This window comes from Streptomyces alanosinicus, from assembly GCF_014650595.1.
GTDB classification, from domain to species: Bacteria; Actinomycetota; Actinomycetes; order Streptomycetales; family Streptomycetaceae; genus Streptomyces; species Streptomyces alanosinicus.
Genome location: NZ_BMVG01000017.1, coordinates 56015 through 167648, shown reverse-complemented (window position 1 = coordinate 167648; position 111634 = coordinate 56015). Strand labels below are relative to the sequence as shown.

Annotated in this window: 91 protein-coding genes, 8 pseudogenes and 2 riboswitches (1 of these 101 only partly in view); of the genes and pseudogenes, 43 read left to right on the top strand and 56 right to left on the bottom strand. The window is 72.7% G+C overall.

Features of this window, described 5'->3' with window-relative positions:
- Nucleotides 1–331: 331 nt before the first annotated feature.
- On the bottom strand, nt 332–751 hold the full coding sequence (gene panD / locus IE277_RS28965) for an aspartate 1-decarboxylase (protein WP_189956657.1): 420 nt from the start codon (nt 749–751) through the stop codon (nt 332–334).
- 221 nt (nt 752–972) lie between these two features.
- Here panD and IE277_RS28960 point away from each other — a divergent pair, with 221 nt between their 5' ends.
- Complete coding sequence (locus IE277_RS28960) at nt 973–3345, top strand: SpoIIE family protein phosphatase (protein ID WP_189956656.1); 2373 nt, start codon at nt 973–975, stop codon at nt 3343–3345.
- Between the two features lie 87 nt (nt 3346–3432).
- Here the strand turns inward: IE277_RS28960 and IE277_RS28955 are convergent.
- A pseudogene (locus tag IE277_RS28955) lies at nt 3433–4598 on the bottom strand (short-chain fatty acyl-CoA regulator family protein); the annotation flags it as partial.
- On the opposite strand from IE277_RS28955, the pseudogene IE277_RS28950 reads away from it, so the two are divergent.
- A pseudogene (locus IE277_RS28950) lies at nt 4587–4898 on the top strand (3-hydroxyacyl-CoA dehydrogenase family protein); the annotation flags it as partial. The pseudogenes IE277_RS28955 and IE277_RS28950 sit on opposite strands and share 12 nt — an antisense overlap.
- A 267-nt stretch (nt 4899–5165) precedes the next feature.
- Here IE277_RS28950 and IE277_RS47585 read toward each other — a convergent pair.
- Genes IE277_RS47585 through IE277_RS49665 form a run of 4 tightly spaced genes read right to left on the bottom strand, consistent with a single transcriptional unit; the run spans nt 5166 to nt 9614 of the window.
- Nucleotides 5166–7100 (bottom strand): TniB family NTP-binding protein, encoded by a 1935-nt coding sequence (locus tag IE277_RS47585; protein WP_229882024.1) that lies wholly within the window; start codon nt 7098–7100, stop codon nt 5166–5168.
- Complete coding sequence (locus IE277_RS28940; RefSeq protein ID WP_189956655.1) at nt 7100–7867, bottom strand: TnsA-like heteromeric transposase endonuclease subunit; 768 nt, start codon at nt 7865–7867, stop codon at nt 7100–7102. Before IE277_RS28940 ends, IE277_RS47585 begins: the two co-directional genes overlap by 1 nt.
- The gene (locus IE277_RS28935) at nt 7864–9168 is read right to left on the bottom strand and encodes a hypothetical protein (protein ID WP_189956654.1); all 1305 of its coding nucleotides are present in this window, start codon (nt 9166–9168) and stop codon (nt 7864–7866) included. Before IE277_RS28935 ends, IE277_RS28940 begins: the two co-directional genes overlap by 4 nt.
- Nucleotides 9093–9614, bottom strand: coding sequence for a TniQ family protein (locus IE277_RS49665; protein ID WP_373310908.1), 522 nt, complete (start codon nt 9612–9614; stop codon nt 9093–9095). Before IE277_RS49665 ends, IE277_RS28935 begins: the two co-directional genes overlap by 76 nt.
- Before the next feature lie 107 nt (nt 9615–9721).
- Here IE277_RS49665 and IE277_RS28925 point away from each other — a divergent pair, with 107 nt between their 5' ends.
- Both IE277_RS28925 and IE277_RS28920 read left to right on the top strand, forming a co-directional pair.
- Nucleotides 9722–9985 carry a helix-turn-helix domain-containing protein gene (locus IE277_RS28925; RefSeq protein WP_189956652.1) on the top strand — a complete coding sequence of 88 codons (264 nt, stop codon included), beginning with the start codon at nt 9722–9724 and terminating at the stop codon, nt 9983–9985.
- Complete coding sequence (locus tag IE277_RS28920; protein ID WP_189956651.1) at nt 9986–11164, top strand: TniQ family protein; 1179 nt, start codon at nt 9986–9988, stop codon at nt 11162–11164. It abuts the gene before it with no gap.
- Between the two features lie 24 nt (nt 11165–11188).
- Here IE277_RS28920 and IE277_RS28915 read toward each other — a convergent pair.
- From IE277_RS28915 to IE277_RS28905, 3 genes and pseudogenes are all read right to left on the bottom strand, one after another.
- Nucleotides 11189–11341 (bottom strand): annotated as a pseudogene (locus tag IE277_RS28915) (rod shape-determining protein); the annotation flags it as partial.
- A 68-nt stretch (nt 11342–11409) separates the two neighbouring features.
- A pseudogene (locus IE277_RS28910) lies at nt 11410–11839 on the bottom strand (GNAT family N-acetyltransferase); the annotation flags it as partial.
- A 56-nt stretch (nt 11840–11895) separates the two neighbouring features.
- Nucleotides 11896–12657: a DeoR/GlpR family DNA-binding transcription regulator gene (locus tag IE277_RS28905; RefSeq protein WP_189956650.1), complete on the bottom strand. Its 762-nt coding sequence runs from the start codon at nt 12655–12657 to the stop codon at nt 11896–11898.
- Nucleotides 12658–12746: 89 nt separating this feature from the next.
- On the opposite strand from IE277_RS28905, the gene IE277_RS28900 reads away from it, so the two are divergent.
- The 3 genes from IE277_RS28900 (at nt 12747) to IE277_RS28890 (ending at nt 15643) form a co-directional block, all read left to right on the top strand.
- Nucleotides 12747–13937 (top strand): MFS transporter, encoded by a 1191-nt coding sequence (locus tag IE277_RS28900; RefSeq protein WP_189956649.1) that lies wholly within the window; start codon nt 12747–12749, stop codon nt 13935–13937.
- Nucleotides 13938–14032: 95 nt separating this feature from the next.
- Entirely contained in the window at nt 14033–14677 is a 645-nt protein-coding gene (locus tag IE277_RS28895) for an HAD-IA family hydrolase (RefSeq protein WP_189956648.1), read from the top strand.
- A 384-nt stretch (nt 14678–15061) separates the two neighbouring features.
- Nucleotides 15062–15643 (top strand): histidine phosphatase family protein, encoded by a 582-nt coding sequence (locus tag IE277_RS28890; RefSeq protein ID WP_189956647.1) that lies wholly within the window; start codon nt 15062–15064, stop codon nt 15641–15643.
- Here the strand turns inward: IE277_RS28890 and IE277_RS28885 are convergent.
- From IE277_RS28885 to IE277_RS28850, 8 genes and pseudogenes are all read right to left on the bottom strand, one after another.
- The gene (locus tag IE277_RS28885; protein WP_189956646.1) at nt 15640–16035 is read right to left on the bottom strand and encodes a hypothetical protein; all 396 of its coding nucleotides are present in this window, start codon (nt 16033–16035) and stop codon (nt 15640–15642) included. The two genes, IE277_RS28890 and IE277_RS28885, sit on opposite strands and share 4 nt — an antisense overlap.
- 95 nt (nt 16036–16130) lie before the next feature.
- Nucleotides 16131–16883 (bottom strand): CbtA family protein, encoded by a 753-nt coding sequence (locus tag IE277_RS28880; protein WP_189956645.1) that lies wholly within the window; start codon nt 16881–16883, stop codon nt 16131–16133.
- A gap of 21 nt (nt 16884–16904) precedes the next feature.
- Complete coding sequence (locus tag IE277_RS28875) at nt 16905–17129, bottom strand: CbtB domain-containing protein (protein WP_189956644.1); 225 nt, start codon at nt 17127–17129, stop codon at nt 16905–16907.
- Between the two features lie 36 nt (nt 17130–17165).
- Nucleotides 17166–17307, bottom strand: a riboswitch (cobalamin riboswitch).
- Nucleotides 17308–17370: 63 nt separating this feature from the next.
- Nucleotides 17371–17661, bottom strand: a pseudogene (locus IE277_RS28870) (NAD-binding protein); the annotation flags it as partial.
- 56 nt (nt 17662–17717) lie between these two features.
- Nucleotides 17718–18794 carry an enoyl-CoA hydratase/isomerase family protein gene (locus IE277_RS28865; RefSeq protein ID WP_189956643.1) on the bottom strand — a complete coding sequence of 359 codons (1077 nt, stop codon included), beginning with the start codon at nt 18792–18794 and terminating at the stop codon, nt 17718–17720.
- Nucleotides 18791–19161, bottom strand: a pseudogene (locus IE277_RS28860) (acyl-CoA dehydrogenase family protein); the annotation flags it as partial. The gene IE277_RS28865 and the pseudogene IE277_RS28860, both read right to left, overlap by 4 nt.
- A gap of 46 nt (nt 19162–19207) precedes the next feature.
- The gene (locus tag IE277_RS28855; RefSeq protein ID WP_189956664.1) at nt 19208–19588 is read right to left on the bottom strand and encodes a hypothetical protein; all 381 of its coding nucleotides are present in this window, start codon (nt 19586–19588) and stop codon (nt 19208–19210) included.
- Between the two features lie 91 nt (nt 19589–19679).
- Nucleotides 19680–19801, bottom strand: a riboswitch (cobalamin riboswitch).
- A 30-nt stretch (nt 19802–19831) separates the two neighbouring features.
- Nucleotides 19832–20482, bottom strand: a complete 651-nt coding sequence (locus IE277_RS28850; RefSeq protein WP_189956642.1) for a methyltransferase family protein — start codon at nt 20480–20482, stop codon at nt 19832–19834.
- A 185-nt stretch (nt 20483–20667) separates the two neighbouring features.
- Between IE277_RS28850 and IE277_RS28845 the strand changes: the two genes are divergently transcribed.
- The 4 genes from IE277_RS28845 (at nt 20668) to IE277_RS28830 (ending at nt 24220) form a co-directional block, all read left to right on the top strand.
- A complete protein-coding gene (locus IE277_RS28845) occupies nt 20668–21549 on the top strand; it encodes a hypothetical protein (protein ID WP_189956641.1) in 882 nt (293 codons plus the stop codon).
- A 131-nt stretch (nt 21550–21680) separates the two neighbouring features.
- Nucleotides 21681–22934 (top strand): hypothetical protein, encoded by a 1254-nt coding sequence (locus tag IE277_RS28840; RefSeq protein WP_189956640.1) that lies wholly within the window; start codon nt 21681–21683, stop codon nt 22932–22934.
- Nucleotides 22935–22998: 64 nt separating this feature from the next.
- Nucleotides 22999–24006 carry a radical SAM protein gene (locus IE277_RS28835; RefSeq protein ID WP_189956639.1) on the top strand — a complete coding sequence of 336 codons (1008 nt, stop codon included), beginning with the start codon at nt 22999–23001 and terminating at the stop codon, nt 24004–24006.
- 4 nt (nt 24007–24010) lie between these two features.
- Entirely contained in the window at nt 24011–24220 is a 210-nt protein-coding gene (locus tag IE277_RS28830) for a radical SAM-modified peptide, FtsH ternary system-associated (RefSeq protein WP_189956638.1), read from the top strand.
- A gap of 291 nt (nt 24221–24511) precedes the next feature.
- On the opposite strand, the gene IE277_RS28825 is transcribed toward IE277_RS28830, so the two are convergent.
- The 13 genes from IE277_RS28825 to IE277_RS28765 form a co-directional block, all read right to left on the bottom strand.
- A complete protein-coding gene (locus IE277_RS28825; RefSeq protein WP_189956637.1) occupies nt 24512–27676 on the bottom strand; it encodes a WD40 repeat domain-containing protein in 3165 nt (1054 codons plus the stop codon).
- Entirely contained in the window at nt 27673–29322 is a 1650-nt protein-coding gene (locus tag IE277_RS28820; RefSeq protein WP_189956636.1) for a DUF8588 domain-containing protein, read from the bottom strand. Before IE277_RS28820 ends, IE277_RS28825 begins: the two co-directional genes overlap by 4 nt.
- 253 nt (nt 29323–29575) lie before the next feature.
- On the bottom strand, nt 29576–30256 hold the full coding sequence (locus tag IE277_RS28815; RefSeq protein ID WP_189956635.1) for a soluble NSF attachment family protein: 681 nt from the start codon (nt 30254–30256) through the stop codon (nt 29576–29578).
- The gene (locus IE277_RS28810; protein ID WP_189956634.1) at nt 30253–30522 is read right to left on the bottom strand and encodes a hypothetical protein; all 270 of its coding nucleotides are present in this window, start codon (nt 30520–30522) and stop codon (nt 30253–30255) included. The genes IE277_RS28815 and IE277_RS28810 overlap by 4 nt, the downstream gene beginning before the upstream one ends.
- A gap of 3 nt (nt 30523–30525) precedes the next feature.
- Complete coding sequence (locus IE277_RS28805) at nt 30526–31320, bottom strand: hypothetical protein (RefSeq protein WP_189956633.1); 795 nt, start codon at nt 31318–31320, stop codon at nt 30526–30528.
- Nucleotides 31321–31350: 30 nt separating this feature from the next.
- Nucleotides 31351–32568 carry an AAA family ATPase gene (locus tag IE277_RS28800; protein ID WP_189956632.1) on the bottom strand — a complete coding sequence of 406 codons (1218 nt, stop codon included), beginning with the start codon at nt 32566–32568 and terminating at the stop codon, nt 31351–31353.
- A gap of 45 nt (nt 32569–32613) precedes the next feature.
- Nucleotides 32614–34524, bottom strand: a complete 1911-nt coding sequence (locus tag IE277_RS48920; RefSeq protein WP_189956631.1) for an ATP-binding protein — start codon at nt 34522–34524, stop codon at nt 32614–32616.
- A complete protein-coding gene (locus tag IE277_RS28790) occupies nt 34521–35393 on the bottom strand; it encodes a hypothetical protein (protein WP_189956630.1) in 873 nt (290 codons plus the stop codon). Before IE277_RS28790 ends, IE277_RS48920 begins: the two co-directional genes overlap by 4 nt.
- Nucleotides 35341–36432 carry a JAB N-terminal domain-containing protein gene (locus IE277_RS28785; protein WP_189956629.1) on the bottom strand — a complete coding sequence of 364 codons (1092 nt, stop codon included), beginning with the start codon at nt 36430–36432 and terminating at the stop codon, nt 35341–35343. The genes IE277_RS28790 and IE277_RS28785 overlap by 53 nt, the downstream gene beginning before the upstream one ends.
- Nucleotides 36425–37924 carry an effector-associated domain EAD1-containing protein gene (locus IE277_RS48915; protein ID WP_189956628.1) on the bottom strand — a complete coding sequence of 500 codons (1500 nt, stop codon included), beginning with the start codon at nt 37922–37924 and terminating at the stop codon, nt 36425–36427. Before IE277_RS48915 ends, IE277_RS28785 begins: the two co-directional genes overlap by 8 nt.
- A complete protein-coding gene (locus tag IE277_RS28775; RefSeq protein WP_189956627.1) occupies nt 37921–38934 on the bottom strand; it encodes a HesA/MoeB/ThiF family protein in 1014 nt (337 codons plus the stop codon). The genes IE277_RS48915 and IE277_RS28775 overlap by 4 nt, the downstream gene beginning before the upstream one ends.
- 1 nt (nt 38935) lies before the next feature.
- A complete protein-coding gene (locus IE277_RS28770; protein ID WP_189956626.1) occupies nt 38936–39574 on the bottom strand; it encodes a hypothetical protein in 639 nt (212 codons plus the stop codon).
- Nucleotides 39571–40425, bottom strand: coding sequence for a CHAT domain-containing protein (locus IE277_RS28765; RefSeq protein ID WP_189956625.1), 855 nt, complete (start codon nt 40423–40425; stop codon nt 39571–39573). The genes IE277_RS28770 and IE277_RS28765 overlap by 4 nt, the downstream gene beginning before the upstream one ends.
- A gap of 134 nt (nt 40426–40559) precedes the next feature.
- Here IE277_RS28765 and IE277_RS28760 point away from each other — a divergent pair, with 134 nt between their 5' ends.
- The 5 genes from IE277_RS28760 to IE277_RS28740 all read left to right on the top strand — a co-directional run bounded on the left by IE277_RS28760 (nt 40560) and on the right by IE277_RS28740 (nt 46640).
- Nucleotides 40560–41606, top strand: coding sequence for a protein kinase domain-containing protein (locus tag IE277_RS28760; protein ID WP_189956624.1), 1047 nt, complete (start codon nt 40560–40562; stop codon nt 41604–41606).
- 13 nt (nt 41607–41619) lie between these two features.
- A complete protein-coding gene (locus IE277_RS28755; RefSeq protein ID WP_189956623.1) occupies nt 41620–42696 on the top strand; it encodes a hypothetical protein in 1077 nt (358 codons plus the stop codon).
- Entirely contained in the window at nt 42693–44864 is a 2172-nt protein-coding gene (locus IE277_RS28750) for a hypothetical protein (RefSeq protein ID WP_189956622.1), read from the top strand. Before IE277_RS28755 ends, IE277_RS28750 begins: the two co-directional genes overlap by 4 nt.
- Before the next feature lie 73 nt (nt 44865–44937).
- Complete coding sequence (locus tag IE277_RS28745) at nt 44938–46110, top strand: hypothetical protein (RefSeq protein ID WP_189956621.1); 1173 nt, start codon at nt 44938–44940, stop codon at nt 46108–46110.
- Nucleotides 46107–46640 (top strand): hypothetical protein, encoded by a 534-nt coding sequence (locus IE277_RS28740; protein ID WP_189956620.1) that lies wholly within the window; start codon nt 46107–46109, stop codon nt 46638–46640. Before IE277_RS28745 ends, IE277_RS28740 begins: the two co-directional genes overlap by 4 nt.
- 13 nt (nt 46641–46653) lie before the next feature.
- Here IE277_RS28740 and IE277_RS28735 read toward each other — a convergent pair whose 3' ends face one another.
- From IE277_RS28735 to IE277_RS28720, 4 genes and pseudogenes are all read right to left on the bottom strand, one after another.
- Nucleotides 46654–49029, bottom strand: coding sequence for a glycoside hydrolase family 65 protein (locus IE277_RS28735; RefSeq protein ID WP_189956663.1), 2376 nt, complete (start codon nt 49027–49029; stop codon nt 46654–46656).
- 137 nt (nt 49030–49166) lie between these two features.
- The gene (locus IE277_RS28730; protein ID WP_189956619.1) at nt 49167–51371 is read right to left on the bottom strand and encodes an RICIN domain-containing protein; all 2205 of its coding nucleotides are present in this window, start codon (nt 51369–51371) and stop codon (nt 49167–49169) included.
- Between the two features lie 25 nt (nt 51372–51396).
- Nucleotides 51397–52272 (bottom strand): annotated as a pseudogene (locus IE277_RS28725) (chitinase); the annotation flags it as partial.
- A 257-nt stretch (nt 52273–52529) separates the two neighbouring features.
- A complete protein-coding gene (locus IE277_RS28720) occupies nt 52530–54407 on the bottom strand; it encodes an ABC transporter ATP-binding protein (RefSeq protein ID WP_189956662.1) in 1878 nt (625 codons plus the stop codon).
- Nucleotides 54408–54590: 183 nt separating this feature from the next.
- Here IE277_RS28720 and IE277_RS28715 point away from each other — a divergent pair, with 183 nt between their 5' ends.
- Nucleotides 54591–55565, top strand: a complete 975-nt coding sequence (locus tag IE277_RS28715; protein ID WP_229882023.1) for a lysylphosphatidylglycerol synthase transmembrane domain-containing protein — start codon at nt 54591–54593, stop codon at nt 55563–55565.
- A 40-nt stretch (nt 55566–55605) separates the two neighbouring features.
- Nucleotides 55606–56370: a crotonase/enoyl-CoA hydratase family protein gene (locus IE277_RS28710; RefSeq protein WP_189956616.1), complete on the top strand. Its 765-nt coding sequence runs from the start codon at nt 55606–55608 to the stop codon at nt 56368–56370.
- Nucleotides 56371–56428: 58 nt separating this feature from the next.
- Here the strand turns inward: IE277_RS28710 and IE277_RS28705 are convergent, their stop codons facing one another.
- Nucleotides 56429–56902 carry a hypothetical protein gene (locus IE277_RS28705; RefSeq protein WP_189956615.1) on the bottom strand — a complete coding sequence of 158 codons (474 nt, stop codon included), beginning with the start codon at nt 56900–56902 and terminating at the stop codon, nt 56429–56431.
- A 156-nt stretch (nt 56903–57058) separates the two neighbouring features.
- Here IE277_RS28705 and IE277_RS28700 point away from each other — a divergent pair, with 156 nt between their 5' ends.
- From IE277_RS28700 to IE277_RS28675, 6 genes are read left to right on the top strand one after another with little or no spacing between them, the layout of a single operon-like run.
- A complete protein-coding gene (locus IE277_RS28700; protein WP_189956614.1) occupies nt 57059–58087 on the top strand; it encodes a 3-oxoacyl-ACP synthase III family protein in 1029 nt (342 codons plus the stop codon).
- Nucleotides 58084–58824, top strand: a complete 741-nt coding sequence (locus IE277_RS28695) for a glycosyltransferase family A protein (RefSeq protein WP_229882022.1) — start codon at nt 58084–58086, stop codon at nt 58822–58824. The genes IE277_RS28700 and IE277_RS28695 overlap by 4 nt, the downstream gene beginning before the upstream one ends.
- On the top strand, nt 58824–60302 hold the full coding sequence (locus IE277_RS28690) for a class I adenylate-forming enzyme family protein (protein WP_189956613.1): 1479 nt from the start codon (nt 58824–58826) through the stop codon (nt 60300–60302). The genes IE277_RS28695 and IE277_RS28690 overlap by 1 nt, the downstream gene beginning before the upstream one ends.
- The gene (locus tag IE277_RS28685; RefSeq protein ID WP_189956612.1) at nt 60299–61072 is read left to right on the top strand and encodes a glycosyltransferase family 2 protein; all 774 of its coding nucleotides are present in this window, start codon (nt 60299–60301) and stop codon (nt 61070–61072) included. The genes IE277_RS28690 and IE277_RS28685 overlap by 4 nt, the downstream gene beginning before the upstream one ends.
- Nucleotides 61069–62205, top strand: a complete 1137-nt coding sequence (locus IE277_RS28680; RefSeq protein WP_189956611.1) for a cytochrome P450 — start codon at nt 61069–61071, stop codon at nt 62203–62205. The genes IE277_RS28685 and IE277_RS28680 overlap by 4 nt, the downstream gene beginning before the upstream one ends.
- The gene (locus IE277_RS28675; RefSeq protein ID WP_189956610.1) at nt 62202–63113 is read left to right on the top strand and encodes an NAD-dependent epimerase/dehydratase family protein; all 912 of its coding nucleotides are present in this window, start codon (nt 62202–62204) and stop codon (nt 63111–63113) included. The genes IE277_RS28680 and IE277_RS28675 overlap by 4 nt, the downstream gene beginning before the upstream one ends.
- Nucleotides 63114–63137: 24 nt before the next feature.
- Here IE277_RS28675 and IE277_RS28670 read toward each other — a convergent pair whose 3' ends face one another.
- Genes IE277_RS28670 through IE277_RS28660 form a run of 3 tightly spaced genes read right to left on the bottom strand, consistent with a single transcriptional unit; the run spans nt 63138 to nt 67323 of the window.
- Nucleotides 63138–64424, bottom strand: coding sequence for an NAD(P)/FAD-dependent oxidoreductase (locus tag IE277_RS28670; RefSeq protein ID WP_189956609.1), 1287 nt, complete (start codon nt 64422–64424; stop codon nt 63138–63140).
- The gene (locus IE277_RS28665; protein ID WP_189956608.1) at nt 64421–65896 is read right to left on the bottom strand and encodes an FAD-dependent oxidoreductase; all 1476 of its coding nucleotides are present in this window, start codon (nt 65894–65896) and stop codon (nt 64421–64423) included. The genes IE277_RS28670 and IE277_RS28665 overlap by 4 nt, the downstream gene beginning before the upstream one ends.
- A complete protein-coding gene (locus IE277_RS28660; protein WP_189956607.1) occupies nt 65893–67323 on the bottom strand; it encodes an FGGY family carbohydrate kinase in 1431 nt (476 codons plus the stop codon). Before IE277_RS28660 ends, IE277_RS28665 begins: the two co-directional genes overlap by 4 nt.
- A 312-nt stretch (nt 67324–67635) precedes the next feature.
- Here IE277_RS28660 and IE277_RS28655 point away from each other — a divergent pair, with 312 nt between their 5' ends.
- The 3 genes from IE277_RS28655 (at nt 67636) to IE277_RS28645 (ending at nt 71466) form a co-directional block, all read left to right on the top strand.
- On the top strand, nt 67636–68622 hold the full coding sequence (locus tag IE277_RS28655) for a hypothetical protein (protein WP_189956660.1): 987 nt from the start codon (nt 67636–67638) through the stop codon (nt 68620–68622).
- A 45-nt stretch (nt 68623–68667) separates the two neighbouring features.
- Nucleotides 68668–70200, top strand: a complete 1533-nt coding sequence (locus tag IE277_RS28650; protein WP_189956606.1) for an amino acid permease — start codon at nt 68668–68670, stop codon at nt 70198–70200.
- Between the two features lie 180 nt (nt 70201–70380).
- On the top strand, nt 70381–71466 hold the full coding sequence (locus tag IE277_RS28645; protein WP_189956605.1) for a mechanosensitive ion channel family protein: 1086 nt from the start codon (nt 70381–70383) through the stop codon (nt 71464–71466).
- Between the two features lie 75 nt (nt 71467–71541).
- On the opposite strand, the gene IE277_RS28640 is transcribed toward IE277_RS28645, so the two are convergent.
- On the bottom strand, nt 71542–73071 hold the full coding sequence (locus IE277_RS28640; protein WP_373310904.1) for a M1 family metallopeptidase: 1530 nt from the start codon (nt 73069–73071) through the stop codon (nt 71542–71544).
- Between the two features lie 234 nt (nt 73072–73305).
- Between IE277_RS28640 and IE277_RS28635 the strand changes: the two genes are divergently transcribed.
- The 3 genes from IE277_RS28635 (at nt 73306) to IE277_RS28625 (ending at nt 77866) form a co-directional block, all read left to right on the top strand.
- Nucleotides 73306–75525 carry an NADP-dependent isocitrate dehydrogenase gene (locus IE277_RS28635; RefSeq protein WP_189956603.1) on the top strand — a complete coding sequence of 740 codons (2220 nt, stop codon included), beginning with the start codon at nt 73306–73308 and terminating at the stop codon, nt 75523–75525.
- Between the two features lie 162 nt (nt 75526–75687).
- Entirely contained in the window at nt 75688–76482 is a 795-nt protein-coding gene (locus IE277_RS28630; RefSeq protein WP_189956602.1) for an N-formylglutamate amidohydrolase, read from the top strand.
- Between the two features lie 151 nt (nt 76483–76633).
- Nucleotides 76634–77866 (top strand): cytochrome P450, encoded by a 1233-nt coding sequence (locus IE277_RS28625; RefSeq protein WP_189956601.1) that lies wholly within the window; start codon nt 76634–76636, stop codon nt 77864–77866.
- Between the two features lie 24 nt (nt 77867–77890).
- Here IE277_RS28625 and IE277_RS28620 read toward each other — a convergent pair whose 3' ends face one another.
- The 3 genes from IE277_RS28620 to IE277_RS28610 are packed head-to-tail and all read right to left on the bottom strand — an operon-like array spanning nt 77891 to nt 80441.
- Nucleotides 77891–78376, bottom strand: a complete 486-nt coding sequence (locus IE277_RS28620; protein WP_189956600.1) for a hypothetical protein — start codon at nt 78374–78376, stop codon at nt 77891–77893.
- A complete protein-coding gene (locus IE277_RS28615) occupies nt 78373–79017 on the bottom strand; it encodes an RNA polymerase sigma factor (RefSeq protein ID WP_189956599.1) in 645 nt (214 codons plus the stop codon). Before IE277_RS28615 ends, IE277_RS28620 begins: the two co-directional genes overlap by 4 nt.
- Nucleotides 79014–80441 carry a S8 family peptidase gene (locus tag IE277_RS28610; RefSeq protein ID WP_189956598.1) on the bottom strand — a complete coding sequence of 476 codons (1428 nt, stop codon included), beginning with the start codon at nt 80439–80441 and terminating at the stop codon, nt 79014–79016. Before IE277_RS28610 ends, IE277_RS28615 begins: the two co-directional genes overlap by 4 nt.
- Nucleotides 80442–80518: 77 nt before the next feature.
- On the opposite strand from IE277_RS28610, the gene IE277_RS28605 reads away from it, so the two are divergent.
- Entirely contained in the window at nt 80519–83131 is a 2613-nt protein-coding gene (locus IE277_RS28605) for a CHAT domain-containing protein (RefSeq protein ID WP_189956597.1), read from the top strand.
- A gap of 132 nt (nt 83132–83263) precedes the next feature.
- Here IE277_RS28605 and IE277_RS28600 read toward each other — a convergent pair whose 3' ends face one another.
- Nucleotides 83264–84988, bottom strand: coding sequence for a LuxR family transcriptional regulator AbsR2 (locus IE277_RS28600; protein WP_189956596.1), 1725 nt, complete (start codon nt 84986–84988; stop codon nt 83264–83266).
- Nucleotides 84989–85082: 94 nt separating this feature from the next.
- Here IE277_RS28600 and absR1 point away from each other — a divergent pair, with 94 nt between their 5' ends.
- Nucleotides 85083–86168 (top strand): beta-glucuronidase AbsR1, encoded by a 1086-nt coding sequence (gene absR1 / locus IE277_RS28595; RefSeq protein WP_189956595.1) that lies wholly within the window; start codon nt 85083–85085, stop codon nt 86166–86168.
- A 103-nt stretch (nt 86169–86271) separates the two neighbouring features.
- Here absR1 and IE277_RS28590 read toward each other — a convergent pair whose 3' ends face one another.
- The 8 genes from IE277_RS28590 to IE277_RS49655 all read right to left on the bottom strand — a co-directional run bounded on the left by IE277_RS28590 (nt 86272) and on the right by IE277_RS49655 (nt 93015).
- Nucleotides 86272–87678 carry an NtaA/DmoA family FMN-dependent monooxygenase gene (locus tag IE277_RS28590; RefSeq protein ID WP_189956594.1) on the bottom strand — a complete coding sequence of 469 codons (1407 nt, stop codon included), beginning with the start codon at nt 87676–87678 and terminating at the stop codon, nt 86272–86274.
- Nucleotides 87679–87703: 25 nt separating this feature from the next.
- A complete protein-coding gene (locus IE277_RS28585; RefSeq protein ID WP_189956593.1) occupies nt 87704–88906 on the bottom strand; it encodes an LLM class flavin-dependent oxidoreductase in 1203 nt (400 codons plus the stop codon).
- A gap of 171 nt (nt 88907–89077) precedes the next feature.
- On the bottom strand, nt 89078–89188 hold the full coding sequence (locus tag IE277_RS49660; protein WP_373310903.1) for a putative leader peptide: 111 nt from the start codon (nt 89186–89188) through the stop codon (nt 89078–89080).
- A 133-nt stretch (nt 89189–89321) separates the two neighbouring features.
- On the bottom strand, nt 89322–90341 hold the full coding sequence (locus IE277_RS28580) for an ABC transporter substrate-binding protein (protein WP_189956592.1): 1020 nt from the start codon (nt 90339–90341) through the stop codon (nt 89322–89324).
- A 161-nt stretch (nt 90342–90502) separates the two neighbouring features.
- Nucleotides 90503–91483 (bottom strand): amino acid ABC transporter permease, encoded by a 981-nt coding sequence (locus IE277_RS28575; RefSeq protein ID WP_189956591.1) that lies wholly within the window; start codon nt 91481–91483, stop codon nt 90503–90505.
- 177 nt (nt 91484–91660) lie between these two features.
- The gene (locus tag IE277_RS28570) at nt 91661–91810 is read right to left on the bottom strand and encodes a hypothetical protein (protein ID WP_189956590.1); all 150 of its coding nucleotides are present in this window, start codon (nt 91808–91810) and stop codon (nt 91661–91663) included.
- Nucleotides 91811–91958: 148 nt separating this feature from the next.
- The gene (locus IE277_RS28565) at nt 91959–92846 is read right to left on the bottom strand and encodes a glutathione S-transferase C-terminal domain-containing protein (RefSeq protein ID WP_189956589.1); all 888 of its coding nucleotides are present in this window, start codon (nt 92844–92846) and stop codon (nt 91959–91961) included.
- Nucleotides 92847–92922: 76 nt separating this feature from the next.
- The gene (locus tag IE277_RS49655) at nt 92923–93015 is read right to left on the bottom strand and encodes a putative leader peptide (RefSeq protein ID WP_373310902.1); all 93 of its coding nucleotides are present in this window, start codon (nt 93013–93015) and stop codon (nt 92923–92925) included.
- Between the two features lie 226 nt (nt 93016–93241).
- On the opposite strand from IE277_RS49655, the gene IE277_RS28560 reads away from it, so the two are divergent.
- The 7 genes from IE277_RS28560 to IE277_RS28530 all read left to right on the top strand — a co-directional run bounded on the left by IE277_RS28560 (nt 93242) and on the right by IE277_RS28530 (nt 100563).
- Nucleotides 93242–94492 carry an NAD(P)/FAD-dependent oxidoreductase gene (locus tag IE277_RS28560; protein ID WP_189956588.1) on the top strand — a complete coding sequence of 417 codons (1251 nt, stop codon included), beginning with the start codon at nt 93242–93244 and terminating at the stop codon, nt 94490–94492.
- A complete protein-coding gene (locus IE277_RS28555; protein WP_189956587.1) occupies nt 94489–94791 on the top strand; it encodes a (2Fe-2S)-binding protein in 303 nt (100 codons plus the stop codon). The genes IE277_RS28560 and IE277_RS28555 overlap by 4 nt, the downstream gene beginning before the upstream one ends.
- The gene (locus IE277_RS28550) at nt 94784–96184 is read left to right on the top strand and encodes an NAD(P)/FAD-dependent oxidoreductase (protein WP_189956586.1); all 1401 of its coding nucleotides are present in this window, start codon (nt 94784–94786) and stop codon (nt 96182–96184) included. The genes IE277_RS28555 and IE277_RS28550 overlap by 8 nt, the downstream gene beginning before the upstream one ends.
- Before the next feature lie 45 nt (nt 96185–96229).
- Nucleotides 96230–97126, top strand: coding sequence for a dihydrodipicolinate synthase family protein (locus tag IE277_RS28545; RefSeq protein WP_189956585.1), 897 nt, complete (start codon nt 96230–96232; stop codon nt 97124–97126).
- An 87-nt stretch (nt 97127–97213) separates the two neighbouring features.
- The gene (locus tag IE277_RS28540; RefSeq protein WP_189956584.1) at nt 97214–98215 is read left to right on the top strand and encodes a proline racemase family protein; all 1002 of its coding nucleotides are present in this window, start codon (nt 97214–97216) and stop codon (nt 98213–98215) included.
- 101 nt (nt 98216–98316) lie between these two features.
- Complete coding sequence (locus IE277_RS28535; RefSeq protein ID WP_189956583.1) at nt 98317–99021, top strand: GntR family transcriptional regulator; 705 nt, start codon at nt 98317–98319, stop codon at nt 99019–99021.
- A 162-nt stretch (nt 99022–99183) separates the two neighbouring features.
- Entirely contained in the window at nt 99184–100563 is a 1380-nt protein-coding gene (locus IE277_RS28530; RefSeq protein WP_189956582.1) for an amino acid permease, read from the top strand.
- Nucleotides 100564–100612: 49 nt separating this feature from the next.
- On the opposite strand, the gene IE277_RS28525 is transcribed toward IE277_RS28530, so the two are convergent.
- Nucleotides 100613–101446, bottom strand: a complete 834-nt coding sequence (locus tag IE277_RS28525; RefSeq protein ID WP_373310901.1) for an oxidoreductase — start codon at nt 101444–101446, stop codon at nt 100613–100615.
- 116 nt (nt 101447–101562) lie between these two features.
- A complete protein-coding gene (locus IE277_RS28520; protein WP_189956580.1) occupies nt 101563–103032 on the bottom strand; it encodes an MFS transporter in 1470 nt (489 codons plus the stop codon).
- 151 nt (nt 103033–103183) lie between these two features.
- On the opposite strand from IE277_RS28520, the gene IE277_RS28515 reads away from it, so the two are divergent.
- From IE277_RS28515 to IE277_RS28495, 4 genes and pseudogenes are all read left to right on the top strand, one after another.
- On the top strand, nt 103184–103750 hold the full coding sequence (locus tag IE277_RS28515) for a TetR/AcrR family transcriptional regulator (RefSeq protein WP_189956579.1): 567 nt from the start codon (nt 103184–103186) through the stop codon (nt 103748–103750).
- A 748-nt stretch (nt 103751–104498) separates the two neighbouring features.
- Nucleotides 104499–105340: pseudogene (locus tag IE277_RS47560) on the top strand (transposase); the annotation flags it as partial.
- A 201-nt stretch (nt 105341–105541) separates the two neighbouring features.
- Nucleotides 105542–105883, top strand: coding sequence for a reverse transcriptase domain-containing protein (locus IE277_RS28500; RefSeq protein WP_229882021.1), 342 nt, complete (start codon nt 105542–105544; stop codon nt 105881–105883).
- 293 nt (nt 105884–106176) lie between these two features.
- Nucleotides 106177–107037: a hypothetical protein gene (locus tag IE277_RS28495; RefSeq protein ID WP_189956577.1), complete on the top strand. Its 861-nt coding sequence runs from the start codon at nt 106177–106179 to the stop codon at nt 107035–107037.
- A 6-nt stretch (nt 107038–107043) separates the two neighbouring features.
- Here IE277_RS28495 and IE277_RS28490 read toward each other — a convergent pair whose 3' ends face one another.
- The 3 genes from IE277_RS28490 to IE277_RS28480 form a co-directional block, all read right to left on the bottom strand.
- Nucleotides 107044–107958, bottom strand: coding sequence for an AfsR/SARP family transcriptional regulator (locus tag IE277_RS28490; RefSeq protein WP_157857884.1), 915 nt, complete (start codon nt 107956–107958; stop codon nt 107044–107046).
- Between the two features lie 297 nt (nt 107959–108255).
- Nucleotides 108256–108570 (bottom strand): hypothetical protein, encoded by a 315-nt coding sequence (locus IE277_RS28485; RefSeq protein ID WP_189956576.1) that lies wholly within the window; start codon nt 108568–108570, stop codon nt 108256–108258.
- Between the two features lie 40 nt (nt 108571–108610).
- Nucleotides 108611–111634: the 3' portion of a DUF6519 domain-containing protein gene (locus IE277_RS28480; RefSeq protein WP_189956575.1), read on the bottom strand. Its footprint extends 270 nt past the window's final position; only the last 3024 of its 3294 coding nucleotides appear in the window; its start codon lies off the right edge, out of view; the stop codon is at nt 108611–108613.

Genomic DNA, 111634 nt, shown 5'->3' with positions numbered 1-111634 from the left:
GGGGGTGGGGTCGGGGCCCGGGGGGATCGGGGAGGGTTCCGGTGGGGGCGGGGGTGGTGTGGGGGTGGGGGGTGGTGGGGTGGGTTGTGGGGAAGGTTCGGGGGGTGGGACCGGGGTCGGGTAGGGGTCCGGCGGGGTCGGGGCGGGGGGCGGTGGTACGGGGGCGGGGAACGGGTCGGTCATGGTGTCCTCCGGGCAGTCGCGAGGCGTCGCCTCTGGACTACTCCCCCGCCTACCCGGCCCCCGCGCGGCCACTCACCCGACGGAGTGAGTGGCCGGGGCCTCCGCAGGGGACCGATCGCCGATACCGCCGACGGCACCGGTCCCGCGGTCAGGCCTGGACGGCCTGCGGGCTGCGCCGCTGGTCCGTGCCGGGTACCGGCTCGGACGGATCGGCACCGAGCGACACGATCCGGTTGCCGGCGTCGACGTGCACGACCCGCGGCTTCAGCGCCCGCGCCTCGGCGTCGGAGACCTGCGCGTAGCTGATGATGATCACCAGGTCTCCGGGGTGCACCAGATGGGCGGCCGCCCCGTTGATCCCGATCACCCCGGATCCGCGTTCGCCCTCGATGACGTAGGTCTCCAGGCGGGCGCCGTTGGTGATGTCGACGATGTGCACCAGCTCGCCCGGCAGAAGGTCGGCGGCGTCGAGCAGATCGGCGTCGATGGTCACCGATCCCACGTAGTGCAGGTCGGCCTGGGTGACGGTGGCGCGGTGGATCTTGGACTTGAACATAGTACGAAACACGAAGAGACTCCCGATTCGTCTGCTCCCTGCCTGCCGTTGCAGGTCAAGGGCTGTCCCCGGAGGCTACATCGTGGCCGCTCCGGACCGATGCCTTCTGGCCGGTTGTCAGGCCGGTTCAGCCAGTCGTCAGGCCGGTTCGGAAGGGGCGTGGCCACCGTGCGTGCGGTTGTCGTCCGTCGTGTGGCACGCGATGCTGAGGGGGCACGAAGGGAAGCGGTGTCATGGATCGTTTTCCGAATGCTGCCAACGTCGATTTCCACAGCCCCTTGGACCTCTCCAAGGCCGCCGCCGCCGTCCTGGACACCGAAGGCCGCGTCTGCGGGTGGGGGCCCTCGGCGCAGCGCCTCCTCGGGCACGCGCCGGAGGACGTGCTCGGCCGGCCGGCCGCGCGGCTGCTGGCGACGGCCCCCGGGCAGCGGCTGTCCGGTCTCTGCACGGCGCACAAGCCCCGCAGCACGGTCCTGGACCTGAGCTGCCGCGACGGCCGTACGCTGCGCGCGGCCGTGACCTTCAGCCCGCTCGCGCACCAGGGTGCCGCGGCGACCGTCGTCGTCGCGGCCGACCTGGACGTGCTGCGCGGCTGGGAGGCGCAGCTGGCGCTGCTCCAGGGGCTGGCGACCGAGTCTCCCGTGGGCCTGACGATCTTCGACACCGATATGCGCGTCGTCTGGGGGAACGTCTCCACCGATCTGGAGCTCGGCGGGATCGCCCCGTACGTCGGCCGGCCGGCCGCGGATCTCTTTCCCGAGGGCGAGTTCATCTCCCGCCATCACCCCCCGGACGAGGACCAGATCATGGAGCGTGTCATGACGACGGGGGAACCGATCATGGGCATGCACTATCGCGGGCGGGCCCCCGCCGACCCGGTGCGCGAGCATGTCTGGTCCTGTTCGTACCACCGGCTGGTGGACGCCCGGGGCGAGCCGCTGGGGTTGTTCGAGGAGTCCCTGGACATCACCGACCGCTACCGCGCCCAGGAACGGCTGTCGCTGCTCGTGCGGGCGGGAAAGCGCATCGGTGCCTCGCTGGACGTACGGCGTACCGCCGCGGAGCTGGCCGACGTGGCCGTACCGCAGCTGGCCGACGAGGTGCTGGTGGACCTGCCGCCTGCGGTCATCGAGGGACGGCAGCCGCCGACGGGCTCGGCGCCGGGACACAGTCTGCTGCGGATGCACGGCCGGACGCCGGAGGAGTTCCGGACCAGTCCCGTCTCCTACCCGCCCTCGTCACCACAGGCCATGAGTCTGGCCTCCAGCCGCCCCGTCGTCGACGACGCAGCGCCCGAGGCGCCGGACGGGCCGGGAGGGGCCGCCCCGCGCTCCTGTCTCTTCGTCCCGTTGGTCGCGCGCGACGCGATCCTGGGCCTCGCCACCTTCCTGCGCAGGAGCAACCCCGACCCCTTCGGGCCCGAGGAACAGACCCTCGCCGTGGAACTGGCCGAGCGCGCCGCCGTCGGCATCGACAACGCCCGCCGTTACACCAGCCAGCACGCGGCGGCCCTGGTGCTGCAGCGCAGCCTGCTGCCCCAGCATCTGCCCGCGCAGAGCGCGGTCGAGGTGGCGTACCGCTATCTGCCCGCCGACAGCCGTGTGGGCGTGGGCGGCGACTGGTTCGATCTGATCCCGCTGTCCGGTGCCCGGGTGGGCCTCACCGTGGGTGACGTGGTGGGCCATGGCGTGCACGCGGCCGCGACCATGGGCCGGCTGCGCGCCACCGTACGGACCCTGGCCCTGCTGGACCTGGACCCGGCCGAGCTGCTCACCCGGCTGGACGGACTGGTCGCGCAGGACTCGGCACCGCACGCGGACGACGGGCTGAGCGACGAGGCCCTCGGGGTGACCTGCCTCTACGCGATCTACGACCCGGTCAGCGGCCGCTGTGTCTGGGCGAGTGCGGGCCATCCCCCGCCGATCGTGGCCGATGCGAGCGGCTCGGTGGCACTGTCCGCGCTGGCGCCGGGACCGCCGCTGGGGCTGGGCGGCCTGCCCTACGAGAACGTGGAGCTGAGCCTGTCCGGCGGCAGCGTGGTGGCGTTCTTCACCGACGGTGTCGTGGCGGACCGGCGCACCGACATCGACAGCGGGATCGACCGCCTGGCCCATGTGCTCACCTGGCAACGCTGCCCGCTGGAGGAACTGTGCGACCGTGCGCTGTCGGCCCGACCGCCCGGACCGCAGGCGGACGACGCCACGCTGATGCTCATCCGCACCCGGCGGCTGGACGCCGACCGTGTGGCGGACCTGGAGCTGCCGCCCGACCCGGCCATGGTGGCGCACGCCCGCGCGGACACCGAGCGGCAGCTGGCGAGCTGGGGGCTGTCCGAGCTGTCGTTCAACGCCGCGCTCGTGGTGAGCGAGCTGGTCACCAACGGCATCCGGTACGCCACCGGGCCCGTCATGCTGCGGCTGATCAGGGACCGCTGTCTGCTGTGCGAGGTCTCCGACAACGCGCACACCGCGCCCCATCTGCGGCGAGCCCGCCGGGACGACGAAGGGGGCCGCGGTCTGTTCCTCGTCGCCCAGGTCTCCCAGCGCTGGGGCACGCGGTACACGGCGTCCGGCAAGACCATCTGGGCCGAGCTGGCCATCCCGTAGAGCCCCCTCGACCATGCGTGGAAATGGCGCCCGTTTCCATGGAGCGTCCTCCGTCGCCCGTTTCGAACCCTCCGCCGCCGGTCCGGCTCAGCGCACGGCCGACACGGGGTACGGCACGAAGGTGCTGGAGTTCTGGTCGATGCACAGCGGGTGGCCGAGGGGTGGGGCGGCGCGTTGCGGGCACTCAAGGCGTTCGCAGACCCGGCAGCCCATGCCGATGGGGGTGGCGGCGGAGGCGTTGGTGAGGTCGAGGCCGTCGGAGTAGACGAGCCGGTGGGCGTGGCGGATCTCGCAGCCGAGGCCGATGGCGAAGGTCTTGCCGGGTTCGCCCCAGCCCCCGCGGTGCCGGGTGACGGCCCGCGCCGTCCACAAGTAGCGCTGTCCGTCGGGTGTTTCGGCGATCTGGACGTGGATGCGGCCGGGGGCGGCGAACGCCTCGTAGACGTTCCAGAGCGGGCAGGTGCCGCCGGCCCGGGAGAAGTGGAAGCCGGTCGCCGACTGGCGCTTGGACATGTTGCCCGCGCGGTCCACCCGGACGAAGGAGAAGGGCACCCCGCGCAGCCGCGGGCGCTGCAGCGTGCTCAGGCGGTGGCAGACGGTCTCGTAGCCGAGGCCGTAACGGTCGGTGAGACGTTCGATGGCGTAGCGCACCTCTTCGGCGGCGGCGTGGAAGGCGCCGTACGGCAGGATCAGGGCCGCCGCGAAGTAGTTGGCGATGCCGATGCGGGCGAGGCGGTGGGCCGGGGTACCGGGCGCGAAGTCCTCGGCGGCCCGGCGGTCGAGGTCGTCGCGGTGTTCGAGCAGGGCGAGCTGGTGGCCATGCGGAACGCGCGCTGTCCGGGGCGCAGTCGCGTGGAGAGACGGAGGGTGCGCGTCCGCTCGTCGTACTGGTGCAGGCAGTCGCCGATCTCGCCGGTCAGCCGGACACCGTGGCGGTCGGCGAGGCGGGCGGCCAGGGCGCGCACCACCTCGCCGGGCCGGATGCCGATCTCCTGGGCGAGTTCCTCCGCCGCGAGGTCGATGTCGTGCAGGTAGTTCCGGCGGCGGTAGTAGAAGTCGCGGATCTCCTCGTGGGGTGAGCGGGGCTGTTCCGGGTCCGTGCCGCGGTCGTCGCCGAGGTGCTCGGCGAGTCGTCGGTTGCGCCGGCCGAGGTCGAGCAGGACCTGGGCGACGGCGGGCATACGGGCGGCGAGTTCCGACAGGTCGGCGGCGGAGACCCGGGCCTCGGCGAGTTCCCCGGCCAGGACCGGGCGGGCTTCGTCGTCAACGCGCTCCTCGTGCCGTATCTGCTGTCCGCGATCCGGATGGCGGAGTCGGGCTTCACCACCGCCGCCGGCATCGACACCGGCATGGAGCTGGGCTGCGCCCACCCCATGGGCCCGCTGAAGCTGGCCGACCTGATCGGCCTGGACACGGTGGCCGCCATCGCCGAGTCGCTCTACGACGAGTTCCGCGAACCCCTCTACGCCCCTCCCCCGCTGCTCCAGCGGATGGTCGAGGCGGGCTTGCTGGGCCGCAAGACCGGCCGGGGCTTCCACACCTATGAGGCCGGGTGCCCCCCCCCGGACGACTGCCCCGGCGCCGGCCGCCGCTCCGGGCGCGTGTCGGACGGCGCGAAAGATTTCAGTGGTTGGTGGTTTGACCTGGGCACTGAAATCTTCCGTGCGGTGGCCTGGCTCACAGTGGCCGCACAAAAGATTTCAGTCTGCTACTCGTCAGAGCTGTGTCTGAGGCAGACATCTCACGGTACGTAGCAAAAGGCGCCCAGGCTGCCTTGGCCCTGCGCCCTGGATAGCCCTACGGCGACACGGCCTTGGGGCTCAGCCGGCTTCGGCTTCGGGCCCGTCTTCGGTGGCGGGAGGTTCGGGGTCTTCCTGCCAGGTGGTCTCGTAGGTGCTCTGTGCGTGCTCGTTGATGACGATGCTGTCGAGGAGCCGACGGTCGATCCGCTCGGCGCCGGTGAGGACCGCGTCGACGGCCGCCTCGCGGATGAGTTCCGCGAGCGAGCTGATGTTGCCTCCGGTGCGGCGATACAGGTACTTCCACTCTCCGGCGAGGGTTCCCGGCTGGTGCCGGTATAGGACGAGGGCGTCCTCCATGGCGGCGATGACGGAGGTCCAGTCGGCCTTCTCGTCCCGGCTCTTGATGGAGTAGGGGGTCATGTGCAGAAGGGTGTTGCGTCCGGCGGTCTGGGTGACGCGGGCGGATCCTGAGCCTTCGAGGAACAGGCCGGAGTGCTTGAGGTCGACGCCTGTGTAGATGAAGGTCGCCGCGGTGTGGTTGGCGATGTACTTGAGGTGGTCGTTGACGACCTTTCCTTCCTTGAAGGAGAGGTCCATGAAGTGCGCGTCGTCGATGATCACGAGTTCGACTCCGACCAGCCGCATGTTCTCCAGGACGAGGCGGGTGATGTCGCTCTTGGTGGCTCCGGAGCGGTAGGGCTGGGCGAGGTATTCGGCGAGTGCGACGGACAGGTCTTTGGGCGTGGCCTGGGAAGGGATGTTGAGGTAGACGACGGGGGTGTAGTCGATCAGGCGGTTCTTGTCGGTGGGCTTGAGCTTGCGGGCGTCCTGCATGTCGATCTTCCACTTGCGGCAGGCGCGCTGGACGACGTCGGACTTGTAGGGCTTGCCGTGGTCGTACAGGAGGGTCTCGGGATGGATAACAGGGCGGGCGGCGGCTTCGGCGAGGCGCTCGTCGACGGTGAGGTGGCGTTCGAAGGGCACGCGCAGCATCTGGTAGCGCAGGGCGTCGGCCCAGTCGGGCCGCATGGGTTCGGGCGTCATGACGTCGGCGAGCAGGAGACCGATGTCGATGGCCTTGGTGCCGAGCGGGGTCAGGCGCCAGGCGAGGATGGAGCGGGTGGCGACGTCGAGGGCGAGGGTGAGTTCGACGTTGTAGGTGTCGTTCGTCGCGGGATCGAAGGCCAAGACGTCCAGCGGGGTGGTGTCGAGCATGACGACCTGGCAGGGCCGGTGGGCGATGACGTTGCCGAAGGTGCGGTCGGGCTGGTTGGCGTCCGAGATTCGCTGGTAGGCCGGGGCGGAGGGGCTGCGCGCGAGGAGTAGTTTGACGATGCGGCGGAAGGTGTCTTCCTTGGGCAGGAGGACGGTGCCGGGTCCGTGGTCCTCGTCCAGCCGGTTCTGCGTGCGTCGGCGAAAGCGTGTGGAGACGCTGGAGGAGCTGTCGTGGCGTTCGGCGGCGGCCTGCTCGCGGATCGCGGTGATGACGCGTTCGTCGATGTTGCGCAACGGGTTCTTCAGCCGTGCCTTGCGCCGGTCGACCAGTGCCCACAGGCCGTTTTCCTGCCACTCGTCGAGGAGTTGCCAGATACGGCGCGGGGTCAGGCCCAGCTCTGCCGCCTTGGCCTCGACGCGGGCGGTGAGCGGGAGGTCGGGCTGGTATGCGGGCCGGGGCTCACCCGCCTGGGCATTCAGCTCGTCTCCTGACCGATAGCCGGTGGTGGTCTCCTTCATGTGGGCTTCCAGCGTCAGGGCGGCCTCGCGGACTTCCTTCGGCAGGAGCGCCAGGACACCGCCCGGGTCGAGACCCGCGGCGGTGTTCGCGGCCTCAGGTATGGGCACGGTCCGGGTGCGGAAGGATGCGTCGGCGAGCAGCGTGCTGAGCATGATGGTCTGGTGGTGCCCGGAGGCCGAGCGCAGCCGGACCAGGGCCCCGGTGATGCCGGTGACCTGGTGCTGTTCTTCCTCGAACTCGATCCAGTCGGCAACGGCGATGCGGTGGCGCTGGTCCATCAGGCGCGCTCCAGGTCGGGCGCGGCCCACACCCGGGTGTGATCGCGCAGGGGCTGGGTGGGGTCGAACAGCAGACGGTGGTGCCACATGAGGTGGTAGGTGACGGCGCGCTCGACCTGAGGGTCGGGCCACAGTGACAGCAACTCGCCAATGGAGACGGGGTGCTGGGCGCGAAACAGCAGGATCTGGGCGTTGGGAGTGGCGGCATTGAGTGGCCTGCGGTAGCCAGCGAGCCATTCGACGGTGGCCCACAGCTGCGGGTCCGGCTCGCCCACCATCTGGTAGTCCCAGCCGAGTTGCCGGCAGGCCGCGGCGGTGCGGCGGGCCTGGTGCCGGACCTTGGGCTTGCCGATCTGTTCGGGGTTCTTCACGTCCAGCAACAGCACCGAGCCGTCGGTGCGGCGCACGAACAGGTCCGGGTAGTGGGTCCAGGGACCGTCGGCGTCGATGCCCTCGAAGATGAACGGCTGGGCCGCGAAGCGGGCGACCTTGGCATCGAAGTCGAGGAGCTTCATCCAGCGGGCTTCCAGGAAGCTCTCGTACTCCAGGACCGTGTCGCTGCTGACCGCCCAGTAGAAGCCGGGGGTGTGCTTCTGCCCGGCGTAGGAGGGGATGTCACGGGCGGGCACGCAGGTCTCGAACCGCACGTCGGCCGCCTGATCGGCGAGCAACAGGCGCTCGGTGCCGTCGGCGTCGTAGAAATGGATAAACAACTGCTCGGCCGCGTGCCGGACCGGGCGCAGCCTCCGGGTGCGTTTCGGGCTCACGCCACACCGTTTTGAGGGAGGGAATCGGCGGTCAGGCTGTTGCCGTACGCGGTCAGTGCGTCGGCGACGGGCTCGGGCATCGTTGTGGTGAAGCGCCGCCCGTTGTCGTATACCGAGGCCATGCCGGTTGGCGCCCAGAGGGTGGGCGCGTAGGCAGGGGCCTCGCGGAGGTCGCCGCCGGTGAACTGCTGCCAGATCCAGGCGGCGCTGTGACGACGGCGCTGCACTGTGACGCTGTACCTCAGCGGCTGGCACGCTGCGGAAAGTGCAGTGTGCGGCACGGTGGACAGATCGGCCAGCACTCGGCGGCGGGCGGCGTAGTCGACCAGGCCGCGCTCGATGATGCGTGTGCCGAGCCGCTCGATGTCCCTCCAGAAGGCGCTGACGTCGCTGATGCGCGGCTCGAGTGTGCTCGTCGCTCGTGCGGCAGTGACGGGGTTCATGTCGAGTGCGGTGGCAGCGTGCAGCCAACTGTCGGCCCCGGCATGGCGGGCCAGAGCCAAGGCGGCCAGGCGGCGTCCCCCAACCGCAGCGGTGCGGGGCAGATGGCGGGCGATCAGTTCCGCGTAGTCGTCGGCATCGACGAGATGCGGCAGTTGATCTGCGGTGAACGCAGGCTTGGCCCGGGGGCGGCTGGAGAGGACCCCCGCAGCATGCAGAAACTGCTCCAGACAGGCGGGACGTGGCAGAGGGCGCAGTGGATCACCCTGGCCGGCCAGCCGCCCGAGCGCCGCAGCACGGTCCATCCACATCGTCAACAGGTCCTGGAATGTACGCCGGTCGGGGGCGAAGAGGATCGGTTCGCTGAGCGCGAGGACGGCCGCCGCATGCCCGGCGCTGGGCGGGCATGCTTGTACTCGGCCGCCCATGCCACCCATCCCAGCCTGCCGCCACTCGCGCTGATCGCAGGTGAACGCCGCAGCCGCTGTTTCAGGAAGCGACGTGCAGGATGCGGCCTCCTCCTCGGTCGCTACCAACCGCACCACGCCGGCTATGAACCGCAGCGAGGCGAAGAACTCGGCCTGCGTCACCGAAACGCCGGCCAGCCGGACTGGGGCGCCGTCTGCGATGGCCAGGACGCGCTGCTGCAGTGTGGCAAGTTCGGCCGGCACCGCGACGGTCGGCAGCGTGGACAGGCGCTGACTGCACGGCCCGGCTTTGCGCCCGTGGCTCGCGGCCCGCCGGTTGTTGCACAAGCTCAGGTCGAGCATCGGCTGGCGAGCAGTCAGTCCCCGCGGATTGCCGGTGTAGCCGGAGCCCAGGCGTCCGTTGCACTGGCTGCACACGTCCACCAGCTGCACACGTCCACCAGCAGTACCCGGTGCTCGGGGCAGACGGCCGCGATGCCCAGCCGCCACCACACTGGCCACACCGGTAAAGCGGCCAGGCAGTTCGGGCACGCACGGCTGGAAGTGGTCAACGCCCATTCACGGTGCGGCCGTCGGAGGGAGGCAACCTCCCGTGGCTGGTCAGGCAGTTCACGACCGAAGAACTCAAGCGCCGTATCCGCGTACCTCGACAGCTGCATCGCGCCCAGTGCCCGCTCGTCCAGACCTGTCGCCGTCATCAGACCCTGAAGGCTGCGCTGGGTGAGGGAGACGCCGAACCACATCGGCCGCGCCGCTCGGTATCCAGGCTGGCACTCGAGGCCCAGCACCTGCGCGGCCCGGCCGGGCGGGATTTGCCAGTCGGCCGCCACACAGTGGAGCCAGGACGGGAACGCCTCCCCTGGTGCCGGAAGCGGCACCGATGGAAGCCTGCGCGGCACCTTCCAGACGCCGTCCACCCGTCCCCTCCGAACCCAATTGTGTAGGAGATCTACTGCAGTTGGGGGACTGTACTACGGTGCCGACCGTGGCGAACAACGATTCCAGTAAGGGTGTCCCGGCTCAACGGCTTGCCTTTGGGCGCAGGCTGCGGGCTCTGCGCACACGCGCCGGACTGACCCAGACCGCGGCGGCTGCCGCCGCGGAAATGGACCGGTCCTTCTACGCGGAGGTGGAGGCAGCGATCCACAGCGTCTCCGTCGACCGCATCCCGGCGCTGGCCCGCGCGCTGGGTGTCGAACCGTACGAGCTGTTCCAGGACGCACCCGCCGGCCTCGCGGGTGACCGGTAGATGACCGTTGTCTCGTCAGCGGAGAGCCATCGGTTGTCGCGCAGACTCCCCGTGGCTCCTGTACCGCTGCCCGGTGAGTCCCTGTTCAGCTGGGTCGATCACCTCGCCGCGGTGTACGAGGTGGACCGCACCGAGATCATGCAATGGCTGGGCCTGGACCCGAGGGCCGCCCATGCCTCGCGCCTGGCCCGTCACACTGCTGAACTGCGCCTGGACGCAGCGCGGTCGCTGCACATCGCCACAGGGCTGGAGCCGGAAGCGATCCACGCCATGACGCTGCTCGGCGTCGTCGAGGTACGTAGGAGCCGCCCGTACCGGCTGAGCGACGCGCCAGAGGCGCCGGAGGAGACCTGGGCATTCTGCCCCCGGTGCGTTGAGCCGCCCGTCCGCTGGCCACTGTGGTGGTACCGGTGGTGGGCGGTGATGTGCCCCGAGCACAACTGCTACACCGTCTCCTTCTGCCCTGACTGCGGTTCTCCCTTCTCACCCGCGATCCTGCGCGGGGACGCGCCGGGCCACTGCCCGGGGTTCACCTCGCTCGCAGACGAGCAGCATCGGGCACCCGGCAGGCGCCGTCCCAAGCGCAAACGCTGCGGCCGTCCTCTGTGGGAGATCCTCACCCCGACCGTTGCCGATCCAATGGTGCGTGATACCCACCAGCGGCTGGTCCGGATGGCTGGAGAAGAGCCCTCGTCGCTGGACCGGCAGTGGTACGACGACCTCCGGACCTTGCGCATACTGCTAAACGAACCCAACCCGCTATACGTTCAGACCTTCACCGGCCCTGACCCCGCCCTGCGAGAGCGCTACACCACGCAGGAGCGCGGGTCGATGTGGGATGACACCGACACCAATCCTGTCGTCTTGCGAGCAACCGGTACCGGATTCCTGCACCCCTGGCGCCGTACCTCTCCCAGTACCTACGGCAAGGAGCGAGACCCGGTGACTACAGGCGCTGAGCTCAGCGTCATCGCCTCCGTTCTTGCAAGCGACGACATGGCCGCGGCGGCTCGGGAAGCCTTCAGGGTCCTCCGCCCTGCCAGCCTCCGGGATTTCGACAACGACCTGCCGCCTTACCTGTACCGCGCTAGCTCTCAGCTGCACGCACTCATATCCCAGGCGCAGACCTCGGACGTCCTCAACAGGCTTCACGCCTCCCCCGAGCCACCGCGAACATAGCCAGGACCGGCGGCATACCGAACGCATCAGCTCGTGGTGCTGGCGCAGGTGCTGGACGACGGCGTGGTCGATGGCGTCGCCACCGACCGGGATCCGCTCGGCCGTGACGATCGCGCCGAGCGAGAGCACCGCGATCTGCGTCGTCGCCGCGCCGCACACCATGATCGCGGCGGCCGTCGCTGGGATGCTTGCCGTACTCGTCCGCCGCAGTAGTCGTGCCCGGTGTGGGGCCAGGAGCGAGCGTCGATCGCGAAGCGGTAGACCGTCGACTCCCGGGGCTGGAAACCGAGCCGCTCATACAGCCGGTTCGCCGCCACGCGATCCGGTCGGGACGTGAGATCCACCGTGCGGGCGCCGGGTCTGCCGAGCGATGCGCAGGGCTTCTTGGGTGAGCAGTCCCGCCACGCCCTGTCCCCTTGCCTCGTGGTCAACAACCACGTCTTCGACGCGGGCCCGCAATCCGGATGGCAAGGGCAGTAGCACCAGGGTCAGGGTGCCGACAATTGCCTCGGATGTCCGGGCGACGAGCACGGTGTTGGCGTCGCAGGTCACCAGTCGGTCGACTGCGTCGAAGTCGAGCGGTTTGGCGGTCGTAGACAGTTGGGGCAGCAATGTGCTGAAGGAGTCGACGAGTTCATGGCTTGCCTCCCGGACGATCTCCACGCGTACGTCCACGTTGGGAACCTCCTTGCCGACGCCCCGGGGGGCGTCCTTGAGCGACAACGGTCATGTCAGACGGTCTTGACGACGCTGCCGGTGTCCTTGAGTGCAGTGACCTCGTCGGGGGATGCTGTCGTGTCGGTGACGACGGTGTGCAGGATTGTGGCGGGGCCTACGTATGCGTGGGCGGTGCGGCCGAGCTTGCTGGCGTCGGTTGCCAGGACGACGCGGCGCGCGGCGGAGATCGCGGCCTTCTTCACGGCCGAGTCGTCGAGGTCGTAGGCGGTGAAGCCCTCGGCGGCGCTGAGGCCGCAGCAGCCCATGATTGCAGTGTCGAAGCGCAGCGTTGCCAAGGAAGCGAGGGTGAGGGGGCCGGTGAGGGCTCCCTCGGCGGCCCGTGGCTGCCCGCCGGGCACCAGCAGAGTGGCCGGACCTGGGCCTTCGCCGAATGCGTGGATGGCCTGCAGGGACAGGGGCATGACGGTGACCGGCCGCCTGCGCAGCAGGTGGGCGATCTCCAGGCATGTGGTGCCGCTGTCCAGGACGACGGTCTCGCCATCGGCGACGAGTGAAGAGACCTCGGCAGCGATGCGCCGCTTGGCCTCGACGGCTTCGCGGGTGCGCAAGGTGAACGGTGGTTCTTCGCCGCGCAGCAGCAGGGTGCGTGCCCCGCCGCGGACGCGTTCGAGGACGCCTTGGGCAGACAGTGCATCGAGGTCGCGCCGGATGGTCATCTCGGAGGCGCCGGTCAGCCGTGCGAGTTCCTGGACGGTGATCGTGCCCGACTCCCTGACGGCCTGCGCGATCAAGCCGTGGCGGTCTGCGTTGCTCATAGCGCGATTGAACACCGCACAGAACGAACATGCAATGTGTGCGAAGTGACAGTGTTCAAACATCTGGGATGTTCTTTAAGGTGCCAGTCATGGACCGTTCACTCCGAGCCGCCCGCCTGGCGACCTTTGTCTACTTCATCCTCTGCGGTACAACGATGGGGACCTGGGTGGTGCACATCCCCGCCGTTGAGGAGCGCGTGGGCATCAGCCACGCGACGCTCGGAGGGCTCCTGGTCGTCCTCGGAGCCGGGGCGTTTGCCGGTATGCAGGTGGCCGGGCGGCTGACCGATCGGTTCGGAGCACACGTTGTCGTCCCCGTCGCCGGTGTTCTGTGCAGCGTGACCCTGGTTCTGCCTGGTCTTTGCCGGGGCCCATGGGCGTTGGCAGGCGCCCTGCTGGCCTTCGGTTTCTGCAACGGCGGTCTGGACGTGAGCATGAACGCGCATGCCGTCCACGTCGAGAAGGCGTACGCCCGACCCGTGATGTCGGCCTTCCATGCCACGTTCTCGGTCGGCGGGGTCCTGGCCGCGGTCGCCGCAGCAGCCACCGTGAGCGTCGGCCTGAGCCCGGCTGCGGGCATGGTCGCGACCGCAGCCCTGGGCGTCCTCACCGCGCTCGTAGCGGCCCGGGCCCTGCTGCCGGCCGTGCCCATCGGCACCGCGGACAAGGCCGAAGAGCCGCCAGCCACCGGGCGCCGCACTGCCGGCAGACGCATCTGGATCCTCGCCGCCCTGGCCCTGATGGTCATGCTGTGCGAGGGAGCCGCCAACGACTGGAGCGCCTTGCACATGAAGGAAATTCTGGGGGCACCTGCGAGCACCGCCGCCTTCGCGTACGGCACCTTCGCGGCGACGATGACCATCGGCCGCCTGCTTGCCGACCGCCTCGTCGCCCGGTTCGGATCCTCGGCGATCCTGCGCTCCGGCGCGGCCACGGCGGCCGTCGGCATCACGATCGTGGCCCTCGCCCCGTGGGCCTGGGCCGCGTTCGCGGGCTGGTCACTGTTCGGGCTGGGACTTTCCGGGTGCGTCCCGCAGTTGCTCAGCGCTGCCGGGCACGCCGATCCCTCCGCCGCCGGCGCCAACATGTCCCGCGTCGCCGGGCTCGGCTTCCTCGGCATGCTCACCGGCCCCGCCGTCATCGGCTGGCTGACCCACCTCGTCGCCCTGAACCACGCCTTCGTCCTGCTCACCCTGCTGTGCACGATCACCGCTGTGGCCGCGGGGGCACTGCACATCGCACCCACCCCCACCCACGACATGACGGCAAGCAGCCACTGAACCCCTGCACGGTGCGGCCCCTGACCCCGTGCCGTGCAGGCCCCTCTTCTTAACCGCCGAACACCGGGCCCTTGAATCCGGAGGAACCCAAGGTCATGTCCGTCACCCGGAACATCGTGCTGTTCGACCTCTTCGGAGTCATCGCCCACCACCAACGCCCAGGCGCCATGGAGAAGATGGCCGCCCGCTGCCATGCCCCCACCGATGCCTTCGCCGCGGCTTACTGGGCCTGCCGCCCGCCCTACGACGCCGGCCAACAGACAGCATCCGAGTACTGGAACTCCGTCCTGCAAGCAGCGTCCGTGCACGCCGACGCCGACACGATCGAGGCATTGCGCCTCACCGACATCGACAGCTGGTCACGCGTCGACGACCAAATGGTCTCCTACGTCCAGTCGCTGCGTGACATCGCCGAGGTAGCCGTCCTGTCCAACATCCCCTCAGACCACGCCGACGCCTTCCTCACCGCGAACCCTTGGCTACTCCAACTGGGCCACGTCGCCTTCTCAGGAAAGATCAAGGTGGCGAAACCGGCTCCAGCAGCCTTCGAGCACTGCGTCCACGCCATGCAAGCCACCCCGGCCGACTTCACGTTTGTCGATGACCGCGAGGAAAACGTACGCGCAGCTGTGGCCGCCGGAATGGACGGACACCTCTTCACCGGATACGACACATTGGCCGCTGCCCTCGACTATCCCAAGGCCGGATTGAGTGCTGGTACTGGGGCAGAGGGAGCGTGACTGCGGACATGCGGGTGGGGTGGGCTGCGGTGATGCCGGGCGGCAGGGAGACGCCGGCCGCTGTGTCGAAGGCGCCGTGGCGGTGACCAGCACGGTCAACAGGAGGTCGTCGCAGCCCAGGTGCGGCTTGCGCCCGATGATCCGGTTCCCGGCGTCGGTGTACCCGTCAGCCCGCTGAAACCTCTGGCGCGGCACTGAAGAACCCACTGAAAAGAATCTTGAGCTACTGAAATCTTCAGTGCCGTCCGACAGCGCGCGTGTCCGGCGAGGGGCGGAGCTGCGAATCCCGGAGAGTTGCGAAGAGTGCGGATGCTAGGTTCGCCGTCGGGGAGGGAGACACACCTCACGCCTCACGACACCACCGCCAGCAGCAGGAGCCCTCGCGTGACCAGCCGTGTCCTTCTCGTCTCTCCGGCCATGAGCGCGTCGCTGCGGCGGGCCCGCTTCGACGACGGCGCCTCGATCGAGGACGGCGGTGCGGCACGGGCCCGCTCGGCGGCCGACTCGCTGCCTTCCCTCGCCCGTGTCCTCACCTCCCCCGCCGTGCGCTGCCGGGAGACCGCCGCCGCACTGGGCCTTGACGGTGCGTCGGTGCCGGAGCTGGCGGGGCTCGACGTGGGCCGCTGGCGGGGCCGCACCCTGGAGGAGGTGGGGGCCGCCGAACCGGAGGCGGTGGGCCGCTGGCTCACCGACCCCGGCTGCGCACCGCATGGAGGCGAGTCTGTGCGGGAGCTGTGCGCGAGGGTCGCGCGGTGGCTGGCCGAAGCGCCGGCGCCGGAGGGCCGTACGCTCGCCGTGGTCGAGCCGGAGGTGGTGCGGGCCGCGGTCGTCGACTCCCTGGGCCTGCCCGGCTCGGTCTTCTGGCGCCTCGATGTGCCGCCGCTGTCGGTGACCGAACTCAGCGGCCGGGCCGGGCGCTGGAATCTTCGCCTGGGGCGTCCGCTCGGCGGCCCGGAGGACGGCTAGGGCCAATACCGCTGTCTTAAGGGCTTTCCTGGCGTCTGCTGGTGGGTTTGGTGGCGGTGCAGCAGCGCTGCCAGCGCGCAGCGCAGGCAGCCGGTGTCGGCGTCGGCCTCGCGGGTGTCGCACTCCACGGCGGCACCGTCGGGGTTCGCTGTCATCGACAGGTGCGGGTGCCGGTGCGCCCGGCAGGAGTCCTTCTCGGTGGCGATCAGTGCCTCCAGGTCACGCAGAAGGCGTTCCGTGCGCTTGGCCTGCTGGGCGAGCACGCGTACGCGGGCGCTCTGACCGCCGATCTGCCGTCGGCTGGCGATCAGTTGCTCGTACTCCTGGAGGGTGAGGGCGACCGCCTCGCGGCCCCCGAGGGTGATGCGGCGCGGCTGTGGCGGTCTGGCCATCCGGTTCCTCCACACTCCTCGCCGGGGGTCGGTGTCCGGAGAACGCCAGAGGGCCCTCGGAAGGTTCCGAAGGGCCCTCTGCTGTCCGGAAGGGGTCAGTGCGCGGCCGGAACCGCTCGCTTGTTCGCGACCGTCGCCGGCTTGGGGTTCAGCATCCGTTCGGCCAGCTCACCGAAGGCGAGACCGAATCCGCCCCACATCACGGCCTGGATGGCCAGCGCCGAGAGCCGGAACCGCCACAGCAGAGTGGCCGGGAAACCCGTGGGCACTTCGTTGACGGCGGGCAGGAACTGGAAGGCCAGGCCGATCACCACGACGAACGCGGCCACCGCGACGACCGTCGCCCACCAGGTGCCCAGGCCGGGCGCGAGCCGCTTGCCCAGGAGGGTGGCGGCGATCGCGAGGAGGACGCTGAGCAGCATCATCAGGAAGTACAGGGTGGTCCGCTTGCCGATGGTGTCGGGGTTGCCGACCGACGGCGGATTGGCCGGGTACTTCAGGAAGGGCACGACGTACACCGTGAGGAGTGCGCAGCCCGACAGCAGCAGGGCCGTGGCCCGCGGACCGAAGCGGCCCACGCGGCCGAGGGCGAAGCAGAAGGCGAGCCCGGCGATGCCGCCGAAGGCGACCCCGAAGACGAGGACACCGGTGGCGAGGCCCGCGGTGGACTGCAGGGAGCGGGAGACGACCTCCATCTCGTGCTCGTGGGAGTGCGCCTCCTCGAAGCTGATCGCCTTGTCGACGTTCGGCTCACCGAGGACGTAGGCCACGATCAGGGCGAGCACGCCGGCCGCGAGGCCGGCGAGCATGCCCCGTACGAGAAGGTTCCGTACGGTTGCGGAGTTCATGAGCGTGCGGTGTCCCTCGCGTCAGTGGCAGGGGAAACCGAGCAGATGGCGGGCATCGTGCACCCACTCGTGAACGTCCGTGCCGCTGAACACGGAGGTGGCGCCCTGCTCGGCGCCGACGAAGTAGAGCAGGACCAGCATCAGGACGCCGAAGAAGACCGCCCAGGGAGCAATCGCCTTCAGGGGCAGCTTGGCGGGCATGACGACGGGGGTGGTGGCTGTCGGCTGGGCGACGGTCTGCGCCATGGCAGTACCTCCTCTGGGAGTTCGCGTCCCATCTCGGTGGTGCAGTGGACAACGGCCACGGGTCTGACTCACGAGCCCCCTGGGGGTCTCGCATACAGTGGCGCGACCGTGCCGGATTCCCACCGGCTTCCGTCTCGCCGTCGTCGATATCGGACAGACCGTACCGCGTGACGCGCGCATGGCCAAGACCGCCTCCTGGCGGCGTGATCTTCCTCTCGTGGTGTGTGTCCGGGCGCCGGAGTCATCTCTGCTCCGCACTCCGGTCTTTCATCGTGCGGACGATGCCGGAGAAGTCCTCGCCGGCTCCGCCCCGCTCGGCGTACGCGGCGGACAGCTTCCCCGCCTTCAGGCCGAGTTCGGCATGCGCTCCGCCCGCGCGGCCGCGTCGGCGGCGAGTCCGAGGTCCTTGGCCATGAGGGAGGCGGCGAATCGCGGACGGCGGTCCCGGTTGGCCGGGCCGGCCGGAACGGGCCCGGGGGACGCGGCAGTTGACGCTGAGCGCCCGGCACTGTCCGGACGCGGTGGAGGCCACGCCGCCGGAGACGGGGGCGTCCATGTGCCCGAGTCCGATGAACGCGACGGTCCCGCTCACCACGCGGCCTCCACGGCGGTGCCCGGCCCGGCGAGCCCCAGTTCACGGTCGCCGAGCGGGGCGAAGAAGCGGGCCACGTCGGCGTCGGAGACCTCGGCGAGGGTCGCCGGGGACCACTGTGGAGCGCGGTCCTTGTCGATGATCTGGGCGCGGACGCCTTCCACCAGGTCGGGGATGCTCAGGGCGGCGCAGGAGACGCGGTACTCCTGGTCGAGGACCCGCTCCAGGGGCCCGAGGCGGCGGGCGCGGCGGATCGCGGCGAGGGTGACCTTGAGCGCGGTGGGCGACTTGGCGAGCAGGGTCTCGGCGGCCTCCTTCGCGTCCGGGCCGCCATGGGCGAACAGCCGCTGGACGATGTCCTCGACCGTGTCGGCGGCGTAACAGCTGTCGATCCACTCGCGCCCGGCGCCCAACTCCCCCTGCGGCGGCGGCTGTACGTGGAGCGCGAGGGCGTCCGGCACGGACAGCTCGGCGAGGCCGCCGACGAAGGAGCCGAGCGCGGCGGAGGGCACATAGTGGTCGGCGAGGCCGCACAGCAGGGCGTCTGCGGCGCCGATCTGGGCGCCCGTCAGCGCGAGATGGGTGCCCAGCTCGCCCGGGGCGAGGGCGAGCAGATAGGTGCCGCCGACGTCGGGGACGAAGCCGATGCCGGTCTCGGGCATGGCGATCCGCGACCGTTCGGTGACGATCCGGACGCTGCCGTGCGCGGAGACGCCGACCCCGCCGCCCATCACGATGCCGTCCATGATCGCCACATATGGCTTGGGGTAGCCGGCGATACGGGCGTTGAGGCGGTACTCGTCGCGCCAGAACGCGGCCGAGGCGGCGCCGTCGCCGTCGCGGGCGTCGTCGTGGATGCTGCGGATGTCGCCGCCCGCGCACAGGCCGCGCTCGCCGGCGCCGGTGATGACCACGGTCCGGACGGACGGATCACGCTCCCAGGCGGTCAGTGCCTCGTCGATGCGGCGCACCATGGCGTGGGTGAGGGCGTTGAGGGCCCTGGGGCGGTTGAGGGTGATGTGGGCGGCCCGGCCGGCGGTGTGGAACAGGACGGGGTCCTCGGTGCCGCTCATCCGAACGCCTCCGTCAGGCCGCGGGCCACGATGACACGCATGATCTCGTTGGTTCCTTCCAGGATCCGGTGGACCCGCAGGTCACGGACGATCTTCTCGATGCCGTACTCGCTGAGGTGGCCGTAGCCGCCGTGCAGCTGGAGCGCGCGGGCGACCACCGTGTATCCGGTGTCGGTCGCGAACCGCCTCGCCATCGCACAAAGGTACGGGGCCTGGGGATGGCGCCGGCCGAACGCCCCCCCCGGTCGGCGAGATGGGCGAGGCAGCGGTCGAGGGCGCCGCGGGCGCCGCCGAGGGAGCAGGCGGCGATACCGGGGCGGCCACCGTTCATGCCGTTCGCCGCGAGGCGGAAGCCCAGCCCATCTTGCGTACATCCAGTGCCGGATCGCACCACGCTCAGGTGCGCCGGTGAACTACCGCGGGGGATCGCCGAGTCCGCGCCGGGGCGGGGTGAAGGCGTAGAGGTCGAGGATGTCGGGCAGGGGCGCCACACCCGGGCCGCCGGCGCGCACCCAGGTGACGATGTCTTCGGTGGCGTCCGCGTCGTTGACGAGCCCCAGCCAGACCGGCCGCGCACCGGCGGCCCGGCTCGCGGCGGACGGCTGTACGACGATGACGTTGGCCTGATCGCACACGTCGAGGCACTCGGAGATCCGCACCGGCACCTCCGCCCGCAGCCGCGCGGTCTGCGCCGCGTGATCGACCCCGGTCACCTTGGCGCTGCCGCAGCAGCAGTCCCGGCACACGACGACCCGGCACGGCGCCGCAACGCCGCGCGCGACGGCCCCGCCCATGGCCTCTTCTTCCTCCGGCGTCTCGGGCATGCCACGCCACTCCCCTCCCGGGGAGATCCGCCCCGGTGTCCGTCGAGGAGGCGACCGCGTGAGTCTCCTGGCTCCCGGGTCAGCGCTCGCCCCGCCTTCCCGCCCCGGTCGGGGGCAGTGGCCTGCCGGAACTCGCTCACCGGTCACAGTGGCGGGACCGCGCCGGATTCACACCGGCTTCCTCGGACCGCCGTCGCCCTATGTCGCCGATCATCATCCCATCGACGGCGCCCCGGGGGGACGGCGCCCTCGGGCGCGGGCGGCGGGGCGTATTCGGGGGATCAGGGCCGGGACCTCGGCGCGGTAGGCGTCGTAGGCGGCGCCGAACTGGGCGGCCATCAGGCCGTCCTCGACCCTGACCCGCCGCAGCAGCCAGGGCACGGCGACCACCAGACAGGCGATCCACACGCCGAAACCGCAGGCCAGCATGGCCCCGACGATCAGGCCGAGCAGTCCGGTGTAGATGGGGTGGCGGACCAGTCGGTAGGGCCCGTCCGTGCGGAGCTCATGGTGTTCCTGGACCGTCGGGACGCTCGCCCACATCGTGCCCAGCACCCAGCGGGCCCACAGCAGCAGGGCGGTCGAGGCGACGGCGAGCAGGACACCGGGGACCGCCGTCTCGGGCTGCCAGTACCGCAGATGCCGCCAGAGACCCTGGGAGTGCCCGACCAGGGCGGAGAACACAGCCACACCGGCGATCAGCAGCAGCCGGCGCGGCAGGGAGCGCCGCAGTCCGCGCGCCCAGCCGCGCGCGCCTCTCTGGCTCTTCACACCGAAATAGACAGCGCCCACGATCCAGGCCGCGACAAAGACCACCACGCAGGCGACGGTGATCAGAACGAGGGCCGAGTGAAGAGTTCCCATGCCTCCAGGCTGCTCCGCGCACCGGTGGATCACCAGCACCCACGGGCCGATGGAGAGGTCTCCACCCGCCTCCACCCGCCTCCATCCGCCTCCATCCGCGGATGGAGAACGCAGAGCCGCAAAGCCCGTGCGGAACAGGGCAGTTCGGGCGTGTCCCGAGAAGGTCGCTGCTAGCCTGCGCGCAGGTGCCGGGGTGGGACAGGGAGGAGCTGAACGCCGTGGTCGATGCGTTCGCCGTGTACCGGGACGCCATGCGCGAGGCGTGGGGCGACTGGTGGCTGGCCTGGCCGCTGCTCCAGAAGGTCACCGTGGGGGATGTACTGCACGAGTCCCGCGGAGCCGTCCGCGCGGCCGGGACGCTGGCGGACCGGCGGATCGCCTTCGCCGAGACGGCGCCCGAGGCCCGCGGCGCGTTCGTGTACGACGCCGGTGGCGGGATCGACCTCCGCTTCAAGGCGTCCGGCACCACCGACCCGCTCTTCTCCGCCCTCGCCGACGCGGACGCCGGCGTGCTGCTGCGGTTCGCCCGGCAGCGGGCCGCCCTGGTGGTGTACCGGGGCCTGACGGGGAGCGGGCTGCCGGACACCCGCGCCCTCGCCGGCATGCTCGTGCGCCGCCACTGGGAGGGGCGGTGGGACGCCGGGCTGCTCGCCGTGACCGAGGTGGTCCGGGCCGACGCCGCCGCCGTGCTGATGGCCGCCGAGGCGGGCGCCTCGGTCGAGCTGAGCCTCTCCACGTCCGTGGGCGCGGGACCACTGCACCTGCTCGACCTGGCGGGCTCGGCACGGGTCGCGGGGAGCCGGCACCTGGGTTTCCAGTGGATCGGCGAGACCCTCACACCGCTCTACCGGGTCGTACGGCTGCGCGACACCTGGCTCGGCGGGGTGCGCGAGGAGTACGGGCCGGTCCAGCCCGGCCGCGGTCTCGACACCGAACCGGTGCCACCGCTGCTGCTGGAGCAGGCCGCCGACGACCCCTCGGCCGTCCTCGAATCCCCGCCGCAGCCCCTCACGGTGCCCGTACCCGAGCCGGTGCCCGCACCCGAGCCGGATCAGGACGCGTCCTGACGGCCCCGGCCCCGCTGTCCGCTCGGCGTGCCGCCGCGCGTCGGCACGCGGTCGCCGGGCTGGCGGAGGAACTGCGCCGGTGGGGGGAGGCGAGCCGCGCCGGCGGGCCGCTGGAGAAGCACCGCAGCCAGATGGACGCGGTGCTCGCGCTGCTCGGCGCGGGCATGGCCGACGTACACGGCCGGCTCACGGACGGGCGCGGCGCACAGGTGCCCGGCCGGGTCCTGGATCTGCATCATGTGTGGGACTTCTACCGCTCCCGGTTCCTGCTCCGCCGCGTCCGTGCGTACCGCCGCTTCCTCGACGTCGCCGACGAGCTGGCGTGGGAGTGCTACGGCCCGGTCCTCGGGCTCGCCGGCGCCCGCCCCAAGGAGCCGCCGCTGGTCGGCTTCAGCCGGGCGGCGTCGCCGCGCGCCCACCGCCGGGGCAGCGCGTACCACGATCTGCTGCCCCGTGGCGGCATCCACACCCGCGAGGGCCGCGAGGCCGCCGCGCGGCTGCCGTTCCCGGTCATCGACGTGCCCTGGTCCTTCGGCTCCCATCTGCCCGCCCTGCTGACCGTGGCGCACGAGGCCGCGCACCACATCGACGACGACTGCGGTCTCGGCGACGAGATCCGCCGACGGGTCGCGGCGGCCGGTCTGCCGCCGGACCGGGCAGGCCACTGGGCGCGCTGGTCGGGCGAGGCGTTCGCCGACGTGTGCGCGGCCGTGCTGTGCGGGCCCGCCTACACCGCCGCACTCGCGGAGTTGCTCGACACCGGGGATGGCGGGGATTGCGGGGATGACGGGGACCACGCGGATATCGGGTGCGGCATGGACGCCGTGGACGAACGGGACTTCGACGGCGCGCACCCGCCGCCCGGGGTCCGGTTGCGGCTGTCCGCTGCCGCCGCCAGGCTGGCCGGACACCCGGGCGAGCCGGACGACAGCGACGACAGCGACGACAGCGACGACAGCGACGACAGCGAGAACGGCCGCGAGGCCCGTGCCGTGGCCCGTGCCCTGGCGCAGGGCGGCTGGTCCGGGCTGGACGGGCAGTCGCTCCCCGAACTGTTCGCCGCCGGCCGCCCGTCCGGCCGTAACGAGGTACCCGAGGGGGCGCGGCGGCTGCTGGCGGGCGGGCCGTCCCGGTGCTCCTCGGCGGCCGGGGTCCTGGCCGCGGCCGCGCTCGCCTTCCGGCACGACCCCGCCGGGTACGACGGGCGGGCCGTCGGGGAGCGGGCCATGGCCGAGGTGCTGCGGCTGCGGGCCGCCGGCACCCGGGCCGTACCGTCCGCGGACCCGTCGGCCGGTGACCGCGGCCGTGCGCACGCGGCGGCCGGCCGTGCCGTGCTGGCCGCGCTCGATGCCTCGTCCGGTCCAAGTCCGATCGATTCCGGGTGAGTTGGGCGATCCGGAAGCTACCCTGGCCAAGGAGCACCGACCGGACGGGGGACCGTACATGGGCATGCAGTGGACGCCGGCGGTCCTCCACCGGCAGCGGCACGGACGGGTGCAGTGCCTGCTGTGCCCCTTCCGCTGTGCGCTGAAGGACGGCGAGAGCGGCCTGTGCGGGGTGCGCCGCCGGTCCGGGGACCGGCTGGAGACGGCGACCTTCGCGTCGTCGGTACGGCACTGGGACACCGTCGAGCGCAAGCCGCTGTACCACTACCGGCCGGGCACGCCCTGTCTCACCCTGGCCGCGCCCGGCTGCACCTTCGCCTGCGACTACTGCATCAACCACCGGATGTCCCAGTACGGCCGGGAGGACTCCGTCCGCTGGGACGCCGCGCCGGTGGACCCGCGGGACGTCGTCGGGGAGGCCGCCGGGCGGGCGGGATGTGTCGCGATCTCCTACACCGAACCCTCGCTGGCCATCGAACTCACCGCCGCGCTCGCCGAGTCGGGGCGTCCGCACGGCGTGGACGTGGTGTGGAAGAGCAACGGCTTCCTCACCGCCGAGGCCGTCGACCTCGCGGCGCGCCATGTCGCCGCCGTCAACGTCGACGTGAAGACCCTCGACGAACACGATCACCGCGAACTCACCGGCGCCCGGCCCGGCCCGGTCCTCGACGCCCTCGCCGGCCTGCGTGAACGCGGTGTCTGGGTGGAGGTGTCGACCCCGCTGATCCCCGGACTCACCGCGGGAGCGGACACCTTGCGGCCGGTCGCGCGGGCGCTGGCCGCGCTGGATCCGGCGATCCCCTGGCATCTGGTCCGGGCCACCCCCGCCCACCGCCGCACCGGGCACGCGCCCACCCCGGTGGCCGACCTCGCGGCCGGGGTGCGGATCGGGCACGAGGAAGGACTGCGGCATGTGTACGTCGAGCGGGCCCTGGGCGCCGACGGGCGGTCCACCCGATGCCCGCGCTGTCGTACACCGGTGGTGACACGGGAGATCTGGGCCCTCGGCGAGAACACACTCGAAGACGGCAGGTGCCCGAGGTGCGGCGCCGCAGTGGAAGGACGATGGTGACCCCATGGCCGACTACCGGATGGTCGAGCACATCCCCGACCTGATCCAGCCCGAGGAGTACGAGCGGCATCCCGAGGGGCATCTGGTGCGCATCAGCATTCGTGTGGACGGCGCGGGAGTGCAGGTGCTCGGGGACGCCTTCCGGCCGGAGGTGCTGGAGCGGCTGCTGGAGACGCTGGGCCCGGACGCGATCGAGCAGATGCTCTGCGGCTGAGCGCCGGGCTCGGCCGACGGCTTCAGCCGACCGCCCGTACGACGGCTTCGGCCATCGGCCTATGCGGCGGCTTCGGCCATTCGCCCGCGCGGCGGCTCCAGCCGGCCGTACGACAGCTTCAGCCATCCGCCCATGCCGCGGCTTCGGCAATCCGCCCGCGCGGCGGCTTCAGCCGACCGCCCGTACGCCGGCTTCAGCCATCCGCCCATGCGGCGGCTTCCCATCCGCCCATGCGGCTGCTTCGGTCATCCGCCCGTGCGGCAGCTGAGGCCATCCGCCCGCGCGCCGGCTTCAGTCGTCCGACAGCAGCGCGGTCAGCGCTGCCCGCAGTTCCTCCGGTGACGGCTCCGACGAGAGCACATGGCGGTGCCGGGCCGGCTCCCGCCATGGGATGTGCGGGTAGTGCACCCGCAGTTCGCGCAGGCCGGGCCGGGGCGCGGGCCGCAGGTACGGATGGGACAGCAGCACCATCCGCGGCGGCCCGGACATGTCGGCGGTGAGCCGGGCGGCCACCACCTCGGCCTCCCGGAAGGCGGTGTGCGCGTCACCCGCCGTCAGCGGCCCCGCGGCCCACACATGGACCAGGTCCTCCGGGCCCTGCAGGATCCGCGCCCGCCAGGGCTCGCCGAGCGGCACCAGGGCGCAGGGCCGCCCCAGCCGGAGCACGGTGGCGGCCATCAGATGGGCGGCGAGCCGCAGCACGGAACCGACCTTGCCGTGGGTGGCGGGGGTGTCGTCCAGCAGCAGCACCAGACCGTGCGGATCGCGTGGCAGCCGGCCGCTGCTGGTGCGGTACAGCAGCTCCTCCCGGGCATGCCGGGCCCGCAACAGATCGGTGGGCAGCGCGAGTTGGGTGGGCAGCAGCCGGTCGGCGGGACCGTGCCGGGCGAGCCCGGAGCGGCCGGTGCCGCCCGCGCCGCCCATCGCGAGGCCGGTGTCACCGTCCAGCAGCCGCAGGCCCAGCAGCGCCCGCTGGGCGGGTCCCGGCGGGGTGAGGGAGAGCGGCAGGCGGCGCATCCGGGCCGGCAGCGTCGGATCGGCGGCCACCGCCTCGGGGCCGAGGATACGCAGCAGCGCCACCAGCCGGTCGTCCACCGTGCCCAGTGCCGCGGTCAGTTCGGTGAGGCTGGGCGCGGACCCGCGGGCGGGGATCGAGGAGCCGGCCAGCGCCCGGCCGAGGGCCTGGCCGAGATCGGCCGGGACGACCTCGGGGGGAGCCAGATACGCCGGGTCGGCCGGCAGGTCCGCGACGAGCAGCAGGGCGAGGCCCGCGAGCGCGGGCCCCGGCCAGCCCAGTTCGCGCAGCGCGTGCAGACCGCGGTGGTCGGCGAGGGCACGCAGCCGGGCCGGGGTGGTGCCGTGCAGCAGCGCCAGCACATCCGCCAGCAGGTCCAGCGGCACCCCGAACCCGTGGACGGCCGCGAGCACCGCGAGCCGGATCAACTCCTCCTGGCCGCTCGCCGGGACCGGGACGACGGTGCGCGGGCCGCCGGTGAACAGCTCCCACAGGATCGCGCCACCGGAGTTGTAGGTGGCCGCGAGCTGGTCGCCCACCGGTGACCAGCGCAGCGTCCACAGATGCCCGCCGACCCCGTCCGGCGGCGCGAGCACCCGGATCCGGCGGGCCTCTTCTGCGTCCCAGACCTCCGCCACCGAGTCCTGCTCGGCGGAGGCGAACGCGAGCAGCCGGGAGTCGGCGCACCAGGACAGCGCGGGCGCCCAGTCCCGGCCGCCGGCCTCGCCGAACGTGTGCCGTCGCTGCCAGGTGCCGGTGTCCCAGACCACGACCGGGCCGCCCGCGCTGCCCGGTGTGGCGGCCAGCCGGCTCCCGTCCGGGGACCAGGCCACCCGGCACACCATGGTCTGCGGGTCGGGCCAGTCCAGGACCCGCACCCGGCGGCAGCGGCCGGTGGGGCCGGCGCTCCAGACGATGATCCGGCCGCGGGTGCCGGCCGCGAGGAGACGGCCGTCCGGGGACCAGGCGGGCCGGCGCACCCCGTCCTCCACGGGCAGCCGCTGCGGCCCGCCGTCGTCGGCCAGGTCGTGCACCAGCAACAGCCGTGGGGCGGGGCCGGGTTCGGGCACCGCCCAGCGCAGGGGGCGCACAGGATCGGCGTCGACCGCCTGCCCGGCGACGCGCTCGGCGAGCACGGCGCCGTCGCGCGGGTCGACGAGCCGGTTGACGCCCCGTTCGTAGTGCGCCGCCAGCACCAGGACCGGGCGGTCCCCGGCCAGGCAGGCGGCGTCGTACCAGCCGTGCGGGAAACTCGGCACCGGTGATTCACCGAGCGGGCTGGTCGCGTCGGCGGCGTACTCCAGGATGCGGCCCGGTCCGGACTCGCACCAGTGCCGGGTGCCGTCCGGCGACCAGGCGAGGGCCGGTGCCGCACAGGCCAGTCCGGCCGCCGGCAGCCGCACCGCGCGCAGCACCCCGGGGGGCCGCTCCCCGCTGCGGGTGTGGACCCGGCCGACGGTGAGGCCCATCGCGTTGGCCCAGCGGCGCAGCGCGGCCGGGTCCCGGCGCCGGTGCGGGCGCGGCACCGCGCCGGACGGCTCCCACACCCCGACGGTGTCCGCGTCGAGCCGGGCGGCGAACAGTCCGCTCGCCGACAGGCTCAGCGCGCCGGGCCCGGTCACCTCGGCCGGCAGCCGGCCGAGGGCGTCGAGGCGCGGGCCGAGGACGCGCAGCCCCTCCAGCTCGGAACCGGCGATCAGCAGCGAGCCGTCATGGCTGAAGGTCAGCGCGTCCATGCGGTACGGCACGAACTCCCGCCGCAGTTCCCGGCCGGAGCCCGGGTCCAGCAGCCGTAGTCCCGCGTAGTCCTCGACGGCGATGGCCCGCCCGTCCGGTGAGCAGGCCACCCTGCGCAGCCCCTCGAAGAGCCCGCCGAGCGTGCCCGTCATGGTGGCGCCGTGCGGCTCCCACAGCTGGGCGGAGGTGGCCGTGGCCACGCACAGGGTGTCCTGCCGGCCCGGGATCCAGCACACCTCCACCACCGGGTCGACCCCGCGCAGCCGGGTCACCGTGCTCTCGGCGCGGTACAGCAGCAGCACGTCGCCCGAGGTGAGCCCGGCCGCCAGCCGGCGGGCGTCGGGCGAGAGGGCCAGGGCCGTGATCGCGCCCTCGGTGTGCAGGTCCGCGGGCAGTTCGACGGTTTCGCCGGTGTCGGCGTCGAGCAGGGCCAGCTGTCCGTCGCAGAGCAGGAACAGCCGGTCGCCGTCGGGGCTCCACACCGCCGCGTCGGTGGCGGGGGACGGCCCGCCGGGCGGGAGGGCCGAAAGCGGCCAGGGCCGCCGCCACACCACGCGCCCCTCGTCGTCGTGGCGCACCACCGCGCCGCCGTGCACCACGACCAGTCCGGTGCCGTCCGGCGACAGGCACAGACAGCGGGCCCCGGCCGCGGGCACGGTGAGCACGTGCTGGGCGCTCCAGGCGCCGGCGGGCGGTGTGCTCACCGGCCCTCACCCAGTTCGGCCGCGGCCCGCTCGTACATCTGGGCGGCCCGCTGGAAGTGGCCCGCCTGCTCCAGCAGTTCGGCGGCCTTGCGGTACTCGCCGCGCAGGGAGTGCTCCATGGCGACCTGGTTCAGCCGCCGGCGTTCGGCCTCCGGGGTGCGCGGGGCGGCCGGTGCGGCGGGCTCCGGTTCGGGCATCGCGTCGGACAGTCGCTCCAGCAGGTCCCGGGCGTGCTCGGACAGTCCGGCCGCGAAGGCGGGCGGCGCGGGCATCCACAGCTGCCAGGCGGGTCGTACGTCGGCCAGGCGCAGCCGCCAGGCGCCGTCGCGGCACAGCACGGTGATGATGTCCGGGCCGAGGCCGAGGACCTCGTCGCGTGCGGTGTCCGGCAGCGGCGGGTTCAGGACGCAGCCGCTCTCCAGGTAGAGGGCGCCCGGTCCGGCCTGGTGGACGGGCACGCCGAAGGGCAGCGTCTGGCACAGTCCGGGCGGCTCGGTCACCAGGTGGCGGCCCGGTCCGAACGCGACGACGGCGGTCTCGTGCAGCGGCCGGGTGCGCAGAAAGCGGCGCAGCGCGTCGAGCTCACCGTCCGCGATCAGTACGGCGTCGACCCGGTGCGGGGCTCGGGCGCTGGTCACCAGGCGGACCGGCAGCGGTGGCCCGAGCGCCGGGACGGGCACCGGCGTGCGGGCGGGCGGTGCGGCACTCAACGCCGGTCCAGCGTCGAGGAGTTCACCTGCGGCGGGCTCGCCGAGCGGCCGCCATCGCCAGGGCGGTCCGGACAGCGCGCGCTCCACGACGAGGTGCTCGCCGGGCGGGACCTCGTCCAGCAGGACCGCGTCGTCCAGCGGGAGCCGTAGCCGCAGGTCGATGAGGACCCGGCAGTCCGGGTCGGCGGCCCGGCAGGCCACGGGTCCCGGCAGCCGGCCGCAGGCCTCGACCAGCCCGGCGGGTACGGCGCCGTCCTCGGCGCGCAGCCGCAGCAGCAGCCAGCCGGCGTCCGGCCGGCCGGCCGGGCCGAGCCGCTCGACGGGTGTGAAGGTGGTCGCCACGCCCGTGGCCAGGCAGCGGCGCAGCAGCCAGCGGCCCAGCGCGCCCGGTGCGAGGACGGCGACCTCCTTCAGGCCGGCCGGCGGGGCGGCCACCGGGCTGTGCGCGGCCAGTTCGGCGAGGGACACCGGCTCCCATCCGGTGACGGTGGAGAGGTGTTCGATGGCCCTCGGGACGCGTGGGGCGGGCTGGTCGGGCCACAGCAGGCCGTCGGTGTCGGCCTGACAGACCACGCCGCCGTAACCGGCCGCCAGTTGCAGGCCCGGCTGGTGGGCGGGGGTGAGCAGTGCCCACACGGAGTGGTCGCGGGGCGATCTGCGCAGGCCGGGCGGGCCCAGTTCGGTCGTCGCCGCGGCATGGCCGAGGGCGGCGCGGGGCGAGGGGAAGCGGATCACGGCCGACCAGCCGGCCGGCTCGCCCCGCTCCCCCGGGTCGGCGGCCGGGGGTTCGTCGGGTGGTTCGGGCGGCATGGTGTGGTCCTGCGGGGTCATCCGGACCGCCCGGAAGCGCGGTTCCGCGGGTGGCGGCGGGGCTGCCGGCCGTGCGGGGAACACGGGCGGGAGCGTCCGCTTCTTGCGCGGCCAAAGAGTACTCATGGTTCCCCCGATGTACGGATCTGGTGGTGCCGCTCGGCCAGGGCCGCCTGTCGGACGTCTCCCGCCATGCGCCGGGAGGGCGGGTCCCGGGGCGTCCGGGGCGGACGGGTCCCGGGGTGTCCGGTACGGGCGGGCCCGGGGCGTCCAGTACGGGCGGGCGCCGGAGCTGCTGCGGGGCGGCGCCGCGCGGGCGGTCCGGCGTCGCGGCCGGGGGTGCCCGGCGGGCGGGGCGTCGCGGGGCTGGCGGGCGGCGTCAGTCGGGTCCCGGGGGCGGGGCGGGCGGCGCCGGTCCGGCGGGCACGCCGGTGGTGTCGCCGAGTGCGCGGGCGGCCCAGTGCTGCCAGCGGTCGGCGCAGCCGGTGACGCCGGCCCGGTAGGACGCGGCGAACACCAGCGCGGCGAGGTCCGGGCGGCGGATGTGGTCCGCCGCGGTGACCGCCCACGTCTCGGCCTCGGCCCGCTCCCTGGCCGGGGCGAGCGAGCCGATGCGCTCCGGTACGTCCGTGAGGGTGCGCAGCAGGGCCTCGCTCTCGCCGTAGGCGCGAGCGGTGGCCAGCTGCCGGCCGAGCCTGCGCCGCAGCCGCTCACCGTCCGTCCGCGATTCCGCCACGGCGAACAGGTGCTCCGCGGTGGCGTAGGAGCGGGTGCGGGTGACCAGGGTCCAGCCGGCGGCCAGCAGGTCGCCGCCGCGTTCGAAGCACTCGGCCGCCGCCTCGAACCGGCGCGCCGACAGCAGGCATTCGGCGGCGCGACGCGGCCGGCCGCCGCGCACCCAGTGGTCGGCGGCCCGCACCGGGTCGCCGGCCTGCTCCCACAGCTCGGCCGCCTTCAGCGGATGGCCCGCCTCGTCGTGGCAGCGGGCGGCCTGGGCGTAGTCGCCCGTCTGCTCGTAGCAGTGGGCGGCGCGGGCCAGGAGGTCGGGGGGTCTGGTCATGCCCGGTCACGTTCCTGTTCGGGGTGCGGCTGCTGCGTGCCCTCCTCGGTCTCGGTGAACCGCGGGGCCTGCGGCTCGCGCTCCCGCTCGGGTACGACCTCCGCCACACCGGGCCGGCGGTCCAGCACCTGGCCGATGGCGTAGGCGATCTCGTCGTGGGTGGCGTCGTGGTCCTCGATCCGGGTGGTGCGGCCGATGTCGTCCACCTGGAACAGCTCGACCTCGCCGGTCTCGGCGTTGTACCGGAACTCGACCCTGACCCGCATCGCTCAGGCCTCCATCTCGAACTGGATGTTGAGCGTGCCGCCCGTCTCGTCGACCTGGATGTCCTGTACGCCGTGCCGGCGGGCGTACTCCACGATGGCGTCGCGGTAGGCGACGGCGAGCACCTCGTGCACCGGGCGCAGCAGGTCGGTCCGGGTCTGGGCCAGCCTCGTCTCGGCGTCCCGTTCGAGTTCGCCGCGGCGCAGCTCCGCCGCGGCGGCGGCCCGGCGTTCGGCCTCCGCGTGGGCCTCGGCGTCGATCTCGTCGCGCTGTCCGGCCAGCCTGCGCCGGCCGGCCAGCCGCTCCTGTTCCTCGCGGCGTGCGACCTGCTCGGCGGCGTCGCGGTCGGCGCGCTTCTGAGCCTGGGCGCGGGCGCTGCGCTCGGCCACCGACTTGCTCAGGCCCGCCCAGCTGTCGTCGTAGTACTTCTCGGTGTGTTCGGCGGTGGCGTTGACCTCGACCGTGCCCTGGAGGGTGCGGGTCACCTCGGCCTCGGCGGTCACGATGTCGCTGAGCCGGGCGGTCATCTCGATCTCGCCGGTGTCGAGGTGGTAGACGACCGTGCCGCCGTCCAGGTCGAGCCGGTAGGCGTCGTCCTGCCAGGTCCACCGGGTGTCGGCGCCGAGCGCGGCCTCGAAGGCGCGGCGGGCCGGTGCGCCGAGCAGGGTTCCGAACTCCTCCCGCAGCGTGGCCTCGGCGGCCACCTCGGCGCTGGCCCGGCCGGTGCGGCGGACCTCTTCCTGCCACATCCGGGTGAGCCGGCTGGAGGCCCGGATGCGGACCCGTCGGGGATTGCACATGCTGGGGTACCCCCTCGTGTGTTCCCGTCCTCACTCGAACTGGTCGAGCAGGGCGTTCACTTCGGCAATGATACGAGACAGCTCTGTTTCGGTCTGTGTGTTCACGGGCGGATGCTCCCTCAACTCCCGTGACAGATCGGCGAGTTTGTGCAGGCCCTCGACGACGCTCCACTCGCTGGGCTGCCGGCCGGAGATCAGTGGTGCGCCGATCTCACGGGCGTCGAGCAGGATCTCGTGGTCGGGCCGGCGACGCCGGCCCGGCTCCCCGCCGTGTTTCTCCACCACGGCCTGTACGGCTTCTTCCACCGTGGTGCGGTCGGCGGGGTCGGTCCAGATATGGGCCAGCGGCCACAGGTCCACCGGCGCGGCGGTGCGCGACTCGCGCAGCAGCGCGGCCCCGGCGACCAGCTTCAGGCTGCGCACCAGCCGGCGGTCCGAGAGCCGGACTCCCTGGATCAGCAACTGCCGTACCAGTTCACGGTGTTCACCGAGTACCGGGTCCAGGTCGACGTCCCGCAGCCGCAGGGTGAGCCGGCCCAGCCGGTCGACGGTCACCGTGCCGGCGGTGCGGTCGGCGCCGGTGCGGGCGGGTGTGTCCGTGCCCCGCGCCCGCACGGCCGCCTGCTCGGCCGCCTGCACGGCGGCCGTGAACCGGCGTGTCTCGTGCTCCCAGCCCACCTGCAGCAGTCGTTCCAGGTCGGTGCCGCCCACCGGCTCGACCTGGAGCCGGATCAGGAACCGGTCCGAGAACGCGGTCAGACCGGGGTCGTCGGGTATCTCGTTGGTGGCACCGAGCAGGCTGATCAGCGGGGCGTTCTCGGCCAGGGCGCCGTTGTGGTAGCGGCGTTCGTTGAGCAGGGTCAGCAGGGTGTTGAGGATGGCGCTGCTGCCCTGGAACACCTCGTCCAGGAAGACGAGTTCGGCGCTCGGCAGCATGCCCTCGGTGCGTACCTGGTAGGTGCCCTGGCGGAACTGCTCGAAGTCCAGCGCGCCGAAGATCTCCGACGGCTCGGTGAACCGGGTGAGCAGATAGCTGAAGCGGCGGGCCTCGATGTGCCGGGCGAGGGCCGAGATCAGCTCGCTCTTGGCGGTGCCGGTCGGGCCGAGCAGCAGTGCGTGCTCCCGGCAGACCACGGCGAGCTGCAGCAGCCGCACGGCACGGTCCCGGCCGACGAACTCGCCGTCGAGCCGTCGCCGTACGTACTCCAGGTCCCTGATGGTGTCGACGGTGTCCTGGCCCCAGCTCACCGCGCCTCCTGTCGTGTGTCCGTCGTGACGTGACCCGGCACGGCGTCAGCGCCTGCCCGAGCGGCGCTGCTCGCGCCGCTTGCGCTGCAACCGGCCGACGATCTGGCCCAGTTGCTCGGGGGTGGGCGCCACCGGCGGGTCCTGGAAGTGGGCGGCGACGAAGGCGTCCCGGAAGACCGAGTGGATGTCGTCGCCGTTGCGTCCGCGCAGTGCCGAGGCGACCAGCTCGTCCACGCCGCCGCCCACGTCGATGCCGAACTTCGCCGCGTGCAGGTTGATCATCTTCAGTCGGGCCTCGTCGTTGGGCAGGTCGATGGCGATGGACTCGAAGCGGCTGGGCCGCAGCAGGGCCTCGTCGATGAGGTTCAGCCGGTTGGTGGTGCCGATCACCAGGGTCGGCACCTCCGGCCGGAAGCCGTCCATCTCGGTGAGGATCTGGGCGACGACGGCGTTGCCGGCCCGGGTGCCGCCGTCGGAGTGCTCCGAGCGGCGCGAGGCGATGGAGTCGAACTCGTCGAAGACCACGACCGAGGGGGCGTTGCGCCGGGCCTCGGAGAAGATCTCCCGGACGTTGCGCTCGCTCTCGCCGACGTAGGTGCCCATGACTTCGGGGCCGGAGACCACGAGGATGGTGGCGTTCATCCGGTTGGCGATCGCCTTGGCGAACAGGGTCTTACCGGTGCCCGGCGGGCCGTGGAAGATGAAGCCGCGCGGGATCAGCTTGGTGCGCAGATGGTCGTACTGCGGGGGCAGCCGGTGGTGGCCCATCACGATGTCGATGGCGCGCTGGATGTGGGCCTTGACCTCGTCGTAGCCGGCGATGTCGTCGAAGCCGACGTCCGGTACCTCGAAGTTGCTCGACATCTGGGCCTTGAACGCCCGGATGGTGGAGTACAGATCGCGGGCGACCGGTGCCGGATGGTCCTTGTGGACGCTCATGGCGTAGCGCATGGCCTGGCGCAGCAGGACCGGGTTCATGCCGGCGACGTGCTTGTAGAACTCGACGGGGTCGTAGCGGTCGAACCGTTCGGCCTCGCCCACCGCCACCAGGGCCCGGCCCAGCGGCTGTTCCTCCTGGTCGTCGCGGAACCAGACGGTGCGCGGGACACCGGTGATCGTGACCCGGGTGCTGAAGCGCTCGGCCAGCACCTCGGGCACGGACAGCGAGGGCGCGGCGAAGGCGAGCATCACCCGCTCGGGCGCCCCGTGCAGCAGCTCGGTCACCTCGCGCGCCTCCGGTGAGAGCTGTCCGTCGGCGCCGCCGGCGAGCAGATCGAGGTGCTGGACGACGAGCACGGTGTCGTCGTTGAGTCCGCGCACCAGCTCGCGCAGCCGGGCCAGCAGGCGTTGGCGCGGGTTCTGCTGCACCGGGATGAGCGGATCGTCCGGCGGCTCCTCCTGCGGGGCGTCGTCCTCGTTCTCGGGGGGTTCCTCCAGCACCTCGGCCCGCAGTCCGGCCCGGGAGGCCATCTCCCGCCACAGATGCGTCACCACCGGCTTCTCGGCCACGACCAGCACGGACAGCCGGGCGCGCAGCAGGGAGGCGACCTGGGCGATGTCCCGGCCGTAGGCGAGGACGGTGGCCTGGTCCTCGTGGAGTTCCGCGGGCTGCGGATGCCGGTACACCGGCTGCTCGGGCGCGGCCCGTTCGCGGGGCGGCGCGTCGGCGGGCGGCGCGTCGGGCCGCTTGGTCAGGTCGGGGGCCGGGGGTGCAGCCGACGCGTAGGCAGGCGGGTAGAGCGGGGTGCCGTGCGGCAGGTCGGACTGGAGCAGCAGCTCCGGTGAGACGGTCTCCCAGCTCAGTACGTCCCAGCCAGGCGGGAGCGGGAGCAGCAGCATGTACGGGCCCGAGGCCAGGGCGTGGCCGACGGTGATGTGCGGGGGCTGCCGGCGCAGCGCGGCCAGGGACGCCTGGTCCGGGGCGACGACGGAGATACGGCGCACGGACGTGGTCATGCGGGACTCCCCCCACTCGCTTCCAGCCGTTCCACCTGCTTGTACAGCCGTACCCCCGGCAGATACCCGGTGCCGATGCCGGAGCGGGCCCGCAGCAGCCGGCGATGCGAGCGCTCCAGCCGGGCGAGCGCGGCCCACCAGTGTGCGACCGGGCGGGCCACCGCCAGGTCGGGCGGCACGGTCAGGCCGGCGCGGGCCCGGCGTATCAGCGACTGGTGCGCCGCCGCGTGGCGCAGCAGGGCGGCCTCGTACACATCGATCACCAGCTCCCGCTCGCTCATCCGGAGCTGGTCGAGGAGCCGGCCGCGCCACAGGGCCTGCGCCGGGGAGGCCGGGGCCTCGCAGTAGACGGTGGTGATCAGACGGCGTCCCTGAGGGTGTGTCAACAGCACGTCCTCCAGCAGGAGTTCTGCGTTCGTCTCGCCGACCGGGTCGGGCCGGTCGAGCAGGGCGGTCAGCGGTGAGGCGGCTCGCAGCCGGCCGGCCAGCGCCGGGTCGCCGATGTGCGCCAGCGCGGGCGCGACCACGGCGTGGTAGGCGAGCACGTCCCACAACGAGCGGGCGGCCGGTACGGCCCGTACCGTCTCGGCCGCGAGCCGGGCCTGGGCGCGGCCGCCGACCGCGGCGGCCAGCAGCAGCGCTCCGGCGCCGACCGGCCGCCGCTCGCGGGCGGCCAGGGCGTCCAACCGCAGCCGGGCCGCGGACTCGGCCGCCAGCCGGACGACGGCCGCGGCCAGGTCCTGCGGTGGCGCGGCCAGCTCCTGAGGATCCGTCAGTTCTCCCTCGGGCGGTGCGGGACGGCCGGCCGCGCCGCTGTCATTGGCCGTCGACCACAACAGCACGCGCACGGCGGTATCGACCGCGGTCATCTTTCACCCACTGTTCGCATTCGCGCACCGAGTCGCCGGAGCGTGCGTAGAAACGCAGGAGCCGGTCGTCGCCGCTGAGATTGATCAGTCCGGCGACCTGCCAGGGCTGCCGGAAGGTGCCGAGGTGCAGATCGACGTCGATGCTCGACAGACCCGAGTCGTTCCCGGAGAACAGATGGGTGTGGTACCAGCCCATCAGCTGCCGGTCCTGGCCGGAGGCGGTGATGCGCTGGTTGACCTCGCGGAAGGAGTCGCCGGTGAAGGTGAAGTGCAGTGCCCCGGCGCCCGAGTGCTCGGCCGGGGTGACCTCGTTGATCTCCACCAGATAGCGCTCGGCCGCCGCCTCGCCGTTCTCGCCCGCCCGTTCCGCGCGCTCCGGGCCGAGGACGCGCCGGACCCGGCCGAGCAGGAAGCCGCCCTCCTCCAGCCGGCGGGAGAGCTTCATCTCGTGCAGATGGCCGTGGATGTCGCCGGACAGCAGGACCGTGACCTGGCCGAGCCCGGCCGCGTCGATGCCGAGGTCCCCGGGGTCCACCGAGGGCACGGGCGGCTCGGCCACCTTGCGCACGGTGAAACTGCGCCTGCTCTCACGGAGGTTGAGGTCCATGGTGCCCTCGACCTCGGGGGTCGAGCGGCCCAGTGCCAGACCGCTGAGCGAGGGATGGTCGATGCAGAAGCCCCACACCTGTTCGTCGGGGTCGAGTTGCTGCACCACATGCTGCAGGACCGGGCCGAGCAGTTCGCGCACGGGGTACTCGCGGTCGATGATCGTCTCCCCTGCCTGGGAGACGATCACCCCGAGCCGGCCGATCTGGCTGCGCAGATTGTGGATGGTGCGCGGGCCGTCCACCAGCCGGGGGTCGGGCCTGCGCACATACCGCAGATGCATGATCAGCGGTTCCTCGGGCTCGCCGCCGGGCAGTTCCCGGCGCAGTGCCTCGACCATCAGTGAGGAGAGGGTCAGCTTGCCCACCAGGTCGAAGGACGTGCCCTTGTAGAGCAGCACGGTGGCCGCTCCGGCGCGGTTCTCCTCACTCATCCGGGGTCGCCTCCACCCGCTCGACCGACAGGAACCGGGACCGGTCGGCGCGTTCGGTCAGGCCCGCGCGGGCGAGCCAGGTGGTGCCGCCGATCTCCTTGATGCGCTCCTGGCCCTCGAAGGAGAAGGCCCAGGCGGCGGCGCTCGCGTCGAGGTAGCCGCCGCGTTCGATGATGTCCTGCACGAGGCTGTCGAAGTCCATGGCCATCTTGTAGTCGTGCGGCAGGATCTCGTAGTTGCGGTAGCGGGCCATGTCGATGAGCATCTGGCACAGGGCGTACAGGCTGAGGTCCGGGGTGTAGTCCGTCATCAGCGGGCCCAGGCACACCGCGCCCTTGCGGTCCTCGTCGCGGGCGATGTTCGGATGGAACACATCCGAGCGCCAGAGCACCCGCGGGGCCTGGATGGGGAACTCGGAGGGCATCCAGATGACCAGTTCGTGCTGGTCGATGCGGCGCGGGTCGAGCGGCCAGGACTCCATGTCCTCGGGCGGGGCGAAGCCGGGGACGTGCAGCTGTGCCGTGAACTCCAGCGGGAGCCTGTCGTCGTCCATGGCGACGAGGGTGAACTCCTCGTGCTCCTCGGCGAAGTCGACGATGTCGTCGCGGGCCCGGGTCAGTGCCTCCAGGCGCAGCCAGCTGTCCACGCCGGCCGTCGACTCGGCCGACATCTGCAACTGGCCGCCGTCGCGCACACCCTGGTTGTACAGCGGCTGCTCCGGGTCCAGGCGGCGGGCCTCGCCGCTCTCGTCGCGGTAGTCGACGACGGCGCGCAGCAGATGCCCGTTGGCGTCCTGGGCGACCTCCGGGCGGTACTGCGCCCAGACGGCGGGGACCAGTTCGCTCGGCAGGGTCGTGTTGGGTACGTACGGGATCTCGAACTGCTGGCCGTCGGGGCCCATGACCTCCAGGCGGGTGTACAGGGTGGGGCGGAAGTCGTACTCGCCGTAGAGGACCTCGACGCCGGGCGCGATCCGCGCGGCCCGCTCGCGCACTTCCTCCACCCGGTCCGGGGGCATCTCGGCGACCCGGTAGGCCGCCTGCCGGTGGCCGGCGTACAGCTGGACGGCGTCGGCGTCGACCAGCTCGCGCACCAGCCGGAGCAGCTCCGGGAACTCCTCGCTGCCCACGAACTCCACGGTCCGGTACAGCGTGTCGGCGTTCCCGCCGGCCGCGCCCTGCTGCTGCCGTTCCTCACCGAGGAAGTCCCGGATCTTGTGCAGCTCCTGGTTGCCGGGCCAGCGGCGCAGCATCGTGTCCAGCAACTGCCGTACGCCGCCGCGCTGTACGGCGCCCAGTTCGAGGGCGCGCACCACCTGCCGCCAGTAGGCGACGATGTCCTGGGCCGCGTCCCAGCGGGGCCGGGTCTGCGGCGGGAAGTCCATGTCCTCCAGCAGTTCCTCGGCCTGGTTCTGGGTGCGGTACAGCTCGGCGAGCGTGTCGACCAGGACGCGTTTGATCTCGGGGGGCAGCTTGCCCGCTTCATAGCTCATCGGGGCGTTCCTTTCCCGCCTGCCTCGGCCAGTTCCAGATAGCGGATCGCGCGGGTGCGGCCGGTCGCGAGGACCGGCAGGATCTCGCGCGGCGCGACGCCGAGATCGGCGAGCCGGGCGCGCGGGGGTGCGTCGGCGAGCCGGGTGGACGCGCGCGGGGGCGCGGAACCGGGCAGGGCCGCCCAGGTCATCACGGTCTCCTCGGGGGCGAGACGGTCGGTCAGGTCGGCCGGGGTGGACAGCGCCGTGTCCGGGACGGCGGCCACCAGCTCGGCGGGTATTCGGGTGTGCAGCGGGCAGTCGGGGTCACGGCGCACGGCGACCGGGGTGGCCGTGGCACCGGCGGTGTCCACGCGGATCACTCCGGGGCCGACGGCGGCGCCGCACAGCAGGCGGACCGCGGTGACGGCCAGCCAGGAGCCGATCAGCGCGGAGACGGGCGCCGACGCCCCCGCCTCGGGTACGACGGCGTCGGCGCAGGCCCATGGGTCGTCCTGGGCGGCGCGGTCGCGGGGGCTCAGCCCGCAGCCGAAGCAGGGCCCGGCCGGCTCGTACAGCCGTATCTCGCCGCCCCAGGCGCTGGTGCCGCCGTCCAGCAGTGCGGCGCCCACGAGCTGGCAGCGGCCGGCGAGCTGGAGCCGGGCGGCGAGGCTGTCCAGGCAGCTGACGACCAGGGAGGCGTCCCGCAGTTCCGCGAGGCCCACCCCGCTGACCAGGGGTGCGCCACGGGCCTCGGCCCGGGTCACCGGGGAGAGTTCGGCGAGGCGGTGGGCCGCGACGGCCGCCTTGGGCCGGCCGATGTCGTCGGCGCGGAACAGCGGGGCGCGGCTCAGGTTCGACTCCGAGATGTCGTCGGGGTCGCACAGCAGCAGCCGGCCGACGCCGGCCAGGGCGAGCGCCTGCGCGCAGTGGCTGCCGAGCGCGCCGACCCCGCAGATCACCACGGTGGCCTCGGCGAGCCGCTGCTGGTCCCAGCCGGCGATGAGCGTGTGCCGGTCGAAGCGTCCCATGTCAACTCCGCCTGAGGGTACGGAAGTTCATCGGGCACTGCTGGACGGTCAGTTCGCTGCGCCACTGCTCGAAACAGCCCAGTCCGCGCGCCGGGTCCTGGTGGACGGCCTTGCGGCAGCCGGGCGCCTCGGGCGAGCAGGGGCAGACGACGACCGTCTCGAACAGCCGGAAGGTGTGTGTGCACACGAAGCATGCGTTGCGCTGGGTGGGATGCCCGAGCACCGGGTCGTCGGGCATCAGCCGTACGGTGTGCAGGGTGTCCGGCCGGGGGTCGGTGGTGTCGACGCCGCGGAAGAAGCCCGCCTGGGCCCGCGGGTCGGACGGGCCGGCCGGCGGGGCCTCGCCGCTGCAGGGCAGATTGCGCAGATGGTGGGTGACGTCGGTCAGCCGGCCGTCCTCCGCATGGCGCAGATACACGGTGTCGTCCAGCCGGAAGGTGTGGCCGCACACCCGGCAGGGGGCGCGGCGTGCGGAGCCGGGCCGCCGCCAGGTGCCGAGCCAGCGTGAGTCCAGGGTCGTGGAGGCGGGTCCGTCGGCGCCGGCCACCTGAGGGTTGTCGCCGCGCTGGAGCCCACGGCCGAAGGCGCTGGTGACGTCGGCCGGGGCGGACGTCGCGGGGTGGGGGTCGGGGGTCGTCATGCCGCGCGGCTCCCTCGGGAGATCTGGTGCACCGCGTCGGGTCCGTGGCCGTGCAGGCCGAGGGCCGCGCGGCCGGCCGCGCAGGCACGGTCGACGGCGGCGGAGTGGGCCAGGGAGTCGTAGAAGGCCGCGGCGAACGTGAGCGCGGCGTCGTCGTCGAGTTCGCCGTGGGTGCCGACGACCGTGTCGGCGCAGTCGAGCAGGCTCTGCGCATACGCGGCCGACCAGCAGGAGTTGAGGACGACGCAGGCGAGCGGCGCGTGCAGCGCGAGGGCGGCGGCCAGGGCCCGCACCGGGACCGGCTGCGAGGTGCCCGTGTCGTCCTCCAGGACCAGCCGTCCGTCGTCGGTGCCGTGCCCGGCGAAGTGCACGATGTGCGGCCGGACGGCCTGGAGCCCGGTCAGTACGTCGGCCACGCGGGCCGCCGGCCGGACCGCCACCGTGAGCCGGCCGGCGGAGCGGTCCGCGGCCTCCTGTATGACACGCTGCTCGGCGCCGAGGCGCAGCCTGGCCTCGTCGAGCGGCGCGGACATCAGGCACAGCACCCGCAGTGCCGTGGGCGCGCCCCGGCCGGCCAGCGCCGCGAGGGCCCGGTGTCCGGGGTACCGGGCGGCCGCCGCGTCGACGAGGTCGCCCAGCGCGACGCCCCCGAACCGACCCTGCTCCACGGTCCGGCAGACCGTGCGCCACCAGGAGGCGGCGGGCAGCGGCGGGGCGAACGGCGGCAGTACCGCGGGGCTGATTCCGAGGTCTTCGAGAAAAGCGTGGCTGCTCAGTACATCCGGAAATAATTCGCCCAGTGTTTCGAATGCGCCTGCATCGCGCAGTTGTTTCCATGTCGGACTGGCCATCTGTCGTCCCCCGAGCCAACCACCGTTGCGTCATAGGCCGTTGGTGAGAAGGGTACGCGCAGTGACGCGTTGTGGGTGTAGTTTCGGATTCCGCAGCACACTTATCGGGGGCGGGTTTGATCGAGCGTCTGGAAATGATCACCTGTGGTGGCCGCGAAGCCGGGAAGTCGATCTTCGAGATCGATTTCGATCACCAGTCGGAGAACGCCCGGGACGGATTCCGGGAGCGCCGCGGTCTGCTGGTGCACGGCGGCGGCGAGCAGGTCGTGCAGCGCATCGCCCACACCGACGCGGCGCGCCGGGAGCTGGAGCGGACCATCAGAACCGCCGATGTGCTGGTGCGCCGGCTCGGCGTCACCCGCTATCCGCCCGAGCTGAGCCGTGTCATCGGCTACCGGCCGGACGGCCGGGCCCCCTTCCTGGTGGCCACCCGGCACGGCGGTCCGCTGTCCGCGTCGGCCGACCGGCTGCCGCTGCCGCCGGGCGAGTTGTGGGCCGTCACGGACGGCGTCCTCGCGGTGCTGCGGCACCTGGGCGACTTACGGCTGGTGCACCGCGACATCCGGCCCGAGCACCTGTGGTGGGACGGCAGCACCGTCCAGCTGGCCGACTTCGGGCTGGCCGTGGACGAGGGCGAGCCACGCGGCGGACCGGCCGGCACCGACCCGTGGCGGTCCCCGGAACAGGCCGCGGGCCAGGGCCGGGCCGACTGCCGCGACGATGTGTACGCGGCGGGCGCCGTCCTCTTCCGGCTCGCCACCGGTGAGGAGGCCACCTCGGCCGCCGAGATGCGCGACCGGGTGCGCTGGCTCGACACCAGTCTGCGCACCCTGCTGGACGGGGTCTTCACCGACGAGGCCCGCCACCGCGTCACCGGGTACACCCTCCAGCTGCGCCGCGACACCCAGGCGGGCCGCGGCGGCGGACAGGGCCCGGTACCGCACCGGGCGCCCCGCGTCGCCGAGCTGGAGCAGCAGGCCCGGCAGCACTTCCGCGATCTGCGGGCCCGCCAGCGCACCTTCAACGAACGGCCGGCCAGGCCGCAGTACGACCCCGTGACCGGCTACCCCGACTGGCGTGCCGTGACCGCCCCCGCGCGCCGGCGGCAAGCCGCCGTCGTGTCCGTCGTCCTGGCCGTCGCGCTCCTCGGTGTGCTGGTCGTCGTCCTGGCGCTGGCCTGAGAGGAGCAGTGACATGGCAGCACAGGTGAGGTGCCCCATCTGCCTCGACACGGTCGACTGGGAGCGGGCCGAGACCGTGACGCTCAACGCCGACGGCCGGCCCGAACAGCTCGTCCGGCGCGACGGCGAGGACGAGGTCCGTTGGAACTACCGCCGGCTCGACGCCTATCGGCTGTGCGCCGGCGGCGGCGAGCCGCACGTCCTGCCCGGCCGCTACGGCGACTTCGGCGAGCCGCTGGTCATCGGCGTGGTCGGCGAGTCCGCGGCCGGCAAGAGCCATCTGCTCGCCGCCATGCTCGGCATGCTCTCCGACGTCGACCGGATGGCCCGCCTCGGCCTGGTCGTCGGCGGGCTCGACCTCAAACTGCACCAGCGCTATCTGAGGGACGTCGTCCGCCCCTTCCTGGACCAGGGCCAGGGACTGGCCGGCACCCCGGCCCAGCCACCGGAGTTCACCGACGCCCTGTGGATCCACAACAGCAACACGGGACGCAGCTTCGCCGTCGCCTTCTTCGACGTCTCCGGCGAGTGGCTCGCCGACCACGATGCCGAGGTGCCGTTCCTCGGTGCGGTCAGCGCGCTGGTCTTCGTGGTCGACCCGACCCGGATCCGCGGCCTGACCACGGCCACGGGCGGCGTCTTCGGCGACCCGTCCTTCAGTGTCGTACTGGACAAGATCGGGCAGCTGCGCGGGGTCGACGGCTCCCAGTTCCTGCCGCTGCCGGCCGCCGTCGTGGTCGGCAAGTGCGATCTGCTGCGCCACCACGAGCCGCTCGTCGACCGCTGGTTCCAGAACGCCGCCCCCGACGAGGAACTGCAGCTCGCCACCGTGGAGGAGGAGAGCGAGGACGCCTATGCCTTCCTCAGCTCGCGCGGCGCCCGCGGCTGGCTCGCCCCGTTCGTGCGCTGCGCCCGCTCCACGCTGCACTTCGCCACCGCGACCGGGCACAAGGCGGTCGAGACGGACGGCGTCCAGCGCTCCCCGCACGGGAGTTTCGCGCCCCGCCGGACCCTGAAACCCATGCTCGCCCTCTTCGCCATGTGCGGGGTCCTCGGCCCCACCGACCTCGGCCAGGGAGCTGTCCGATGACGACGGTCGACCAGATCCTCTTCGGCTGGGCCGAACGGGACCACGAAGGCAACGCCGGGGTCCGCCCGGTCGCCCACTCCGGGGTGCGCACCATCGACCGCTGGGCCAAGCGGCTCCAGTACGTCTGGGCCACCCAGGACGGCCAGGGCGAGCAGCCCGAGGAGACGGCCAGCCTCGTCCACCTGGTCTTCGACGACGAGGCGGCCGTGCTGCGCAAGCTGCCCTCCCGCAACCCCCACGGGCGCGGCGGTGCCACCCTGACCCATGTCCTGGTCGGCGATCCGCTGACGATCGACGCCCGGCTCGCCCTCGGACTGCACGACTGGCCGGGCTGGCGGGACCGCGAACCGGACGGCACCGGGGCCGGCCTCGCCCCGCTCGACCTCGACGACCTCGGACAGGCGGCGCGGCCCGGACTGGCCGCGCTGCGCGAGCGGGTGGCCGAGGTCCCCGACGAGCAGCTCACCGCGCTCCTCGCCCAGGTGCTCGCCGAGCCCGCCGAGGATTTCAGCGTCATCACCCGGCCGCAGCTCGCCCTGCCGACGATGGCGGCCCTGCTCGACATCGCCGGGCCCGTCGCCGGCCGGCCGTGGACCTTCGCGAGCCGCGAGTCCACCGACAAGGGCAGCCATCAGCCGCGGGTGGTGTTCCTCACCGCCCGCCCGCCCCAGTCGATGTACATCAACCAGCGCCGGCGCGTCGATGTGACCGAGCCGCCCGCCGACTCGGACACCGCCCGGTTCGCCGCCCAGCTGGTCGAGCTGTACCGGGAGACCGGGCACGCGGCGCTGGAGCGGATCCGGCCGCGGCATCCGCTGCGGGACGCGGACGACGTGACACTCTGGCGGCGGTCGGTGCCGGTCGTCGACGGCCGGATCGCCGATCCCCGGGTGCGGCTGGACATCTTCCTCGACGACGACCTGCTGCGGCGGGCCGCCGAACGCGATGTCCTGATGTCCGAACGGATGGACCTCGTCGGCGAGTTGCGGCGCCAGCCCGAGCCGTGGCTCATCGCGGCGCTGCGCCGCTGGCGCAGCACGGAGCAGCGGGCCGTGCGCCATCGCGAGCTACGGGACCTGCTGCTGGCCGAGGCCGTACAGGCCTGCCTGGCCGGGCAGGCGGGCGACGCGGTGGTGGAGGCGACACGGGACGCGGAGCCGGAGCCGGCGGTGGTGGCCAGGGTCTTCGGCCGCCAGGTGCCGGAGGGCGGCCTGGATCTGAGCCGGCCCGGGCACCGGCGGCTGCTGATCGTGGCCCTGGCGCTGCGCATGCCCGCCGATGCCCTGGACCACACCGATCTCCTCGCCGCCAGCCCGGCGGACGAGCTGCTGGACCTCGTCGAGCGCCATGCCGGCCACTACCCGCGGGCCATGCACCTGGTGCTGCGCCATCTCGGCGACGCCGGCCAGAGCCCGGCCGCGGCACGCCGGTGGTACGAGCGCGGTCTGCTGCTCGACCAGGTGGACCGGATCGCCGGTGACGACCGGGCGAAGGAGGTCGACTGCTTCCGTCTGCTGCTGCTCGCCGCGCACGGCCCCCGGCTGGACCGCGCGGCGGCCGAGGCCCTGGTCCGGCACGCCGGCGTCCGGGCGCCGCTCGGGCTGTACGCCGCCGCGCTGGAACTGGCCGCGGACGGCGCGGCCGAACAGCCGGTCCGCCATGAGCTGTCGGAGCAGTTCCTCCACGACCACGGCTATCTCGGCCCCGGCCCGGGAACCGGCCATGGACGGTATCCGGGCGGCCCGGTGCCCGGCAGACCCACCACGTATCCCTGGCCGGCCGCCCCGTACCCGGCCGCCGCCTCGTCGATGGAGGGCTCGTCCCAGCCGTATCCGAGCCCGCCGCGCCCCTCGCTCGCGGGCACCCGCGCACCGGCGCACACAGAGTGGGCACACACCGAGTGGGCGCACCCCACGGCCGCGCGCGAGACCGGCGGCGGTGTCGTCCCGGACCCCTCGCGGCGGGACACCTCCGCCCCGGCCCGCCGGCCGGGCTGGGGTTCGCCCGGCCCCGCCACCAGTGACGGCCCGCCGCCTCCGTCGGACGACCACGTCGGCAGATTCGCGGGCCTCGGCCAACTCGACGGTGTGAGCGTGTTCTTCGTGACCGCGCTCGTCCTCGTCCTGCTCTGCGCGGTCGGCTACGTCCTGCTGACCTCCATGCCCTGACCCGTCCCCCATTCGCCGCTCTCCACGCCCCGTTCCCCATCCGCAGCCCGCCGGACGACACGAATGACGCCGTATGACATCGATTGAAGAGTCACCGCCGCCCCCCGGGTCGGTCCCCGCGCAGCGCACCGGAACCGACCCGGAACTCGACCGCATAGCCGGCCGGATCCGCGCCCTCGCCGACCGGGCCCGCGCCGACGGCTCCGACACCCGGGTCCTCGATCGCGTCGTGGCCGACCTGGAACGGGGCGGCGCCACCCTCGCCGGCACCGATCTGGTCGCCGCCTACCCGCCCGAGGTCCTGCTCCCGGACGCGCCCGCGAAAGGCCGCGGCTCCCTGGAGGGCTGGCTGGGCGTCGCCCGCGACGTCCTGGTCTTCGCGCCCATCGCGCTCACCTGGTGGCGGCTGCGCGGCGCCCTGGACGCCTACGACGCCACCCGCAGCACGGACCCCTTCCTGCTCGGCTGGGCCCGCGGCTTCCCGCAGGGCAGCCCGCCCGAGCCGACCACCGTGACCCTCGGCACCTCCGCGCTCCATGTCACGCTGCTCATCGTGGTCGTCGTGGTGCTGACCCTGGCGCTGCACGCCCTGCACCGCAGCCAGGAGCGGCGGCTCTCCCGCGAGCAGGAGCGCGGGCAGCTGGCGACGGAGCTGGCCCTGGCGACGTTCCTGCTGGCCACGCCCGCACGGCCGGCCGGCAAACCGCTGGACAGCCGGAGCGCGGAGAAGCTCGCCTCCCAGCTCAACGCCGGTACGGAGATCCTGGCGTCGGCGTTGCACCGGACCGCCCAGGAGATCACGGCCTCCCTGGAGACCGGACCCGGCAGCCGGATCCAGAGCGCCCTGGACGGCTGGACGAAGACGGTCGACGAGCTGACCCGGCTGATCCGCGGGCTCACCCCGCCCAACCAGCTGGCCCAGGACCTGATCCGGCTGCGGGAGCAGACCGCCGAGGACGAGGCGAAGCTGCGCGCGGCCATCGAGACGCTCGTCGCCGATCTGCGGCGTGCCCAGGAGACGACCGGGCAGGAGATCCACCGGCACGATCTCGCGGTCGCCTCGGTGCGTGACCTCGCCCGCAGTCTCGGCGAGACGCTGCTGGTCTTCACCGAGCGGGCGGAGAACCTGGTCGACTCCACCCGGGGCATCTGGCAGCTCGTGGACCGTCTCGACGACCGCGCCGCGCATCTGCCGCGCGGCGGGCTGGACAACGCCGACCCGCCGCCGTACCGGGGCCGGCCATGAGGGGACGGCCGCGGGAGCGGGCTGCCGCAGGGCGCACCGTGCTGCTCGCCGGGTGGCTCTTCGCCGATCTGCTTCTGCTGCTGCTCGTGATCGCCCTCGGCTCGCTGCCGCGCGAGCAGCGCACGGGTGCGTCGCACAAGCCGAGCACACCGTCCAGCCCGCCGCCGAGCACCCAGCCGGCCGAGCGCGGACTGGTGCTCAAGCCGTGCAGCTTCACCGTGCGGACAGGCAGCGCCGGTTCCGTGCGGCAGCAGTTCGGCGCGCAGCTGCGCGGGGCCGGGGTGGCGGACCGTACGGCGGGTTTCGTGCTCTCGTTCGGTACGGCGCCGGATCCGGGTCCGGGACAGGACGCCGCCGACAAGGTCAATTCGATGATCACCGACGGGTTCTCCCGCTTCCGGCACGCCCCCAAGCGGGGCTACTGGAAGGGCGGGCCGTCCGGCAAGGTCAGGATCGACGTGTTCTTCCTCGCCGCGCCCGACGGCAACACCTCGTTCCCGAAGGGCTGTCACTCCTCGGACGACGGCTGAGCGCCGGATCCGCTCACTGGGGTACCGCGAGCCGGGCCGTCTCGCCCGGCCCCACCGGGACCACCCGGTCGCGCAGGCAGACGTCGATGAGTCCGCGGTCGGAGGACGGCACGGCGATCTCCAGCAGGCCGCTGCGCAGGCGCAGATGGACGCCCCAGTGGCCGTGGTAGCGGATGGAGAAGCCGTAGGAGGAGAGTTCGGGCAGCGGGACCGGGTCGAGGCACAGGGCGCCGCCGCGGGTCTCCAGGCCGGTCAGTCCGCGCTGGACGAGGTCGAGGGTGCCGGCCATGGCGCCGAGGTGGATGCCCTCGCCGGTGGTGCCGCCCTGCAGGTCGGCGATGTCACCGCGCAGCGCCTCCTGGACGAAGTCCCAGGCGTCGGCGCGGCGGGCGCGGGCGAGGACCCAGCCGTGGACCAGGCCGCTGAGGGTGGAGCCGTGGCTGGTGCGCTGCAGATAGTGGTCGACGGTGGCGCTCCAGGTCGGCTCGTCGAGACGAGCGCCCAGCCGGTGGAAGAGGGAGCGGAGTTCGGACGCCGAGAAGAGGTAGCCGAGCATCAGCACGTCCGCCTGTTTGGAGGCCTTGTACCGGTTGACGGTGTCGCCCTCCGCCTCCAGGATCCGGTCCAGGCGCCGGATGTCGTCGTACCGCTTGCGATAGCCGTGCCAGTCCAGCTCGGCGAGGTCGCCATAGCCCTCGAACTGGCTGATCACCCCGTCGTGGAAGGGCACATGGAGGGTGCGGGAGACCTCCTCCCAGCGGGCGGGCTCGTCCTCCTCCAGGCCGGCGCTCTCGGTGAGTTCACGGCGGCGCGGCTCGGGCAGGGCGCCGAGCAGGTCCAGGGTGCGGGCGAGCACCCAGGCGGCGGTGACATTCGTGTACGCGTTGTCGTCCAGGCCCGGTTCGGCGGCGCCGGGGTAGGCGTCGTGGTACTCGTCGGGGCCGACCACGCCCCGGATGCGGTGCCGGCCGAGGTGGGCGTCGTAGTGGGCCGAGTCGGCCCAGAAGCGGGCGATGTGCAGCAGCATCTCGGCGCCCTCGCCGTGCAGGAAGTCGATGTCGCCGGTCGCCTCGCAGTACTGCCAGATGTTGTAGGCCACGGCCGAGCCGACATGGTGCTGGAGCCGGGAGCGGTCCGGCAGCCAGCGCCCGGAGCGGGGGTTGAGATGGAGCTGCGGGGTCTCCTCGCGGCCGTCGCTGCCGCTCTGCCAGGGGTAGAGGGCGCCGCGCCGGCCCAGTTCGCGGGCCGACTGGCAGGCGACGTCCAGCCGGCGGTGCCGGTAGTGGAGCAGGGCGCGGGAGACCTCGGGGAGGTGCAGATTGAGGTAGGGCAGGACGAAGAGTTCGTCCCAGAAGACATGGCCGCGGTAGGCCTCGCCGTGCAGGCCGCGCGCCGGGACGCCGACGTCGAGGTCGGCGGTGTGCGGGGAGAGGGTCTGCAGCACATGGAACAGATGCAGGCGCAGGATGCTGCCCGCCTCGCCGGGGACCTCCAGCACGGTGCGCCGCCACAGCTGCTCCCAGGCGACGGCATGCGTCTCCAGCAGGGTGTCGACGTCCTGGGCGGAGCCGACGTGGTCGACCGCCGCCTCCAGCGGGTCGCCGATGGCGGGGTCGTGCGAGGTGTACAGGGCGACGGTCTTGTCGACGGTGACGGGACGGCCGGATCCCGGGCGCAGCCGCAGGTGCTGGACGGCCCGCTCCTGTTCGTACACGGCCGTCACGGGCGCGTCGGCCGTCAGCCGGGCGGCGAGGGCGCATTCGATGCGGGAGGTTCGGGTGTGGCAGCGCAGCCAGACCGTGCCGGGCTCGGCGGTGCCGGTCCGCACCTGGGTGAGGTGGCGGCCGTCCAGGTCCCGGTAGCGGGCCACCGCGGAGTTGGTGACGCGTCCGTCGAGCGCGGCCTCCACCTCCAGTTCGATCCCGTCGGCCGCCCCGCCCTCGACGGTGAACTCCGTGCGCAGCGCGGCGAGATGCGGGTCGGCCATGTGGACGAGGCGCAGCTGGCGGACCTGGAGGGTGCCGCCGTCGGGCAGGCCGTAGCCGGTACGGCGCTCCAGCACGCCGGGGGCGAGGTGGAGGACCTGGTGGTGCTCGGTGACGGGTGCGCTGTCCGGGGTGAGCCAGGCGCCGCCCGCCGGGCGGAAGCGCAGCGGCAGCCAGTTGGGCAGGTTGACCATGTCCTCGTTCTCGACCCGGCGGCCGGCGACCTCGGAGGTGAGCCGGTCGTAGCAGCCGGCCGCGTAGGTGCCCGGGTAGTGGATGTCGTCGGCGGTGCACTCGGGCAGCGCCCCGCGGGTGGCGAAGTAACCGTTGCCCAGCGTGCACAGCGACTCCCTCAGGCGCTCCTCCTCCGGCCGGTAGCCGTCGTACTCCCAGGTCGGCCCCATTCCCGTCACGGTGGGCCGGTCCCCGTCCCTGTGGGCCGTGCCGGTGTGCGGCTCCATGGGCCGATTGTGCGACGGGGGCCGGCGGCGGGTGACATCGATGGGGCCATACAGGTGACGGGGACCGGTACCAGGGTGCCTCAGGGATAGCGGACCAGGTCCGCCACGTTGGTCGAGGAGTTCGACGGGCCTCCGGTGTTGTTGATGATGTGACGGATGGTGCCGGTGCCGCCCAGGGAGACGGTGACCATGCTGGTGAAGGTGACGTTCGGGTGGTCCGGCGCCTCGATGGCGTGGTCGGCGGTCACGCTCGGGTCGGTGTTGAAGTAGCAGTAGCTGCCGAGGCCGTACGCCTGGTGGCTGGTGACCGGGGCGGCGACCTTGTAGGCGGCGTAGCCCTTGGTGGAGCCGTTCGTCCAGGCCGACTGGTTCGGCGGGTCGTAGGGCATCTCGTTCTGGAAGAAGTAGGTGCGGCCGCCGTTGCCGTTCCAGATCACCTGGTCCTTCTGGAAGTGCTCCACGAACAGGCCGTACATCGTGACGTCGGCGCCGTTCACGACGAGTCCGGTGTCGGCGGTGTTGCTGGTCCAGCCCACCCCGCTGCCGTGGTCGGCGCGCCAGAGCCACATGTGGTCGCCGATGACGTTGTCGCTGTTGACGACGAGGCTGGTGGCCGCCTTGCCGACGCCCGCGCCGCCGATACGGAAGTAGACGTCGTGCAGGGAGGTCGGGTCGGCCGCGTGGGAGGCGGTGGAGCCGGCCGGCCCGACCTCGACGAGGGTCTTCGAGCTGGTGGTGCCGGCGTCGAAGAGCAGGCCCGCGATGTCGACGCCGTCGACGTCGGCGACGGTCATCGCGGTGATGCCGTTGTCGGGGACGAGGGTGGCGAGCCCGAGGCCGAGCACGACCGTGTCGGGGCGGGTCACCTTCAGGGTCTGGTCGAGGTGGTAGACACCGGGTGTGACCAGCAGGTTCTGTCCTGCCGCGAGGGCCGCGTCGATCTGGTCGGCGGTGGCGCCGGGCTTGACCACGTAGAACCGGCTCAGCGGCAGGGAGCTGCCGGCCGCGCTGCCGCTCCCCCAGCTGGTGCCCGTGGTGTCGGAGCGGGCGGACGGCACGAACACCTGGTAGTTCCCGGAGCCGTCGACGTACAGGAACGGCTTCTCGCGGGTGACCGGGCTCTGGGCGACCGTGGTGTACGGCGGGTTGGGGAAGCGGGTGGCGGGCACGCCCTGGCTGCCGGTGAACACCATGTTCCAGTTGGACCCGGTCCAGCTGCCCAGCTGGGAGTTGCGGGTCATCCACTGCTGCTGACTGCCGGAGTTCACCTGCCCGTCGATCCTGCTGTCGGCGAGATAGCCACCGCTGGACCAGCCGCCGTCGTCCAGGGCGAGGTTGCCCCGCAGATGCATCCGCCGGTACGGCGCGGCCTGTGAGACCGCCCAGCGGTCGCCGCCGCCCGCCGGGTTGACGGAGAGGTTCTCGGCGCCGCGCCAGAAGTTCTGGGTGGCGTTGCCCTGGAACCAGTCGGCCTCGGCGTGCACGGCACCGTTGACCGCGACCGCGTCCGGGGTCAGTCCGAGGCCGAGCACCTGGGTGTAGAAGCCGACGTTGACGTCCGCGCTGTAGGCGCCAGGCTTGAACAGGACGGCGTAGCGCTGGGCGCCGAACTGGTTGGTCTCCTGCTGCTTGAAGATCGCGTCCAGCTTGCCCTGGATGGCCGCGGACGACATCGACGGGTCGAAGACGACGACGTTCGGGCCGAGGTCGGGGTCGCTCGTGGACTGGGTCACAGGGACCACCTGGAAGCGCTGGGCGGCGGTGCCGTTGCATGTGTACTGCACGAGCCGCGTGCTGTCGGCGAGGGACGCGCCGGGGTCGTCCAGGCACTTGCCGCTGTTCTTGCCGACGAAGTGGAAGGCGCCGCCGCCGTCGTCCACGGGGTGCCACTGCTGGCCCGCTCCGCCGCCGTAACTCCACAGCTGGACCGGCGCGTTGTCGGCCGTGGACACGTCGGTGACATCGACGGCCTGACCGGTGTCGTCGGCGTTGTCGATGTGGACATAGCCGTCGCCGGCGTCGGTGAAGCGCCACTGCTGGGCGGTGGTGCCGTTGCACGCGTACTGCTGCACGACGGTGCCGTTGGCCGTGGCGGCGGCCTTGGCGTCGAGGCACTTGCCGCTCGCGGCGTCGATGACGGTCGCGTTGCCGGTGGGCAGGGCGCCGGCGGCGTGTGCGGGCGCGGCCCTGAGCAGGGGCGTCGGCACGGCGGTGAGGACGCCGGCGGCGGCTGCGCCGACCAGGGTGACGACCGCGGATCTGCGGCCGCGGGAAAGGCGAGGCACGGGGGTTCTCCTTTGCGGGCCGGGCTCAGCCGGCGAGGACGCGGGTGTAGTCCCAGTCGGACTGGGCGACGCCGGAGCAGCTGTCGGCGGGGCCGCCGGTGCACGGCCGGTCGCGGTTGGCGGACCAGAAGGTGAGCCGCGCGAGGTGATGTTGCCGGGCGTAGGCGAGGACGGTCCGGAAGTCGTCGACCGTGACCGTCTCGTTGTTGTCGGTGACGCCGTTCATGGACGAGATGCCCATGTCCCGGTAGGCTTGGTCGTCGCTGTAGCCGTACGCCGACTTCAGCGCGCTCTTGAGGCCCTCGGCGGCCTGTGTGGTGAGGCTGCCCATGTTCTGTCCGGCGCCGCCGAAGTCGAAGGGCATGATGGCCCAGGCGTCCACGGTCAGCCCGGACGAGGCGGCCCGGTCGATCAGGCTGGTGTCGGGGCCGGACTGTCCGGTGCCGATGGTGATGCAGACCTTCAGGCCGGGGTTGTTCGCCTTCACGGTCTTCAGCGCGTCCACGGTCCGCTGCTGCACGACGGCGTCACTGTAGGCGTCGGCCTCGATGTCGATGTCGATGGCCTTGAGGCCGTAGGCGTCGATGACCTTCTGGTAGGCCCCCGCCAGCTCGCTCGCGCCGGCGCAGGAGCTCTCCAGCTTGTTGCCGCTGTATCCGCCGAAGGACGGGATGATGTCACCGCCGTTCGCCCGCACGGTGTTCACGGTCTGCTGGTCGACGCCGCCGGTCAGCGGGCGGCTGCCGTCCCACTGCGGATCGCAGGAGCCGTTGCTGAGCACGAAGGCGAGCGTGAACCACTTCACGCCCGTGGCCCGGGTGATGGTGGTGGGATCCGGCGGGCTGCCCCAGCCGTTGTACAGGTACGGCGCCACGGCCATCGGTGCGGACGGGGTGGCGCCGGTGGCGGCCTGGGCCGGGGTGGCGGTGAGCAGGCCGGCGGAGAGGGACAGGACGGCGAGGGGCAGGGCTGCGGGGAGCGGTCTGGCCATAGGGGACGGACCTTTCGGGTGGGGGGTGCGCAAGCAGCCCGACACGGGCGTGACGGTGGGGTGTCGAGTACATTCCGAGTCTTTGTTTAAGGCGTGAAGTTAAAGGTCCGGACCACTGACGTCAAGAGGGTGGGCGGCCGCGACCTGGCGGCGGCCCACCCCTGGCCTCAGGCCGTCGCGGTCTCGTCGTCCCGGTCGGCGAACTGGGTGCGGTACAGCTCGGCGTACCGTCCCCCGGCCGCGAGCAGCTGCTCGTGCGTGCCGTGCTCCACGATGCGGCCGGACTCGACGACCAGGATCTGGTCGGCGGCCCGGACCGTGGAGAGCCGGTGGGCGATCACGACGGCGGTACGGCCCTCCAGGGCCTCGGTGAGGGCCTCCTGGACGGCCGCCTCGGAGGTGTTGTCCAGGTGGGCCGTGGCCTCGTCGAGGATGACCACGCGCTGGCGGGCCAGCAGCAGCCGGGCGATGGTCATCCGCTGGCGTTCGCCGCCGGAGAGCCGGTAGCCGCGCTCGCCGACGACCGTGTCCAGACCGTCGGGCAGGGACCGTACGACCTCGGCCAGCCGGGCCCGGCCGAGCGCGTCCCACAGCTCCTCCTCCGTGGCGCCGGGCCGGGCGAGGAGGAGGTTGGCGCGGACGGTGTCGTGGAAGAGGTGGCCGTCCTGGGTGACCATGCCGAGGGTGCCGCGCAGCGAGGCGGCGGTCAGCTCGCGGACGTCGACGCCGCCGATGCGGACGGCACCCGCGTCGACGTCGTACAGGCGCGGCAGCAGCTGGGCGATGGTGGACTTGCCGGCGCCCGAGGAGCCGACGAGGGCCACGGTCTGGCCGGGTTCGGCGCGGAAGGAGATGCCGTGCAGGACCTCGGAGCCGCCACGGGTGTCCAGGGCGGCGACCTCCTCCAGGGAGGCGAGGGAGACCTGGTCGGCGGCCGGGTAGGCGAAGCGGACGTCGTCGAACTCGACGGCCACCGGGCCCTCGGGGGCCTCGCGGGCGTCCGGCTTCTCCTCGATGAGCGGCTTGAGGTCCAGCACCTCGAAGACCCGCTCGAAGCTGACGAGGGCGCTCATCACCTCGACCCGGGCGCCGGCGAGCGCGGTGAGCGGGGCGTACATCCGGGTCAGCAGCAGGGAGAGCGAGACGACCGCGCCCGCCTGCAGGGTGTGGTGCAGCGCGAACCAGCCGCCGAGGCCGTAGACGAGGGCCAGCGCGAGGGCGGAGACCAGGGTGAGGGAGGTGATGAACACCGACTGGGCGGTCGCCGTGCGCACCCCGATGTCCCGGACCCGGGCGGCGCGCGCCGCGAACTCCGCGGACTCCTCCTCGGGCCGGCCGAACAGCTTGACGAGGGTGGCGCCGGGGGCGGAGAAACGCTCGGTCATCCGGGTGCCCATGGCCGCGTTCAGCGCCGCCGCCTCCCGCTGCATCCGGGCCATCCGGGAGCCCATGCGGCGGGCGGGCAGCACGAACACCGGCAGCAGGACCAGTGCGAGCAGGGTGATCTGCCAGGACAGCGTGAGCATCACGGCGAGCGTGAGCAGCAGCGTGACCAGGTTGCTCACCACGCCCGACAGGGTGTTGGCGAAGGCTCGCTGGGCGCCGATCACATCGTTGTTGAGACGGCTGACCAGCGCTCCCGTACGAGTCCGTGTGAAGAACGCGACGGGCATGCGCTGCACATGATCGAACACAGCCGTTCTGAGGTCGAGGATGAGTCTCTCCCCGAGCGTCGCCGACAGCCGGCGGCCGAGGATGCCGAGTCCCGCCTCCGCGAGGGCGACGAGCGCGATGAGCAGGGAGAGCCGGACGACCCGGCCGGGGTCGTGCCCCGCCACGATCGCGTCGACGACGCGGCCGGCGAGCACGGGGGTGGCCACGGCGAGCAGTGCCGTCACCACCCCGAACAGGACGAACCGGATGATTCCCGAGCGGTGCGGGCGGGCGAAGGCGGCGATACGGCGCAGCGTGGCGCGGGCGAACGGGCGGCGTTCGGCCTGGGCGTTCATCACGCTGTGCAGCTGTGTCCAGGCGGTGGTCTCCATGCTCATGGAAGAGAACGTAGAACCTCAAGCTTCGTTGAGGTCAATGTCCGTCTCATTTCACCCGCTCCGATCTCCCCCGCACCGGCCTCCCGCAACCCGAGGACCCCGATGACCACAGCCTGTAAGCCGCCGTCCCCGCGTCCGCCATCCGCCGTTGGGGTGGCGCGGAAAACCTCTGCCAATGTGACTGCCGCCCTGCCTCCCCCATGGCCCCGGGCACGACTCCCCCGTCGTGTCCCCGTCCGCCAGGTGCTGTGCCTGGTGCCGCTCGCGCTCGTCGCCGTGGTCGCCGTACGCAACCGTGCCCTGCTCGCCGAGGGCTTCGGCCAGCTGCGCACCGCGTCCTTGCCGTGGCTGCTCGCGGCGGCCGGCGCCACCTGTCTGACCTGGGTGGCCGCCGCGGTCACCCGCCAGGGTGCGGTGGTGCAGCCGCTGCCGAAGGCGCGGCTGCTGGCCACCCAGTTCGCGGCGGCCTCGGCCAACCATCTGCTGCCCACCGGCCTCGGCGCGGGCGCGGTGAACCTGCGTTTCATGACCGTGTGCGGGGTCCCGCTCGCCCGCTCCTCGGCCGCGCTCGCCCTGTATCTGCTGGCCGAGTCCGTGGGCCGGCTCGGTCTGCTGGCCGCGCTGCTGCTCGCCTTCCCCGACGCGCTGCGGCTCGGCCCCCTTCTGCCGGACGGCTCGGCGCTCCCGCTGCTGCTGGGGGCGGCCGGTCTGCTGGCGGTGGCGGTGGCCGTCGTGGCACTGGTACGGCCGCTGCGCGGGCGGGTGGTCGCGTTCGTGCGGGACGCCCTCGGCGAGGCGCGCTCGGTGCACACCCGGCCGGCTCGCGCCCTGGCCCTGTGGGGCGGCTCGCTGGCCTTTCCCGCGCTGCAGGCGGCCGGTCTCGCCGCGGTCGGCCAGGCGCTGCGGCTGCCGGTCCCGGTCACCCACATGGCGCTCGCCTACCTCGCGGCGACCGTCGCGGTGGCGCTGGTGCCCACGCCGGGCGGTCTGGGTTCGGTGGAGGCGGCGCTGATCGTGGCCCTGGTCGCGGTGGGCGGCCCGGCCGCGGTCGCCACGGCGGTGGTGCTGGCCTACCGCATCATCACGGTCTGGGTGCCGCTGGTGCCGGGCGCGTTGACGCTGGGCGCACTGGTGCGGTTCAAGGTCATCTGAGGCACAGTGGCCTCCCGGACCATGACCAGGAGGGCCTCCCATGCCGGTTCGCGTGGAGCGCAACGCGTACGTCACCACCGTCGTCCTCTCGCGCCCGCCGGCCCGGAACGCGGTCGACGGGCCGACGGCGGCCGAACTCGCCGCGGCCTTCCGGGAGTTCGAGGCGGACGACGACGCCCGGGTGGCGGTGCTGTGGGGTGAGGGCGGCACCTTCTGCGCGGGTGCGGACCTGAAGGCGATCGGCACGGACCGCGGCAACCGGGTGGCGCGGGACGGCGACGGGCCGATGGGGCCGACGCGGATGCGGCTGTCGAAGCCGGTGATCGCCGCCGTCGCCGGGCACGCGGTCGCGGGCGGCCTCGAACTCGCCCTGTGGTGCGATCTGCGGGTCGCGGAGGAGGACGCCGTGTTCGGGGTGTTCTGCCGTCGCTGGGGCGTGCCGCTGATCGACGGGGGCACGGTACGGCTGCCCCGGCTGATCGGCACCAGCCGGGCCATGGACATGATCCTCACCGGCCGGCCGGTCCCGGCCCGCGAGGCCCAGGAGATGGGACTCGTGAACCGCGTGGTCCCGACGGACCGCGCCCGCACCGAGGCCGAGGCCCTGGCGGCGGCCATCGCCCGCTTCCCGCAGGCCTGTCTGCGCAGCGACCGCGCATCCGTCCTCGACCAGGAGGGACAGGACGAGGACTCGGCGTTGCGCGGTGAACTCCGGCACGGCGTCCAGGTGTTGGCACAGAGCGCGGAAGGAGCCGCCCGCTTCACCACCGGAGCCGGCCGACACGGCTCCTTCACGGACCTGTGAACCGGTCCCCCGCCCGCCGGCTCTCCCGCCCGCCGGACCCCCGGCCGGGGACCAGCCCTCAGGGCCACTCCACCTCGCCGTCCCGCACCACCAGAGGCTCGAACCGGTCCGACTCGTGGAATCTGGTCCAGCCCAGCTGGACCGTGTCGGCGCGGACCCGGTGCCGGTCGTCCGCTTTCCCGGCCAGCCAAGCGAGCAGCTCACCGGTGGGGTCGAACGCGTCGGGGTGGATCTCCTGCCTGACGGTCAGCGCCCAGGCGCCGTGACGGGCGTCGCCGCACCGCACCAGCACCGAGACGAGCGCTCCGTCCACCTTCCACGCCTCGCCCTGTTCGCCCAGGAGCGGCACCGGGTCGTCCACGATGACGGGCTCGCCGTGTTCATCCTCCACGACGACCGGGAAGGAGGACACGATGCGGAGCGTCTTCGGTCGGGGGCCCAGCCCGAGATGCCAGCGGAGCTCGGCGAGTTCTTCGTCCGCGAGTTGCTCGCGCAGGTGCAGCGCCAGGGAGAGTTCGTAGATGTCTGCCATGGCGGCAAGCTATCGCCCGGGTACGACAGTTCCGCCTGCCGCCCGTGCCGGGCTCGTTTGCCGGGGTGAGCGCGAATCGGACAACGGCTGTGTACCCAGGCCGGTTGAGTACGCGTGCTCAGGCAGGTGGTGTGTGCGGATCGTAGCGTCCCCGGCATGTACACAGACCATGCTGTTCGAGGTCCGGGGCTCCGGGTCGGTATCACGGCGGTGGCGTCCTGCCTGCCGGAGCGCGAGGTCACGTCCCAGCACCTGCAGCGGCGGATCACCGCGGCGTCCGGGCTGTCGTTGCCGCCGCGGATGCTCCAGCGGGTCACCGGGATCGCGGCACGCCGTGCCGTGGCGGAGGGCGAGTACGCCTCGACGCTCGCGGTGCGGGCGGCACGCACCGCGCTGAGCCGGGCCCGGATCGCCCCGGCCGACGTGGACCTGCTGGTCTTCGCCTCCGCCACCCGGGACATGGTCGAACCGGCGACCGCCCATGTCGTCCAGGCCGAACTGGGCTCCCGGGCGCACGCGCTGGACGTGACGAACGCGTGCAACAGCTTCGTCAACGGCATCGACACGGCGCGGGCGATGATCCTGGCCGGCCGGGCCCGCCGGGCTCTGGTGGTCACCGGGGAGACCCCGAGCCGCTCGGTGCGGCACGCCCCGCGCGACCCCGGCCAGTTCCGGGACGGCTTCGCCGGCTACACCTTCGGCGACGCGGGGGCCGCGGTCGTCCTGGCGCCGGTGGAGCGGGGCGGCATCCTCGACGTGGACACCGAGACGCACTCGGAGCACTGGTCCGTCGGCGGGATCTTCGGCGGCGGTTCGCGGCACCCGCGCGGCGACGAGCACACCTACTTCCGCGGCGACGGGACCGAGTTGCGCGAGGTGTTCGAGAAGATCGGCACCTGTGTGCTGGACCGGACGCGGCAGCGCACCGGGCTGGACTGGGCCGACTTCCGGCACATCCTGGTGCACCAGGTGACCGTGCCGTACCTGGAGCGGTTCGTGGAGCTGACCGGCATTCCCCGGGACCGGCTCGTCGTCACGGTCCCCGAACTGGGCAACATGGCCAGCGCCACCCTGGGGGTGCAGCTCGACCTCGTCCATGACCGGCTGCGGCCCGGCGAGCGGGTGCTGTTCGTGGGCCTGGGCGGTGGCGTGAGCATGATGACGATGGTCTGGGAGAAGGCGTGAGCGCCCTGTGGGTGGTGGTGCCCGCGCACCAGGAGGCCGGACGGATCGGCGCCACGCTGGACGCGCTCGCGGCCCAGCGCGACCGCGGCTTCACACTCGTCGTCGTGGACAACGCCTCGACCGACGGCACGGCGGCGATCGCCTACGAGTTCGCCCGCTGGGCGCCGTTCCCGGTGCACGTCCTGAGCGAGCCCGAGAAGGGCGTGGGCTGTGCGGTGGACACCGGCTTCCGGTACGCCATCGGCCGGGGCGCGACGCTGCTGGCCCGTACCGACGCCGACTGCCTGCCCGGTCCCGGCTGGACGGCGGCCGCCCGGGACGCGCTGCGGCACGGCGCGGGCCTGGTGTGCGGCCGTATCGAGGCGCGGCGCGACGAGCACGGACCGCTCGGGCGGGCCGGCTTCCGCGCCCTGGTCCATGCCGCCGCGTTCTTCGGCCGGGTACGGCCCGCCCACCGGCGCCGGCACGGCTATCTCGCCCCGTACCGGATGCACGCCGGCAACAACATGGCCATCACGGCCGCCCTGTACGAAGCCGTCGGCGGCATGCCGCGCCGCCCCTCACCCACCGACCGTGTCTTCCTGAACCGGGTCCGGCGCCGCACCACGGCCATCGTGCACGAGCGGGCCATGGTCGTGGAGAACTCCTCCCGGCGGCTGCGCGCCTATGGGCTGGCCGGAACCGCCCGCTGGTATCTCGACCGGGGCCCGGGCCGGCACGGGGAGGATCCGCGCTGATGCTCGACACCCTCACCCACGCCCTTCGCGCACACCCCGGCCGGCCCGCCGTCCTCGGCACCACCCGCACCGGGGCCGTACGCGTCAAGGCCACCTGCGCGGACCTGGCCGATCTGGCCGACCGCTACACCGCCGCCCTGCACGCGCGCGGCATCGCCCGCGGTGCCACCGTCGGCGTCGCCGTACGGCCCGGACCCCGCGCGCTGGCCGTGCTGCTCGCCGTGCACCGGCTCGGTGCGCGGGCCGCGGTGCTCGACCCGGGCGCGGGACCGGACGTGCTGCGCGCCCGGCTCGCCCTCGCCCGGCCGGATACCGTCCTCGCCGACGCCACCGCCCAGGCGGCCGCCGGGTGGGCCCGCCCGCTCGCCCGCCGGGCCGGACTGGCCCTGCCGGACCTCGCGGAGCTGGGGCCGGTGGTCACGGTCGGGCCCAGGCTGCCCGGCTGCGCCCCGGCCGTGGACGCGGGTGTCCGCTCGGTGGCCTTGCCGCGTCCGGTGGACGAGGACGGCGACGCGGTCATCGTCTTCACCTCGGGTACCACCGCACGTCCCCGCGCGGTGGTGCACACCCGTTCCTCGCTCGCCGCCGGGATGGCGACGGTGGCCGGTCTGGTCCGGGTGGAGGCCGGGCGGCCGGTACTCGGCGGGACGTTCTTCGTCCTCGTGCCGTCCCTGGCGGGCGGCGCGCCGGTCGCGCTGCCCGCCCGCGCACCGCGCGTGCTGTCCCGGCAACTGCGCCGGCTGGCCCCACAGGCCACCTATCTGACGCCCCCTCAGCTACGCGCGGCGCTCGCCGCGCGGGCCCGGTTCACCGGGACGGTGTGGACGGGGTCGGCCCCGGCGAGCGCCGAGCTGCTCACCCGGGTCAAGCGGGCGGGGGCCGAGGAGGCCTGGGGGGTGTACGCGCTGACCGAGCTGTTCCCCGCCGCCGCGGTGGAACAGGCCGACAAGGCCGCCTTCACCGGCGACGGCGACCTGGTGGGCGCTGCGCTGCCGGGAGTGACGGCCACCACGGACGCCCGCGGTGAGCTGCTGCTGTCCGGTCCGGCCGCGCGCGACCGCTATCTGGGCGAGGCACCGGACCCGTGGGTCGCCACCGGCGACCGGGCGCGGCTCGACGGCGGCCGGATCGTGCTGCGGGGCCGGCTGAAGGACATGGTGCTCAGGGACGCCGAGAACATCTACCCGGGGCTGTACGAGCCCGCCCTGCATGTGCCCGGCGTGGAACTGGCCCTGCTGGTCGGGGTGCCGGCCGGCGACGGCGACGAGCGTCTGGTCGCCGTCGTGCAGCCGGGCCGGGGCGCCGATCCCGAGGCGCTGCGGGCCTCGCTGAGCGGTCCGCTGCGGCGGATGGGGGCCGCGCGGCCGGATGCGCTGCTGCTGGCCGACATTCCGCTGTCCGGGCGCTCCCGCAAGCCGGATCGCGCCGCCACCGCACGCCTGGCCGCCGCCCGGCTCGGGGCTGGGGGACGGAGGTGAACGCGCCGCACCGGGCGCCGCTGTGGGTCGTGGTGCCGGCCTTCAACGAGGAGGCCGGCATCGGGGCCACGCTCGCCGCGCTCGCCGCCCAGACCGACACCGGCTTCGCCCTGGTCGTCGTCGACAACGCCTCCACGGACGCCACCGCGGCCGTCGTGCGCCGCTTCGCCCGCGCCGTGCCCTTCGCCGTCCACCTGGTCCGCGAGGACGAGCCGGGCGCCGGGGCCGCCGCCGACACCGGATTCCGGTACGCCATCGGGCAGGGCGCCGCGCTGCTCGCCCGGACGGACGCCGACTGTCTGCCCGCCGGCGACTGGATCGCGGCCGTGCGCGCGGAGTTGGGGCGCGGAACGGAGCTGGCCTGCGGCCGCAGCGTGCCTCGCCGGGACGAGCACCCCTCGCTCGTCGAGCGGCGGCTGCTGCCGGCGGTGACCCGCGCGACCGCGCTGTACGGCCGGTACCGCAGGGCCCACCGCCACCCGCGCTACCGCACGCCCTACGTGCTGTGCCACGGGCACAACCTCGCCGTCACGGCCGCCCTGTACCTGCGCTGCGGGGGCACACCGCGGGTGCCGCTCCAGGGGCCGCCCGAGGACGTGGTGTTCCTCAACCGGGCGCGCGAGCACAGCGACCGGATCGCGCGGGCCGAGCAGATGGTGGTGCACTCCAGCCTGCGCCGGCTGCGGGCGTGGGGTGCGCGCCGGACCCTGCTGTGGTGCTGGGACCGCCGCTACCGGCCCGCCGACGCGGCGCAGGTGCACGTACGATGACCGGCTCGTCCGTCCCGTCCGGCGTCCGGGCGGCCCGCCGCCGCGACCGGCGTGTGTACACCCGCTCCCACCCCCTGCTGTTCACCCTGCTCGCCCTCGCCCGGCGCCGGTCCGTGACCCGGCTCGGGGGAACGGTGCTGGTGCACGGCGGCGACGCGTACCGCCATGCCCTCACCCGTGTTCCCCTGGACCGCGCCGGGGCCGGCACCACCGGGGCCGCCGCGCGGGAACTGTCCGCCGGCGGGGCGCTGTTCGACCAGGAGGGCACCGGTCATCGCGTCGCCCGCCGCTCGGTGGCCGAAGGGCTCGGCGCGGCCGGGGTGGAGCGGCTGCGGCCGGTGTGGCGCGAGGTGCTGGACCGCCGACTGGCCCCGCTCGCCGCGGGGCGAACCGTCGATCTGGTGCCGCTGGCACGCGAACTGGCCGGGGCCACCGTCTGCGCGCTGCTCGGTGCGGGCGGGGATCCCGAGAGTGTCGCCGAGGCGGCCGGAGAGGCCGCGGCCGCCGCCGTACGCGACCATCTGCCGGGTCCCCGGCCGCCCGGGGCCGGCCCGGCCGCGGCCGCGGCGACGGCACGCCTCACGGCCCTGCTCACCCAGGATCCGCCGGGTGAGGCCGGCGCATCGGCCCTGCGGGCGATGCTGGCGGTCGCCGCCGTCAACACCACCGTGGCGGCCCTCCCGCGGGCCGCCGCCTGGTGTGCCGACGCGGCGCTGTGGGACCAGGCGGCCGACGACCGGCTGCGCCCGGCCCTGGTGGACGAACTGCTGCGGGTGATCGCCCCGTCCCCGCTGCTGCCGCGCGCGGCGGCGGCCGACGCCGTGCTGGACGGCTGCCCGGTACGGGCCGGGGACCGCCTGATCCTGGTGGCCCGGCATGCCGCCCGCGCCCACGCCGATCCCCCGGACGCCCACCGCCCCGCGCCGCCCGCCGTGGCCCGGCTCGTCTTCGGCGCCGGTGCCCACGCCTGCCCCGGCGCGCGACTGGCCCGCGCCCAGCTCGACGACACACTCGCCGCCCTCGCCGTCCACCGGCCGGCCGTCGTACGCGCCCGCGCCGACCGGACCGCGGCGCTGCCCGGCTGGCATACCCTCACCGTCCGCGCCACCAGCAGTCCTCGGGAGGGCCGATGACCACGATCGCCGTCACCGGGGCGAGCGGCTTCTGCGGGTCGCATGTCGCGGCCGCGGCCGCCGCCGGGGGCGCCCGGGTGCTGTGTGTCGGGCGCCGCCCCGGCCCGGTCGGCCGGCATGTGCCGTGGGACGCCGCCCGCGAGCTGCCGGATCTCGCCGGCGCCGACATCGTGGTGCACTGCGCGGCGGCGGTCGGCGACCCGGTGCCCGGCTCCGCCGCCGAAGCCGCGATGCGCGCGGTCAACGTCGAGGGCACGGCGCGGCTGCTGCGGGCGGCCGCCGGCCGGCCGGTGGTGTGGGTGAGCAGCGCCAGCGTGTACGCGCCCGGTCCCGGCCGGGGCCGGATCACCGAGGACCACCCGGTCCACGGCCAGTTGAACGCGTACGGCCGCACCAAGGCCGCAGGTGAGGCGCTGGCGCTCGCCGCCGGTGCCGTGGTGCTGCGCCCCCGGGCGGTCTACGGCAGCGGGGATCCGCATCTGGTGCCCCGGCTGTTGTCCCGGGTGCGCGGTGGCCTGCTCATGCTGCCGGGGCCGAGCGTCGAGCTGAGCCTGACGGCCGTGGAGAACCTCACCGAGGCGTGCCTCGCCGCCGCCGGCTGGCCGCCGGGCGCCTACAACATCGCCGACCCCGAGCCCTACGACCGGGACCGGGCCATCGACGCGGTCCTGCGGGCCCACGGTGTACGAGCCCGGATCCGGCACCTTCCCGCGGCGGTCGCCCGCACCGCGGCGAGCGCCGCCCAGACGGTGGCCCGGCTGCGTCCGCACGCCGAGCCGTACCTCACCCGTTACGCGGTCGATCAACTGGCCCACTCCGTCGTCCTGGACGTGTCCAAGGCCGGGGCGCGGGGGTGGACCGGCGGGCGCGGCCTCCGGGACTACGCGGCGGACCCGCCGGCCGGGTGACCCCGCATCGCGGGGCCGGTCCGGTCAGCCCGCGCTCACCCGCACCTCGCCGCCCGCCGGATCCACCTGCCCCGTCCAGCGCGCCGACAGGGTCAGGGTGCGGCCCGGCGGCACGGTCCACGGGGCCGGCCGCTCACGGTGCAGCAGCCGGCCGTCCTGCCGGACCCGGAGGACCGGGCGGGTCAAGGGGGCGCCGGTGCGCAGGACGTACGGGGCCGGCGGGCCGGCCGGGGTGATGCGGTTCGGGGCGATCCAGCGCAGCGGGGCCTCGACCGTGAGCGGGATCCCGGGTGCGGGCCAGCCGGTGCTCCCGGCGAGGAAGCCGAGGACGGCCGTGGCCGCCGTGGCGCCTTCGCGGGCCGCGGTGGCGGCGGGTTCGACGGCGTGCAGGAGGTTCCCGGCGGCGAAGACCCCGGGCCGCGAGGTGTGCAGGAAGCCGTCGACGGCGGGGCCGCGGGTGCCGGGGTCCAGGAGGAGGCCGCCACGCCGGGCCAGTTCGTGGTCGGGGACGAAATCTCCGGTGAACACGACGGTGTCGCAGGCCAGGACCGCCGTACGGCCGTCGCGGTGGCGGACGCGGACCCCGGACAGGCGGCCCCGGCCGAGCAGTTCGGCGACCGTGGTGTCCGTCAGCAGCGGGATGCCGTGCCCCAGCCGGGCGGCGCCGGCCCGGATCCCGCCGGTCTGCGCGCGGGGGTGCTCGGTGACCAGGGCGACGACCTCGGCCCCGGCCGCGCGCACGGTGTCGGCCGCCGCGTAGGAGACGTCCTCGGCGCCGACGACGACGGCTCGGGTGCCGATGTGCTGCCCGAACAGGTGGACGGCCTGCTGGAGTTCACCGGTGGTGTAAACACCCGCGGGCCGGGTGCCGGGCACCAGCCGCGCGGTGCGCGGGCGTTCACGGGCGCCGGTGGCCAGGAGGACGGCCCGCGCCGCGATCGTCTCGGGCCCGGCCGGGCCGACGGCGTCGACGGCCGGGTCCGCCCGCACCCCGGTTCCGCCCGCCGTCCAGTCCAGTGCCGTCACCCCGGTGCGGACCGACGCGCCGGCCCGGCCCGCGGCCTCGGCCAGCAGACGGGCGTACACGGGGCCGGTCCGCGGGTGGGCGCGGCTGCCGAAGCCGCCGTGGGCACAGTGCCGGGGCACTCCCCCGGCCTCCTGCTCGCGCTCCAGCACCTCGACCCGGCCGGCTCCCGAGGCGGCCAGCCGGGCGGCGGCGACCAGGCCGGCGGGCCCCGCGCCGACGACCAGCACATCGACCCGGCGGACGGGCCGGCCCGCCGGGCCCGGTGTGCTGTGCTCGGCCGTCATGTCCGGGGCCCCTCGCCGTGCGCCGTCTCGAACAGCTCCCGCACGGCCGCCCCGCAGAAGAAGCCCTGGCAGCGGCCCGCGCGGGCCCGGGTGCGGCGGCGCAGGCCCTCCAGGGTGCGGGGCGGGATCGTCGCGGCGAGGGCGTCACGGATCTCACCGCGGGAGACGCGCTCGCAGTGGCAGACGAGGGTGCCGTACTCGGGGTCGGCGGCGATGAGTTCGGGCCGCTGGTAGGGACGTGGGAAGGCCTCGCCGAGGTTGGGCAGGGTCACCGGGTCCGGCTCGCGCACCGGGCCGAGGTCGAGCCCGGTGCTCGCCAGCAGGCCGGTGACATGGGCGGCGATGGCCATCGAGGCGGTCAGACCGGTGGAGCGGATGCCGCCGACGGCGATGTACGCCTGCCCGGGGTGGGCGGCGATCCGGTAGTCCTCCTGCCCGGTGGCCGCGCGCAGCCCGGCGTAGACGGCGGTGACCTCCTCGTCGAGCAGGGCGGGCAGGATACGGCGGCCCTTGTCGCGCAGTCCGGCGAGGCCGTCGGCCGTGGCGCCGGTGGCCTGTTTGTCGTCGAGGTCCTCCGCGGTGGGCCCGAGCAGCACATTGCCGTAGACGGTGGGGGCGACCAGGACGCCCTTGCCGAGCGCGGTCGGGACGGGCAGCAGGATGTGCCGGACGAGCGGGCGGGCGAAGGTGTCGTAGACGAGGAGCTGGCCGCGGCGCGGGGTGACGGTGAAGTCGTCGTGGCCGAGCAGCCGGTCGACGGTGTCGGCGTGCAGTCCGGCCGCGTTGACCAGGTGGCGGGCGCGCAGCGTGCCGCGCGAGGTGGTCAGCCGGTGCCCGCCGTCCCGTCCCACCTCTCGCACGGCCGTGTTGAGATGCAGGTCCGCTCCGGCGCGGACGGCCTGGGTGGCGTACGCCAGGGTCGTCGTCCAGGGGCAGATGATGCTCTCACCGGGCACGTGCAGGGCGCCGAGCGCGCCGGGACCGAGGTGGGGTTCGCGGGCGTACAGCTCGGCGGGGCCCAGCAGCCGGCTCTCGTGGTAGCTGTTGCGCTCGGCCTTCTCGGCCAGCCGGGGCAGGGCGGCCCGTTGCTCCTCGTCCCAGGCGACCAGCAGGGCGCCGACGCGTTCGACGGGGATGCCGGACTCGGCCGCGTAGGCGCCGAGGCGTGCGTAGCCCTCGCGGACCAGGCGGGCCTCCAGGGTGCCGGGTGCCGCGTCGAAACCGGTGTGCAGGATGGCGGTGTTGGCCTTGGAGGTGCCCTGGCCGACATCGTCCTGGGCCTCGACCAGGGCGACGCTCAGGAGGGGGTGCCGGGCCAGTTCACGGGCCAGGGCGCAGCCGACGACGCCGGCGCCGACGATCACGACGTCGTACGTCCGTGGGGGCAGCGGGCCTTCCGCGGTGACGGTGCCGGAGCCCGTGCCGGTGCCGTTCGCGTTGCCGGTCGCATGGCCCCTCGCGTTGCCGGTCATGAGCCGAGCAGGGCCGTGACGGCGGCGCGGAAGCGGGCACGGCGTTCGGCGGCCTGGTCGGCGGTGATGCGCGGTTCGTACACGGCGGCGGGCTTCCGGTCGGGCAGGACCTGTTCCACGCCCAGCGCAGGGTCCGCGCCGAGGCGGGCGAGGGCGGCCGCGCCGAGTGCGGTCGCCTCGGGCAGGGCAGACACCTCGACGGGGCGTTGCAGCAGGTCGGCCTGGGTCTGCAGGAGCAGCGCCGAGCGGGTCAGACCGCCGTCGACGCGCAGCGTGTCCAGCGGGGCGCCGAGGTCGGCGGCGGCCGCGTCGGCGAGTTCGGCGACCTGGGCGGCGATCCCTTCGCACAGGGCACGCACCAGGTGGCCGGGTCCGGTGTCGAGGCCGAGTCCGGTGAGCGAGCCGCGGACCTCGCCGCGCCACCAGGGGGCGGCGAGTCCGGCGAGGGCGGGTACGAAGGTGACGCCGCCGCTGTCGGGGACGGCACCGCCGACGGGGTCGAGGTCGGCGGCGCCGGAGATGACCCCGAGGTCGGTGAGCCAGCGGACGGCGGAGGCGGCGGTGTAGACCTGCCCGTCCAGGCAGTAGCCGGTCACGCCGGCCAGCCGCCAGGCCACGCAGGCGACCAGCCCGGAGGTGCCGCGCCGGGGGCGGTCGCCGGTGTGCGCGAGCAGGAACGCGCCGGTGCCGTAGGTGCACTTGGCGGCGCCGGGCGCGGTGATGCGCTGGGCGAGCAGGGCGGCCTGCTGGTCGACGGCCAGACCGGTGAGCGGGATCTCGCGGCCGAACGCGGTGGTGGTGCCGATGTGCTGGGCGTTGTCGGTCACCCGGGGCAGCCGTTCGTCCGCCAGGCCGTACACCTCCAGCGCCCTCGGGGACCACTCGGCGCGGTCCAGGTCCAGGAGCTGGGTGCGGCCGGCCGTGGCGGCGTCGGTGGCGCAGGCGCCGGTGAGGCGGTGGACCAGCCAGGCGTCGGAGGTGGTGACGACGCCCTCGCGGGTGCGGTGGCGGCGGATCCAGGCCATCTTGGGCGCGGCGAAGTACGGGTCGAGGGGCAGCCCGGTCAGCTGCCGCAACTCATCTGCGTGTACGGCGAGTTCGGTACACACGGTCTCTGCGCGCCGGTCCTGCCACACCAGGGCCTCGGTGAGCGGGCGGCCGTCGGCCGGGTCCCAGGCGAGGACGGTCTCACCCTGGTTGGCCAGGCCCAGGGCGACGACATCGGTACCGGCCGCGGCGAGCGCCTGCCGGCCGGCGTCGACCACGGAGTCGTACAGCTCGGCCGGATCCACCTCGACCCGCCCGCCGGGCAGATGGCGGGGCCGGACCTCGGCGAAACCGGAGCCGAGGACACCGCGTTCCGGGCAGACCACGAGGGCCTTGGTGCCGGACGTGCCCTGGTCGACGGCGAGAACCGGCCCGGTCATCGCGCCGTCACCCGCTCCGGACCGAACGCCGTCACCCGCTCCGCCCCGAGGGTCCGCTCCGCACCGAAGATCACCGCGTCAGCCTGCCGCCGTGCCGCGCCCCGCGTCAAGCACCTCCCGATATTCAACTTACCTGCATAGAGGGGCGAGTTGACAACGATGGCACGGCGCAACCCACCCCTCTATAGTGACCGCCGACCAGCGCGCGACCCCACAACCGCCGCTCACAGGAGTGCTGTTGCTACGCCACCTAGTGCCCCAACAGGCAACGTTCGCCCCGCCCGTGCGTCCGTGGCCCGGCGCGGCCGGCTGATGGCCAGAGAAGGGCACCGTCCCTCCTACGACCCCGCCGGCCCGGACCACGCCCTGCGCGCCGCGCTCCAGGATCTGCGCACCGGCCGCTGGATGGCCATGCGCGCGCTGCTCGCGGACACCGCGCCAGGGTGGCAGTGGACCCAGCGCACCCAGGTTCTCGCGGCGGCCGCGGCCGGCACCGATGTGGTGCGCGCCTGGCGGGCGGAGGAGCCGGACAGCGTCCACGCCGCGGTGATGCACGCGCGGGTCGGCGTGGAGCGGGCGCTGCGGGCACACCGGGAGAAGCACCGCCGTACCCATGAGCTGTGGATCGAGGCCTGGGACGCCGCCCAGTCCGCCACCCGGGCCGCGCCCCTGGACCCGGTGCCCTGGGTGTGCCTGCTGGCGCTGGCCCAGCTGGATCCGGAGCAGCGCTGGGAGGAGCACCGGGCGGCCGCGCCCGAGCCGCTGCTGCCGCCCGGCCCCTGGGGGCTGCTGGCCGAAGCCGGCCGGCGCGACCCGGACAACCGCGAGGCCCACCACCGGATGCTGCAGTTCCTGTACGCGCGCGGCGGCTCGGGCCGGCTCGCGGAGGCCGCCGGCTATGCGCAGTGGGCCGCCGGGCGGGCGCCGGCCGGTTCCGCGTTGCATGTGCTGCCGCTGTACGTCCGGGTCGAGCGCTACCGGCGCGACAGCGGGCACGACGCGGCGCTCGACCTGCACTGGGTGGCGGAGGACGCGGCGCGCGAGGCGGAGCGCGCCCTGCGCTCCTGGTTCGAGCAGACGCGCCGCGCCGAGCGCTCCCTGCTGGACCTCAACCATCTGGCCCACGCCCTGTGGGGCTCCCTGCAATTCCCCGACGCGGCCCGGGTGTTCGACGCCATCGGCCCGTACTTCACCCCGCCGCCCTGGATGTACCGCACGCCCGACCGGGGCCGTGCCGTGGAGGTCTTCACACAGGCCCGGGACCGCTGCCGGGCGGCCGCGGACGGCTCCCGCCCCTGAACGTGCCCTGTCCCCCCAACTCCTCGACCCGGAGGTTCCCCCCGAATGTCCCCCACCCCCGATCCCTCGCCCGCCCCGGGCCTGCCCCAGCAGGACGAGGAGCAGCGGCTGCGCGAACTCGGCTACCGGCCGGTGCTGGCCCGCCGCATGGGCGGTTTCGGCAACTTCGCGATCAGCTTCTCGGTGATCTCGATCCTGTCCGGCTGTATGACCCTGTACGGCTTCGGCCTGAACACCGGCGGCCCCGCCGTGATGCTGTGGGGCTGGGCGGGCGTCGGCCTGTTCGTGCTGTGCGTCGGTCTCTCGCTCGCCGAGGTGACCAGCGCCTATCCGACCTCCGGCGCGCTGTACTACATGGCCGACCGGCTCGGCGGCCGGCGCTGGGGCTGGTACACGGGCTGGCTGAATCTGCTCGGTCTGCTCGGTGCGATCGCCGGCATCGACTACGGCGCCGCCCTGTTCACCGGCGCGTTCGCGAACCTCCAGTGGGGCTTCACCCCGACGCCCGGCAGGACCATGCTGATCTTCTGCGCCATACTGCTGCTGCACGCGGTGCTCAACCTGTTCGGTGTGCGCCTGGTCAGCGTGCTCAACTCGGTCAGCGTGTGGTGGCACCTCGCGGGCGTCGCGCTCATCGTCGGCGCGCTCGCGATCGTCCCCGACCACCACCGTTCGGCGTCCTTCGTGTTCACGAGGTTCGTGAACGAGACGGGCTGGCACAACCCGGTCTATGTGGCGGCGATCGGCCTGCTGCTCGCGCAGTACACCTTCTCCGGTTACGACGCCTCCGCCCACCTCTCGGAGGAGACCTCGCAGGCCTCGGTGTCCGCGGCCAAGGGCATCGTGCGGTCCATCTGGGCGTCCTGGATCGCCGGGTTCGTCCTGCTCGCCGGCCTGACCTTCGCCATTCAGGACTACGACGCCACGCGCACCACCGCGACCGGGGTGCCGCCCGCGCAGATCCTGCTCGACGGCCTCGGCACCGACGGCGCGAGCGCGCTGCTCCTGGTCGTGATCATCGCCCAGCTGTTCTGCGGCAACGCCGAGGTCGCGGCGGCCAGCCGGATGGTGTTCGCGTTCAGCCGGGACGGCGCGCTGCCCGGCTCGCAGCTGTGGCGCAGGGTGAGCGGCCGCACCCAGACCCCGGTCGCCGCCGTCTGGCTGGCCGTCGTCGTGGCGTGCGTCCTCGCCCTGCCGTCCCTGTACTCGGCAACGGCGTACAACGCGGTGACAGCCATCAACGTCATCGGGATCACCCCCGCCTACGCCATCCCGGTGCTGCTGCGGCTGCGCGCGGGCGACCGGTTCCGGCCGGGGCCCTGGCAGCTGGGCCGGTGGAGCAGGCCGATCGGCTGGATCGCGGTGATCTGGGTGGCCTGTGTGACCGTGCTGTTCTGCCTGCCGCAGGCCTCGCCGGTCACGGTCGACTCGATGAACTACGCCTCGGTGGCCCTCGCCGTCGTCCTGATCCTCGCGAGCGTCTGGTGGTACGTCGCCCGCCGTTCGTACGGGACGCCCACCGCCGCCGCGTACGGCGACGACCGGGATCAGGCCGAGCTCGCGGAGGGCATCATCTGAACAGCTCGCCCCGGGCCGCCGGTCCGGGTGCGAACTGGTGTTCCGAATACGGCAGGATGAACGCTCGCGCCGGTCCCCGGAGTTCCTCCGGACCGGCGCGCTCGCACATCCCGCACATCGAGCAGGTGACAACGTGACGACACTTCACAACTCCGCAGCGACACGCCCCGGAGGTGACCGGTGAACCGCGCGCTGACCTTGGACGACCTCGTCCTCGCCGGTATCTCGATCGCGGCGGGCCTGCTGCTCGCCTTCCTGTCCCGCACCCTGCTGCGCTGGCTCGCGAAACACGCCAAGCGGACCAAGTGGAGCGGTGACGACGTCATCGTGGACGCGCTGCGCTCGGTCGTCCCGTGGGCGGCCGTCGCGGCCGGCGCGGCGGCGGCGGCGATCGTGCTGCCGCTGACCCGGAGCGTGCAGCACCACACCGACCAGATCCTGGAGGTGTGGCTGATCCTCGTGGTGACGCTGTCCGCGGCCCGGGTGATAGCCGGTCTGGTCCGCACGGTCACCCAGTCCCGTTCGGGCGTGGCGGGCTCGGCGACCATCTTCGTCAACATCACCCGTGTGCTGGTCCTGGCGATCGGCTTCCTGGTCGTCCTGCAGACGCTCGGCATCTCCATCGCGCCCCTGCTGACCGCCCTCGGCGTGGGCGGCCTCGCGGTGGCCCTCGCCCTCCAGGACACCCTGGCCAACCTGTTCGCGGGCGTCCACATCCTGGCCTCCAAGACGGTCCAGCCCGGCGACTACATCCGGCTGAGCAGCGGCGAGGAGGGCTATGTCGTCGACATCAACTGGCGCCAGACGACGGTCCGCCAGCTCTCCAACAACCTGGTGGTCATCCCCAACGGCCAGCTCGCCAAGGCCAACATGACCAACTACACCCATCCCGAGCAGCGGCTGACGGTCCTGGTGCAGGTGGGGGTGGGCTACGACGCCGACCTGGAGCATGTGGAGCGGGTGACGGCCGAGGTCGTCACGGAAGTCATGCGGCAGGTAGAGGGCGCCGTCCCGGAGCATGAGCCCGCCATCCGCTTCCACACCTTCGGCGACTCGCGCATCGGCTTCACGGTGATCCTCGGCGTCGGCGAGTTCAGCGACCAGTACCGCATCAAGCACGAGTTCATCAAGCGTCTGCACCGCCGCTACCGCACCGAGGGCATCACGGTCCCGGCCCCCGCCCGCACGGTGACGCTCCAGCCGGGCGCGGCCGCCATTCCGCAGCAGCGCACCGGCGAGGGCGTCGTCCCCGGGGCCGCCGACTAGCCTGATCCGGCCGATCGGCCGGATCAGACGGGGCAGGGCGGGCGGAGCCGGCACGGCGCCGCCCGCCCTCGCCGGTCAGAGCGTCGCGGAGTTCTCGTGCCAGTGGCCGCCGCGCCTGCTGTGCGGGGCCACGAGGGACGAGGCGACCGGCGTCACCGTCCAGTCGGGGTGGCCCGGCATGCGCGGGGTCTTCGTGCCGTGGAGCCAGTCGCGCAGGAAGCCCGACTGGTCCTGGCCGGATATCTCCGAGGCGAGCGCGATGTAGTCCTCCGTGGTCGCCGAGGAGCCACGGAAGCGGTCCAGGAAGGCGCGCTCCACGGCATGGAAGACATCCTCGCCGACCAGCTCGCGGAAGGCGTACAGGACGAGGACGCCGCCCAGGTAGCGCTGGCTGTCGAAGAGGTTCGTGGCGTTCGGGGCCGCCACCGGGCCGGAGTCGTGGCGCCACTGGTCGCCGCGGGCGTAGGTGTCCTTCATCCGGGCCTCCATCGTGGTGAGCCCGAGGGAGTCGGTCCAGCCGCGCTCATAGCGGTAGAGCAGCCCGTAGAAGTCGGCGTGGCCCTCGTTCAGCCACAGGTCGGCCCAGGTACCGGGGCTGACCAGGTTGCCGAACCAGGAGTGGACCAGCTCGTGCATCATGTGCGAGCCGATCTTCTTCTCCTCCTGGAGCAGGAAGTTCGGCTTGTACAGGGTGAGGGTCTGGGTCTCCAGCCCGGTGAAGTCAAAGGCCTTCGGGTCGTCGGAGTTACAGGGCAGCAGGCCGTACGTCTCGAACGGGAAGGCGCCGAGCCGCTCCTCCAGCCAGCTCACCAGGCCGGGGGTGAGCGAGAGGGCCGGCTCCAGGGCGTCGGCGCGGGCCGCGGGCACGACATCGCGCAGCGGCAGACCGTGCGGGCCCTGCCGGTCCTTGATCACATAGTCGCCGACGGTGATCTGGACGAGTTCGGTGGCGATCGGCGACAGCGAGCGGTACGAGAACGCCGTACGGCCGTCGTCGAGGGTCTCGGTGTCGGTGAGCAGCCCGTTCGCGACCGCGCGCAGCCCGGCCGGGACGGTGAGGCGGAAGCTGAAGGCGGCCTTGTCCGAGGGGTGGTCGTTGCACGGGAAGACGGTGTGCGCCGAGTTCGGCTGCGGGCAGATCGCGAAGCCGTCCGGGGTGGGCACCCAGGCGGTGTGCGCGAGGGTGCGGCGCGGGTCCGCGGAGTAGGTGACACAGACGGTCGCCGCCGCGTACGCCGGGAGCGGCCGGGCGGGCGTGATCCGCAGTTTCTCGTCCGCCTGCTCCCAGCCGGCCGGGCTGCCGCAGACGGACACGGAGCGTATGTCCAGGCCGAGCGCGTCGAGAGAGAAGCGGGTCAGCTCCTCGGTGGCGCGGATCCGCAGGGTGGCCGTGCCGTCCACCAGTTTGGCCGTGGGGTCGTAGGCGAGGTCGAGGTGGTACGACGACACGTGGTAGCCGTCGTTGCCGAGGGCCGGGAAGACCGGGTCGCCGAGGGTTTCCGGGCCGGGCTCCGCGGTCCGCCGGGCGGTGCCTGCCGCCTGGGCCGGGGAGCCGATGGCCAGGGCCGTGGCCGTAGCGACGAGGGCGGCCGCCGGGGCCGTCACTCTGCTGCGATATCTCATGGTCCGCCTTCGCTGGGGCGGCCGGCTGGTCGGTCCGGCCGCCGGTCGGTGGGCGATCACCCGTGGTCGGCGGGTGATCGCTTGTCATGACCACTGGAGGCGGCAGCCGGTTGTACCGGAGCGGGATCGTTTCCGGCCGGGACCCCTGTCGAGCCGACCCCGATCACGAGATATCTTGATGTCGAGCAATGTTGCAGACGTGGAGCGGAGCACCCGGTGACTGACTCGACCATCATCTACACCTACACAGACGAGGCCCCGGCCCTGGCGACGCATTCGTTCCTGCCGGTGATCCAGGCGTACGCCTCGCAGGCCGGTGTGCCGGTCACGACGCGCGACATCTCGCTGGCCGGACGCATCATCGCCCACTTCCCGGAGTACCTGAACGAGGACCAGCGCATCCCCGACGCGCTGGCCGAGCTGGGCGAACTGGCCAAGACCCCCGCGGCCAACATCGTCAAGCTGCCGAACATCTCGGCGTCCATCCCGCAGCTGCGGGCCGCCGTCGCCGAGCTGCAGGGCAAGGGCTACGCCCTGCCGGACTACCCGGACGACCCCAAGACCGACGAGGAGCGCGAGATCCGCGCCCGCTACGACAAGGTCAAGGGCTCCGCCGTCAACCCGGTGCTGCGTGAGGGCAACTCCGACCGCCGCGCCCCGGCCTCGGTGAAGAACTACGCCAAGACCCACCCGCACCGCATGGGCGCCTGGACCGCCGAGTCCAAGACCAACGTGGCGACCATGGGCGAGCACGACTTCCGCTCCACCGAGAAGTCGGTCGTCATCGCCGAGGACGGCGCGCTGAAGATCGAGCTGGTCGCCGCGGACGGCACCGCCACCGTGCTGCGCGAGTCCGTACCGGTGCTCAAGGACGAGGTCGTCGACGCCTCCGTCCTGCACGTCGCCGAGCTGGAGACGTTCCTCGCCGCGCAGGTCGCCCGCGCCAAGCAGGACGGCGTGCTGTTCTCCGTGCACCTGAAGGCCACGATGATGAAGGTCTCCGACCCGATCATCTTCGGCCACGTGGTGCGCGCCTTCTTCCCGAAGACGTTCGCGAAGTACGGCGAGACCCTCAAGGCGGCCGGCCTCACCCCGAACGACGGCCTCGGCGGCATCCTCAAGGGCCTGGAGAACCTGCCCGAGGGCGCCGGGATCAAGGCCTCCTTCGACGCCGAGATCGCCGAGGGCCCGGCCCTGGCGATGGTCGACTCCGACAAGGGCATCACCAACCTGCACGTCCCCTCGGACGTCATCGTCGACGCCTCCATGCCGGCCATGATCCGCACCTCCGGCCACATGTGGGGCCCGGACGGCCAGGAGGCCGACACCCTCGCCGTCATCCCGGACTCCTCCTACGCCGGTGTCTACCAGGCCGTCCTCGACGACTGCCGGGCCCACGGCGCCTACGACCCGTCCACCATGGGCTCGGTCCCGAACGTCGGCCTGATGGCGCAGAAGGCCGAGGAGTACGGCTCCCACGACAAGACCTTCGAGATCCCGGCCGCCGGCACGGTCCGCCTCGTCGACGCCGCGGGCAACGTCCTGATCGAGCAGGCCGTCGCCGCGGGCGACATCTTCCGCGCCTGCCAGACCAAGGACGCCCCGATCCGCGACTGGGTCAAGCTGGCCGTCACCCGCGCCCGCGCCACCGGCGACCCGGCCGTCTTCTGGCTGGACGAGGACCGCGCCCACGACGCGCAGCTGATCGCCAAGGTCCGGCAGTACCTGCCGGAGCACGACACCGAGGGCCTGGACATCAAGATCCTCTCCCCGGTCGAGGCCACCAAGCTGTCGGTGGAACGCATCCGCCGCGGCGAGGACACCATCTCGGTGACCGGCAACGTGCTGCGTGACTACCTGACCGACCTGTTCCCGATCCTGGAGCTGGGCACCAGCGCCAAGATGCTGTCGGTCGTCCCGCTGATGGCGGGCGGCGGCCTGTTCGAGACGGGCGCCGGCGGCTCCGCCCCCAAGCACGTCCAGCAGCTGGTCAAGGAGAACTACCTGCGCTGGGACTCCCTCGGTGAGTTCTTCGCGCTGGTGCCGTCCTTCGAGCAGTACGCCGAGGCCACCGGCAACGCCCGGGCCAAGGTGCTCGCCGACACCCTCGACCGCGCCACGGCGACCTTCCTCAACGAGGACAAGTCCCCGACCCGTCGCGTCGGCGGCATCGACAACCGCGGCAGCCACTTCTACCTGTCCCTGTACTGGGCGCAGGAGCTGGCCGAGCAGACCGACGACGCCGGCCTGGCCAAGGCGTTCGCGCCGTTCGCCGAGTCCCTCGCGGCCGACGAGCAGAAGATCGTCGACGAGCTGATCGCGGTCCAGGGCTCCCCGGCCGACATCGGCGGCTACTACCAGGTCGACCAGGCCAAGGCGGACGCGGTCATGCGCCCGTCGGCCACCTGGAACGCGACGCTGGCGTCCCTGAGCTGACGCCCGCGGCGCCTCCGCCGTCGCACCGAACCCCGCCCCGGCCGGTGACTCCCGGCCGGGGCGGAGCCGTTCGCGCATCAAGCGGGGCCGCTTGCACGGGAGTTGAACAGCTGGTGCACTCGGGGGCCGTGCCCCGCCCGCCCCGACCTCCTTGGAGCAGCCGTGCCCACCCCGCCGTCACCCTCGTACGAACTCCTCCCCGGTGCCCCCGCCTCGCCCGTGCTGCTGCATGTGCCGCACTCGGCGCGGCGGATTCCGCAGGACGTGCGCCGGGCCATCGTGCTGGACGACGCCGCGTTGGAGCGGGAGCTGGACCACATCACGGACGCGCACACCGCCGAGCTGGCCCGGCGGGCGGCCGCCCTGGCCGCCCTCACCCCCTGGCGGTTCGTGAACCGCCTGTCCCGGCTGGTCGTGGACCCCGAGCGCTTCCCGGACGAGCGGGAGGAGATGACGGCCGTCGGCATGGCCGCCGTATACACGCGGACCACACACCGGGACGAGCTGCGGCCCGCGGACACCGATCCGGAACCACTGCTGGCCCGCTACTTCCGGCCGTACGCCCAGGCCATGACCGAGGCGGTCGCGGACCGGCTGGCCGCGACCGGCCGGGCCGTGATCATCGACGTGCACTCCTACCCGACCGAGCCGCTCCCCTACGAGCTGCACGCCGCCGGACCACGCCCCCCGGTCTGCCTGGGCACGGACACCTTCCACACCCCGCCGCCCCTGACCGAGGCAGCCCGCACGGCATTCGCGGCCTGCGGAGAGACGGGACTCGACAGCCCCTTCGCCGGAACGTACGTACCACTGGACTTCTACGGCACGGACGCCCGGGTCAGCGCCCTGATGGTGGAGATCCGCCGCGACACGTACATGGCGGAGCCGGGCGGCCCGGCGGGCCCGGGCCTGGAACGCCTGGCAGACGCCCTGGCCGAACTCATCAACGCGGCCTGAACCAACCGAAGGGGCGCGGGGAACGGCGCGACCAGCCAGGACGAAGCCGCAGACGCCCGACGACACCTCATGGCACCCCGGTAGGCGCCCCGGCCCCCACCTGGCGCACTCCCGCAGGACAGCCACCACTCCCCATACCAATGTGGTGCACATGACCGAGGAGAGCACGCTCACCGGGCAGGCCCCACCGCAGGCCCCGCCCGTACGGGACTGGACCACGCCCGACCTGGACGGGACGGACTTCGACCCGGCCCTCGCCGGCCTCATGCGCGAGGGTCCGCTGACCCGGATCCGGCTGCCGTTCGGCGAGGGCTGGGCATGGCTGGCGACCCGCTACGACGACGTCAAGCTGATCACCAACGACCCGCGGTTCAGCCGCACCGAGGTGACCCACCGACAGGTCACCCGTATGGCACCGAACTTCGCGCCCCGGCCGGGCTCGCTCGCCTGGGCCGACCAGCCCGATCACAACCGGCTGCGCAAGCCGGTCGCCGGCGCCTTCACGGTGAGCGCCATGAAGCGGCTGCGGCCCCGCGCCCAGGAGATCCTGGACGAGCTGGTGGACGGGGTCGTACGGGACGGGCCGCCCGCCGAGCTGATCGAGCGGGTGCTGGAGCCGTTCCCGCTCAGCGTGGTCAGCGAGGTGATGGGCGTGCCGGCCAAGGACCGGGAGCAGGTGCACACCTGGACCCGGGAGATCATCTCCACCAACGGCGTCGAGGCGGCCGGCCGGGCCAAGGACGGCCTGTACGGGTGGATCACCGCGACCATCCGCTCCCGGGCCGCGAGTCCCGGCGAGGACGTCTACTCGATGCTCGGCGGGGCCGTGGCACGCGGGGAGATCCGCGAGGAGGAGGCCGTCGGGCTCGCCGGCCCGCTGCAGATCGGCGGCGAGGCCGTCACCCACAACTGCGGGCAGATGCTCTATCTGATGCTGACCCGGCCGGAGCTGATGGAACGGATGCGGGCGCGGCCCGAGGAGCGCGGCCCGGTGCTGGACGAGCTGTTCCGCTACATCCCGCACCGCAGTTCGGTCGGGCTCGCCCGGATCGCGCTCACGGACGTGGAGATCGCCGGACACCGGATCGCCGCGGGCGAGCCGGTCTATGTCTCCTACCTCGCCGCCAACCGCGACCCGGCCGTCTTCCCGGACCCGGACCGCATCGACCCCGACCGCGATCCGAACCCGCATGTGGCGTTCGGCAACGGCCCGCACTTCTGCACGGGTACGGTGCTGGCCCGGCTGCAGACCGAACTGCTGGTGGACACCCTGCTGGACCGGCTGCCCGGGCTGCGGCTCGCCGTACCGGCCGAGCAGGTGCGGTGGCGGCACCGGACGATGATCCGCGGCCCGCGCACCCTGCCGGTGACCTGGTCCGCCTGACCGGGCCGGTCCGCCCGACCGGGGTCAGGTCCGCAGCCACTCGGTGACGATCACCTCGCCGCCGGTCCGCAGCCTGAGGGCGAACGGACCGGTCGGCGGTGTGTCACTGGTGAACCGGCCGAGGGTGTCCACCGCGACCGGACGGGCGGTCTGCGGTCCGCCGAGCACCTCGATGCGCGCCGACTGCGGCGGCAGCACCTGGCCGATGAGCCCGTCCTCGGTGACCTCGACGTCGACGGTGACCCGGCCCGCGCGGAACGTCAGCATCCGCGGTGCGTCCGTGACGCCCCGCACCGGCAGCGCGTCCACGAGCGAGTCGAAGGTCAGCTCGGCGATCCGCGCGTCCAGGTCGTGCAGGGCGTAGGCCTCCAGGGCCAGTTGGCGCAGTGCGTCCGGTACCGGGTCGAGGACCGCGACGGCCTGCCGCAGCTCCTCCTCCAGCAGGGAGTCCGCCGCCTCCTCGTCCACCGCGCCCTCCTGGGGCACCCCGTCGTCGCCGTATCCGTTCATGCCGCACCTCGTGCGTCCATCCGGGCCCGCAGCCGGCGCAGACAGCGCTGCCGCAGGGGTCCGATACTGCCGACCGCGATACCGAGCGCGGCCGAGATCTCCACATAGCTGGGCGGCGGGGAGGCCACCAGCACACGCAGCAGCTGACGACAGCGCTCCCCGAGTGCGTCCAGCTCCTGCCACAGGCGGCGTGAGCGCTCGGCCCGGTCCGCCGCCTCCTCCGAAGCGATCAACGACTCCTCCGGAGTCTGCTCGTCGCTGGCCCGGTCCAGCACCCGCGGGTCGTCCGTCAGCGTCAGCCGGGCCATCGCCTTCAGGACCTTCAGGCACTCGTTACGGGCCGTACTGGCCAGCCACGCGCCCGCCTTGTCGGGCTCACGTATCCGGCCCAGGTGCTGGGCGAAGCGGAACCACACGGTCTGGTAGACCTCGTGCCCGTCGGCCTCGGAGAGCCGGTGTGCGCGCACAACCGACCACACCAGCGGACTCATCCCTTCCACCAGCGCTTTCCAGGCCGCGGCGTCCCCGTCGACGGCGGACTGGACGAGCGCGCCGACCTCTGTTCGGTCCACGGCTCCACCCCTCGTGTACGGCACGTCATCGTACGCCGTGGAGCGGAGCGTCCCGGTCCCGGACCTCATACGGGCACCGCGGGGTCGGCGGCCGCCGCCGGGCTCCAGGTGGGCGGGCGGAGCACCGTGGCACGCACGCCGCGTACCTCGGTGCTGTGCGTGGCCGACGCCAGCAGCCCGTCGCGGGCGGCGCGCGGGTCGTACTCCTGGCGCGCGGTCATCCGCGCGGCGACGAGGCCGGCGACGACCGGGGCGGCGAAGGAGGTGCCGCTCCACTGCGCGAGCCCGTCGAACATCACCTGGTGCGGCTTGGCGCCGGTGTTCTCCCGGCCCTCGCTCAGCACACCGGTGCGGCGCGGGAGCCGGCAGGTGCAGGCGTAGTCGAAGCCGAACCGGCAGGCGTCGTAGGTGGAGTGCTGGTAGATGTACGGCACGGGCGCGGCGAAGCCGGTCAGGGCGCTGGTGAGCCGCTCGCCCGGGGCGTAGACCCGCACCCAGGGTCCGTGGTTGCTGAAGCAGGCCTCGCTCTCGCCGTCCGCGCTCAGCGCGCCGACCGACACCACGCTGTCCGCGTACTCGGGCAGATCGGCGTATGCGGCGGGCCAGAAGCGCGCGTTGCTGGAGTTGTTGCCGGCGGCGGCCACCAACAGGGTGCGCTGCGCGCGCAGTTCCCGCATGAAGGCGTCCAGGCCGATGAGCCCGTCGGTGCCCTCGGTGGTGGTGCCGGCCGAGAGGCTGATGATGTCGGGCCAGCCGCCCTCGTCGACCGCCTCGAAGAGCCGGGCGCCGAACTCGGACTCCAGGATCGCGCCCGCGTCGCTCAGGGTGTTGCGGACGGTCACGTCGGTGTTGGGGGCGACGGCCGCGAGGATCCCGGCGATGAACGTGCCGTGCCCGGCGTACTGGCGCAGCACCCCGTCGGCGCCGGTCTCGGCCGGCTCGACGTCACCCGTGGTGTGCGCGAGCAGCGGGTAGTCGCGGTGGTCGGACACCAGTCCGGTGTCGACCACGAGGACCCGGGCGGCGCTGTCGGCGTCGTAACGGCCCTCGGCGGCGGCCGGGTTGGCCGGCTGGGTGCGCGGGACGGGCACCGGCTCGTCGCTGGGGCAGGCGTTGACCGCGATGTGCACGACATGGTTGCGCGCGGCCAGGCGGCGGCCCTGGCGGTCCTCGGCCTCGCGCAGGGCGCGCAGGGCGTGCGGGACGGTGTCGGTGCCCTCGGTGGGGTCGCCGACGCGGATGCGGGTCACTCCGGTGCGGTTGTGCCGCGGTCCGTCCCGGCGCACATGGTCGGGCACGAGTCCCTCCGTCGCGGTGAAGTGGGCGCGCACGGCGTCCTCGACGGCCTGGGCCTCCTCGCCGTCCCGGGCGAGCACGACGCCCTTCTCGTACAGGAAGTGCGCGGCGTCGTCGTACGGGCCCATGGCCAGGGCGACGTCGGGCATGGCCCGCTGGATGTGGTCGAACTGCTCGTGGAAACGCTGTGGTGCCATGGTGTCTCCTCCCCCGACAAGACGGTGTTCGACAGTGAGAGTCGTGGGGCCACCGTCTGATACAGCAGGCCACTACCATGCGAGACGTGACAGCGGAAGGCGAGTCGGTTCTCGAACTGCTGCCCTTGGTGTTCGCCGACCCGGGCGAGGCCCGGGCACGCGCGGAGGAGGTACTGCGGGCCGGTCCGCAACCGTTGCACGCCAGCGTCGCCCACCAGGTGCTCGGCATCTGGCAGCGGGACTTCGGTGACCTGCGGATGGCGCTGCGGCATCTGCGCCGCGCCCGGGACCTGGCCGCGCGCGCCGAGTCGGCCGACCGCGAGGCCGATGTGCTCGCGACGCTGGGGGTCGCACTGGTGCACGCGGGGCGCACTCGGCAGGGGCTCGCCTCCTTCGAGCGGGGCGTGGCACGGGGCAGCGGCCACACCCGGTCCCGGGTGCTGTACCGGCGGGCGTACGTGTGGTGGGTGCTGGGCCGGCACCGGGAGGCACTGGAGGACGTACGGCGGGCGCTGCCCGTGCTGCGGCAGGTCGGCGACGACATCTGGACCGCGCGGGCGCTGACCCTGCGGGCCACCGTCCATCTGGCGCTCGGCGCGGTGGACCGGGCGGTCGCCGACTTCACGGCGGCGGAGCGGCTGTGGGACACCACCGGCCAGGAGCACGACAAGGCCGACGCGGTGGAGAGCCGGGGCCTTGCCGCGTTCCGGTCCGGGGACATCCCGGCGGCGCTGCGGCTGCTGGACGAGGCCGAGGAGCGGTACGCGAAGCTCGGCACGCCCACCTACATGCTGTCCATCCGGCGCTGCGAGGTGCTGATGGCGGCCGGGCTGGCCCCGGAGGCGCTCGCCGAGGCGGACACGACGATCGCGTTGCTGGACCGGATCGGCGGGCAGTCCACCCGCAAGGCCGAGCTGCTGATGGCCGCCGCACGCGCCGCGCGCTCGGCCGGGGACCCGCACACCGCGATAGCCCGCGCCGCCGTCGCCGTACGGCTCTTCGCCGCACAGCGGCGGACCTGGTGGGAGACGCACGCCCGGCTGGTGCTGATCGAGGCGCGGGTGGCGGCCGGACGCCGCTCGGGGCGGCTGGTCGCGGACGCGGCCGCGGTCGCCGCGAAGCTGGCCTCCTTCGGCTCGCCGGCCGCGCCGGAGGCGTCGCTGCTCGCGGGCCGGATCGCGCTGGCGCTGGGCTGGACGGCCGACGCGGAACGGCACTTGGCGGTGGCCGCGCGCAGCCGGTACGGCGGGCCGCCGCCGGCCCGGGTGACGGGCTGGGCGGCGCAGGCGCTCAGGGCTCGGGCGTCCGGGTCCCGGCGGGGCGTGCTGGAGGCCTGCCGGCGCGGTCTGGACGTGCTGGACGACCACCGGATGACGCTCGGCGCCTCGGAACTGCGGGCCCACGCCACCGCGCAGGGCGCTGAACTGGCCGCGCTGGCCCAGGAGGTGAGCCTTGCCCACGGCACTCCGCGCCGGCTGCTGGAGTGGAGCGAGCGCTGGCGGGCGACCGTGCTGTCCGCGCCGCCCACCCGGCCGCCCGCCGACCCGGCGCTGCTGAGCGGACTGACCGCCTACCGGGAGATAGCGGCCCGCGCCGAGGAGGCCCGCATGGAGGGCCGTCCGGTGCCCGCGCTGGAGCGCGAACAGCGGCGCCTGGAGCGGGAGATCCGCTCCCGCACCCATCACATCCGCGGGGCCGCCCCGCACGCGGGCGACCACTTCGACGTGGCCCGGCTGCTGGACCGGCTCGGCGAGGCGCGCCTGGTCGAACTCGCGGTCGTCGACGGCCGCGTGCATGTCCTGCTCTGCGGCCAGGGCCGGGTACGGCGGTTCACCGGCGGCCCGCTGGCCGAGGCGGTGGCCGAGGCCGAGTATGTGCAGGCCGGGCTGCGCCGGCTCGCCCACCCCGGCGCCGAGGCCCGGCTGCCGCTGGTGGAGGCGGCGGGCCTGCGGCTGCAGGAGCTGCTCCTGGGCGGCGCGGCGGCCCACCTGGGCTCCGGACCGGCGGTGATCGTGCCGCCGGGAGCGCTGCACCGGGTGCCCTGGGCGCTGCTGCCCGCGCTGCGGGACCGGGTGCTCAGCGTGTCGCCGTCGGCGGGCAGCTGGCTGCGGGCCCGCGAGACCGAACCGCCACCGGGCGGCCGGCAGGTGCTGGTGCGCGGCCCCGGCCTCGCCACCGGCGGCGCGGAGGTTCCCGAACTGGCCGACCGGTACGGCACGGCGACCGTCCTGGAGGGCGACGACGCACAGGTCCCGCGGGTTCTGGAACACCTCGACGGCGCGGCCCTCGCCCACCTCGCGGCCCATGGCACGTTCCGCGCCGACAGCCCCCTCTTCTCGGCCCTGCGCATGGCCGACGGCCCGCTGATCGTGCACGACTTCGACCGGCTCGCCCGCAGCCCGTACCGGATCATCCTCTCCAGCTGCGACACCGCCCGCCTCGCCTCGGTCGGCGCCGACGAACTCCTCGGCCTGGTCACCGCGTTGCTGCCGCTGGGCACGGCGGGCGTGGTGGCGAGCAGCGCACCGGTCAACGACGCGGCGGTGGTCCCCCTGATGCTCGCCCTCCACAAAGGCCTGGACGCGGGCCTGACCCTGGCCGAGTCCCTCAGGGACGCCCGCGCCACCCTCCCCCAGGACCCGGTCCACCAGGCGACGGGGTGGGCGTTCGCGGCTTTCGGGGCGGCGTGAGTGGGGTGCCTTTTCGGCTGGCGACGCGTCATCAAGGGGCGCGGGACTGTGTCTGATATGCGGCTCCGCCGCGTGGGCGCGACCAGCCACCCACGGACCCGCACCCGGCACACAACAGCCACCAGGCACCCCCTATGCCGACTCACACTCCGGCAACTCCACCATCCAGGGCAACGCTCCCCGATCCCCCGTACCGAGCCGCGCATAGGCCCCGTACAGATGATTCCCCACCGTCCGCACGGACAGGGTCAACCGCTCGGCGATCTCCCGATTGCTGAGCCCCTCCGCCGCGAGCGTCACGATCTGCCGCTGCCGAGCGGTCAGTTCACCGAGCACCAGCCCCGCCAACGCCGGCGTGCGCGCGCCCTGGCACCGCCGCGCCAGCGCCACCGCCCGGGTACGGGAGACCCGCACCGCCTGCGGATCCCGGTGCACCCGCACCGCCTGCGCCCGCGCCTCCGCCGCGAACAGCGAGAACCCCCGCTCCTCCAGGTCCTCGGCCGCCCGGTCCAGCCCGGCCCCGTCCCCCCGCGCCAGCGCGTCCGCGTGCCGCGCGAACACACTGTCCGCGGGCAGCCGCCCGGCGACGCGCTCGGGTTCACCGAGACGTACGGCGTCGTAGCCCGAGTACACGTCACCATCCGCGTCCTCACCCAACTCACCACCGGCGAGGCGGAGTTCCATACGACAGCCCGCGTGCCTGGGGGCACCCCGCAACCCCTCCCGAGCCCAGGCGGCAGCGTCGCGCACCTCGCCGCGCAGCCGCGCGTACCGGGCGCGGACGGCGGCGTACCCGGCAGGCAGCTCGGCGCCCTCCGCGACGAGCCACTCCCCCACGGGCGTGGGCAGCGCCCGGACGTCCAGCTGCTCGATCCGCCGTACCAGGGCCAGCCGTTCGGCCTCCAGGGCCGGTCCGTGGTCACGCGGCGCACCGGCCAGCCGGCGGGCCCGCAGCCGCCCCGCCGTGGCCCGCAGTACCGCACCGTGCAGGGGATGGGCCAGGGAGACGGCATCGCCCTGATCGTCGACACGGATCAGACCGTCCGCCTCCAGCCGTTCCAGGACCTCCGGATCAAGCCCGTCCAGCGACAGCGGCAGCGGCTCGGCGAACGCGAGCCGCTCCAGAATCTCCGGTTCACCGGAGCCGGAGCGGTCCAGTACCGGCCCGACCCGATCCCGTACGGCCGCCGTGACCGGCAGCGCCCCCCGCCAGGCCCGCTCCCCCGTGCCGGGAACGGACGTCAGCCGCCCGGCGGAGCCGAGCGCGGCGACCACGTCGCGCAGCAGCCGCAGATCTCCCCCGCACATCCGGTGCAGGCGACGCACGGTGAGCGGTTCCAGCCCGGCGGCGGCGAGCAGCCGTGCGATGTCCTCCAAGGGCAGGGGTTCGAGGGCCAGCCGGGGCAGCAGTTCCCCGGTCCACAGCCGGGACACCGCGCCGGGCACGGACCCGGTGTCCGCCGCGGCCACGACGAGCCGGGTGCGGCCGTGCACGGCGAGCTGGTGGACGAGCGCGGCGGAGGCCTCGTCCAGCAGATGGGCGTCGTCCACGACGAGGAGCCGTACGCCGGACAGGATCCGCACCGCGCGGTGCAGGGACACGGTGTCGGGCAGCAGCGGGGCGAACGCCGCGAAGCGCAGGCCCCGGGCCTCGGGCGTGCCGGTGACCCGGACGTGCTCGGTGCCCCGGACCGCCTCGGTGATCAGCCGGGTCTTGCCGTGGCCGGCCGGTCCGGTCACCACGATGCCGGGCCGGCCGGCCGCCGACGCCCCGCGCACCAGCTCCAGTTCGTCGTCCCGGCCGGTGAACGGCCAGGGCGGCTCCAGCGTCCTCGGGTCCTGTTCGTAAGTGCTCACGTCGTACAGAGAGCGTGTACTCAGTTTTGATACAGGGCGACTTGAGTAGCCCTCGACTCAGGCGCCGGCGGTGGCGGACGGGCAGGCTGCCCGCATGACCCGTCGACTCTGCGCGCTCCCGCGGCAGCCGGCCCCGTGCTTCGCACCGGGGCTGACCGCCGAGCGGCTGGACGCGCTGCTCGCCGGGCGGCGGATGTGGGTCAACGGCACGGTGCTGCACTACTCCTTCTTCGACGCCGCCGCCGGCACCTCGGTGATCGCGGTCCCGGGCACCGGAGAGCTGCGCCGGGTGAGCTGGGCCGGGAGCGAGGAGCAGCGGGACGTGGTGCGCGAGGCCTTCCGCGAGTGGCAGGGGCTCGGCATCGGTGTCTCGTTCGCGGAGGCCGGCGACGTGGGCGAGGCGGAGCTGCGGATCGGGTTCCAGGCGGGCGGGGGCTCCTGGTCGGCGGTGGGCCGGGAGGCGCTGGCGGTGGGCCGCAGCGAACGCACCATGAACCTGGGCTGGGACGTGGCCGCCCCCGGGGAGCGGGGCACGGTCCTGCACGCGATCGGGCACGCGCTCGGCATGGTGCACGAGCACCAGAGCCCGTATGCGGGGCTCCACTGGGACGACGAGGCCGTGTACGCGGAGCTGGCGGGCCCGCCGAACTTCTGGAGCCGGGAGACGACGTACACGAACGTGCTGCGCGAGCTGGACGCCGGTGAGGCGAGCGGCTCGGTGTGGGATCCGCAGTCGGTGATGACGTTCCCGTTCGGGCCGGGGCTGGTGCTGGAGCCGGAGCAGTACCGCGGGGGGCTCGCTCCGTCCGGTGGTCCGTCACCGGCCGACAAGGAGTTCGTGCTGCGCTGGTATCCGCCCGCCGACCCGGCGGGGCCGGCCGCGCTGGTGCCGTTCCGTTCGGTGCCGCTCGGGCTCGGGCCGGGCGAGCAGGCCGACTTCACCGTCGAGCCGCCGGAGACCCGCGACTACACCGTGGGCGCCTTCGGCGATGCCGACACCGTGCTCGTGGTCTTCGAGGAGCGCGACGGGGTGCCGCGCTTCCTCGCGGGCCACGACGACGGCGGCCGCCCGGACAACGCCGCCGTCAGCGTCCGGCTCGTCCGGGGCCGGCGCTATGCCGTCCGGGTCCGTCTCTACTCGACATGGGGATCGGGGGAGACGGCCGTCATGTGCTGGTGACCGCACAGGGACGGCACCGGCCACGGTCCGGCACCGGGGGAACGGCCGCGGACGTCACCTACGGGGGAGGTGACGTCCGCGGCCACACCGGCGTGTACGGCCTTCACGACGCGGCGCGCTCCGACGCCACTGCGGGGCCGCTGCCGGTGCCCGTGTCCGTGTCCGCGTCGGGGTGCGCGAGGCCGAGGTGGTCGCGCAGGGTCGTGCCCGCGTAGTCGCCGCGGAACACACCCTGTTCCTGCAGCAGGGGTACGACGGTGTCGGCGAAGGCGTCGAGGCCGCCGGGGGTGATGTGCGGGACGAGGATGAAGCCGTCGGAGGCGTCGGCCTGCACGAAGTCGTTGAGGGTCCGCGCGACGGTGGCCGGTGAGCCGACGAAGGTCTGCCGGTTGCCGGTGTTGATGACCAGGTCGCGGATGGACCACTGGTTGGCCTCGGCGAGCTGCCGCCATTCACGGGCGATGGCGATCGGGTCCCGGTACATCCGCACCTGGGCGCGGCCCCGGGAGATGTGGTCCTCGCTCACCACCGGGTCGACGTCGGGCAGCGGGCCCTCCGGGTCGTAGGCCGACAGGTCGCGGTTCCAGACGAACTCCAGGTGCTTGATGGCGGTCGCGCCGCTGACCTGCTGCCGGCGGACCTCACGGGCGAGTTCGGCGGCCTCCTGGTCGGAGTCGCCGAGGACGAACGTCGCGGCGGGCAGGATGAGCAGCTGGTCGGGCCGGCGGCCGTACCGGTCGAGTCGGCCCTTGACGTCGGCGTAGAAGGCCTGGCCCTCCTTCAGGGTCGCGTACCGGCTGAAGATCGCGTCCGCGCTGGAGGCGGCGAACTCGCGGCCCTCGTCGGAGTCGCCGGCCTGGAAGATCACCGGGCGGCCCTGCGGGGAGCGCGGGACGTTGAACCGGCCGTGGATGTCGAAGTGCTGTCCCCGGTGCACGAAGGCGCCGGCCCGCGCGTCCCGCAGGAAGGTGCCGGTGGCCTGGTCGGCGAGGATCTCGTCGCCGCGCCAGGAGTCGAAGAGTTCGTGCGCGGTGGCGAGGAACTCCTCGGCGCGGGAGTAGCGCTCCTGCTGCGGCAGGAAGCCGCCACGGCGGAAGTTCTCGCCGGTGAAGGCGTCCCAGGAGGTGACGACGTTCCACGCGGAGCGCCCGGCGGAGAGGTGGTCGAGGCTCGCGAACTGGCGGGCCACCTCGTACGGCTCGTTGAACGTGGAGTTGATGGTGCCGGTCAGGCCGAGCCGGTCGGTGACGGCGGCCAGCGCGGCGAGCACCGTGAAGGTGTCGGGGCGGCCGACGACGTCCAGGTCGTAGAGGGTGCCGCCCTGTTCGCGCAGCCTGAGCCCCTCGGCGAGGAACAGGAAGTCGAACTTGGCGCGTTCGGCGGTCCGCGCGAAGTGCGCGAAGGAGCTGAACTCGATATGGCTGCCGGCGGCGGGGTCGCTCCATACGGTGGTGTTGTTGACGCCGGGGAAGTGGGCGGCAAGGTGGATCTGCTTCAGCGGCTTGCTCATGGGGGTTCGGTCGTCCTCTCCGGCTTCAGGCTGCCGCGTAGCGGTTGGCGGGGCGGGCGAGGCCGAGCAGTCCGCGCAGGGTGCCCGCCTCGTAGGCGTTACGGAAGCGGCCCCGGCGCTGGAGTTCGGGCACCAGGTCGCGGGTGACGCGGGGCAGGTCGTGACCGGCGACGGCGGGCCGCAGCCGGAACCCGGTGAGGCCGCCGCCCGCCAACTCCTCCAGGAGATCGGCGAGTTGGCTGGCGGTGCCGGTGAAGACCGGGGCGTCACCGGTGTACGGTTCGCCCGCGAGCGCGTCCAGCCGCTCCCGCCGTGCCGCCGCCTCGGCCCCGCTGTCGTCGAGGAGGACGAGGAGGTCGCCGAAGAGGTGCAGGGGCTCGGTGGCGCGGCCCGCCGTACGCTGCTCGGCGCGGATCTCGGCGACGATCGCGCGGGCCTGGTCCGCGTCGCGCGGGGTGACGTAGCCGACGTCGGCCTGGCGGGCGATGAGCCGGTACCCGGCGGAGCCGTGGGCGAGGGCGGTGACCAGCGGCTGACCCTGCGGCGGCCGGGGGGTGATCGAGGGGCCCTTGACGCTGAAGTGCCGGCCTTCGAAGTCGATGTAGTGCAGCTTGTCCCGGTCGATGAAGCGGCCCGTCGCCGTGTCCCGGATCTCGGCGTCGTCCTCCCAGCTGTCCCAGAGGCGGCGCACCACCTCCACATGGTCGGCGGCCTCGTCCAGCAGTTCGGCGAGCGCGTCCTGGGCGGCCGGGCCGGCCGGGGGCTCGATCCGGTGGACGGTACGGCGGCCGAAGTGGGCGGCCTCGTCCGGCCGTGCGCTGATCTGCACGCGCAGCCCGGCGCGGCCGGTGCTGACGTAGTCGAGGGTGGCGATCGCCTTGGAGATGTGGAACGGCTCGGTGTGTGTGGACACCACGGTCGGCACCAGGCCTATGTGCCGGGTGAGGGGGGCGACGCGGGAAGCGACGAGGACCGCGTCGAGCCGGCCGCGGACCTGGTCGGTGCGCTCGTCGGGATCGAGGACCTGCGAGGACTGCGGGCCGAGGCCGTCCTCGATGGTCACGAAGTCGATGAGGCCGCGTTCGGCCTCGGCGACCAGATCGGCCCAGTAGCCGGCGGTGAACAGATCCCGGGGGCGGGCGGCCGGCTCGCGCCAGGAGGCGGGGTGCCAGCCGGTGCCGTCCAGGGCGACGGCAAGATGCAGGGGGGAAGCGGGAGTTGAGGACACGTCGGTGCCTTCCTTGATATCCGTGAGGCTCGTGACATCCGTGACGTCAGCGATATCCGTGATGTCAGCGATATCCGTGATGTCCGTACGGGAGCGCCGGCTCGCGGGGCGGGCGCCGGCGCGGGCGAGCGCGGCAGGAGGAGACCGGGCCTGGCTGGGCCCGGAGCCGGATCAGCGGCGACAGAGCGCGGCGGACACGCGCTGGAGATCTATGTGCGGCCGGGAGTGCAGCCGGACGGAGCGGCCGGGACGCAGGGCGCGCGGCGGGAGGACCCGGGGCACTGCCGTCACCTCCGTCCGTCGGATGGGGCGGGCCTCCTGAGCGACCGCCTCGCCGATCTCGTCACAGCGCACAACGCGCGAGCGGACCCTGTTGTTCCCGCACCGCGGACCCGCCTGAAGGTCCAACAGGGGTTCAGGAGTTGTCGGCGGGCAGGCCGGGCGGGTTGACCTCGGACCTGGCGACGGCCTCGTCGGACAGATGGTAGGCGGCGAGCCACTTGGCGTACTGCCCGTTCTCGATCAGGTGGTCGACGGCCGCGGCGATGGGCTTGGCGAGCCCGCTGTCCTTCCTGGCCGCGGCGGCGATCAGCCCCTGGAGTGTCTCGCCCGCGCCGGAGAAGGTGCCCGCGCCGCGGGTCGCCTTCGGTGTGCCCGCGGTCCTGGCGACGTTGTAGGCGATACCCGGGTTGGGGCCGAAGAAGGCGTCGATCCTGCCGCTGTCCAGCGCCAGATAGGTGGCGTTGCGGTCCGGGTAGTACGTGACGGTGAGTCTCTTGCCCTGGCTCCGCAGCTTCTTCTGCCATTCCAGGAGGATCTTCTCCTGGTTGGTGCCGGAGCCGACGGCGACGGTCAGGCCGGCGAGTCTCGCGTAGTCACCGTCGAAGTTCCAGGTGCTGGACCTCGGCACCTCGAAGCCGAGGTTGTCCTTGCGGTAGGAGGCGAACTCGTACTTCTTCTTGCGCTCCTCGGTGTCGGTGACGTTCGAGAAGGCGACGTCGACCTTGCCGCTGTCGATGCCGACGAAGAGGTTCTCCCAGGTGAAGTCGGAGATCTCTGGCTTCAGCCCGAGCACGGCGGCGACCAGCCGGCCGAGGTCGGGCTCGGTGCCGGTGAGGGTCTTCTGGTCGCTGCCGACGAAGGCCAGGGGCGCGAACCCGGCGGGCAGCGCGCCCACGCCGATGGTGAGCTTCCCGCTCCTGCGTACGGAGGCGGGCAGTTGCGCGCTGATCGACTTCACCTCGCCGACTTTCAGGGTGGTCTGCTCGGCGGCGCCGTTGGAGAGCCGGCCGACGGTCACGCTGCCGGCGGCGTCGGTGGTGGCCGCGGCGTCGCCGTCACCGCCGCAGGCGGCGAGCCCCGTGGCCAGGGTGGCGGAGGCGGTCGCCGCGGTGATGCCGCGCAGGAGGCCGCGTCGGGAAAGGTGGCTGCGCATGGGTGTCCTTGTCCTTGCCGGTTCGGTGGTGTCGGGTCGTCAGGGAGCCGGCCGGCGGACCCGGCCGGGGCGCGCGCCGCGGTCGATGCCGGTCATACGGCGTCACACGGCGTCACACGGCGTCACACGGCGTCATACAGAGACATGCGGGTCATACGGCGTCATACGGCGGCCTCCTCGCGCAGCCGGGCCCGGAACGTGCCGAGGCCGGCGCGGGCCCTCTGCAGCGGGGTCGGCGGCAGGGTGCGGGTGGCGCCGCGCGCGTAGTACCGCTCGACGTAGTACTGGACGACGGAGACGGCGCTGGTGAGGATCAGGTACCAGACGGTGGCGACCAGCAGCAGCGGCACGATGTCGCCGGGGTAGGTGCTGCCCATGGTCTGCACGGAGCCGAACAGGTCGAGCAGTGACACGTAGAACACCAGCGAGGTGCTCTTGACCAGGCCGATGAGCTGGTTGACATAGTTCGGGACGATGGAGCGCAGGGCCTGTGGCAGGACGATCCGGGTGAACTGGCGGCGCCGGGGCAGGCCGAGCGCGGCCGCCGCCTCGTGCTGGCCCTGGTCGACGGAGAGGATGCCGCCGCGTACGACCTCCGCCGCGTACGCCGCCTCGTTGAGGCTGAGTCCGGCCACGGCGACCGTCAGGTCGGTGGCGAGCCGTGACTCGTCGAAGGTGACGAAGGCGGGTCCGAAGGGAACGCCGAGGCTCAACGTCTTGTACAGGGCGGAGAAGTTGTAGAGGAAGATCAGGACGACGATCAGCGGCACGGAGCGGAACAGCCAGATGTAGGTCCAGCTCACGGCGCGCAGGACCGGGATGCGCGACCGCCGGCCGAGGGCCAGCAGGATGCCGCCCAGAAGGCCCAGCACGGCGCTGAGCGCGGCGACTTCGAGGGTCACGAGGAGTCCGTCGAGGACGGTGGGCCGCAGGAACCAGTAGCGGAAACGGCCCCACTGGTAGAAGGGGTTGGTGGCCAGTCCGTGCAGGATCTGCGCGACCAGCACGAGGACGACGGCGGTGGCGATCCACCGTCCGGGGCGGCGCGGCGGCCGAACACGCGGGAGGGGAACAGTCTGTGACGGTGAGTCAGCGGCCGACGCGTCGGCGAGGGAGACGGCGGCGCCTGGGGGTTCGCTCATGACGGGCTCCGGCAGAGTCGGACACCCCGGGGCACGGCGGACGCGCGGCGAACCGCGACGGCACGAGGACACGAGGCGGCGCACGGCAGCGCGCGGGAACCGGGGGTAGGATCAGGGACGCGGGGGCTGGATCAGGGACGCGGGGGCCGGAGCAGGAGCGCTGGCTGGAAAGGGACGTCAGCCCCGGCGGCGGGCACGGCCCGGCCCGGTACACAGCGCGCTGTTGACGCGGAGCAGATCGACGGCACGGTCGGCGACGAGGAGCCCGGCGGACGGCCGTACGCAGCCGTGCGGGCGGCTCACGGCCGTCCGGAACACTGCGTCCATGGCGTCACCTGTCACTGTCTTGGCCCTCGCGGGGCCCTCGCGCTCACCGAAGGCCCATGCCGAGCCGTAAGTTAAGGCAGTCGCGCGTTCGGATGTCAACGGCCGTCCGCGCAGTGGACGTCACCCCTGGGCCCTCACCAGGAGACCCTCACCCGTGGTACCCGCGCTCGGCCTCCGCCAAGAGGCCCGCCCAGTCCAGGATCGGCACGGCGGCTCCGGCGGCCTCCAGGCCCTGGCAACGGTCTTGATGGCGGCGGGAGATGCCGTCGGGGTCGAGATGGCGGCCGAAGGCCGGATGGGCGCTCAGCCGGCGGGCGTAGGTCCACAGCGCGCGGTGGCCGGCGATGCGGTGCACGGCGGAGGCGTCGAGATGACAGCCGTGCACGAGGTCCAACTGCACGAGGGCCACCCACAGTTCGACGTCGGCGGCGGTGAGCCGGTCGTCGGCCAGGTACTCCTCCCCGGTGAGCCGGTTCTCCAACCGGCCCAGGGTGTCGAGGAGCACATCGAGGGCGGCGGCCCGCTCGGCCGGTCCGGCGCCGGCCTGTCCGGCGCGCTGAGCGGCCTCCTCGATCCCCTCGGCACACATCCGCTCGACGGCCTCGATCACGGACTCCAGGCCGCACGGGTACAGCGAGCCGCGGCCCGCGCGCGGGAGGCGGTCGAGGTCGCGCAGGATGTCGGGGGCGTGGGTGCTGACGACACGGCCCGACCAGTCGTCGCTGAGCACGGGCGCGAGGGCCGGGCCGGTGTAGTGGTGGGCACTCGCCTCGTACAGCGGGCGCAGCGCGGAATGGCCGTCGCCGGGACAGTCCGGGACGGCGGGCAGGAATGTCACCGGACAGGCCGTGTCCAGGCCGAGCAGGCTGTGTCCGACGGCGAGGCGCAGCCCGTCGGGACAGGCGGTCGACACATGGAGCCGATAGCGGTGGGGCACGGCGTAGTGGCCGCTGCGCGCGTCCCGGCCGATCCGGCCCCGGAAGGCGGGCGCGGAGCGGTGGACGGACGCGACGGCGGCGAGCGGAGTGATGGACATACGTCTCCCCGGGTGGTGGGCATGCGAAGGTGCGCGACGGCGGGCGGCGTGGGCCGGCGGGCGCGAGGGGCCCGGCTCAGCGGTGGCGGCTGATCGCGCTGCAGACGCGCTGCAGGTCGATGTGCCGGCGGGAGGTGAGCAGGGGGGAGATGAGCAGGGGGGCGCGCAACGGCGTACGGCTCCCTCGGCCGACGACCGTTTCGAGGCGCGTCATCATTCCCTACCTGTTCACTAGGATTCCCTCCCTGGAGTGTCGATCCGGCTCCGGACCACGTCAAGAGGGCGTCCACAGTGAGGACTCCGGGGTGCGGCCGCCCGAGGACTCCGGGGGTGCGCCCCGCCCCAAAGGAGCGCGAGGTCTCCTCAGAATCTGCGACATGTGACATAGTACTGCCGTGGCAAAGCGACTGACCTGCGATGTCGTGGTGGTCGGAGCCGGCATGGTCGGCGCGGCCTGTGCGTTGTACGCCTCCCGCGCCGGCCTCGATGTGCGGGTGGTGGACCGGGGCCCGGTGGCCGGCGGCACCACCGGCGCCGGGGAGGGCAATCTCCTCGTCTCCGACAAGGAACCGGGCCCCGAACTCGGCCTGGCCCTGCTGTCGGCCCGGTTGTGGTCACGGCTCGGCGACGAACTGGGTACGGCCGTCGAGTACGAACCCAAGGGCGGCCTGGTGGTCGCCTCGGCCCCCGAGACCCTCACCGCGCTGCGCGCCTTCGCCGGCGGCCAGCGGCGCGCGGGAGTCCGGGCCGACCCGGTCCCGGCGGATCAACTGGCCTCGCTGGAACCGCACTTGGCCGACGGCATGGCGGGCGGGATGCACTATCCGCAGGACGCCCAGGTCATGCCCGCCCTCGCCGCCGCCCATCTGCTCCGCGCCTCCGGCGCCCCCGTGCACACGGGCTGGACCGTGACCGGGATGCTGCGCACGGCGGACGGCGCGCTGGCCGGAGTCCGCACCGACCGGGGCGAGCTGCACGCGCCGGCGGTGGTGAACGCGGCCGGCACCTGGGGCGGCGATCTCGCGGCGCTCGCCGGCGTCCGGCTCCCGGTGCTTCCCCGGCGCGGCTTCGTACTGGTCACGGAGCCGCTGCCGCGGATGGTCCGGCACAAGGTGTACGCCGCGGACTATGTGGCCGACGTCGCGAGCGACTCGGCCTCCTTGCGCACCTCGCCGGTGGTGGAGGGCACGGCCGCCGGGCCGGTGCTGATCGGCGCGAGCCGGGAGCGGGTCGGTTTCGACCGCTCGCTGTCGCTCGCGGCGGTACGGGCGCTCGCAGCCGGGGCGATCGGGCTGTTCCCGTTCCTGGAGCGGGTGCGCGCGCTGCGCACGTACGCGGGTTTCCGGCCGTATCTGCCCGACCACCTCCCGGCGATCGGTCCGGATCCCCGTGCGCCGGGACTGTTCCACGCCTGTGGGCACGAGGGCGCCGGCATCGGACTCGCCACCGGCACCGGGCAGTTGATCGCCCAGACGCTCACCGGAAAGACACCGGAACTGGACCTCACACCGTTCCGGCCGGAGCGGTTCGACAACGACGGATCCGACACCGGCGATTCCGGCACCGACGATTCCGGCACCGACGATTCCGACGCAGCCGATTCCGACACCGGCGAATCCGACACCGACGGAGGCGACACACCGTGAATCCCCTGGAGCTGGCCCGGGCCCGGCCGGGCGAGGCCTTCACCGTCCTCTTCGACGACCGTCCCGTCCCGGCGCTGCCCGGACAGACGGTCGCGGCGGCGCTGTGGGCGGCGGGCGTGACGGCCTGGCGCAGCACCCGCGGCGCCGGCCGGCCGCGTGGGGTCTTCTGCGGGATCGGGGTGTGCTTCGACTGCCTGGTGAGCGTCAACGGCCGGCCGAACAGGCGGGCTTGCCTGGTGCCGGTCCAGCCGGGCGATGTGATCCGCACACAGGAGGGAACGGGACGGGACGATGACTGAGCGCGCGCACCTCGCCGTCGTCGGGGCGGGCCCGGCGGGTCTCGCCGGGGCGCTGGCGGCGGCCGAACGGGGGGTGCGGGTCACCCTCGTCGACGCGGCCGAGCAGGCGGGCGGCCAGTTCTACCGGCAGCCCGCCCGCCCCCTCGGCGCCCGCCGCCCAAAGGCCCTGCACCACCAGTGGCACACCTGGGAGCGGCTCCGGGACGGCCTCGAACGGCACGTCTCCAGCGGACGGATCACTCATCTGACGGACCATCATGTCTGGTCCGTCCAGCGCGCGCCGGGTCCCTCCTTCGCGGTGCACGCCCTGCTCGGCCCCGCACAGGAGGAGGGAGTCACCGTCCGCGCCGACGCCGTACTGCTGGCCACCGGCGGCTACGAGCGTGTCCTGCCCTTTCCGGGCTGGACGCTCCCCGGTGTCGTCACCGCGGGCGGCGCGCAGGCCATGCTCAAGGGCGGTCTGGTGCTGCCCGGCCGCACGGTCGTGGTCGCCGGCACCGGCCCCCTGCTGCTACCGGTGGCCACGGGGCTCGCCGCCGCCGGAGCTCGGGTGGCCGCGCTCGTGGAGTCCGCCGGTCCCGCCGCCCTGCTGCGCCACGCTCCGGCCCTGGCCGCGCAGCCCGCGAAACTCGCCGAAGGCGCCTGGTACGCAGGGCGGTTGGCGCGCCACAAGGTCCGCGTCCTGACCGGGCACACCGTGCTGGAGGCACACGGCACCGACCGGCTGGAAGCGGTCAGCGTCGCCGCGCTGCGGCGGGACGGGCGGATCAGGCCCGGCAGCGCGCACCGCGTCCCGTGCGACACCCTCGCCGTCGGACACGGCATGCTGGCGCACACCGACCTCGCCGGGACGCTCGGCTGCACCCTGGCCGGGACGGAGGGCACGGCCGTACGGGCCGACGACGAGCAGCGCACCGACGTGCCCGGGGTCTGGGCCGCCGGCGAGACCACCGGCATCGGCGGCGCGGCGCTCGCGCTCGCCGAGGGGCACATCGCCGGCCGCTCGATCGCCGCCCGCCTGGACGGCAGGGCCCCCGACCCGCGCTCCTGGGCGGCGGCCGCCCGGTCCAGGAGCCGGCTGCGGAGGTTCTTCACGGCACTGGACGCGGCGTACGGGCCACCCGCGGGCTGGGCGGAGCGGCTCACGGGCGACACGGTGGTGTGCCGCTGCGAGGAGGTCACGGCCGGTACGGTCCGTACGGCCGCCGATGCGCTCGGCGCGGGCGATCTGCGCACCGTGAAGCTGCTCACGCGGGCCGGGATGGGCTGGTGCCAGGGCCGGATGTGCGCGCCGGCGGTGGCCGGCCTGACCGGCTGCCCGCTCACCGCGGACCGCCGCCCGTTCGCCCGGCCGGTGCCGCTCGGCGTCCTGGCCGGACTTCCGGACGCCTGACCAGAATCAGTAATATGTCACACCTCATTGGATGGGTGATCACTCATGATCCACGCACCGAACCGCCCCTGGCGCGGCGTCCTCGTCGCCACCGCCCTTCCCCTGCGTGACGACCACTCGATCGACTACGACCGCTATGCCGAGCACTGCGCCTGGCTGGTGGCCAACGGCTGCGACGGCGTCGTACCGAACGGCTCGCTCGGCGAGTACCAGGTGCTCACCCCCGAGGAGCGAGCCCGGGTGGTGGAGACGGCCGTCACGGCGATCGGCGGAGCGCGGGTGATGCCGGGTGTCGCCGCCTACGGCTCGGCGGAGGCCCGGCGCTGGGCCGAGCAGGCGGCCGCGGCCGGCTGTGCCTCGGTGATGCTGCTGCCGCCCAACGCCTACCGCGCCGACGAGCGCGCCGTCCTCGCCCACTACGCCGAGGTCGCCCGCGCGGGGCTGCCGGTGGTGGCGTACAACAACCCGGTCGACACCAAGGTCGACCTGGTGCCCGAACTCCTCGCCCGGCTGCACGGCGAGGGCCTCGTCCACGCGGTCAAGGAGTTCTCCGGCGATGTCCGCCGCGCCTACCGCATCGCCGAACTCGCCCCGGATCTGGACCTGTTGACCGGCGCCGACGACGTCCTGCTGGAGCTGGCGGTGGCCGGTGCCAAGGGCTGGGTAGCCGGCTACCCGAACGCGCTGCCGCGGGCCTCGGTCGAGCTGTACCGGGCGGCGACGGCCGGCGACCTCGCCACCGCGCTCCCCCTGTACCGGCAGCTGCACCCGCTGCTGCGCTGGGACTCACGGGTGGAGTTCGTGCAGGCGATCAAGTTGTCCATGGACATCGTCGGCCGGTACGGCGGCCCGGTGCGCCCGCCGCGCGTCCCGCTCCCGCCCGAGCAGGAGGCCGCGGTGCGCGCGGCCACCGAGAAGGCCGTCGCTGCGGGCCTCGGCTGAGACATCCGGCCGAGACAGACACGGCCAAGAGGGACACGGCCAAGAGGGACACGGAGAGACACAGAGAGACCAGGAGGCTCAAGAAGCATGCGCAGCAAGCTCGTGCTGCACGCCGTCGACTCGCACACCGAGGGCATGCCGACCCGGGTGATCACCGGCGGGATCGGCACCGTACCGGGTGCGACGATGAACGAACGGCGGCTGTACTTCCGTGAACACCGCGACTCCGTCAAGCAGTTGCTGATGAACGAGCCGCGCGGGCACTCCGCGATGAGCGGCGCGATCCTGCAGCCGCCGAGCCGCCCCGACTGCGACTGGGGCGTCCTCTACATCGAGGTCTCCGGCTATCTGCCGATGTGCGGGCACGGCACCATCGGGGTGGCGACGGTGCTGGTCGAGACCGGCATGGTGGAGGTCGTGGAGCCGGTGACCACCATCCGGCTCGACACCCCGGCGGGGCCGGTGGTCGCCGAGGTGGCGGTGGAGGACGGGGCCGCGCGGAACGTGACCCTGAGGAACGTGCCGTCGTTCGCCGTCGCCCTGGACCGCAAGATCACCCTGCCCGACGGCCGTACGGTCACCTACGACCTCGCCTACGGCGGCAACTTTTACGCGATCCTGCCCCTCGACGCCTTCGCGCTGCCCTTCGACCGGGCCCGCAAGGACGACATCCTCGCGGCCGGACTGTCCCTGATGGAGGCGATCAACTCCGAGGCGGAACCGGTGCATCCCGAGGACCCCTCCATCCACGGCTGTCACCACGTCCATCTCTACGCGCCCGGCGCCACCGCACGCCGCTCGCGGCACGCCATGGTCATCCACCCGGGCTGGTTCGACCGCTCGCCGTGCGGCACGGGCACGAGCGCGCGCATGGCACAACTGCATGCGCGCGGCGAACTGCCGTTGCACACCGAGTTCGTGAACGAGTCTTTCATCGGGACCCGGTTCACCGGACGCCTGCTCGGTACGACGCAGGTGGCGGGCGTCCCGGCGGTCCTGCCCAGCTTCACCGGCCGCGCCTGGATCACCGGTACCGCGCAGTATCTCCTCGACCCCACCGACCCCTTCCCGGAGGGCTTCGTCCTCTAGGAGTCCTGTGAGGAGTCCTCTGGCGAATGCTCTGGGGAGTGCTCTGAGCAGTCCCCCAGAGGTTCCCGTAACTGCTCTAGACTCATGCGGTGATGCGTGACATGGCACAGAACATGCGGGACCCGGCGGACTCCGGGCTGCCCGCGCTCCCCCGGCTGGGCGGCCGGCGCAGCAGCTACCGCGAGCGGGTCGCCGACGCGCTGCGCGCCGCGCTGATCGCGGGCGAGCTGCGGCCGGGCGAGGTCTACTCCGCGCCCTCGCTCGCCACCCGCTTCGGCGTGTCCGCGACGCCGGTGCGGGAGGCGATGCTGGATCTGGCCAAGGAGGGCCTGGTCGACACCGTGCCGAACAAGGGCTTCCGGGTCACCGTGGTCTCCGACCGGCAACTGGACGAGTACACGCACATCCGCGCGCTCATCGAGATCCCCACCGTGGTCGCCCTGGCCCGCACCGCCGACCGGGTCTCGCTGGAGGCGCTGCGCCCGGCGGCCCGGGAGATCGTCACCGCGGCGGTAGCGGGCGACCTGATCTCCTATGTCGAGGCCGACACCCGCTTCCACCTGGGGCTGCTCGCCCTGGCGGGCAACGCCCATCTCGTCGAGGTGGTGGCCGACCTGCGCGGCCGCTCCCGTCTCTATGGCCTGACGGCGCTGGTGCGGGCCGGCCGGCTGCTCGCCTCGGCCGAGGAACATCTGGAGCTCCTCGACGCCCTGCTGGAACAGGACGAGAAGGCCGTACACGCGATCATGACGCGCCATCTGGGTCATGTACGCAGCCTGTGGGCAGAGGGAACGGAACACGGCTAGCGGATATTTTGCGGCACCGATGCTATTTCAGCGCACTTTCTTCTCCATCGGCAGGGCTCTGCGCCACAAGAACCGGCGATTTTGTGGTGGACGGGAGCTTCCCGGAGCATGACGGGGTCCCGGCGATCCCGGGACGTCTGTTCGATGAGAGGTCCACCCCCCATGCACGTCACCGGAACCGTCCCGCCGTCGGCTCCGGCCCCCTCGGAGACCGACGAGGTCTCCGCAGCGGCCGCCACCAGCAAGCATGCCCGGCGCTTCGGACTGCCGGTGGCCACCGCGCTGGTCATGGGCAACATCATCGGCGGCGGCATCTTCCTGCTCCCCGCCTCCATCGCGCCGTACGGCACGGTCAGCCTGGTCGCCTTCGCCGTCCTGACCGTCGGCGCCATCGCCCTCGCCCTGGTCTTCGGCCGGCTCGCCGCCCGCGACCCGCGCACCGGCGGCCCGTACGTCTACGCCCGTGAGGCCTTCGGCGACTTCGCGGGCTTCCTCGCCGCATGGTCGTACTGGATCACCACCTGGGTGTCGAACGCGGCGCTCGCCGTCGCCGCCGTCGGCTACCTCGGCGTGCTGATCCCGCTGGGCGGCCATCGCTGGACCATATGTCTGGCCGCCCTGGCGCTGCAGTGGCTGCCCGCCCTCGCCAACTTCGCCGGCACCCGGTACGTGGGCGCGGTCCAGCTGGTGTCGACGGTCCTGAAGTTCGTGCCGCTGCTCCTCGTCGCCGTGGGCGGCCTCTTCTTCTTCGATCCGTCCCGGCTCGGCCCGTTCAACTCCAGTGGTCACAGCGCCGTCGGCGCGGTCTCCGCCTCCGCCGCCCTGCTGCTCTTCTCCTACCTCGGGGTGGAGTCCGCCGCCGTGAGCGCCGGCGAGGTGAGGAACGCCCGCCGCAACGTGGGGCGCGCCACCGTCATCGGCACCGCGGGCGCCGCGCTGGTCTATCTGCTGGGCACGCTCTCCGTGTTCGGGACGGTCGCCCACGACCGGCTGGTGGCCTCCACGGCCCCCTTCTCCGACGCTGTGAACGCGATGTTCGGCGGCAGTTGGGGCGGTACTGCGGTGGCATTGGCGGCGCTGGTGTCGATGACCGGATGCCTCAACGGCTGGACGCTGCTGAGTGCCCAGACACCGTATGCCGCGGCCAAGGACGGCCTGTTCCCGGCCGCGTTCGCCCACCGCCGCCGGGGCGTGCCCATCGTCGGCGTCGCCGTCACGGTGGTCCTCTCCTCCCTGCTGACCGCGTACAACTACCTCTCGGGCTCGGCGAAGGTCTTCGACGTCCTGGTCCTCGTCACCACGTTCACCGCGACCGTGCCGTATCTGCTGGCCACGGCCGCGCAGATCTTCCACCTCGTCTCCGGCCGGCGCGACGCGGTGGACCGCGCCCGACTGGCGCGGGACTCGGTGATCACCGCGACCGCGGCCGCCTTCTCCATCTGGCTGATGGCCGGCGCCGGTTACGCGGCGGTGTACCAGGGCGCGCTCTTCCTGTTCGCCGGAGTCCTCGTCTACGCGATACTGGCGGCCCGCCGCCGGTGACGGGCCGCGCACCGAGCCGTCTCCCGGTCCGACGAACTCGGCTTCCGCGTCACCCTCGATAGTCGGTGGACCTCGACAACTCGTTCCAGGCGGCTGTCTCCGCATCGAAGGCGGAGCGGGCGTCGGCGACGAGGCGGAGGGCGTCGCTGCCGAGGATGAGGTGGGTCGGCGGCTTTTCGGCCTCCACGACGGCGAGCAGGGCGCGGCCGGCTCGGACGGGATCGCCGGGCTGCTGACCGCTCATGTCGATGCGGCGTTCGCGGATCGGGGAGAAGATCGGGTCGTAGTCGGCGATGGTGCTCTCTACGCGGTGCATGGAACGGCCGGCCCAGTCGGTGCGGAAGGAGCCGGGCTCGATCGCCGTGACGTGAATGCCGAGGGGCGCGACTTCCTCGGCGAGCGTGGCCGCGATGCCCTCGACGGCGAACTTGGAGCCGTGATAGGCGGCCAGGCCGGGGAACGCGCGCAGACCCCCCATGGAGGTCACGAACAGGATGTGCCCGGCACGGCGCTCGCGCATGCGGGGCAGGACGGCTTGGGTGACCGCGATGACGCCGAAGACGTTGACGTCGAACTGATGGCGGAAGGTGGCGAGCGGGGTTTCCTCGAAGGTGCCCTCGACGCCGTACCCGGCGTTGTTGACGAGTACGTCGATGGGGCCCACCGTGCCCTCGACCGCTGCGACGGTCTGCGCGATGGCATCGGTGTCGGTGACGTCCAGCACGCGGGCGTGAGCGCGGCCCGGAGCGAACTGCTCGAAGGCGGCGATCTGGTCCGGGTTCCGAACGGTGCCGATCACGGTATGGCCGACGTCGAGGGCGGCGGTGGCGAAGGCGCGGCCGAGGCCGCTGCTCACGCCGGTGATGAGAAACGTACGGGACATGTGTCTCTCCATGGGAATCGCAAGTGTCGGACGGTGGAGCGCACAAGCCCGTCGAGCGCGGCGCGCGCGAGCTTCTCGGCGTGCTCGTCCGTGAGGCCGTCGTGGCCGTGTCACCGTCAACGGCTGTTCACGGACACCTCGTTCGACGTGGTGACCTCATCTGGATCGGTGGAACGGTGGGCCACCGCCGGGCCTTCCACGGGCTTGGACCTCGCCAGCCACAGGCCGGTGAACACGGCGGTGGCCAAAGTGACGGTGCCGGCAGCGAGGAAGGCGCTGTCGAGGCCGGTCTCCAAGGAGGCGCCGCCGGATTGCCGGGTGCGGACGACGGCTCCGAGTACCGCCACGCCGAGCACCGCGCCGATCTGCCGGGTGGTGCCGCTGATGCCGGAGGCGAGGCCGCCTTCCTGCGGGCTGACCGCTTGGATGGCGGCGCCTGTCAGCGGGGACATGGTCAGGGCGAAGCCGATGCCGACGACTCCCAGCCGCCACCACACGTTCCCGTAGCCGGTGTCGGCGTGCACCGTGCCCAGCGCCAGCAGCCCCCCTCCGGCCAGGGCCAGGCCGGTGGTGACCACGATGCGGAAGCCGTACCGGGCGGCGAGCCGGCCCGCGTACGGGCTGACGATCACCATGGCGAGGGATACCGGCAGGGTTTGCAGGCCGGCACGCAGGATCGAGCTGCCCTGGACGTACACGAAGAACTGGGAGAAGAAGAACGACGAGCCCATGAGCGCGAACCCCACCACGACCATGGCGGTGTTGGACACGGTGAACAGCCGCTGCCGGAACAGCCGCAGCGGCAGCATCGGAGCGGAACGACGTGCTTCGACGGCGACGAAGGCGGAGAGGAGGATCACCGCGGCGGCGAAGCTGCCCAGGATGACCGGTGAGGTCCAGCCGCGGGCGCCACCCTCGATCAGCCCGTAGGTCAGTGCCCCCACCGCCAGAACGGACAGCACCGTCCCCGGTATGTCGATCGCGGGGGCGCTCGGGTTGCGGGACTCGTCGAGGTGGCGCAGGCCGACCAGCAACAGGATCACGCCGATGGGCAGATTGACCAGGAAGATGGCGGGCCAGCCGAAGGCTTCTGCCAGTACGCCGCCGGCCACAGGTCCGGCGGCCAGGCCGATTCCGCTGAATCCGGCCCACAGCCCGATCGCCTTGACGCGTTCCTGAGGAACGGGATACGCGGCGGCGAGCAGGGCCAGCGAGGCGGGGCTCAGCGCCGAGGCCCCGATGCCCTGCAGCACCCGGCCGGCGACCAGCCAGCCGACCGAGGGCGCGAGGCTGCACAGCAGCGATGCCGCGGTGAACACCACCGCACCGGCCAGGTACACCCGCTTGCGGCCGAACCGGTCGGCGAAAACGCCGCCGGACAGCAGCAGCATGGCGACCAGCAGCACATACGCGTCGACGATCCACTGCAGACCGGTCAGCTGAATGTGCAGCCGGTCCTGCATATCGGGCAGCGCCGCTCCAACGATCGTGTTGTCGAGCAGCACCATGAACTGGCCCAGGCAGGTCACGGTGAGCAGCACGGCCCGGTTCGGTCGACTGCCTACGGCCGAAGGCGATGCAGCCATGGGGGTTCCTCTCCATTCCATCGGTAGTTGCGCCTCTCCACGGCCGACGCGGTCAGCCTCCGGGCGCACTAACGCAGTCACTGACTGCGTTAGGCGACTGTAAGGAGACTCGCCCCACAAACGCAAGTCCCGACTGCGTTAAGGTGGGGGCATGGACGAGCGACAGCGAGCCCGGCGACCCGGCGGGCGCAGCGCCCAGGTCGGCGCGGCGGTGCACCAGGCCGTCACCGAACTGATCAGCGAGCGCGGCTACGGCACGTTCACCGTCGGCGACGTCGCAGCCCGCGCGGGCGTGGCCGACAGCAGCATCTACCGCCGGTGGGGCAACCTGGAGTCCCTGCTCAGCGACGTGGCGCTCACCCGCCTCAACGCGCGGTCGCCGATGCCCGACACCGGAAGTCTGGCCGGCGACCTGCGCACTTACGCGGCCCAAGTGGCCCGCGAGATCACCGGACCCGACGGTCTGGCCTTGCTGCGCCTGTCCGTCGCTCTGTCGAGCACCGGTCAGCAGGGCCTGCAGGCGCGTGACGACCTCCTCGCCGAACGCGCCCGGCAACTGCAGTCCATGCTCGATCGCGCCCGCGAACGCGGCGAGCACGCACCCGACGCGTTCGGCGTGCTGGACCATGTGCTGGCCCCGATGTACATCCGCGTCCTGTTCGGCATGGGCCCGCTCACCCCGGACTACGTCGACGGGCTGGTCGACCGATTGCTGTGACCTCGACCTGGTCGCGGGATCTGAGCACGAAGGTGCCGACCCTTGGGCTCGATCGCCCAACTCGCAGGGCTGTCCAGGGGCTTTGCCTGATAGGCCCGGCCCTCAGCCGAGCGGGTCATGAGCCGCGCCCTCAACCCAAAAACGATCAAGAGGCTATGCCGGTTTCCTCCGGCATAGCCTCCGACCTGCGACTTCGCAAAGTCGGGACGACAGGATTTGAACCTGCGACCCCTTGACCCCCAGGAGTGAGGGGTGGCCACCCTTTCTGGGCATAACAGGCGAATCTTGGGCGCAGGGCGTGCGTCGGCGTGGGTGCCGCTCAGTGCTGCTGACACCGTGTGGTCCCCAACTGGTCCCCAGGCTCACAAGCCCCCGGCTTCCCTCACCACTGCCGGGACCGACGCCGCCTCGTCTACTCACCAGCGCGCCCCGAACCGCTAACTCGTCTTGGTGCCCGAGGTCTCGCCCGGCTCCTCCTACAGAGGTCCGCGGCGATCGATCACGGACACAACGGCAAGCTTTCGGAATACGTGCATGAACCACAGGTCCGGTTCATGGGCTGGAGGTTCTGCGGAGCCTAGCTGCCTACGCCACCGCCCAGAAGAGTGAGCGTGATCTTCTGAGGCGGCTCCCAGTTTTAGGCCAGAACCACCGCCGGGTCTGGAGGCATCTGGCGGTCACCATCCGCGATCTACTCGAAGAGCGCGGCGCCACGGATCCCCCGCATGAGTTGGTGGAGTCGACTGCCTTGCAGGAGTGGGACGAGATCGCGGTCGACCTGCGGATCCTCACCGCCCGCCGCTACGACCTGTCCGCAGACCGCACCCGCGCCATCAACCGGCTTCGCGCCCAACTGCTGGAGTACTTTCCGGCCCTTGAGCGTGCCTTCGACTACAACACCTCCAAAGCCGCGCTCACCCTCCTGGCCGGCTACCAGACCCTGCCGGCCTGCGGCGCATGGGCCAGTCACGGCTCGCCGCCTGGTTGGCCAACCGCAAGGTCCGCAATGCGTCCGCCGTCGCGGCCACAGCGATCGAAGCCGCGAACCTGCAACACACCCAGGTACCCGGCGAGAAGACGGCCGCGGCCATGGCATGCACGCTGACTCGAGCGGTCACAGACCTGGACCAGGAGATCGCCCGCATCGATACGCAGATCGAGGCCCGGTTGCGCGAGCACCGGCACGCCGAGGCGATCACCAGCATGCCCGGCATCGGCACCCTGCTCGGCGCCGAGTCGGTTGCCCGCACCGGTGGAGACATCGCCTCTTTCGGCAGCGCAGGGCGCCTGGCCGGCGTTGCCGGCCTGGCCCCGGTCCCGAAGGACTCCGGGAAGATCAGCGGCAACATGCGCCGCCCTCGCCGCTACCATCGCCGACTCCTGCGTGTCTTCTACCTGTCCACTCAAGTCGCCGCCCGCTGCTGCCCCGCCTCACATGCCTTCTACCAGCGCAAACGCCATGAAAAGAAGACACACAAGCAGGCCGTGCTCGCACTCGCCCGGCGGCGCCTCGACGTGCTGTGGGCGCTCATACGCGACCAACGCACCTTCACCGTCGAGCCACCTCGGCCCGACCACGCAGCGGCATAGCCACCACACCAGGCGTCACATCAGGCTTGACAATCCACATTGGGAATCACTGGGTCCTGGAGGCGGACATCACGGCGTGCTTCGACGAGATCGACCACACCGCCTTCACGGGCCGGGTGCGCGACCGCGTCGGAGACAAGTACGTCCTGGGTCTGGTAGGGCGGCATTCTCTCGCCGCTGCTGGCCAACATCGCCTTGTCCGTGCTCGACGAGTTCTTCGCCGAGCAGTGGAAGGCGGCCGGGAACAACAGCAACGCGCGGATCCGGCACCGCCGTCGCGGAGGAGCGACATACCGCCTGGTGCGGTACCCCGACGACTTCGTGGTGATGGTCGCCGGGGCCAAAGCGCACGCTGAAGGGGTCCGGGAGAAGGTCGCAGAGGTGCTCTCCCCAGTGGGCCTGCGCCTGTCGGAGGAGAAGACGGACATCGTCCATCTCGACGAGGGCTTCACCTTCCTGGGCTTCTGGCTGCGGGGCTGGACTGTGTACTTCCAGCACGGCGTTTCGTCGCACGCCTTCCACTACCTCAGTCACTACGTGTGATGGCCGGTTCTGCGATTTCGGTGTTCAACGAAGTGCCGCGTGACATCCGACGTCCCGACGGGAGGATCGCTCCAGATCCGCAGACTCTGTGGTGTCGTTTTCCCTGGTCCGCGCTCGCGTCACTTTCCCGTTTTTCTTCGCCTGCCCAAACGTGATCGGCTGCCTTCGGATTGACGGGAACCGTTCTCCGTCTCATAGTCAGAAGGGTGGACAAGTCAAGTGGCCTTTTCTGGCCTGGGAGTGCCAGGTCTGCCCTGATAGCAGCGGCCGTGATCTTGGTTTGCCTGCTCGCCGTGGCGGCTGTCCTGCGGGCAACCGCCGGGTGGCCGAGTGATAAACATGAAAACCTTGTCCTCATTGGAATTCTGATACTTGCATTGATTCCGATATTTCTCGTGGTCCTGGGCACGGCGAGTTCAGTCCAAGCATTCGGCTTGCGTCTACAGTTTCCCGAGGCCCGGCATGAAGTGCGGGAAGTCGCCGTCTCCCCGTCCATGGGCCTCCTGCCCGGTATTGCACTGATTGACAGCAGCACGGCGGAGATAATTGAAACATTAAGAAATGCCACTCGGAATGAAGTAGCGGTTGTGGACATCGAAGACGGGACGGCTTGGTGGGAATCACGCTTGCTGGTGTTGTGCGCTGGTGCCGCAAGACTGCAACGACCCAAGGCGATCGTCTTCTTGGCCACAATGGGCGACAGTGGTCCGGGCGTCTACCGCGGGTGGGCTCCGCCCGCTGATCTTCTTGGCCAGCTGCTGGCTCGCCCGGATCTGGCGAGCGCCTATCACCGGGCCATGCTCAAATATCGGCAGGCCCAGGAACCGCCGGCGTCTTTGCGGACGGACCATGAACGCTATAGCTTCATTCCTGAGCGGTTGCTGGCGGCGGAAGTCGGCCAGGAATTTGAGGTGCATGGAAACCAGAGACTGGTCACAGTTGCACGGCTTGATGAACTGTTCGAGCCGGTGCTCCGACGCGCGGCTGCGGACGTGGACGCCACACCGGGTACGTCGGAATCGTGGGAACAGAGAATTTTGAGCACAGAGGACGCTTTCGTCGCACTTACCCGCTGCGGGCGCTACCAGGGAATGTTTTCCAGAGAGAAGGGCGTCAACGACATTCTCCGGGCTATCCTCAAAGCGCAGACATAGCTCGTCTCAGTACGATCGTGTTCCCACATCCGAATGCCGACTATTGAGTGTTTTCCCGTCTGGTTGGCTTCGTAGCCGACGCCCGGTCGCCTGATCCACCCCACCGTCAGGGCCCCTTCGACCGAAGGCCGAAGTCCAGCTGTGGGAGCCGCCTTCCCATGCGACATCCTGCTCACAGGAGATGACGTGGACCGGGAGCAGAGTCACGAGCTCGGCGCTGGGCGCCACACCGAGCTCTTCGAGCAGAGCGTGTCGACACACCTCGAACTGGCGGATGGCATCAACCAGATTGCCCTCGGCCAGGTGGGCGCGGATCACCGCTCGGTGTGCGCTCTCCCGCAGTGGCTCGGCGCGAACCGCGGCAAGGCCCGCGTCGATGGCCTCGGCGTATCGCATCTGCCGGAGCATCAGGTCGGAGAGGGCCTCGAGGGCGTGAAGACGGGTCTGCCGAATCCGCTCCTGCTCGATCATCAGCCAGTCTTCGTACCAGCCGGGGAGGAGATCCTCTTCGAACACGTCGACCGACGCCGCATCGTGTGGCAATCGGTCCGTCGACGTTCTGCCCCGGGTAGCATCCATCAGCGTGCGGGCCGTGTGCAGCATGCGACGGACGTCCACCGAGACGGAGGCGGCCAGCACAAGTTCCCCAGCCCGGATATCGACCAGGCGGCATCCCTGTGCCAAGCGCCACAGCGCTGTGCGAAGCCGGGACGATGCAGTGGCTTCATCGGCTTCCGGCCAGAGTATGCAGGCAACCGCGGACCGAGTGAGCGGCCCCTGTAGAGCCAGCAGCGTCATGATCCGACGTGCGGTAGCCGGCAGTTCGGCCGGTTGCCCGTTCACCGACAACTTCCAGGTGCCGAGTAGTCGCAGAACCGCGCCCTGTTCCGGGTCGGTCGATGCCACGCTCTGACCAGTCATCTGCGGCTCCCACGGTCGGCCCGTTGGTGCCGACCATCGCGGGCGGCCACGGGGGATGTCAATGATCATCGCCGGGTGACTGGGCCGTTCGAGTAGTGGGCGGCGGCGGTGAAGTGGACGTGCGGGGAGGAACAGGCTGGATCTCCAGGTCGGCGCCGGTGGTCGCCGACCCGGAGATGCCGGCCGCCGGACCGGTCAACGAGCGAACCCTCAGCCCACGGGCGAAGGCTGGGATGGTCAGCGGTGTGACGTGCTGTCGGTTCTCCTGCCTGAGAAATCGGCACCGCGTCCATGCCCTCAGGACCCCCGTTCGTTGCTGGTGAGCAGCACCTCCAGGTCATACAGGGCCCGGACCAGTGCCTGGCGCCGGGCAGCGGCAAGCCGTCCGACCTCCTCGAGCTGTTCTTCGCTCGCCTGTCGGGCGCCGGTGGCAGCGTCGTGGGTTGGCGAATCCGACGGCGAGTGCTCGATCACGGCATGCGCCAGGTGCATCCGCTGTCGCAGTTCGTCCGATCGCCGGGCCTCCAGGTCGTCGATACCGTTCAGCTCCTGGTGGACGAGGGTCTGCAGGGTCCGCAGGGTCGTCTCCCGCGGGTCGGCTCCACTGATCAACTCTGGCTCCTAGATACTCGAACCGGCGGGATACTTCGTTTTACAGCACGACGTTCAGCCGTTCCCACCACCAGGCGGACTGTGACCCGTTGAGCTCGATCGCGCCGTTGGTCACGTTCCCCACGACAGCCGCGGCAGGCTGGCCCTCGTGGTTGCGGTCCGTTTGCCGGACCTCCACTTGCATCGGCACACCACCCGACCCGATGTGATTGGCGGAGGCCACCAGGGATTCGACGCTTCCGGCGACGATGGCGGGTGCTGCGTCGGTGTCGTCCGCGCCCGTCCGCCGCACCCGGTTGTCGCTGAACAGCAGCGGCCCGGCGAGGGCGAAGACGACCACTTCGGTGATTCCCGCCGCCTCGATCTGGTTGCCCCGGATCGTGGTCGCGGGGGTCGCGGCGGGCCGGGCGCCGAACACCCGCGACGGGGTGACGCGGACGACGCCCTCCGGTAGCTCGACGTAATGGACCGGGGACGCCGCCTCGAACTCGTGCACGACGGCCCCGGGGATCCTTGTCGGCCGTGCTGCGGTAGCCGGCTCCAATGCCCTCAGCATGATCGCCCAGGCCGCCCGGGAGATTCCGACGCTGTCGGCCGGCTCGGGACTGCCGTCGATCACGTTGTCGACGATGTCCAGTCTCCGGTGCCAGGGCTGCGCCGCGATGCCGATGGTCTGCGCCCGGCCCTCCGCCGACGCCAGGCCGGTGATGGTGTTCTCGCGCACGATCAGCGCATCGCAGTCCTCGACGGAGATGCCCGTGAGCAGCTTGTCGCGGGCCCCGATGTCGTGCACCAGGTTGCCTCGGACCTCGCCATCGCTGACCCGTACCAGTTTGATGCCCACGTACCGCACCAGGCGCTCACGGGATCCCGAGGTCGAGCGGATGTCGTTGTCCCGGACCACGATCCGCACGCCGTCGGCCGTGCTGTTCTCCATGGCGATGCCACCCTGGGCGCCGTCCACCCTACAGCCACTGATGTCCACGTCCTGTTGGGTTCCCTGCAACAGGACGCCGTAGCCGGCGGCCCGGATGACGCAACCGCCTACCCGGACGTCGGACAACACCCCGGTGAGCCTGCCAGCGTTGAGCAGCACGCCGGACCCGTCCGTGGACTGCTCGGTACCGCTGGGCAAGCCCACGATCTGCGAGTCGAGGAGATCAGCACCCGAGGACCCGATCCATGCCCCGGCGGGCCTGCCCCTGAGCAGGCATCCGCGTACCGTGAGCGTTCCCCCGGCCGTGGCTGCCGCTTCCCAGAGCAGGGCCGGATACCGCGCCCCCGAAACCACCGAGTCCCGGATGACCACCCCCAGCGCGGTACTCACCGATTCGTCGGCATACACGCCGGCCAGTGCGCCGACCACGACCGAGTCGGCGAGTTCGAAGCCGCCGAGCAGCAGGCCCCGGGTATCGGAGCCGAACAGGTCCAGCGGCGCGACACCGATCCCGGCGACCAGCACGCAGTCGCGTACCGCGAGAGATCCGACCGCCCCGCCCAGTGCCAGCGCCACGCCTGGGGACAGGTCGGCCTCGGCCAGCGAGACCAGGTCCCGTGCACCGGTGTCGTCGGCCGTCGCCTCACCGGCCGAGGCGAACCAGCCCAGTTCCCCGAGCAGACCGGAGTGGACAATCCCGCACCGCACCACCTCGAGGCCGATCGAGCGGGTCACCGCGATGCCCACGGGCATCTCGTCCTGTCCCTGCTCCGCCGCCCCCATGACGATCGACAGGTCACTGATCACCACGCCCTGACAGCCGTCCAGCCTCAGCGCGGGTCCGGTACCGGGGTATTCGAGGACCGTCTGCCAGCCGTGGCCGGAGATGGTTACCGACCGGCCGGAGGTGACCGCCACCGTTTCACGCAGCCGGTACCGCCCGGTCTGCAGACAGACCCGGCCGCCGGTGGCCGCGACTCGGTCCACCGCCTTCTGGATGGTCAGCTTCCCGGAGGCGTGCGACTCCGGCGTCACGCACACCGTGCAGTCGCCGCACCCACCGCCCTCTCGCACCGGCGGCCAGATCGTCCGGCAGTCGCTCACCGAGCCGCCCGCGAGGTCGATCACGGCCAGCCGGCCGTAGAAGTGCTTGGGGCCCTGGGGCGGCGCCTTGTCGAGGTGCTCGATCCGGCCGTCGGCCGAGCGGGCGGTGAACGTCCAGTGGTCTCCGGTGCGCAGCAGGCCGCCCGCCGGGGCGTCGGAGAAGGCGACCTGGACGCCGTCCTCCAGGACCAGGCCGCCGGTGCTGTCGGCGACTTTGAGCGTGCCGACCGTGCCGGCCTGGTCCCACTGACGCAGCCGGGTCCGTCTGCCGGGCGTCACCGGCAGGAAGGCGGTGGGCAGTGCGGCCGACAGGGTCACCTCCTGGGTCATGTCGTCGACCCGGTCGACGGTCATCACCTGGGCCAGGAAGCCCGGCTTTCCCAGCAGCTCGTGCTCCTCGTCCACCACCTCCACCCAGGCACCCTCGCGCAGTCTCTCGACGTCGTCGCGCCCGGTGCGAGCGACGGAGAGGACGGTGCCGGTCGTGTCCACGCCGAGGACGGCCGTCGCCACGCTCGCGTTGGTCCGCGACCATTTGAAGGTGGCCTGGGCGAGCGTCCCGCCGTCGTGCACCTCCACCCGGTACAGCCGGTTGTCCCAGCCCCGGTAGCCGCTGTCCGGCGGCACGCTGCACGGATCGGTGTCGGCCGGCACGCCGACCTCGGCGGTGGTGAGCCGGCCGGCCGAGGGGGCGGTCGCCGCCGCCCAGCCCGGCACCTTCTCGTTCGGCGTGCTGCACCTGAGGTCACGGGAGCCGGCGGCGAGCAGCTTCACCTGCCAGACCGTTTGCATGCGTGCCGCGGTGTCCACCCCGACCGCGGGGTCGGTGAGACCCGCGTCCTCGACCGCGGTGACCTCCCGCTCCCACGCGTCGACGTACACCAGGTACCGTCCGGCGCCCACCGCGGGCGGGTTCGGGTAGTAGGGCTGCTTCTCGTAGGGAACGGGCGCGTCGCCGCGCAGGTCCTGCAGCCCGCGCTCGACGTGCCAGGGGCTGCTGCCGTGGTTGTCCAGCTCCAGGCC

Bases quoted from the DNA above. Each gene is read 5' to 3' on its own strand.
- IE277_RS28960 (WP_189956656.1), top strand. From the start codon at position 973: ATGGATCGTTTTCCGAATGCTGCCAACGTCGATTTCCACAGCCCCTTG.
- IE277_RS47585 (WP_229882024.1), bottom strand. From the start codon at position 7,100: ATGGACCAGCGCCACCGCATCGCCGTTGCCGACTGGATCGAGTTCGAG.
- IE277_RS28920 (WP_189956651.1), top strand. From the start codon at position 9,986: ATGACCGTTGTCTCGTCAGCGGAGAGCCATCGGTTGTCGCGCAGACTC.
- IE277_RS28905 (WP_189956650.1), bottom strand. From the start codon at position 12,657: ATGAGCAACGCAGACCGCCACGGCTTGATCGCGCAGGCCGTCAGGGAG.
- IE277_RS28900 (WP_189956649.1), top strand. From the start codon at position 12,747: ATGGACCGTTCACTCCGAGCCGCCCGCCTGGCGACCTTTGTCTACTTC.
- IE277_RS28895 (WP_189956648.1), top strand. From the start codon at position 14,033: ATGTCCGTCACCCGGAACATCGTGCTGTTCGACCTCTTCGGAGTCATC.
- IE277_RS28885 (WP_189956646.1), bottom strand. From the start codon at position 16,035: ATGGCCAGACCGCCACAGCCGCGCCGCATCACCCTCGGGGGCCGCGAG.
- IE277_RS28880 (WP_189956645.1), bottom strand. From the start codon at position 16,883: ATGAACTCCGCAACCGTACGGAACCTTCTCGTACGGGGCATGCTCGCC.
- IE277_RS28875 (WP_189956644.1), bottom strand. From the start codon at position 17,129: ATGGCGCAGACCGTCGCCCAGCCGACAGCCACCACCCCCGTCGTCATG.
- IE277_RS28865 (WP_189956643.1), bottom strand. From the start codon at position 18,794: ATGAGCGGCACCGAGGACCCCGTCCTGTTCCACACCGCCGGCCGGGCC.
- IE277_RS28855 (WP_189956664.1), bottom strand. From the start codon at position 19,588: ATGGGCGGGGCCGTCGCGCGCGGCGTTGCGGCGCCGTGCCGGGTCGTC.
- IE277_RS28850 (WP_189956642.1), bottom strand. From the start codon at position 20,482: ATGGGAACTCTTCACTCGGCCCTCGTTCTGATCACCGTCGCCTGCGTG.
- IE277_RS28840 (WP_189956640.1), top strand. From the start codon at position 21,681: ATGGACGCGGTGCTCGCGCTGCTCGGCGCGGGCATGGCCGACGTACAC.
- IE277_RS28835 (WP_189956639.1), top strand. From the start codon at position 22,999: ATGCAGTGGACGCCGGCGGTCCTCCACCGGCAGCGGCACGGACGGGTG.
- IE277_RS28830 (WP_189956638.1), top strand. From the start codon at position 24,011: ATGGCCGACTACCGGATGGTCGAGCACATCCCCGACCTGATCCAGCCC.
- IE277_RS28820 (WP_189956636.1), bottom strand. From the start codon at position 29,322: ATGAGTACTCTTTGGCCGCGCAAGAAGCGGACGCTCCCGCCCGTGTTC.
- IE277_RS28815 (WP_189956635.1), bottom strand. From the start codon at position 30,256: ATGACCAGACCCCCCGACCTCCTGGCCCGCGCCGCCCACTGCTACGAG.
- IE277_RS28810 (WP_189956634.1), bottom strand. From the start codon at position 30,522: ATGCGGGTCAGGGTCGAGTTCCGGTACAACGCCGAGACCGGCGAGGTC.
- IE277_RS28805 (WP_189956633.1), bottom strand. From the start codon at position 31,320: ATGTGCAATCCCCGACGGGTCCGCATCCGGGCCTCCAGCCGGCTCACC.
- IE277_RS48920 (WP_189956631.1), bottom strand. From the start codon at position 34,524: ATGACCACGTCCGTGCGCCGTATCTCCGTCGTCGCCCCGGACCAGGCG.
- IE277_RS28790 (WP_189956630.1), bottom strand. From the start codon at position 35,393: ATGACCGCGGTCGATACCGCCGTGCGCGTGCTGTTGTGGTCGACGGCC.
- IE277_RS28785 (WP_189956629.1), bottom strand. From the start codon at position 36,432: ATGAGTGAGGAGAACCGCGCCGGAGCGGCCACCGTGCTGCTCTACAAG.
- IE277_RS48915 (WP_189956628.1), bottom strand. From the start codon at position 37,924: ATGAGCTATGAAGCGGGCAAGCTGCCCCCCGAGATCAAACGCGTCCTG.
- IE277_RS28775 (WP_189956627.1), bottom strand. From the start codon at position 38,934: ATGGGACGCTTCGACCGGCACACGCTCATCGCCGGCTGGGACCAGCAG.
- IE277_RS28770 (WP_189956626.1), bottom strand. From the start codon at position 39,574: ATGACGACCCCCGACCCCCACCCCGCGACGTCCGCCCCGGCCGACGTC.
- IE277_RS28765 (WP_189956625.1), bottom strand. From the start codon at position 40,425: ATGGCCAGTCCGACATGGAAACAACTGCGCGATGCAGGCGCATTCGAA.
- IE277_RS28760 (WP_189956624.1), top strand. From the start codon at position 40,560: ATGATCACCTGTGGTGGCCGCGAAGCCGGGAAGTCGATCTTCGAGATC.
- IE277_RS28755 (WP_189956623.1), top strand. From the start codon at position 41,620: ATGGCAGCACAGGTGAGGTGCCCCATCTGCCTCGACACGGTCGACTGG.
- IE277_RS28750 (WP_189956622.1), top strand. From the start codon at position 42,693: ATGACGACGGTCGACCAGATCCTCTTCGGCTGGGCCGAACGGGACCAC.
- IE277_RS28745 (WP_189956621.1), top strand. From the start codon at position 44,938: ATGACATCGATTGAAGAGTCACCGCCGCCCCCCGGGTCGGTCCCCGCG.
- IE277_RS28740 (WP_189956620.1), top strand. From the start codon at position 46,107: ATGAGGGGACGGCCGCGGGAGCGGGCTGCCGCAGGGCGCACCGTGCTG.
- IE277_RS28735 (WP_189956663.1), bottom strand. From the start codon at position 49,029: ATGGGGCCGACCTGGGAGTACGACGGCTACCGGCCGGAGGAGGAGCGC.
- IE277_RS28720 (WP_189956662.1), bottom strand. From the start codon at position 54,407: ATGGAGACCACCGCCTGGACACAGCTGCACAGCGTGATGAACGCCCAG.
- IE277_RS28710 (WP_189956616.1), top strand. From the start codon at position 55,606: ATGCCGGTTCGCGTGGAGCGCAACGCGTACGTCACCACCGTCGTCCTC.
- IE277_RS28705 (WP_189956615.1), bottom strand. From the start codon at position 56,902: ATGGCAGACATCTACGAACTCTCCCTGGCGCTGCACCTGCGCGAGCAA.
- IE277_RS28700 (WP_189956614.1), top strand. From the start codon at position 57,059: ATGTACACAGACCATGCTGTTCGAGGTCCGGGGCTCCGGGTCGGTATC.
- IE277_RS28690 (WP_189956613.1), top strand. From the start codon at position 58,824: ATGCTCGACACCCTCACCCACGCCCTTCGCGCACACCCCGGCCGGCCC.
- IE277_RS28680 (WP_189956611.1), top strand. From the start codon at position 61,069: ATGACCGGCTCGTCCGTCCCGTCCGGCGTCCGGGCGGCCCGCCGCCGC.
- IE277_RS28675 (WP_189956610.1), top strand. From the start codon at position 62,202: ATGACCACGATCGCCGTCACCGGGGCGAGCGGCTTCTGCGGGTCGCAT.
- IE277_RS28670 (WP_189956609.1), bottom strand. From the start codon at position 64,424: ATGACGGCCGAGCACAGCACACCGGGCCCGGCGGGCCGGCCCGTCCGC.
- IE277_RS28665 (WP_189956608.1), bottom strand. From the start codon at position 65,896: ATGACCGGCAACGCGAGGGGCCATGCGACCGGCAACGCGAACGGCACC.
- IE277_RS28660 (WP_189956607.1), bottom strand. From the start codon at position 67,323: ATGACCGGGCCGGTTCTCGCCGTCGACCAGGGCACGTCCGGCACCAAG.
- IE277_RS28655 (WP_189956660.1), top strand. From the start codon at position 67,636: ATGGCCAGAGAAGGGCACCGTCCCTCCTACGACCCCGCCGGCCCGGAC.
- IE277_RS28650 (WP_189956606.1), top strand. From the start codon at position 68,668: ATGTCCCCCACCCCCGATCCCTCGCCCGCCCCGGGCCTGCCCCAGCAG.
- IE277_RS28625 (WP_189956601.1), top strand. From the start codon at position 76,634: ATGACCGAGGAGAGCACGCTCACCGGGCAGGCCCCACCGCAGGCCCCG.
- IE277_RS28620 (WP_189956600.1), bottom strand. From the start codon at position 78,376: ATGAACGGATACGGCGACGACGGGGTGCCCCAGGAGGGCGCGGTGGAC.
- IE277_RS28615 (WP_189956599.1), bottom strand. From the start codon at position 79,017: ATGAGGTCCGGGACCGGGACGCTCCGCTCCACGGCGTACGATGACGTG.
- IE277_RS28610 (WP_189956598.1), bottom strand. From the start codon at position 80,441: ATGGCACCACAGCGTTTCCACGAGCAGTTCGACCACATCCAGCGGGCC.
- IE277_RS28605 (WP_189956597.1), top strand. From the start codon at position 80,519: ATGCGAGACGTGACAGCGGAAGGCGAGTCGGTTCTCGAACTGCTGCCC.
- absR1 (WP_189956595.1), top strand. From the start codon at position 85,083: ATGACCCGTCGACTCTGCGCGCTCCCGCGGCAGCCGGCCCCGTGCTTC.
- IE277_RS28590 (WP_189956594.1), bottom strand. From the start codon at position 87,678: ATGAGCAAGCCGCTGAAGCAGATCCACCTTGCCGCCCACTTCCCCGGC.
- IE277_RS28580 (WP_189956592.1), bottom strand. From the start codon at position 90,341: ATGCGCAGCCACCTTTCCCGACGCGGCCTCCTGCGCGGCATCACCGCG.
- IE277_RS28575 (WP_189956591.1), bottom strand. From the start codon at position 91,483: ATGAGCGAACCCCCAGGCGCCGCCGTCTCCCTCGCCGACGCGTCGGCC.
- IE277_RS28570 (WP_189956590.1), bottom strand. From the start codon at position 91,810: ATGGACGCAGTGTTCCGGACGGCCGTGAGCCGCCCGCACGGCTGCGTA.
- IE277_RS28565 (WP_189956589.1), bottom strand. From the start codon at position 92,846: ATGTCCATCACTCCGCTCGCCGCCGTCGCGTCCGTCCACCGCTCCGCG.
- IE277_RS28550 (WP_189956586.1), top strand. From the start codon at position 94,784: ATGACTGAGCGCGCGCACCTCGCCGTCGTCGGGGCGGGCCCGGCGGGT.
- IE277_RS28545 (WP_189956585.1), top strand. From the start codon at position 96,230: ATGATCCACGCACCGAACCGCCCCTGGCGCGGCGTCCTCGTCGCCACC.
- IE277_RS28540 (WP_189956584.1), top strand. From the start codon at position 97,214: ATGCGCAGCAAGCTCGTGCTGCACGCCGTCGACTCGCACACCGAGGGC.
- IE277_RS28535 (WP_189956583.1), top strand. From the start codon at position 98,317: ATGGCACAGAACATGCGGGACCCGGCGGACTCCGGGCTGCCCGCGCTC.
- IE277_RS28530 (WP_189956582.1), top strand. From the start codon at position 99,184: ATGCACGTCACCGGAACCGTCCCGCCGTCGGCTCCGGCCCCCTCGGAG.
- IE277_RS28525 (WP_373310901.1), bottom strand. From the start codon at position 101,446: ATGTCCCGTACGTTTCTCATCACCGGCGTGAGCAGCGGCCTCGGCCGC.
- IE277_RS28520 (WP_189956580.1), bottom strand. From the start codon at position 103,032: ATGGCTGCATCGCCTTCGGCCGTAGGCAGTCGACCGAACCGGGCCGTG.
- IE277_RS28515 (WP_189956579.1), top strand. From the start codon at position 103,184: ATGGACGAGCGACAGCGAGCCCGGCGACCCGGCGGGCGCAGCGCCCAG.
- IE277_RS28490 (WP_157857884.1), bottom strand. From the start codon at position 107,958: ATGACTGGTCAGAGCGTGGCATCGACCGACCCGGAACAGGGCGCGGTT.